Annotated in this window: 106 protein-coding genes, 2 other RNA genes and 2 pseudogenes (2 of these 110 only partly in view); 38 read left to right on the forward strand and 72 right to left on the reverse strand. The window is 63.6% G+C overall.

Annotation, left to right across the window (positions count from 1 at the left end):
• The 3 genes in view from NKK52_RS13750 to NKK52_RS13760 are tightly spaced (at most 15 nt apart) and all read right to left on the reverse strand, a layout consistent with a single transcriptional unit that may run on beyond the window.
• On the reverse strand, positions 1 to 241 hold the start of the coding sequence (locus NKK52_RS13750) for a GNAT family N-acetyltransferase (protein WP_023668341.1). It extends 281 nt beyond the left edge of the window; 241 of the gene's 522 nt are visible here — the first part of the coding sequence; the start codon lies at positions 239 to 241; its stop codon lies beyond the left edge, outside the window.
• Between the two features lie 15 nt (positions 242 to 256).
• Complete coding sequence (locus tag NKK52_RS13755; protein ID WP_023682084.1) at positions 257 to 565, reverse strand: hypothetical protein; 309 nt, start codon at positions 563 to 565, stop codon at positions 257 to 259.
• A gap of 4 nt (positions 566 to 569) precedes the next feature.
• Positions 570 to 1,136 carry a helix-turn-helix domain-containing protein gene (locus tag NKK52_RS13760; protein ID WP_023668339.1) on the reverse strand — a complete coding sequence of 189 codons (567 nt, stop codon included), beginning with the start codon at positions 1,134 to 1,136 and terminating at the stop codon, positions 570 to 572.
• Between the two features lie 152 nt (positions 1,137 to 1,288).
• Between NKK52_RS13760 and NKK52_RS13765 the strand changes: the two genes are divergently transcribed.
• Positions 1,289 to 3,121, forward strand: a complete 1,833-nt coding sequence (locus tag NKK52_RS13765; RefSeq protein ID WP_023668338.1) for an ATP-binding protein — start codon at positions 1,289 to 1,291, stop codon at positions 3,119 to 3,121.
• 224 nt (positions 3,122 to 3,345) lie between these two features.
• Here the strand turns inward: NKK52_RS13765 and NKK52_RS13770 are convergent, their stop codons facing one another.
• Together NKK52_RS13770 and miaA are read right to left on the reverse strand one after the other, a co-directional pair.
• Complete coding sequence (locus NKK52_RS13770) at positions 3,346 to 4,137, reverse strand: GGDEF domain-containing protein (RefSeq protein ID WP_023668337.1); 792 nt, start codon at positions 4,135 to 4,137, stop codon at positions 3,346 to 3,348.
• A 130-nt stretch (positions 4,138 to 4,267) separates the two neighbouring features.
• Positions 4,268 to 5,251, reverse strand: a complete 984-nt coding sequence (gene miaA / locus NKK52_RS13775; RefSeq protein WP_023682085.1) for a tRNA (adenosine(37)-N6)-dimethylallyltransferase MiaA — start codon at positions 5,249 to 5,251, stop codon at positions 4,268 to 4,270.
• Here miaA and serB point away from each other — a divergent pair.
• On the forward strand, positions 5,241 to 6,128 hold the full coding sequence (gene serB, locus NKK52_RS13780) for a phosphoserine phosphatase SerB (RefSeq protein WP_023682086.1): 888 nt from the start codon (positions 5,241 to 5,243) through the stop codon (positions 6,126 to 6,128). The genes miaA and serB overlap by 11 nt on opposite strands.
• On the forward strand, positions 6,125 to 6,697 hold the full coding sequence (locus NKK52_RS13785) for a GNAT family N-acetyltransferase (RefSeq protein ID WP_023682087.1): 573 nt from the start codon (positions 6,125 to 6,127) through the stop codon (positions 6,695 to 6,697). The genes serB and NKK52_RS13785 overlap by 4 nt, the downstream gene beginning before the upstream one ends.
• Before the next feature lie 43 nt (positions 6,698 to 6,740).
• On the opposite strand, the gene NKK52_RS13790 is transcribed toward NKK52_RS13785, so the two are convergent.
• The 6 genes from NKK52_RS13790 to NKK52_RS13815 form a co-directional block, all read right to left on the reverse strand.
• On the reverse strand, positions 6,741 to 8,258 hold the full coding sequence (locus NKK52_RS13790) for a DegQ family serine endoprotease (RefSeq protein WP_023682088.1): 1,518 nt from the start codon (positions 8,256 to 8,258) through the stop codon (positions 6,741 to 6,743).
• A 238-nt stretch (positions 8,259 to 8,496) separates the two neighbouring features.
• A complete protein-coding gene (locus tag NKK52_RS13795) occupies positions 8,497 to 8,682 on the reverse strand; it encodes a DUF2065 domain-containing protein (protein WP_023668333.1) in 186 nt (61 codons plus the stop codon).
• 4 nt (positions 8,683 to 8,686) lie between these two features.
• Positions 8,687 to 9,685, reverse strand: a complete 999-nt coding sequence (gene hflC / locus NKK52_RS13800; RefSeq protein ID WP_286457240.1) for a protease modulator HflC — start codon at positions 9,683 to 9,685, stop codon at positions 8,687 to 8,689.
• A complete protein-coding gene (gene hflK, locus NKK52_RS13805; protein WP_023682090.1) occupies positions 9,685 to 10,794 on the reverse strand; it encodes an FtsH protease activity modulator HflK in 1,110 nt (369 codons plus the stop codon). Before hflK ends, hflC begins: the two co-directional genes overlap by 1 nt.
• A gap of 145 nt (positions 10,795 to 10,939) precedes the next feature.
• Complete coding sequence (locus tag NKK52_RS13810; protein ID WP_023682091.1) at positions 10,940 to 11,458, reverse strand: dihydrofolate reductase; 519 nt, start codon at positions 11,456 to 11,458, stop codon at positions 10,940 to 10,942.
• Positions 11,458 to 12,474, reverse strand: a complete 1,017-nt coding sequence (locus NKK52_RS13815; protein ID WP_023682092.1) for a DUF4424 domain-containing protein — start codon at positions 12,472 to 12,474, stop codon at positions 11,458 to 11,460. The genes NKK52_RS13810 and NKK52_RS13815 overlap by 1 nt, the downstream gene beginning before the upstream one ends.
• 147 nt (positions 12,475 to 12,621) lie before the next feature.
• Between NKK52_RS13815 and cobF the strand changes: the two genes are divergently transcribed.
• A complete protein-coding gene (gene cobF, locus NKK52_RS13820; protein ID WP_023682093.1) occupies positions 12,622 to 13,395 on the forward strand; it encodes a precorrin-6A synthase (deacetylating) in 774 nt (257 codons plus the stop codon).
• Between the two features lie 202 nt (positions 13,396 to 13,597).
• On the opposite strand, the gene NKK52_RS13825 is transcribed toward cobF, so the two are convergent.
• The 4 genes from NKK52_RS13825 to modA all read right to left on the reverse strand — a co-directional run bounded on the left by NKK52_RS13825 (position 13,598) and on the right by modA (position 16,632).
• Positions 13,598 to 13,939: a winged helix-turn-helix domain-containing protein gene (locus tag NKK52_RS13825; protein ID WP_023682094.1), complete on the reverse strand. Its 342-nt coding sequence runs from the start codon at positions 13,937 to 13,939 to the stop codon at positions 13,598 to 13,600.
• Between the two features lie 69 nt (positions 13,940 to 14,008).
• Positions 14,009 to 15,121: a molybdenum ABC transporter ATP-binding protein gene (modC, locus tag NKK52_RS13830; protein WP_023682095.1), complete on the reverse strand. Its 1,113-nt coding sequence runs from the start codon at positions 15,119 to 15,121 to the stop codon at positions 14,009 to 14,011.
• Positions 15,118 to 15,822: a molybdate ABC transporter permease subunit gene (modB, locus tag NKK52_RS13835; protein ID WP_023682096.1), complete on the reverse strand. Its 705-nt coding sequence runs from the start codon at positions 15,820 to 15,822 to the stop codon at positions 15,118 to 15,120. Before modB ends, modC begins: the two co-directional genes overlap by 4 nt.
• 15 nt (positions 15,823 to 15,837) lie before the next feature.
• Positions 15,838 to 16,632, reverse strand: coding sequence for a molybdate ABC transporter substrate-binding protein (gene modA, locus NKK52_RS13840; protein WP_156939240.1), 795 nt, complete (start codon positions 16,630 to 16,632; stop codon positions 15,838 to 15,840).
• A gap of 159 nt (positions 16,633 to 16,791) precedes the next feature.
• Here modA and NKK52_RS13845 point away from each other — a divergent pair, with 159 nt between their 5' ends.
• Entirely contained in the window at positions 16,792 to 17,001 is a 210-nt protein-coding gene (locus NKK52_RS13845; protein WP_245263047.1) for a hypothetical protein, read from the forward strand.
• A gap of 15 nt (positions 17,002 to 17,016) precedes the next feature.
• Here the strand turns inward: NKK52_RS13845 and NKK52_RS13850 are convergent, their stop codons facing one another.
• Positions 17,017 to 17,811, reverse strand: coding sequence for a thymidylate synthase (locus tag NKK52_RS13850; protein ID WP_023682098.1), 795 nt, complete (start codon positions 17,809 to 17,811; stop codon positions 17,017 to 17,019).
• A gap of 337 nt (positions 17,812 to 18,148) precedes the next feature.
• Positions 18,149 to 18,460 carry a DUF2853 family protein gene (locus NKK52_RS13855; RefSeq protein WP_023668323.1) on the reverse strand — a complete coding sequence of 104 codons (312 nt, stop codon included), beginning with the start codon at positions 18,458 to 18,460 and terminating at the stop codon, positions 18,149 to 18,151.
• 168 nt (positions 18,461 to 18,628) lie between these two features.
• Here NKK52_RS13855 and ssrA point away from each other — a divergent pair.
• Positions 18,629 to 18,987, forward strand: a transfer-messenger RNA (tmRNA) gene (gene ssrA, locus NKK52_RS13860).
• A gap of 212 nt (positions 18,988 to 19,199) precedes the next feature.
• Here ssrA and NKK52_RS13865 read toward each other — a convergent pair.
• Complete coding sequence (locus NKK52_RS13865) at positions 19,200 to 20,405, reverse strand: multidrug effflux MFS transporter (protein WP_023682099.1); 1,206 nt, start codon at positions 20,403 to 20,405, stop codon at positions 19,200 to 19,202.
• A gap of 188 nt (positions 20,406 to 20,593) precedes the next feature.
• Here NKK52_RS13865 and NKK52_RS13870 point away from each other — a divergent pair, with 188 nt between their 5' ends.
• The 4 genes from NKK52_RS13870 (at position 20,594) to NKK52_RS13885 (ending at position 22,401) form a co-directional block, all read left to right on the forward strand.
• Positions 20,594 to 21,277, forward strand: coding sequence for a TetR/AcrR family transcriptional regulator (locus NKK52_RS13870; RefSeq protein ID WP_023682100.1), 684 nt, complete (start codon positions 20,594 to 20,596; stop codon positions 21,275 to 21,277).
• A 130-nt stretch (positions 21,278 to 21,407) separates the two neighbouring features.
• The gene (locus tag NKK52_RS13875; RefSeq protein WP_023682101.1) at positions 21,408 to 21,953 is read left to right on the forward strand and encodes an SspB family protein; all 546 of its coding nucleotides are present in this window, start codon (positions 21,408 to 21,410) and stop codon (positions 21,951 to 21,953) included.
• An 18-nt stretch (positions 21,954 to 21,971) separates the two neighbouring features.
• Positions 21,972 to 22,166, forward strand: coding sequence for a DUF4169 family protein (locus NKK52_RS13880; RefSeq protein WP_023682102.1), 195 nt, complete (start codon positions 21,972 to 21,974; stop codon positions 22,164 to 22,166).
• A 13-nt stretch (positions 22,167 to 22,179) separates the two neighbouring features.
• Positions 22,180 to 22,401 carry a ribbon-helix-helix domain-containing protein gene (locus NKK52_RS13885; RefSeq protein WP_023668319.1) on the forward strand — a complete coding sequence of 74 codons (222 nt, stop codon included), beginning with the start codon at positions 22,180 to 22,182 and terminating at the stop codon, positions 22,399 to 22,401.
• 7 nt (positions 22,402 to 22,408) lie between these two features.
• Here NKK52_RS13885 and NKK52_RS13890 read toward each other — a convergent pair whose 3' ends face one another.
• The 3 genes from NKK52_RS13890 to NKK52_RS13900 form a co-directional block, all read right to left on the reverse strand.
• The gene (locus NKK52_RS13890; RefSeq protein WP_023682103.1) at positions 22,409 to 26,347 is read right to left on the reverse strand and encodes an AsmA family protein; all 3,939 of its coding nucleotides are present in this window, start codon (positions 26,345 to 26,347) and stop codon (positions 22,409 to 22,411) included.
• Positions 26,348 to 26,504: 157 nt separating this feature from the next.
• Positions 26,505 to 26,984 carry a hypothetical protein gene (locus NKK52_RS13895; RefSeq protein WP_023682104.1) on the reverse strand — a complete coding sequence of 160 codons (480 nt, stop codon included), beginning with the start codon at positions 26,982 to 26,984 and terminating at the stop codon, positions 26,505 to 26,507.
• Between the two features lie 20 nt (positions 26,985 to 27,004).
• Entirely contained in the window at positions 27,005 to 28,414 is a 1,410-nt protein-coding gene (locus NKK52_RS13900; RefSeq protein WP_023682105.1) for an FAD-binding oxidoreductase, read from the reverse strand.
• Positions 28,415 to 28,516: 102 nt separating this feature from the next.
• On the opposite strand from NKK52_RS13900, the gene NKK52_RS13905 reads away from it, so the two are divergent.
• The 4 genes from NKK52_RS13905 (at position 28,517) to NKK52_RS13920 (ending at position 31,200) form a co-directional block, all read left to right on the forward strand.
• Positions 28,517 to 29,002: a thioesterase family protein gene (locus tag NKK52_RS13905; protein WP_023682106.1), complete on the forward strand. Its 486-nt coding sequence runs from the start codon at positions 28,517 to 28,519 to the stop codon at positions 29,000 to 29,002.
• A 146-nt stretch (positions 29,003 to 29,148) separates the two neighbouring features.
• Positions 29,149 to 29,346, forward strand: a complete 198-nt coding sequence (locus NKK52_RS13910; protein WP_013531006.1) for a hypothetical protein — start codon at positions 29,149 to 29,151, stop codon at positions 29,344 to 29,346.
• A gap of 259 nt (positions 29,347 to 29,605) precedes the next feature.
• Positions 29,606 to 30,754 (forward strand): histidine kinase dimerization/phosphoacceptor domain -containing protein, encoded by a 1,149-nt coding sequence (locus tag NKK52_RS13915; protein ID WP_023682107.1) that lies wholly within the window; start codon positions 29,606 to 29,608, stop codon positions 30,752 to 30,754.
• A complete protein-coding gene (locus NKK52_RS13920; RefSeq protein WP_023668313.1) occupies positions 30,751 to 31,200 on the forward strand; it encodes a response regulator in 450 nt (149 codons plus the stop codon). The genes NKK52_RS13915 and NKK52_RS13920 overlap by 4 nt, the downstream gene beginning before the upstream one ends.
• A gap of 3 nt (positions 31,201 to 31,203) precedes the next feature.
• Here NKK52_RS13920 and NKK52_RS13925 read toward each other — a convergent pair whose 3' ends face one another.
• Positions 31,204 to 32,109: a dienelactone hydrolase family protein gene (locus tag NKK52_RS13925; protein WP_023682108.1), complete on the reverse strand. Its 906-nt coding sequence runs from the start codon at positions 32,107 to 32,109 to the stop codon at positions 31,204 to 31,206.
• A 135-nt stretch (positions 32,110 to 32,244) separates the two neighbouring features.
• On the opposite strand from NKK52_RS13925, the gene NKK52_RS13930 reads away from it, so the two are divergent.
• Positions 32,245 to 32,745: a hypothetical protein gene (locus NKK52_RS13930; RefSeq protein WP_155923825.1), complete on the forward strand. Its 501-nt coding sequence runs from the start codon at positions 32,245 to 32,247 to the stop codon at positions 32,743 to 32,745.
• A 12-nt stretch (positions 32,746 to 32,757) separates the two neighbouring features.
• On the opposite strand, the gene NKK52_RS13935 is transcribed toward NKK52_RS13930, so the two are convergent.
• Entirely contained in the window at positions 32,758 to 35,070 is a 2,313-nt protein-coding gene (locus NKK52_RS13935; RefSeq protein ID WP_023682110.1) for a glucose/quinate/shikimate family membrane-bound PQQ-dependent dehydrogenase, read from the reverse strand.
• A gap of 284 nt (positions 35,071 to 35,354) precedes the next feature.
• Between NKK52_RS13935 and NKK52_RS13940 the strand changes: the two genes are divergently transcribed.
• Positions 35,355 to 38,087: an ATP-dependent helicase gene (locus NKK52_RS13940; RefSeq protein WP_023688055.1), complete on the forward strand. Its 2,733-nt coding sequence runs from the start codon at positions 35,355 to 35,357 to the stop codon at positions 38,085 to 38,087.
• Between the two features lie 317 nt (positions 38,088 to 38,404).
• Here NKK52_RS13940 and NKK52_RS13945 read toward each other — a convergent pair whose 3' ends face one another.
• The 5 genes from NKK52_RS13945 to NKK52_RS13965 form a co-directional block, all read right to left on the reverse strand.
• Positions 38,405 to 39,445, reverse strand: a complete 1,041-nt coding sequence (locus tag NKK52_RS13945) for an ABC transporter permease (protein ID WP_023682111.1) — start codon at positions 39,443 to 39,445, stop codon at positions 38,405 to 38,407.
• Positions 39,442 to 40,239, reverse strand: a complete 798-nt coding sequence (locus tag NKK52_RS13950; protein ID WP_023682112.1) for an ATP-binding cassette domain-containing protein — start codon at positions 40,237 to 40,239, stop codon at positions 39,442 to 39,444. The genes NKK52_RS13945 and NKK52_RS13950 overlap by 4 nt, the downstream gene beginning before the upstream one ends.
• 85 nt (positions 40,240 to 40,324) lie before the next feature.
• Positions 40,325 to 41,338 carry a substrate-binding domain-containing protein gene (locus tag NKK52_RS13955; protein WP_023682113.1) on the reverse strand — a complete coding sequence of 338 codons (1,014 nt, stop codon included), beginning with the start codon at positions 41,336 to 41,338 and terminating at the stop codon, positions 40,325 to 40,327.
• 103 nt (positions 41,339 to 41,441) lie between these two features.
• A complete protein-coding gene (locus tag NKK52_RS13960; RefSeq protein ID WP_023682114.1) occupies positions 41,442 to 42,347 on the reverse strand; it encodes a sugar phosphate isomerase/epimerase family protein in 906 nt (301 codons plus the stop codon).
• On the reverse strand, positions 42,347 to 43,378 hold the full coding sequence (locus tag NKK52_RS13965) for a Gfo/Idh/MocA family protein (RefSeq protein WP_023682115.1): 1,032 nt from the start codon (positions 43,376 to 43,378) through the stop codon (positions 42,347 to 42,349). The genes NKK52_RS13960 and NKK52_RS13965 overlap by 1 nt, the downstream gene beginning before the upstream one ends.
• A gap of 194 nt (positions 43,379 to 43,572) precedes the next feature.
• On the opposite strand from NKK52_RS13965, the gene NKK52_RS13970 reads away from it, so the two are divergent.
• Positions 43,573 to 44,598 carry a LacI family DNA-binding transcriptional regulator gene (locus NKK52_RS13970; RefSeq protein WP_023682116.1) on the forward strand — a complete coding sequence of 342 codons (1,026 nt, stop codon included), beginning with the start codon at positions 43,573 to 43,575 and terminating at the stop codon, positions 44,596 to 44,598.
• A gap of 27 nt (positions 44,599 to 44,625) precedes the next feature.
• Here the strand turns inward: NKK52_RS13970 and NKK52_RS13975 are convergent.
• A pseudogene (locus NKK52_RS13975) lies at positions 44,626 to 44,941 on the reverse strand (ferritin family protein).
• A 224-nt stretch (positions 44,942 to 45,165) separates the two neighbouring features.
• Between NKK52_RS13975 and NKK52_RS13980 the strand changes: the two are divergent.
• Complete coding sequence (locus tag NKK52_RS13980) at positions 45,166 to 46,641, forward strand: esterase-like activity of phytase family protein (RefSeq protein WP_023682117.1); 1,476 nt, start codon at positions 45,166 to 45,168, stop codon at positions 46,639 to 46,641.
• Between the two features lie 78 nt (positions 46,642 to 46,719).
• Here NKK52_RS13980 and NKK52_RS13985 read toward each other — a convergent pair whose 3' ends face one another.
• On the reverse strand, positions 46,720 to 47,508 hold the full coding sequence (locus tag NKK52_RS13985; RefSeq protein ID WP_023668302.1) for a L,D-transpeptidase: 789 nt from the start codon (positions 47,506 to 47,508) through the stop codon (positions 46,720 to 46,722).
• A 198-nt stretch (positions 47,509 to 47,706) separates the two neighbouring features.
• Here NKK52_RS13985 and NKK52_RS13990 point away from each other — a divergent pair, with 198 nt between their 5' ends.
• Positions 47,707 to 49,179 (forward strand): MATE family efflux transporter, encoded by a 1,473-nt coding sequence (locus NKK52_RS13990; RefSeq protein ID WP_023682118.1) that lies wholly within the window; start codon positions 47,707 to 47,709, stop codon positions 49,177 to 49,179.
• Between the two features lie 3 nt (positions 49,180 to 49,182).
• Here NKK52_RS13990 and NKK52_RS13995 read toward each other — a convergent pair whose 3' ends face one another.
• The gene (locus NKK52_RS13995; RefSeq protein WP_023682119.1) at positions 49,183 to 50,391 is read right to left on the reverse strand and encodes an MFS transporter; all 1,209 of its coding nucleotides are present in this window, start codon (positions 50,389 to 50,391) and stop codon (positions 49,183 to 49,185) included.
• Between the two features lie 153 nt (positions 50,392 to 50,544).
• On the opposite strand from NKK52_RS13995, the gene NKK52_RS14000 reads away from it, so the two are divergent.
• Entirely contained in the window at positions 50,545 to 51,120 is a 576-nt protein-coding gene (locus tag NKK52_RS14000) for a TMEM175 family protein (RefSeq protein WP_023682120.1), read from the forward strand.
• A gap of 12 nt (positions 51,121 to 51,132) precedes the next feature.
• On the opposite strand, the gene NKK52_RS14005 is transcribed toward NKK52_RS14000, so the two are convergent.
• The gene (locus tag NKK52_RS14005; protein ID WP_023668298.1) at positions 51,133 to 51,414 is read right to left on the reverse strand and encodes a hypothetical protein; all 282 of its coding nucleotides are present in this window, start codon (positions 51,412 to 51,414) and stop codon (positions 51,133 to 51,135) included.
• Positions 51,415 to 51,545: 131 nt separating this feature from the next.
• Between NKK52_RS14005 and NKK52_RS14010 the strand changes: the two genes are divergently transcribed.
• Positions 51,546 to 52,412, forward strand: coding sequence for an SDR family NAD(P)-dependent oxidoreductase (locus NKK52_RS14010; protein WP_023682121.1), 867 nt, complete (start codon positions 51,546 to 51,548; stop codon positions 52,410 to 52,412).
• A 26-nt stretch (positions 52,413 to 52,438) separates the two neighbouring features.
• Here the strand turns inward: NKK52_RS14010 and NKK52_RS14015 are convergent, their stop codons facing one another.
• The 3 genes from NKK52_RS14015 to NKK52_RS14025 all read right to left on the reverse strand — a co-directional run bounded on the left by NKK52_RS14015 (position 52,439) and on the right by NKK52_RS14025 (position 54,519).
• On the reverse strand, positions 52,439 to 52,870 hold the full coding sequence (locus NKK52_RS14015; RefSeq protein ID WP_031197915.1) for a low affinity iron permease family protein: 432 nt from the start codon (positions 52,868 to 52,870) through the stop codon (positions 52,439 to 52,441).
• 382 nt (positions 52,871 to 53,252) lie between these two features.
• The gene (locus tag NKK52_RS14020) at positions 53,253 to 53,894 is read right to left on the reverse strand and encodes a DapH/DapD/GlmU-related protein (protein ID WP_023682123.1); all 642 of its coding nucleotides are present in this window, start codon (positions 53,892 to 53,894) and stop codon (positions 53,253 to 53,255) included.
• 106 nt (positions 53,895 to 54,000) lie between these two features.
• Positions 54,001 to 54,519: a CreA family protein gene (locus tag NKK52_RS14025; protein ID WP_023753104.1), complete on the reverse strand. Its 519-nt coding sequence runs from the start codon at positions 54,517 to 54,519 to the stop codon at positions 54,001 to 54,003.
• Between the two features lie 181 nt (positions 54,520 to 54,700).
• Between NKK52_RS14025 and NKK52_RS14030 the strand changes: the two genes are divergently transcribed.
• The 3 genes from NKK52_RS14030 (at position 54,701) to NKK52_RS14040 (ending at position 58,181) form a co-directional block, all read left to right on the forward strand.
• Positions 54,701 to 55,276, forward strand: coding sequence for an SCO family protein (locus NKK52_RS14030; RefSeq protein ID WP_023682124.1), 576 nt, complete (start codon positions 54,701 to 54,703; stop codon positions 55,274 to 55,276).
• Between the two features lie 82 nt (positions 55,277 to 55,358).
• Positions 55,359 to 56,231, forward strand: a complete 873-nt coding sequence (locus NKK52_RS14035) for a 50S ribosomal protein L11 methyltransferase (protein ID WP_023682125.1) — start codon at positions 55,359 to 55,361, stop codon at positions 56,229 to 56,231.
• Between the two features lie 105 nt (positions 56,232 to 56,336).
• Positions 56,337 to 58,181: an aminopeptidase P family protein gene (locus NKK52_RS14040; RefSeq protein ID WP_023682126.1), complete on the forward strand. Its 1,845-nt coding sequence runs from the start codon at positions 56,337 to 56,339 to the stop codon at positions 58,179 to 58,181.
• Here NKK52_RS14040 and NKK52_RS14045 read toward each other — a convergent pair whose 3' ends face one another.
• Together NKK52_RS14045 and NKK52_RS14050 are read right to left on the reverse strand one after the other, a co-directional pair.
• A complete protein-coding gene (locus NKK52_RS14045) occupies positions 58,182 to 58,478 on the reverse strand; it encodes an AzlD family protein (RefSeq protein WP_023682127.1) in 297 nt (98 codons plus the stop codon).
• Positions 58,475 to 59,203 carry an AzlC family ABC transporter permease gene (locus NKK52_RS14050; protein ID WP_023682128.1) on the reverse strand — a complete coding sequence of 243 codons (729 nt, stop codon included), beginning with the start codon at positions 59,201 to 59,203 and terminating at the stop codon, positions 58,475 to 58,477. The genes NKK52_RS14045 and NKK52_RS14050 overlap by 4 nt, the downstream gene beginning before the upstream one ends.
• 116 nt (positions 59,204 to 59,319) lie before the next feature.
• On the opposite strand from NKK52_RS14050, the gene NKK52_RS14055 reads away from it, so the two are divergent.
• Positions 59,320 to 60,078 carry an SDR family NAD(P)-dependent oxidoreductase gene (locus tag NKK52_RS14055; RefSeq protein ID WP_023682129.1) on the forward strand — a complete coding sequence of 253 codons (759 nt, stop codon included), beginning with the start codon at positions 59,320 to 59,322 and terminating at the stop codon, positions 60,076 to 60,078.
• A gap of 22 nt (positions 60,079 to 60,100) precedes the next feature.
• Here NKK52_RS14055 and NKK52_RS14060 read toward each other — a convergent pair whose 3' ends face one another.
• From NKK52_RS14060 to mraZ, 21 genes are all read right to left on the reverse strand, one after another.
• Positions 60,101 to 60,796 (reverse strand): DUF2461 domain-containing protein, encoded by a 696-nt coding sequence (locus NKK52_RS14060; protein ID WP_023682130.1) that lies wholly within the window; start codon positions 60,794 to 60,796, stop codon positions 60,101 to 60,103.
• Complete coding sequence (gene ligA / locus NKK52_RS14065) at positions 60,793 to 62,997, reverse strand: NAD-dependent DNA ligase LigA (protein WP_023714767.1); 2,205 nt, start codon at positions 62,995 to 62,997, stop codon at positions 60,793 to 60,795. Before ligA ends, NKK52_RS14060 begins: the two co-directional genes overlap by 4 nt.
• Positions 62,998 to 63,108: 111 nt before the next feature.
• Positions 63,109 to 64,782: a DNA repair protein RecN gene (gene recN, locus NKK52_RS14070; RefSeq protein ID WP_023682132.1), complete on the reverse strand. Its 1,674-nt coding sequence runs from the start codon at positions 64,780 to 64,782 to the stop codon at positions 63,109 to 63,111.
• A gap of 218 nt (positions 64,783 to 65,000) precedes the next feature.
• Positions 65,001 to 65,870 carry an outer membrane protein assembly factor BamD gene (locus NKK52_RS14075; protein WP_023668284.1) on the reverse strand — a complete coding sequence of 290 codons (870 nt, stop codon included), beginning with the start codon at positions 65,868 to 65,870 and terminating at the stop codon, positions 65,001 to 65,003.
• 262 nt (positions 65,871 to 66,132) lie between these two features.
• A complete protein-coding gene (lpxC, locus tag NKK52_RS14080; protein WP_023668283.1) occupies positions 66,133 to 67,080 on the reverse strand; it encodes a UDP-3-O-acyl-N-acetylglucosamine deacetylase in 948 nt (315 codons plus the stop codon).
• A gap of 271 nt (positions 67,081 to 67,351) precedes the next feature.
• Positions 67,352 to 69,010 carry a cell division protein FtsZ gene (gene ftsZ / locus NKK52_RS14085; protein WP_023705548.1) on the reverse strand — a complete coding sequence of 553 codons (1,659 nt, stop codon included), beginning with the start codon at positions 69,008 to 69,010 and terminating at the stop codon, positions 67,352 to 67,354.
• 66 nt (positions 69,011 to 69,076) lie between these two features.
• Positions 69,077 to 70,384, reverse strand: coding sequence for a cell division protein FtsA (gene ftsA / locus NKK52_RS14090; protein WP_023682133.1), 1,308 nt, complete (start codon positions 70,382 to 70,384; stop codon positions 69,077 to 69,079).
• Entirely contained in the window at positions 70,381 to 71,322 is a 942-nt protein-coding gene (locus NKK52_RS14095) for a cell division protein FtsQ/DivIB (protein WP_023682134.1), read from the reverse strand. Before NKK52_RS14095 ends, ftsA begins: the two co-directional genes overlap by 4 nt.
• A complete protein-coding gene (locus tag NKK52_RS14100; protein WP_023668279.1) occupies positions 71,310 to 72,236 on the reverse strand; it encodes a D-alanine--D-alanine ligase in 927 nt (308 codons plus the stop codon). The genes NKK52_RS14095 and NKK52_RS14100 overlap by 13 nt, the downstream gene beginning before the upstream one ends.
• A 302-nt stretch (positions 72,237 to 72,538) precedes the next feature.
• Positions 72,539 to 73,504, reverse strand: a complete 966-nt coding sequence (murB, locus tag NKK52_RS14105; RefSeq protein ID WP_031197918.1) for a UDP-N-acetylmuramate dehydrogenase — start codon at positions 73,502 to 73,504, stop codon at positions 72,539 to 72,541.
• Positions 73,501 to 74,907, reverse strand: coding sequence for a UDP-N-acetylmuramate--L-alanine ligase (gene murC / locus NKK52_RS14110; RefSeq protein ID WP_023668277.1), 1,407 nt, complete (start codon positions 74,905 to 74,907; stop codon positions 73,501 to 73,503). Before murC ends, murB begins: the two co-directional genes overlap by 4 nt.
• Positions 74,907 to 76,031, reverse strand: a complete 1,125-nt coding sequence (gene murG / locus NKK52_RS14115; RefSeq protein WP_023682136.1) for an undecaprenyldiphospho-muramoylpentapeptide beta-N-acetylglucosaminyltransferase — start codon at positions 76,029 to 76,031, stop codon at positions 74,907 to 74,909. Before murG ends, murC begins: the two co-directional genes overlap by 1 nt.
• Position 76,032: 1 nt before the next feature.
• Entirely contained in the window at positions 76,033 to 77,184 is a 1,152-nt protein-coding gene (gene ftsW, locus NKK52_RS14120) for a putative lipid II flippase FtsW (protein WP_023668275.1), read from the reverse strand.
• A complete protein-coding gene (gene murD / locus NKK52_RS14125; RefSeq protein WP_023682137.1) occupies positions 77,184 to 78,584 on the reverse strand; it encodes a UDP-N-acetylmuramoyl-L-alanine--D-glutamate ligase in 1,401 nt (466 codons plus the stop codon). The genes ftsW and murD overlap by 1 nt, the downstream gene beginning before the upstream one ends.
• An 8-nt stretch (positions 78,585 to 78,592) precedes the next feature.
• Positions 78,593 to 79,675 (reverse strand): phospho-N-acetylmuramoyl-pentapeptide-transferase, encoded by a 1,083-nt coding sequence (mraY, locus tag NKK52_RS14130; RefSeq protein WP_023682138.1) that lies wholly within the window; start codon positions 79,673 to 79,675, stop codon positions 78,593 to 78,595.
• A gap of 18 nt (positions 79,676 to 79,693) precedes the next feature.
• Positions 79,694 to 81,127 (reverse strand): UDP-N-acetylmuramoylalanyl-D-glutamyl-2,6-diaminopimelate--D-alanyl-D-alanine ligase, encoded by a 1,434-nt coding sequence (locus NKK52_RS14135; protein ID WP_023682139.1) that lies wholly within the window; start codon positions 81,125 to 81,127, stop codon positions 79,694 to 79,696.
• The gene (locus tag NKK52_RS14140) at positions 81,124 to 82,578 is read right to left on the reverse strand and encodes a UDP-N-acetylmuramoyl-L-alanyl-D-glutamate--2,6-diaminopimelate ligase (protein WP_023682140.1); all 1,455 of its coding nucleotides are present in this window, start codon (positions 82,576 to 82,578) and stop codon (positions 81,124 to 81,126) included. The genes NKK52_RS14135 and NKK52_RS14140 overlap by 4 nt, the downstream gene beginning before the upstream one ends.
• Positions 82,579 to 82,632: 54 nt before the next feature.
• Positions 82,633 to 84,357 carry a peptidoglycan D,D-transpeptidase FtsI family protein gene (locus NKK52_RS14145; RefSeq protein ID WP_023682141.1) on the reverse strand — a complete coding sequence of 575 codons (1,725 nt, stop codon included), beginning with the start codon at positions 84,355 to 84,357 and terminating at the stop codon, positions 82,633 to 82,635.
• Positions 84,358 to 84,371: 14 nt separating this feature from the next.
• Positions 84,372 to 84,764 carry a cell division protein FtsL gene (gene ftsL, locus NKK52_RS14150; RefSeq protein WP_023682142.1) on the reverse strand — a complete coding sequence of 131 codons (393 nt, stop codon included), beginning with the start codon at positions 84,762 to 84,764 and terminating at the stop codon, positions 84,372 to 84,374.
• 4 nt (positions 84,765 to 84,768) lie between these two features.
• Positions 84,769 to 85,785: a 16S rRNA (cytosine(1402)-N(4))-methyltransferase RsmH gene (gene rsmH / locus NKK52_RS14155; RefSeq protein WP_023682143.1), complete on the reverse strand. Its 1,017-nt coding sequence runs from the start codon at positions 85,783 to 85,785 to the stop codon at positions 84,769 to 84,771.
• Positions 85,782 to 86,255, reverse strand: coding sequence for a division/cell wall cluster transcriptional repressor MraZ (gene mraZ, locus NKK52_RS14160; protein ID WP_023682144.1), 474 nt, complete (start codon positions 86,253 to 86,255; stop codon positions 85,782 to 85,784). The genes rsmH and mraZ overlap by 4 nt, the downstream gene beginning before the upstream one ends.
• Before the next feature lie 402 nt (positions 86,256 to 86,657).
• Here mraZ and NKK52_RS14165 point away from each other — a divergent pair, with 402 nt between their 5' ends.
• A complete protein-coding gene (locus NKK52_RS14165; protein ID WP_023682145.1) occupies positions 86,658 to 87,773 on the forward strand; it encodes a cystathionine gamma-lyase in 1,116 nt (371 codons plus the stop codon).
• A gap of 8 nt (positions 87,774 to 87,781) precedes the next feature.
• On the opposite strand, the gene NKK52_RS14170 is transcribed toward NKK52_RS14165, so the two are convergent.
• The 7 genes from NKK52_RS14170 to NKK52_RS14200 form a co-directional block, all read right to left on the reverse strand.
• Positions 87,782 to 88,075, reverse strand: coding sequence for a type II toxin-antitoxin system RelE/ParE family toxin (locus NKK52_RS14170; RefSeq protein ID WP_023668265.1), 294 nt, complete (start codon positions 88,073 to 88,075; stop codon positions 87,782 to 87,784).
• On the reverse strand, positions 88,072 to 88,356 hold the full coding sequence (locus tag NKK52_RS14175) for a type II toxin-antitoxin system ParD family antitoxin (protein WP_023668264.1): 285 nt from the start codon (positions 88,354 to 88,356) through the stop codon (positions 88,072 to 88,074). Before NKK52_RS14175 ends, NKK52_RS14170 begins: the two co-directional genes overlap by 4 nt.
• Positions 88,357 to 88,534: 178 nt before the next feature.
• Positions 88,535 to 88,932, reverse strand: an RNA gene (gene rnpB / locus NKK52_RS14180) — RNase P RNA component class A.
• Between the two features lie 50 nt (positions 88,933 to 88,982).
• Complete coding sequence (locus NKK52_RS14185; RefSeq protein WP_023682146.1) at positions 88,983 to 89,687, reverse strand: lytic transglycosylase domain-containing protein; 705 nt, start codon at positions 89,685 to 89,687, stop codon at positions 88,983 to 88,985.
• Positions 89,688 to 89,871: 184 nt separating this feature from the next.
• The gene (locus tag NKK52_RS14190) at positions 89,872 to 90,639 is read right to left on the reverse strand and encodes an N-acetylmuramoyl-L-alanine amidase (RefSeq protein WP_023682147.1); all 768 of its coding nucleotides are present in this window, start codon (positions 90,637 to 90,639) and stop codon (positions 89,872 to 89,874) included.
• Entirely contained in the window at positions 90,636 to 91,355 is a 720-nt protein-coding gene (locus tag NKK52_RS14195) for a J domain-containing protein (protein ID WP_023668261.1), read from the reverse strand. The genes NKK52_RS14190 and NKK52_RS14195 overlap by 4 nt, the downstream gene beginning before the upstream one ends.
• Before the next feature lie 209 nt (positions 91,356 to 91,564).
• On the reverse strand, positions 91,565 to 91,762 hold the full coding sequence (locus tag NKK52_RS14200; protein WP_023668260.1) for a hypothetical protein: 198 nt from the start codon (positions 91,760 to 91,762) through the stop codon (positions 91,565 to 91,567).
• Between the two features lie 177 nt (positions 91,763 to 91,939).
• Here NKK52_RS14200 and NKK52_RS14205 point away from each other — a divergent pair, with 177 nt between their 5' ends.
• The 3 genes and pseudogenes from NKK52_RS14205 to NKK52_RS14215 all read left to right on the forward strand — a co-directional run.
• On the forward strand, positions 91,940 to 95,899 hold the full coding sequence (locus tag NKK52_RS14205) for a hydantoinase B/oxoprolinase family protein (RefSeq protein WP_352515161.1): 3,960 nt from the start codon (positions 91,940 to 91,942) through the stop codon (positions 95,897 to 95,899).
• Between the two features lie 31 nt (positions 95,900 to 95,930).
• The gene (locus NKK52_RS14210; protein WP_031201832.1) at positions 95,931 to 97,229 is read left to right on the forward strand and encodes a BtaA family protein; all 1,299 of its coding nucleotides are present in this window, start codon (positions 95,931 to 95,933) and stop codon (positions 97,227 to 97,229) included.
• A pseudogene (locus NKK52_RS14215) lies at positions 97,226 to 97,882 on the forward strand (class I SAM-dependent methyltransferase); the annotation flags it as partial. The gene NKK52_RS14210 and the pseudogene NKK52_RS14215, both read left to right, overlap by 4 nt.
• 111 nt (positions 97,883 to 97,993) lie before the next feature.
• On the opposite strand, the gene NKK52_RS14220 reads toward NKK52_RS14215, so the two are convergent.
• On the reverse strand, positions 97,994 to 99,373 hold the full coding sequence (locus tag NKK52_RS14220; RefSeq protein ID WP_023682150.1) for a serine hydrolase domain-containing protein: 1,380 nt from the start codon (positions 99,371 to 99,373) through the stop codon (positions 97,994 to 97,996).
• A gap of 283 nt (positions 99,374 to 99,656) precedes the next feature.
• Here NKK52_RS14220 and NKK52_RS14225 point away from each other — a divergent pair, with 283 nt between their 5' ends.
• Positions 99,657 to 100,454 carry a glycoside hydrolase family 25 protein gene (locus NKK52_RS14225; protein ID WP_023682151.1) on the forward strand — a complete coding sequence of 266 codons (798 nt, stop codon included), beginning with the start codon at positions 99,657 to 99,659 and terminating at the stop codon, positions 100,452 to 100,454.
• 32 nt (positions 100,455 to 100,486) lie between these two features.
• On the forward strand, positions 100,487 to 101,716 hold the full coding sequence (locus tag NKK52_RS14230; RefSeq protein ID WP_023682152.1) for a lytic murein transglycosylase: 1,230 nt from the start codon (positions 100,487 to 100,489) through the stop codon (positions 101,714 to 101,716).
• Positions 101,717 to 101,741: 25 nt separating this feature from the next.
• Here the strand turns inward: NKK52_RS14230 and NKK52_RS14235 are convergent, their stop codons facing one another.
• Positions 101,742 to 102,641 (reverse strand): LysR family transcriptional regulator, encoded by a 900-nt coding sequence (locus NKK52_RS14235; protein ID WP_023682153.1) that lies wholly within the window; start codon positions 102,639 to 102,641, stop codon positions 101,742 to 101,744.
• Positions 102,642 to 102,772: 131 nt separating this feature from the next.
• Between NKK52_RS14235 and NKK52_RS14240 the strand changes: the two genes are divergently transcribed.
• Positions 102,773 to 103,504 (forward strand): SDR family oxidoreductase, encoded by a 732-nt coding sequence (locus NKK52_RS14240; protein WP_023682154.1) that lies wholly within the window; start codon positions 102,773 to 102,775, stop codon positions 103,502 to 103,504.
• On the opposite strand, the gene NKK52_RS14245 is transcribed toward NKK52_RS14240, so the two are convergent.
• Positions 103,501 to 104,721, reverse strand: coding sequence for an alanine racemase (locus tag NKK52_RS14245; protein WP_023668250.1), 1,221 nt, complete (start codon positions 104,719 to 104,721; stop codon positions 103,501 to 103,503). The two genes, NKK52_RS14240 and NKK52_RS14245, sit on opposite strands and share 4 nt — an antisense overlap.
• Before the next feature lie 211 nt (positions 104,722 to 104,932).
• Here NKK52_RS14245 and NKK52_RS14250 point away from each other — a divergent pair, with 211 nt between their 5' ends.
• Positions 104,933 to 105,850 (forward strand): DMT family transporter, encoded by a 918-nt coding sequence (locus tag NKK52_RS14250; RefSeq protein ID WP_023682155.1) that lies wholly within the window; start codon positions 104,933 to 104,935, stop codon positions 105,848 to 105,850.
• A gap of 449 nt (positions 105,851 to 106,299) precedes the next feature.
• Here NKK52_RS14250 and metF read toward each other — a convergent pair whose 3' ends face one another.
• Positions 106,300 to 107,217 carry a methylenetetrahydrofolate reductase [NAD(P)H] gene (metF, locus tag NKK52_RS14255; RefSeq protein WP_023682156.1) on the reverse strand — a complete coding sequence of 306 codons (918 nt, stop codon included), beginning with the start codon at positions 107,215 to 107,217 and terminating at the stop codon, positions 106,300 to 106,302.
• On the reverse strand, positions 107,217 to 108,239 hold the full coding sequence (locus NKK52_RS14260; RefSeq protein ID WP_023682157.1) for an ArsR/SmtB family transcription factor: 1,023 nt from the start codon (positions 108,237 to 108,239) through the stop codon (positions 107,217 to 107,219). The genes metF and NKK52_RS14260 overlap by 1 nt, the downstream gene beginning before the upstream one ends.
• 167 nt (positions 108,240 to 108,406) lie before the next feature.
• Between NKK52_RS14260 and tsaA the strand changes: the two genes are divergently transcribed.
• Positions 108,407 to 108,913: a tRNA (N6-threonylcarbamoyladenosine(37)-N6)-methyltransferase TrmO gene (gene tsaA, locus NKK52_RS14265; RefSeq protein ID WP_023682158.1), complete on the forward strand. Its 507-nt coding sequence runs from the start codon at positions 108,407 to 108,409 to the stop codon at positions 108,911 to 108,913.
• Entirely contained in the window at positions 108,910 to 109,224 is a 315-nt protein-coding gene (locus NKK52_RS14270; RefSeq protein WP_023668245.1) for a DUF2293 domain-containing protein, read from the forward strand. Before tsaA ends, NKK52_RS14270 begins: the two co-directional genes overlap by 4 nt.
• A gap of 6 nt (positions 109,225 to 109,230) precedes the next feature.
• Here the strand turns inward: NKK52_RS14270 and NKK52_RS14275 are convergent, their stop codons facing one another.
• Positions 109,231 to 109,737, reverse strand: coding sequence for a hypothetical protein (locus NKK52_RS14275; RefSeq protein ID WP_023682159.1), 507 nt, complete (start codon positions 109,735 to 109,737; stop codon positions 109,231 to 109,233).
• A 197-nt stretch (positions 109,738 to 109,934) separates the two neighbouring features.
• Between NKK52_RS14275 and NKK52_RS14280 the strand changes: the two genes are divergently transcribed.
• Both NKK52_RS14280 and NKK52_RS14285 read left to right on the forward strand, forming a co-directional pair.
• On the forward strand, positions 109,935 to 110,852 hold the full coding sequence (locus tag NKK52_RS14280) for a D-amino acid aminotransferase (RefSeq protein WP_502903003.1): 918 nt from the start codon (positions 109,935 to 109,937) through the stop codon (positions 110,850 to 110,852).
• Between the two features lie 145 nt (positions 110,853 to 110,997).
• Positions 110,998 to 111,840 carry an SDR family oxidoreductase gene (locus NKK52_RS14285; RefSeq protein ID WP_023682161.1) on the forward strand — a complete coding sequence of 281 codons (843 nt, stop codon included), beginning with the start codon at positions 110,998 to 111,000 and terminating at the stop codon, positions 111,838 to 111,840.
• Between the two features lie 59 nt (positions 111,841 to 111,899).
• On the opposite strand, the gene NKK52_RS14290 is transcribed toward NKK52_RS14285, so the two are convergent.
• On the reverse strand, positions 111,900 to 112,517 hold the full coding sequence (locus NKK52_RS14290; protein ID WP_023682162.1) for an MOSC domain-containing protein: 618 nt from the start codon (positions 112,515 to 112,517) through the stop codon (positions 111,900 to 111,902).
• 68 nt (positions 112,518 to 112,585) lie between these two features.
• Between NKK52_RS14290 and NKK52_RS14295 the strand changes: the two genes are divergently transcribed.
• Positions 112,586 to 112,712 carry the 5' portion of a hypothetical protein gene (locus NKK52_RS14295; protein WP_245260485.1) on the forward strand. The gene runs 23 nt beyond the window's last position, so the window shows 127 of its 150 coding nt (coding positions 1–127); it begins with the start codon at positions 112,586 to 112,588; its stop codon lies beyond the right edge, outside the window.

Genomic DNA, 112,712 nt, shown 5'->3' on the forward strand with positions numbered 1-112,712 from the left:
CCGGAAAGTCGAGCAGCAAGGTGACGGTGCCGATCAACGCGTCGCCATACCAAGCACCCAGCACCGCTCTTTCACCTCTCTCTGCTGCCATCAACGAGTTGCTCCAGAAGGTTTCCGCCGCTTGCCTGGATAAGGGATGCATGAAGCTGACGGAGCCGCCGGCCGCGACCGTCTCGATCAGGAGGTCGGCCAGCATGTCGCGTGTTTCCGCAGTCAGCGACCTGATTTCGATGGGACTCACCTGCACTTTCCCTTGCTAATCCAGACGCGCGACGCGGCGCCGCTTTCGTCTCGCCTTGATCGCGGCGATGCGATCGGTGTCTTTCGGCTGCAGATGCAGCCCGCGTTCGAGGATTTCGAGCGTGTATTCCTCATAGGTCAGGCCAAGCCGCTCGGCCTTTTCCATGCGCATCAGCATCACGTCACGGCTTGGCGCCTTCCACGCCTTGGCATGCGCTGCCTGCCAGGCCAGGAAGATGTAGGGATCGCCCTTGCCCCATGGCGGGCCCTTGTAATCATCGAGCGGCGGTCCGCCATTGTCGGAGCGCTTGGGACGTCTTGCCACGATTTCAGCCCCTGACCAGCGCAACCAGATAGTCGGCCGGCTGCGGTCCGACGGCATGGAACGTGCAGTCCGACGGCGCGCCGAGCGCCAGGCAGTCGCCGGGCTCGAGACTATGCACCATATCACCCTCGGTGAACTCAAGTCGCCCGGAGATCAGCCACATCTGCTGCTTGATGAAGGCATAGGACGCCGCCGGGAAACTCACACTGGCGCCAGCCGGCAGTTGCACCCGGATCAATTCGAGCGGCGTGTCGGAAACCGGCGACAGATGCCGACGGACATAGCCCGTACCGGGGTCGCGCCAAACCGGCTGCTCACTCTCGCGCAGCAGGCCGCCACCTTGCTGCTCGGCGCGTGCTATCAGCGTCGACAGCGTCATGCCGAAAGCAGCGGCGATGCGCACCAGCAGCGCGGCCGTCGGGCTGGTCATGCCGCGCTCGATAGTGCTGAGCATGGCTTTGGAGACGCCGGAGCGGTTCGCCAGGTCGGCCAACGACCAGTCCCGCAAGGCTCTTTCGGCGTGGATTCGTCTGCCTATCGTGGCCGACATGTCATTCGCTATATCAGTCATTCGTCCAATATATCGAATATTTGGATTCGGAAAAGAGGCCGGCCGGTTGAATTTTCGCTGACCGGTTAACCCCTGCTACACCATCCCGCATCACGCCACCTTAACCCCGTCTGTGTAGGATCGACGCTCCACGAGAATGGGGATCGGATCGTATGTTTGTCGAGCGCGAAGCCTCCGTCGGCGAACCGACCTCGCAGGAGCGCCGCCGCGCAGAGCAGAGCGACAAGCGCATTCTCGGCAACGTCGTGCAGTGCGACGGTGCGCGCGCCACCATCAGCGCCTATGCCGACGACATCGAAGGCGCGGTCACCGGCCTGTGGACCGTCGGCAAGATGATCTCCATCAATCTCGGGACATCGCGCACCGTTGGTCTGGTCTACGAAATCGGCAAGTCGGATCGCGCCTGGAGCAATGAGGGACAAAATCCCATCGAAGTCAGCGTCGAACTAATCGGCGAAGTGCGCGACGGCGCGGAGCCCGGCGCCAAACCGGTGTTCGACCGCGGCATCACCACCTATCCTCATATCGGCGCCATAGCGCACCGCATCCGTACCCGTGACCTGCAGGCGGTCTACGATCTCGCCGGGCGTCATTCCATCACCATCGGCACGCTGTCGCAGGATGAGTCGATCGACGCCAACATCGCCATCGACGACACGCTGGCGCGCCATTTTGCCGTTGTCGGCACAACCGGCGTCGGCAAATCCACCGCCATCTCGCTGCTGCTGCGCAAATCGATCGCCGCCCGGCCCGATCTGCGAATCCTCATTCTCGATCCGCACAATGAATTCGCGGCATCCCTGCCTGAGTTCTGCGTCCGGGTCGATTCCAAGACGCTTGACCTGCCGTTCTGGATGTTCAGGCTTGAAGAATTCGCCGAAGTGCTGTTTCGCGGCCGAGAGGTCGTGCCGGAAGAAGTCGATGTCCTGCGCGACCTGATCCCCGCCGCCAAGAACCTCTATCGCAATCCCAATTCAGGCTCTTACGTGCGCCGCGGCAGCGATGCGCTGACCGCCGACACGCCGGTGCCCTACCGCATGGTCGATCTCATCAAGCAGATCGACGAGCGCATGGGCCTCCTGGAAAGCAAGAACGACCGCCCGACGCTGAAATCGCTGAAGACGCGCATCGAGTCCGCCGCGTCCGACCCACGCTATCGCTTCATGTTCAATTCGCGGCTGATCGAGGACACGATCCACGAGACGATCGGCAATATTTTCCGTGTGCCGCATCATGGCCGCCCGGTGACCTGTTTCGAGATGGCCGGCATGCCGTCCGAAGTGGTCAACTCCGTCTGTTCGGTGCTGGCGCGCCTGGCCTTCGACCTTGCGCTGTGGAGCGAGGGCCGGCTGAAGCTTTTGCTGCTGTGCGAGGAAGCGCACCGCTATATGCCGGCCGATCCGCGCCTCGGCTTCGCCCCGACAAGGCATGCATTGTCGCGCATCGCCAAGGAAGGCCGCAAATATGGCTGCTATCTCGGCGTCGTCACCCAGCGCCCGGGTGAACTCGATCCGACCATCCTGTCGCAATGCTCGACCTTCTTCGCCATGCGGCTGGCCAACGAGCAGGACCAGGCAATCATCCGCTCGGCGATCGCCGATTCCTCCGCCTCGACGCTGGCCTTTCTGTCCTCCATGGGCCAGCGCGAAGCCATCGCCTTCGGTGAAGGCGTGGCGACGACCATGCGGCTGAAGTTCGAGAAACTGGCGGAGAACCTGATCCCCGGCACCGCCAAGCGAGAGCAGGACGAGTTCTCGCAGGACGGCAACGACGTCGATCTCGCCGCCATCGTCGAGCGGCTGCGCAACGTCCCGAAACCGCAGCAGCAGATGGCCTTCGCCGAGGTCGTGGACTCCGGCCGCCAGGCCGGCGATCCCGATTACCGCAAGCCGGCCACCGCACAGCGCGTCCAGCCCGACGACGATTTCGACCTGCGCTATGGCCTCAAGCCCACAACCTTCGGCATGCGCCCGCAGAACGATTGACCTTCAGCGTAGCGACTTTTTTGCCGGCCAATTGAGAAGCCGCCGGAGCGCCAGGGCTCGGCTTCGTTGGCCCGCTTGGGCAAATCCCGAAAGGGAATTCATCAGGCCGGATTGAATGGCGTGGCTTTCGAGAAGCCGGAGCGGAGCGGACATTTAGTCCGTGAGCACCGGAAGTCGAGAAAGCCACGTCAGGCAACCGGCCTCATGAATTCTTCTTCGGGATTTTAGGCGCAGACGCGGTTGCGGCCTTGCCTCTTCGCCTCGTAGAGCTGGCGGTCGGCGCGGCGGTAGAATTCCTCGGCGGTTTCCTTCCGATCCCAGACGGCTAGTCCGACGCTGGTGGTGATCTTGAGGCGGACATTGCCTGACAGCACCGACATGTTGGCAATCGCTTTGCGGATGCGTTCGGCGAACTTCCCCAACAACTCCGCATCCATGTTGGGCGTGACGACGGCGAACTCCTCGCCCCCAAGCCGCGCCACCACATCGTGGTAGCGCGTCATGCCTTTGAGGCAATTGGCGACTGCCCTAAGCACCTCGTCGCCGACATCGTGGCCATGCGTGTCGTTGACCTGCTTGAAATGATCGAGGTCGAGGATCATCAGCCCGACGGGCTTTTCGATGCGGCGGAATTCCTCGAGATATTCCTTCAGCGCATCATCGAAGTAGCGCCGGTTCTGCATGCCGGTAAGGCCGTCGGTCAATGCCGCATGCTGCAGCGTTTCCGAGCGGGCGCTGAGCGAAACCGTCATGGCGCGCAGCTTGCCCTCTTCCGTGGCCTGCCTACGGATCAGCGGGTAGATGAAGAACACGCCGAAGAACAGCGCTGTCGCCAGCAGCACCCCGGTGACAAACAGCAGCGTGTTGAGATAGGCGATCCTCTCGACCCGGGAAGTCGTATCGTGACCGACCGCGATGAACTGCAATTGACCATAGGCATAAAGCGTCACCAGGCCTGCGGCCAGGATCACGAAAATAAAGACGAAAAATGCGGATTCCGCCTTGTGGAAACGCATCTGCTTCCCGTTGCAAAGTACCCGCCGGATCTATGGCATGCCGGCGCCTTACGGACGGTTAATCCAGACAACCGGAGCGGGAATGTTCATTCCTACTTCTGTTTCTTTAATTGTATTGGCAGCACAAAAATCAAATCGCGGTTTGCAAGCGGCCGCCGGGCTGCAATCTCAGCCATTCCGGTCCCAGCTGATGGCGAAACCACGTCGTTTGCCGTTTGGCATATTGCCGCGTCGCTGCCTTGCAGCGCTCGACGGCCTGAGGAAAGCTGATGTCACCCGCCATGGCAGCCGAAAGTTCGCGAACACCGATCGCCTTCATCGCCGGCAGGTCGGGATCGAGGCCAAGCGCCGCAAGCCGTTTGACCTCATCGAGCGCGCCGAGATCGAGCATGCGGTCGAACCTTGTTTCGATCCGCTCGACAAGGGGGGCGCGGTCCGGCTCGATAACGAAGAACCGAGCGCTGTCGCGGTCGATCAGCGGCCGGCCGCGCGCTGCCTGCCATTCTAGGATGGAGCGGCCGGATGCGTCGAGCACCTCCAGCGCCCGCACGATGCGCTGGCCGTCGGTCGACTTCAGCTGCATGGCGACCGCCGAATCCTCATGCATCAGGATGCGGTGCAGCTTGGCTGCGCCTTGCTCCTTTAACTCGTAGCGCCAGCGGTCGCGTACCTGCTGCGGAATGTCGGGCATTTGCGAGATGCCCTCGGCAAGTGCGCGAAAATAGAGCCCGGTGCCGCCGACGAAAATCACCGGACGTTCAAAGGCGGCGTCATCGGGCTGTCGGGCGAGCGTGCCGTCATCGATCAGCTTCATCACGTCGCGCAGCCAGGCGCCGGTGGAATAGGCGGTGGAGGGATGCACATGGCCATAGAGAAAGTGCGGCGCGCGGCCGAGTTCGGCAGCGCTCGGCCGCGCCGTCAGCACATCGAGCACCGAATAGCCCTGCATGGAATCGGTGTTGACGATGACGCCGCCCTTGCGTTCGGCGAGATCGAGCGCCAGCGCCGACTTGCCGCTGGCTGTCGGCCCGGCTATCAGGATCGCGTTCTTCACGCGGCCCTCGCCCGCCTGCCCGCCCTCGCCTAGCTGCTTGGAAGTTTCGATGCCGCTCATTGCCACGCTTGTGTCTCACCCCGTCCGCCGCGCGATGTCGGCCTCGCTTGCGAATATGGCCTCACGGTCGGTCGGTGCAAGCGCTGTTCGCTGGCTGGGCGATGGCGTCGCCTGCGACCTGGTGCTACCCGAGGGGGCAGAAGCCGCTGAAGCAAGTGCCGCCTTGCGCACAGCACTTGGCTCCGAGCCGGTCGACGTGATCGTTCAGCAGGCCGAAAGCCGCCGCAAGACAATCCTGCTTGCCGATATGGATTCAACCATGATCGACCAGGAATGCATCGACGAACTCGCCGACGAGATCGGCGTCAAGGACCGCGTTGCCGCCATCACGGCACGCTCGATGAACGGCGAGATCGCTTTCGAGCCGGCGCTGCGTGAACGCGTGGCGCTGCTGAAAGGCCTCGATGCCGCCGTCGTCGGCCGCATCATCGCGAACCGCCTGACGCTGGCGTCGGGCGGCCGCGCCCTGGTGCAGACGATGCGCGCCAATGGCGCCTGGACGGCGCTTGTCTCCGGCGGCTTCGACGTCTTCACCAGCCGTGTCGCCGCCATGCTCGGCTTCGAGGAAAACCGTGCCAACCGCCTGATCGAGGAGAACGGGCGCTTTGCCGGCCTGGTCGCCGAGCCGATCCTCGGCCGCGCCGCCAAGGCCGATGCGCTGAACGAGATCTCGGCCCGCCTCGGCCTGACGCCATTCGATGCGATTGCGGTCGGCGACGGCGCCAACGACCTCGACATGATCCGCCTGGCCGGCACCGGTGTCGCGCTCCACGCCAAGCCGGCCGTTGCTGCCGAAGCCAAGGTCCGCATCGACCATGGCGATCTCACCGCGCTGCTTTATCTCCAGGGCTACCGCCAGGAAGAGTTCGCCCAATGAAACCGATGCGCACCGAGCGCCTCATCCTGCGCAACTGGGAAGACCGCGATCGCGAACTCTTCCACCGCATCAATTCGGACGAGCGGGTGATGGAATTCTTTCCGTTCCGCCGCGACCGCGCCGAGACGGATGCCAAGATGGACGAGTTTCGGGGCTGGATCGCCGAGGACGGCTTTGGTTTTGCCGCCGCCGAGATCGCCGCGACTGGGGAATGCATCGGCTTCGTCGGTCTCTTAAAGACCGATCACGTGCCGTCCCTGCCTTCCGATACGATCGAGATCGGCTGGCGGTTGGCGCCGGAATTCTGGCGCAAGGGCTATGTCACGGAGGCCTCCGAAGCCTGGCTCGCCTTTGGCTTCGAAACGCTTGACCGCGACGAGATCGTCTCCTTCGCCGTCGCGGCCAACCGCCGCTCGACGGCCGTCATGGAGCGTCTTGGCATGAGCCCTGACCCGACTCGCGATTTCGACCACCCATCCATCCCTGACAGCCACCCGCACCTCAAGCGGCATGTCCTCTACAAACTGTCACGCACGGACTGGCAGGCACGAAAAAGGGCGGCTCGCTAGCCGCCCTTTCCCTGAAGACAATCGGTTATGGGGCTTTCCGGACTCAATCCATCCGGATCGTCACGAAGCGCAACTCGCCGGTCTTCGAGGCCAGCATCAAGAGCGCGTTCTTGCGGCCCTGCTCCTTCAGCGCGCCGATCCGGTCCATGACGTCCTTCGGGGTCGCGACCGATTCCTGGGCGATTTCGGTGATCACCTCGCCGGCCTGGATGCCGCGCTCGGCGGCGGCCGAATCCTTGGTGACGTCGGTGATGACGACGCCAGAAACGTCGGCCGCGATGCCGAATTTTTTCCGTGTGTCGTCATTGAGTTCGCCGACGGTCATGCCGAGCACCGAGGCCGTGGAGACCGCGGGCGCCTTGTCGCCGCCCTTGTCCTCATCGGTAGTGCCGTCCTCACCGGCGGCGACCTTCTCGCCGTCCTCAAGCCGGCCGAGCGTCACCTTCACCGTCTGCTCGACGCCCTTGCGCACGATGATCACGTCGACCGCCTTGCCGACCGGGCTTTCCGCCACGACGCGCGGCAGGTCGCGCATTTCATGGATGTCCTTGCCATCGAACTTGATGATGACGTCGCCGGCGAGAATTGTGCCGTTGTCGACCGGTCCGCCCTTGATGACGCCGGCCACCAGCGCGCCCTTGGCGGTCGCCATGCCGAGGCTCTCGGCGATGTCGTCGGTCACCGGCTGGATGCGCACGCCGAGCCAGCCGCGACGGGTCTCGCCGAACTGGCGCAGCTGGTCGACGACGCCCGAGGCAAGCTGCGAGGGGATGGAGAAACCGATGCCGATCGAGCCGCCCGACGGCGAGATGATCGCCGTGTTGATACCGATGACCTCGCCCAGGCTGTTGAACAGCGGCCCGCCGGAATTGCCGCGGTTGATGGCGGCGTCGGTCTGGATGAAGTCGTCGTAGGGGCCGGAATTGATGTCGCGGTTGCGGGCCGAGACGATGCCGACCGTCACCGTGCCGCCAAGGCCGAACGGATTGCCGATCGCCATCACCCAGTCGCCGACGCGCATCTTGTTGGAATCGCCGAATTTCACCGCCGTCAGCTTGTGGCCCTTCGGGTCGACCTTGAGCACCGCCACGTCGGTCTTGGTGTCGGTGCCGACCAGCGTCGCCTTCAGCGTCACGCCGTCGGAGAAATTCACCTCGATATCGTCTGCATCGGCGATGACGTGGTTGTTGGTGACGACAATGCCTTGCTCGGCGTCGACTACGAAGCCGGAGCCCAGCGACTGCACCTTTTGCGCGCCGCCATCCTTGTCGCCGCCACGGTTCTTGAAGAAGTCGTCGAAGAAATCCTGGAACGGCGAACCCTCCGGCAGCTGCGGCATCGGCACCGCGCCCGGACCTTCCGTGCCCTTCACGGTCTGCGAGGTCGAGATGTTGACCACCGCACCGAGCAGGCCTTCGGCGAGGTCGGCAACCGAAGCCGGTCCGTCCGCGGCCACCGTCGGCGTCACGAAAGCCGGAACGGCAAGCGCGCCGACCATAAGTGCCGCAGCACCTGCGATGAACGTCCGCCGCGCCGCGCGCAGAAGGGTGTTGGATGTCATCGAAAGCCTCCCGGAATCTGAAAAGAAAAAGCGCTTCGGCAAAACGCCGCGTCGCGTCATGTTGGCAAGAAATACGGCACGTTTGCGGCTATGGCCACATCAGGAGGATAAATCCTCCGTTACACCTTAGAGCGGTTCGCCGTTTCGCGGAAACGGCGAACCGTTCAATCCCTTTGCTTTTACGCAATTCCGGACGGAAAACCGCTCACACTTTCCTGGAATTGCAGATCAGCGGTCCTCAGCCACGCACCAACCAGACGATGCCGACGCCGATGGCGATCGCCACCAGCCCGACGATGCGCAGCGCAATTTCCGGCGTCGACAGCACTTCGCCGGCAAGACGTTTGGCAAGGCCGGGAAAGCCGCCATAGACCAGGCCCTCGACAACGAGGACCAGGCCTATGGCCGCAAGGAAATCCTGCACCGCCCTACTGGGCGGGTGCAGGTTGTGCAGCCGGCGCGGCAGGTGCCGTCGCCGGCGCGGCAGGTGCCGTCGCCGGCGCGGCAGGTGCCGTCGCCGGAGCCGCAGGCGCCGCCGGCTTCGCGTCCGTCCCGTCCGGATTGCGGAAGAAGCGGAAGAACTCCGAGTTCGGCGACAGCACCATCGTCGTCCCGGAGTTGTCCAGCGCCGTGCCATAGGCATTCATCGACCGGTAGAAGTCGAAGAACGCCGGATCGCGTTTGTAGGCGTCGGCAAAGGTCGCGCTGCGCTGGGCTTCACCTTCACCACGCAGGATTTCCGATTCCTTGCGCGCTTCGGCGACGATTTCCACCACTTCGCGGTCGGCGCGGGCGGTGATGCGCTGCGCGGCCTCTTTGCCGCGTGCCCTCAGCCGTTCGGCCTCGGCCAAACGTTCGGCCTTCATGCGGTCGAAGGTCTGCTGCGAAACCTCGGCCGTCAGATCGGTTCGGCGGATGCGCACATCCTCGATCTGCAGGCCGAGCGAGGTGGCGTCGGGCCGAAGCTGATCGCGCACTTCGCGCATCATCACGGCCCGCTCTTCCGAAAGCGCCGCCTCGAAGTCGCGCAGACCGTAGACACGGCGCAGCGCCGCATCGAGACGCGTCCTCAGTCGTGCTTCGGCCAGTGTGATCTGACCGGACACGGCTGAGCGGAACACGCGCGGATCCGAGATGCGGTACGCGATGAAAGCGTCGACCTCGTAGAACTTGCCGCCCGAAACCTGGACGCGGATGTTGTCGAGATCGAAGCGCAGCACCCTGTTTTCGATCAACTGCACGCTGTCGGCGTCGAAGAAGGCGAAAGGCGCCTTGAAATAGATGCCGGGTTCATTCTTGACGTCGACGATCTCGCCGAACCGCAGCACGAGCGCCTGCTGGCGCGCGTTGACCACGAAGACCGAGGAGTAGAGCAGGAACAGAAGCACGGCCGCGATGACCGCGATGATGGGAAGACGATTGGCCATCACTGGGCTCCTCCCGTGGTCGCAGGCGGCGGCGCCTTCGGTTGCAGTGCCGGCAGCGGCAGATAGGGAACGACCCCTTGCCCATTGCCCTGTTCGACGATCACCTTGTTGGAATCCTTCAGCACCTTCTCCATCGTTTCCAGATAAAGCCGCCGGCGCGTAACATCGGGCGCCTTGGCGTATTCGTCATAGACCGAGATGAAGCGCTGCGCCTCACCTTCGGCTTCCTGGACGACACGGTTCTTGTAGGCTGCCGCGTCCTCGCGGATCTGCGCCGCGGCGCCACGCGCCTGGCCAAGCTTCTGGTTGGAATACTGGTTGGCCTGCTCGACGAACTTGTCTTCGTCCTGCTCGGCGCGCTGCACTTCGTCGAACGCGTCGGCCACTTCACGCGGCGGCGCCGCGTCCTCGATCGAAACCGCGTTGACATTCAGGCCGGCCTTGTAGCCGTCCAGCGTCGTCTGGATGATTTCACGCACCGACGCGGCGATGCCCTGACGGTCGTCGCGGAAGATGTCCTGGGCCGGTCGCCGGCCGACCGCTTCGCGCATGGCGCTCTCTGCGACCTGCTGCAGCATGCCTTCTGGGTCGGAGACGTCGAACAGATAGGCCCGGGGATCGGAGACCTGGTAGGCCACCGAAAACTGGACGTTGACGATGTTCTGGTCGCCGGTAAGCATCAGCCCCGACGAGTTGCCGCTCGTCGCGCCGCCACCACCGATATCGACGAGTTGTTCGGCGATGTTGGCCGTCTCGACGGTTTCGACGGGCCACCAATGGAAATGCAGACCTGGCTGCGACAGCTCCGCCTTCGGCTTGCCGAAGCGCAGCTCGACCGCAACCTCGTCCGGCTGCACGGTGTAGACCGCCTTGAACGCCCACAGCACGATCAGAGCCGCTGCGATCAGCGCAAAGACGGCCGGGCTGGCGCCGCCGCCACCGGGCAGCGCGCGCCGCAGCCGGTCCTGGCCGCGGCGGATGATGTCTTCGAGATCGGGAGGTGACCCCGGCGGGCCGCTAGGCCCCTTCGGTCCCTGCCCCCAGGGTCCCTGATTGTTGCCGCCGCCGCCCCATGGGCCGCCGCCGCCGCTCTTGTCGTTCCAGGGCATGAATGTCCTTTCGCTTGGGATTCCCTCAGCGCCGACGTTGCGGCGCAAAATCCAGTTGTTCTTCTATAGGGACGCAGCGATGCGCTTTCAACGCGATCCGCTGCCGAGCATGTCCGTTTTGGACGTTCGCGACCCTTTTATCGTCTCAATGCACGCCGCGGCGTCGCTCGTAAACCGAATAGCGCGTCGCATGGCTGTCCTTTTCACCGGCCGGAACGTCCTGAGCGCTGACAAGGCGCCACAAATCCGGATCTATGTCGGGAAAATGCGCGTCGCCATCGACCGTCGCCAGCACATGGGTGACGTGCAGCCGGTCTGCCAGCGGTAGCGCCTGCGCATAGATCTCGCCGCCACCGATGACGCAGATTTCGTCGACGCCGGCCATGCAACGCCCGCGCACCGTGGCCAGCTGGATCGCGGCTTCCAGCGAGTGCGCCACCTCGATGCCCTCGGCGCGCCAGGCCTTGTCGCGGGTCACCACGATGTTCAATCGGCCCGGCAGCGGCCGGCCGATGCCTTCATAAGTCTTGCGGCCCATGATGACGGGCTTGCCCATCGTATCGGCCTTGAAGCGCTTGAGATCGGTGGACAGCCGCCACGGCAAGCCGCCGTTGCGCCCGATGACGCCGTTCTGAGCAATGGCGACATAGATTGCGACGTCCATCAGTTGGCTTCCCCGGCGCCGTCATCCGACGGCTCCAAAAGCAATATGTCGATGTTGTGCTCGGGATAGAAATCCTGCGCCTTCGTCTCGAAGGTCGTCGGCCCAACCTTCTTGACATTGCCGCCGCAAAACGAGATCAGCGCTTTCGGGTTGCCCTTGTCGACGGTCAGCTTGAACTTGCCGATGCTGCCATTGGCCCAGTTGCCGCCGGTGGTCAGGATATAGGCAATGCGGTTCTCGTAAAAATGCGGATAACCGTCGGCCTTGGCGGCCTGCCGCACCGCATTCTCGAAGCTGTCGTCCATGCAGTAGCGGGTCTTGTAGTTCGTGTACTGGCTGCCCTCGGTGAACTTGCCGTCATAGAAGAAACTCACCGATGACGTGCCGCCGACGCTCGGTTTGTAGCGGTGCGAGACGTGGACATCCTTGTTGGCCGGAAATATCGCGCGCCACCAATAGGTCGAGCGCAACTGCCACCACGGCGTATAGACCTTGTTCGCCTCGGTACCGTCGCTGCCCGTATCCTCGATGATGATGCCGCGGTTTTCCCAATCCTCGGCGACCGTTTTCGGCAGCTTCGCCAGGGCCGCCTTGGCCGCATCGCCGAACGGATTGAACGGCACGTTCTGCGCCTTCAGATCGGCGCCGATATCGATGCCGACAGCAAACACTTTCTGCTCGAGCTGCGGCTTTGCCGGCGCTCCGTCGATCGTCACCTCGAAGCCAAGGAAATTGTCGCTCTGGTTTTCCGGGATGGCCGGCATTTCCTCCGGATTGCCTTCGATGTCCGGCAGCGGAAAAGCGACGATGGCATTTACATCCTTGTCGGTGTTGTTGTGGAAGACGTAGTCGACCGTGATCTTTTCCGGCGAGATATAGAGGTCCTCGCTTTGCATCGACACCGCGTCGCTACGCGACAGGATCAGGCCACCTGTGCCGAGTTCGGCGGTCGTATCATTGGCCAGCGCGGGCACAGCTAAAAGCGCCAGCGCTACGGACAGAACATATTGCAACATCGAAGCCCCTCGCCAAGAATGCCGCGACCCTAGCCGTTTCAATGTGGCGTTTCAAAGCCTTCCGTCTCCCAGCAGGACGCCACAGTGTCTGGACACGCCAATCGGCGGTCTGGACTAACAGGTTTCGATCGGGCAGGAGTTCGCGTCATGCGCAAGCTTCTCGTCATCGGCATCGGCGCCGGCAATCCCGACCATATGACCGTGCAGGCCATATCAGGCCTAAACCGGGCGGACGTCCTGTTTATCCCCGACAAGGGGGCGAAGAAGAACGACCTTGCCGAATTGCGCCGCCATATCTGCGACCGTTTCGTCAGCAATCCGAAATCGCGCCGCGTCGAGTTCGACGTGCCGGTGCGCGCCGAGCCGGCGCCTTCCTATCGCTCGACCGTCGATGACTGGCACGAGGCCATCGCCCAGATTTATGAGAGCCTGGTCCGCGACGACCTTGCCGAGGACGGCTGCGGCGCCTTCCTGATCTGGGGCGACCCCTCGCTCTATGACAGCGCGCTGCGCATCCTCGCGCGCGTACGACTGAGGGGCAATGTCGCATTCGAACTGGAGGTCATTCCCGGCATCACCGCCGTCCAGGCGCTAGCCGCCGGCCACAAGATGGCGCTGAACCGCATCGGCGACCCCGTGCTGATCACCACCGGCCGCCGCCTCGCCGAACAAGGCATGCCGCACAATGCCGGCAGCGCCGTGGTCATGCTCGACGGCAAATGCGCCTTCAACACGCTGGCAGACAAGGATCTGATCATCCATTGGGGCGCCTATCTCGGCACACCGGACGAGATCATCGTTTCCGGTCGCCTGGGTGATGTCGGCGAGGAGATTGAGAGGACGAGAGAAGAAGCCCGGAAAAGAAAGGGCTGGATCATGGACACCTATCTGCTGCGTAAAGCAGGAGAGCCCGAGGAATAGCGCGCTCAAAGGTCGAGTTCCTTCGCGCCCCCCTCTGTCCTGCCGGACATCTCCCCCTCTAGTGGGGAGATTGGCCGTCACGGAGGATTTCGCCAATCGCCTAACAGATTAGCGCCCGTCTACGGGCTAGCTGATCTCCCCCCTTGCGGGGGAGATGTCCGGCAGGACAGAGGGGGGTGTGACGGATCGCAAGCTTCAACCCTCACCCAGCATCAATCTCCGCCTGCAAGGCGTCCATATGCGTGGCCGCCGCTGCCGCCGCAGCGCGCTCGATAGCGCGAAAACGGCTCACAACTGCAAGGCCAACTGAGGTCAGCTGTGCGCCGCCGCCCTTTTTGCCGCCGGTCTGCGCCGCGACCAGTGGCTTGCCGAACACACGGTTCATATCTTCCACCAGATCCCAGGCGTGCTTGTAGGACATCTCCATGCCGCGTGCCGCAGCCGAGATCGAGCCGAAAGTGTCGATCTGCTCCAGCAATTCGATCTTGCCCGGACCTATGCGCCCGTCCGGATCGAGATTTATCCGCAGGCTCAGCGACGGCATCTCTTGTCCTCCACAGTCACACTAGCCCCTCTCGACCCATAGCGCTATTCCAAAACGATATAGCGGCTATCAGCCATCCGCTTCGGCCGGCAGGCCGGCGCCGGTGTTGGCACGGTCGAAACTGACCGTCTTGATCACCGCGAACACCTTGCCGCCGAGTTGAAGGTTCAGTACCTGCCTGGATTGTTCGGTAATGCGCGCAAGCACGGTTGCGCCATTACAGTCGATGCCGATTTCGACCGTCGGCCCCTCGCCCGAGCCGATTGCGACGATGGCGCCCGGCAGGATGTTGAGCGCACTGAGACCTTTCGGCTGTTCGGTGGCTATCATCACGTCGCGGGCGCGGATTCGGATGCGCACAGGCGCGCCGACCGAGACCGCCAATTGCGGCACCCGGATTTCGCCCGCCGCCGAGCCGAGCACGGTCATCCCGAAGATCTCATCATGGCGCAGCACCTTGGTGTCGAGAACCGCGCCGCCCTCGCCGCGTTCCTCCGCCGGCAGCAATTCGAGCCGTTGCATGATCTCGCCGGTCGGGCCTGAGGCAGCGACCTTGCCTTGCGCCATCACCACCACGTCGCTGGCCAGCCGCGCCACCTCGGCGACGGAGTGGCTGACATATACGATGGGCAGCTTGGTCTCGTCGCGCAGCCGCTCGATATAGGGCAGGATCTCGGCTTTGCGCGCATCGTCGAGCGAGGCCAGCGGCTCGTCCATCAACAGCAGTTTCGGGCTGGCAAGCAGCGCCCGGCCGATCGCCACGCGCTGCTTCTCGCCGCCCGAGAGCTTTGCCGGTCGCCGGTCGAGCAGAGGACCGATGCCGAGCAGTTCGACGACCGCGTCGATATCCGCATAGCGCTCCGCCGGTGGCGTGAACCAGCGGCCATAGCGCAGATTGCCGGCCACGCTCATATGCGGAAACAGCCGCGCGTCCTGGAACACCATGCCGATCCGGCGCTTGTGCTTCGGCACGAAAATGCCGGCATCGGTGTCGACCAGCACACAGCCGTCGACCGCGATACGGCCCTTGGTCGGCCGGATCAGGCCGGCGATCACGTTGATCAGCGTCGTCTTGCCGGAGCCCGAGGGCCCGAACAGCGCCGTCAGCCGCCCGGCGCTTTCGAAACGCGCGTCGACGGCGAAACCGCCGAGCCGATGGCTGATGTCCACCAGCACGCTCATTCGATGTCCATCCGCCGGCCGACGCGCCGCGCCAGCACTTCCGAGGCGACCAATGCGGCCATCGAGATGACGATGGAGATCAGCGTCAGCCTGAGTGCCCCGTCATCGCCGCCAGGCACCTGCGTGAAGGTGTAGATCGCCGAAGGCAGCGTCTGCGTCTCGTTGGGAATGTTGGAGACGAAGGTGATTGTGGCGCCGAACTCGCCCATCGCCTTGGCGAAGGACAGGATCGAGCCGGCGATCAGCCCGGGCAGGATCAGCGGCAGCGTGATGGTGGCGAAGACCCAGAGCGGGTTGGCGCCGAGCGTTCCCGCCGCTGCCTCCATTTTGCGGTCGACCGCCTCGATCGACAGCCGGATCGCCCGCACCATCAGGGGAAAGCCCATGATACCGCAGGCCAGTGCGGCGCCGGTCCAGCGAAACGAGAAGACGATGCCGAAATGCTCGGCCAGGAACGCTCCCGCCGGCCCGCGCCGGCCGAAGGTAAGCAGCAAGAGATAACCTGTCACCACCGGCGGCAGGATCAACGGCAGGTGAACCACACCGTTGAGCAGCGTCTTGCCCCAGAATTTTCCGCGGGCCAGCAAAAGCGCCATCAAGATGCCCGGCGGCAGGCTGAACAGCATCGCCACCGTCGCCACCTTGATCGACAGCCGGACCGCATTCCATTCGTCGGGAGTGAGGTCCAGCAGCCAGTTCATGCGTCAGCCGCTACCTTAATTGCTCGGCGTGAGCACGGTGAAACCCTGATCCCTAAACAGCTCCACCGCCTTGGCGGACTGCAGGCACTTCAGGAAAGCCGGGGTATCCTTGTCCTTCGAATCGGTGGTCTGGGCAACCGGATAGATGATCGGCGGGTGCGAATCCTCCGGGAAGGTGCCGACCACCTTGACTCCCATGTCGGCATGCGCGTCGGTGGCATAGACGATGCCGAGCGCGGCCTCGCCCGTTGAAACCAGCTTCAGCGCGGCGCGCACATTCTCGGCCTGCGCCACCTTGCCTTCGACCGACGACCAGACGCCGAGCGATTCAAGTGCCGCCTTGCCGTATTTGCCGGCCGGCACCGCCTTGAAATCGCCCATGGCGAGCTTGCCGTCGCCGATCAGCTTGGCGAGATCGAAGCCTTTCTCGATCCTGGTTTCGACAGTCGAATCCTTCGGCGCCACCAGCACGATCTGGTTGCCGAGCAATTTCACCTCGGTGTCCGGCTTGGTCAATTTCTTGTCGGAGAGATATTTCATCCAGTCAAGATCAGCCGAGATGAACACATCGGCGGGCGCCCCGAGTTCGATCTGCTTGGCCAGCGCCGAGCTCGCGGCGTAGGAGACGGTCGCCAATTCACCGACATCGGCTTCGCAGGCCTTGGTGACGGCGTCGAGCCCGTCCTTGAGGCTGGCTGCCGCGAACACGATCACCTTGTCTTCTGCATGCGCGGCCGGCATCGCGGCCATCACCGCTGCGGCAAAGCCGCCAATCGCGATCGCCCTCAATCCAAAACCTTTGTGCCCCAACATGAAAACTCTCCCTGGGCTTGAAATCTGCTGGCTCGACTCCTGCCGACCGATATATCTGGATGAATATAACAAGGGAAGGCCGCCTCCCTGCGAAAGCGTATGGTCGGCATCGATTGTTCTGGTTTGGACGTGCACCGAACCCGGAAAAGAACTTCGATGAAGATCAGCGCCCGCAACATCCTCAAGGGAATGATCGTCGAGATCGTCAAAGCACCTCGCCTGTCCGCGGTGATGTCGCCGGCTCCGTCGTCACGCTTCGATCACCAACGAGGCCGTTGCCGATCTCAAGCTCGAAAAAGGCAAGCAGCCTATGCCATGATCAGGCAACCGACGTCATGGTCGACATCGATTGAGGGTCGGAATTGATTGAAGGTGGGCGGATCAGACCGCGATTGGCGCCTTGATCGACGCGTCGGCAAAATAGTTTTCCAGCCGGAAATCCTCGAAGCGGAAGGCGAACAGGTCCTTCACTTCCGGATTGATCCACAGCGTCGGCAGCGCCTTGGGCGTGCGACGCAATTGCTCGCGCGCCTGCTCGAAATGGTTGGAATAGAGATGCGCATCGCCCAGCGTATGGACGAACTCGCCGGGCTTTAGCCCGGTCACCTGCGCCACCATCAAGGTCAGCAGCGCGTAGGAAGCGATGTTGAAGGGTACCCCGAGAAAAATGTCGGCCGAGCGCTGGTAGAGCTGGCAGGACAGCTTGCCTTCCGAGACGTAGAACTGGAACAGGCAGTGGCACGGTGGCAGCGCCATCGCCTCCACTTCGGCCGGGTTCCACGCCGAAACGATCAGCCGGCGTGAATTCGGATTCCGGCGTATCTCCTTCAGAACATTGGCAATCTGGTCGATCGACCCGCCATGGCCATCCGGCCAGGAGCGCCACTGCTTGCCATAGACCGGGCCGAGATCGCCATTCTCGTCGGCCCATTCGTCCCAGATCGAAACGCCATGATCTCTAAGGTATTTGATGTTGGTGTCGCCGGCCAGGAACCACAGGAGTTCATGGATGATCGACTTCAGATGCAGCTTCTTGGTGGTGGTGACGGGAAAGCCGCGCGACAGGTCGAAGCGCATCTGGTAGCCGAACACCCCACGCGTGCCGGTGCCCGTGCGGTCGCCACGATCGGCGCCATTGTCCAGCACATGCTGCAAAAGGTCGAGATACTGGCGCATCGGCTTCGCCTCGATTCGGGATCGTCAGCATCATAGCCGACTGGCCGCCGGCCGAACACAGCAAAAGGGACCAGAACGCGGCTTGCCCCATCTCTCAAGAGGTGGCGCTGCCCCTCACCTGCCTGCCGCCAACCTCTCCCCGTATAGGACGGGGAGAGGGGCGCTGTCATCAGCGGTTTCGCCAATCACAAGCGTTCGAGAGAGAGAGCCAAGGCTGCGGTCAGCCCTTTCTCCCCGTCACTATACGGGGAGAAATGCCCGGCAGGGGCAATGAGGGGCGGTGCTGACCTCCAGGTGAGGAGCAAATCAAGCGCGCTCTGCCTATCGGCAATAATCTCTACAAAGAGCCGAGCTTGCCCAGATCCTTGGCGACCAGATAGTAGAAAGTCACGCGGCTCTTGGAGCTGTCGGCGGCCAACGCCTTGCAGGTCTTCTCGATCGCTGAGTCGGCTTTCGCCCCGTCGGTCACGCCGAGTTTCTTGGCAACCCAGTTGGTCTTGACGCGCTCCAATTCCTTGGGGTCGGTGCAGGATACCAGCGAGGAATCGCGGTTGCGCAACGCAATGCCCAGATGTTTCACAATCTTGGCAACCACATCGGCATTTGCGGCGGCGTCGTATTTCTTCACGTCTGCGAGATAATCGGCCATCAAATTTCCCCATGTCGGCGCCACGGGATCCGATCGATGAGGGCTGTGGCGCGCTGCCGCAACTTGTGCGCTCGGTCGGTACTCCTCACCGTCGCAAAGCTTCGGTTGAGACCGCGCGCGAGTCAACCCTCGGCGCCGCAGTTTGGTGCGGCCAAGAAGTGTCATTGCGGCCTTTCATTTTGTGCGCCGCCCCCCTATATTCGTTTTGTCGGCTTGACCGACTATGGCGATAAATGGGCGATGTAATAAGCCGTTCGGACCCGGGGGCGGTACCCGGCGCCTCCACCAAGAACCGCTCTGTGATCAGAGCGGCTGTTGCTGGGGGCGAAATAGGATCGACGAAGGTGTAAAGATCGTACTTTTGCCCGGCATGGTACCACCGTCATCGGGCTAAACCTGTAGTTGCAAATGACAACTATGCGGAAGCACGTCTCGCCGCGTAAGCGGTGCGATAGCTTCAAATCAAGCCCTAGAGGTTCGCACTTCTAGGCGGGGTTCGGAGGTACCTGGCAACAGAAACCTCCACTTCTCCCCTCCTCGATATCGTAGGCGCAATGCCGGCCGCCGCTGGCCGGATTTCGCATGACGATGGGACGCGAAGCCTACACCAAATTGAGCCATGAGCTGGTGCAATTTGCCGCTGGCGTCGGTCGAAGGCCGTGGTTCTGGCCGGGGCCGGATTACCCCAGACGTGAAAAAGGCCGGGATGACCCGGCCTTTCCGGTCGATTGCGGTCAGCTTACTCGGCCGGCGCTTCAACGGCTTCGCGCGAGCGGCCAAGCGTCAGTTTGGCCAGCGTGAACGAGATCACCGCGCAGAGCGTGATGCCGGCCACCATGGGCAGCGGGGTGCCGTCGAAGAAGATGCCGGCGACGCCCATCGCCAGCGCACCGATGGCGAAGTGCAGCGTGCCCATCAGCGCCGAGGCCGTGCCGGCGATCTCGCCATGCTCTTCCATGGCCAGCACCGACGTCGTCGGGATGACCAGGCCAAGGAAGCCGTAGCCGACGAACAGCAGTGCCGCCATAACATCGAGCCGGTCGACCCCGGTCGCCATGACTGCGAACAGCACAACCATCGTCGTGGCATAGCCGGTTACCGCCACCCAGACGACGCGCTTCAGCCCGAAGCGCTCCGACAGCATCCCCGTCAGTTGCGACATGCCGATGAAGGCCACCGCATTGATCGAGAAGAACACGCTGTAGACGGAAGGCGACAGCCCGTAATGGTCGATCAGGATGAAGGACGAACTCGAGAGGTAGACGAAGAAGCTGGCGATGCCGAAGCCGGCGATCGCCACCAGGCCGAGGAAATTGCGGTCACCCATGAGGAAGCGATAGCCGGCGAGTGCGGTTCCGAAGGAGGAACCGACGCGTTCTTCCGCCGGCCGCGTCTCCTTCAGCGAGGTCGCCAGCAGAATGGTGGCCAGCAGGGCCGCGCCCGTCACCGTCCAGAACACGGCGCGCCAGCCGAAATTCTCGATGATCTGGCTGCCGGTCAGCGGCGCCAGGATCGGCGACACCGAAAACACCAGCATCAGCAGCGACATCAGCTTGGCGGCTTCGGTGCCGGTGTGCAGGTCGCGCACGATGGCGCGCGGCACCGCCATGCCGGCGCTGGCGCCCAGTCCCTGCAGGAAGCGGAAGGCGATCAGCCATTCGATGGTCGGGCTCATGGCCGAACCGATACCGCCGACCATGAACAGCGCAAGGCCGCCGTAAAGCGGCAGCTTGCGGCCGACCATGTCGGAGATCGGTCCGACGACGATCTGGCCGAAGCCCATCGACAGGAAGAAGATCAAAAGGCTCATCTGAACGGCGGCGGTGCCGGCATGCAGATCTTCGCCGATCGAAGGCAACGCCGGCAGATACATGTCGATGGCGAAGGGGCCGATAGCGGACAACAGGCCGAGCACGACCGCGATGCGGAGGAATTTGGGACTCATGATAAAGGCTTCTTTCAAGTCTGGTTGGCGCCGCCAACGCGACGACTAACCCTAGGACGTTCCATCCCGTTGAAATCCGACGGCTCAGAGCGAGATTATTCGTCTCTACGGAGCGAATTCCCCATTTATTGTGTCCACAAATTTAGACAGCCTTGTCTAATTCGTCAATCACCTCTATATAGGTTTCTATGAAGCTTGCCGTTTCTCCTGACATTTTCCCGCCACGCGGCCACGAGGCCAAGCGTATGTCGATTATCGATGCGGCGGCTTCGGTCTTTTGCCGGGAAGGCTTTGCCGGCGCGAATATCGACCTGATCGCGGTGGAGGCCGGCGTGTCGCGCCAGACCATCTATAATCACCACCGCGACAAGGAAAAGCTCTTCATGGCTGTGGTGCGCGATCTGACGGAGCGCTGCAATGCCGGCATCTTCGCCACCTTCGCCTCTTTCCCAGACCAGCCGAAGGATCTGGAAGCCGACCTGATTGGCTTTGCCGTGCGCATGAATCAGAACTGCATCTGCAACCGCGACGGACGCTTCCTGCGCAAGCTGATCCAGACCGAAGGCGAGCGCTATCCCGAGCTCTTCGCCGAATGGCGCGACCAAGGGCCGGGCCGGACCTGGCCGGCACTTGCCGCCCGTTTTGCCCGCCTCGCCCATGCCGGCCATCTCGTGGTCGACGATCCCGATGTCGCCGCACGCCAGTTCCTGGCGCTAGCCAACGCCGAACTGCAGACCACCTTCATGCTCGGCGGCATGCCGTCGGAAGATGAAGTGCTGCAATCCGCGACCCACGGCGTGCGCACATTCCTGCGCGCCTTCGGCAAGCGCAGATCAGCGGCAGCGGTGGAAAAACAGCTGGCCAGCGCCTGAACGCCAAAGCAGGCGATCAAATCGTCCGTTACGGGCTTCGCTTCGGCGCATCAGCGATCTATATCCGGTTTACGCCGCGCTCAAGCTTGATTACAGCTATGCGGACGATTCAACGGAACCCGACCAGCACATGGCCGACGACCACATCCGCTACGACATTCTGGCCCAGGAGGCATTGCGCGGCGTCATGCGCAAGGTCCTGGCCGAAGTCGCGCGCACCGGCCTTCCCGGCAATCATCATTTCTTCATCACATTCCTGACCGGCGCGCCGGGCGTGCGGGTGTCCTCCAGGCTGCGCGAGCGCTATCCCGAACAGATGACCATCGTCATCCAGTTCCAGTATTGGGACCTCAAGGTGACCGATACCGGCTTCGAGGTCGGGCTGTCCTTCTCCGACGTGCCGGAGAAGCTGGAAATCCCGTTCTCGGCCGTACGCGGCTTCTACGACCCATCGGTCAATTTCGAACTCGAATTCGACGTCAAGACCGACGTCCCGGCGGAAGACGATGCAGCCGCCCAGCCGGCTCCAGAGCCTTTGGCTATCGTCTCCGAGAAAAAGCCGAAGGCCGAGAAGAAGCCAGCTGCCACTGAGGCCGAGAAAAAGCCCGCCGTGGCCGATGCCGCCGCCGGCAAGGGCGCCGACGTCGTGTCGCTCGACGCCTTCCGCAAGAAGTAGCGGGACGGTCGGCGCGGCATGGGCGAAATCGTCAACCTTCGCCAGGTCCGCAAGCAGAAGGCGCGCACCGAAAAGGAAAAGCTCGCCGGCGAGAACCGCGCTCTGCACGGCCGTTCCAAAGCCGAAAAGAACCGTGACCGTCTGACATCGGACAAGGCCGAAAAATTCGTCGCCGGCCACCGCCGCGAACGCCCGGAAGACCAGGGCGATTGATGGACCGCCTGCGGTGAGCCCGGTCGAAAAACGCTCCGTGACCATCCGCGGCCATCGCACCAGCTATTCCCTCGAAAAACCCTTTTATGACGATCTCGTCGCCATCGCAGCCGCGCGCAAGCTGACCCTTGCTGCCCTGGTCGCCGAAATCGACGAAACAAGGCCGCGCGATGCGAATCTGTCGTCGGCGCTCAGGCTCCACGTGCTGGACTGGGCCAAGCGCGGCGCGGTCTGAATGGTTCTTAATTGCCCAGCGACTTCAGCAAATTGTCGACCGAGAACGGATTTGTCCTGGGCTTCGGCGGCGCCGGGGCCGAACCGTCACTGACGCCGGGAAGTGAGCGGTCGACCTTCGGCGCCTGCTCCTGAGCCTTGCGCTCGGCCTCCAGCCTGGCTTTTTCCTGCGAAGCGATCCGAGCCTGTTCGGCCTTCTTCCGTTCGTCCTCGGCCTTGGCGGCGTCTTCGGCAGCCTGCTCTTCCGCCTGGGCTTTCGCGTCCGCATCTGCCTTGGCCTTTGCGTCAGGCTCTGCCTGCGCTTTCGCATCGGCATCGGCCTTTGCTTCGGCATCCGCCTTGGCCTTGGCATCCGCTTCGGCCTGTGCCTTCGCATCGGCCTGTGCCTTCGCCTTGGCGTCGGCCTCGGCTTTGAGCCGTGCCGCTTCCTCCTGCTTGCGCAATTCCTCGGCGGCGTTGTCGCGCTCGGTCTGCAGGGCGGCGTAGTAGCGCACCTCGCGCCGCAGCCGCTGCTTCTCGAGCAGTGCGGCCTGCATCGCCTCGACCCGCTGCTGCTCCTTTTCCAGCGCGCGCTGGGTCAAAAATTGCGCCAGCGGCTCGCTGTCGAACTGCTTCTTCAGCGCCCCGAACGGCCCATCGACGCTGAAATTGACCGTCGGATCGGAGCCGACCAGCGCCTCGTCGCCAGGCTTGTAGGTGACAGCGCCCTTGGTGGCGACGGTGCCGGTGTTGAGGTCGGCCGTGATGTCGGCAGACAGCGTCGCCGCCTGGTTTTCGAATTTGATCGGTGGTGCCCGCAACGTGCCGCCGGCGACCGTGAAGGCGATGTCGGCGTCGCCGGCAGCAAAGCTGCCGTCGCCAGCGATCTCAGGTGCAAAGCCCGCGGTCTTGGCCACGTCGATGTCGCGCCCGATCGCATCGGCCTTGGCAATCAACGCGCCGAAGGCATCGGGATTGACGCCGGCAATGGTGAGGCCTTTCAGCGCCGCCGTGCCCGAGCCGGAGAGTGCGGCAATCATCGCGTCGACCGATTTGCCGCTGGTCGACAGCCCTGTCGAGAAATCGCCGTTGCCACTCAATCCGGCAGCCGGCAGCACAGTCGCCAGGTCAGCGCCGGCAAGCCTCATCTGGCCGGAGAACAGCCCCGTGCCGTCTGTGTTCTTCAACTCGAACAATCCGGTGAGCGCGCCGCCGAGCAGTTTTGCCTTCAGGTCCGAAACGCGGATGCCTTCCTGGTCCAGTTTCAATGACAGCGACGCATCATAGGCTGTCGCCAGCGGTCCGGCGGCAAGCGTCGCCGTCGTCAGATCGAGATCGGCGCTGAACGGCAGGCTGGATTTCTGGCTGAATGGCGCCGTCGGCCAGTTCGCATTGCTGCTGAGGAACGACTGGTCACCGAACAGCGCAACCGCAATCGGGTCGAGGTCCAGTTCGTCGAGCGCCAGCGCACCGGCAAAATGCGGCAGCCCCTGCTTCGCATCGATGTTGACGTCGCCCGAAATCTCCGACTCGTTGATGGATCCGCTGAGGCCGCTCAACACCAGCAGGCCATTGCCGAAATCGGCATCCGCGCTGAGCGAGGTCGAGGTGCCCGTTCCCATACCCGGCAGGCCGGCGCCGGTGGTCATCAGCCACGGCTCTATATCGGAGGCGTCGAGGCCGATCTTGCCCTTGGCGGTGGCGCCTTGCGGTGTCTGAGCAACGGTGCCGTCGAACGTCGCCCTGAAGTCGTCGGCGGCGAAATTGAAGCTCGTCGCCAGGCCGCCGCCAAACGTGCCTTTGGCCGAAATATCGGTGCTTGCCTGGCCGAGCATGCCGAGCGGCAGCGCCGGCAGGCCGTAGAGCGCCAGCAGCACGGTGGCGTCGGGATTTTTGGCGTTGAAGGTCAGCGTCACCGGCGCGTCGAGCAACTGGCCGACGGCACCCTTGCCCGACAGCGACGCCGAAAAGGCCGAACCGCCGGCCTTGCCTTGTCCGCTCACCGCCAGCCCGGTCGTGCCGTCGCCATTGTCGGCGGCGCTCGCCACCAGATCGACGCGCGCGTCCTGGAACAGTTCAGGATAGGCGGCCGTGCGGCCAGCCAGCCCCTTCAGCACCTGATTGTCGGGATAATGTTGCGCGGCAATGTCGATCAGCGGCTTCAGATCGACGGCGACCACCGAGGCATCGAGCTTGCCGGTCGGGCTTGCCGGAAAATCCTTGATCCGGCCGGTGGCGCTGATCGAGGCGCCGGCAAGGCCGCCAATCGACAGCCGGTCGATTTCGAGCAGCCCGTCGCGGAGCCGGAGCGCTGTGTCGACCGTGTCGGCGGTGAGCCCGCCGGCATTGACCGGCCCTGCCTTGATCTGAAAATCGAGGTCACGGTCGGAAAAGCGGTTGGCGCCCTTGTCGCTGACGAAGATCGAGGCGAAGGCCGTCAGCCCGTCGACATCGAGTTCGCCGCCCGCGAGCCGCATCAGCACCGAGGACTTGGCGTCGTCGGGCTGGCTGGAATCGATGCGGCCGGTGAACTTCGACTTGCCGAGGATCAGTTCGAGATCGCTGAACGCCTGGCGCTTCTCCGACAGGTCCACCTTGGCCTTGAAGCCGGCGGCCGGCAGCCGGCGGATCGCCTCGTCGACATCTTTCGACAACCAGGCAGCAAAGCCGGAAGGCTGCGCCACCGCCAGCAGCATGGAGCCGCTGAAACGGAAATGATCTTCGACGCTGAGCATGCCGCTGGCTTCCAGCGTCGTGCGCCCGGGCAAGGTCGCGGCCAGCGATTTCACCGACCAGCCGCCCTCGACCGGCTCGGCCGAGAGATGCACGTCGCGCACCGTGGTGTCGCCAGCCACCACCGCCGGCAGCTTGACCTCGACAGTGCCGGCGATGCTCGGCTTCGGCAGTTCGAGCAGCGCCTGCTCGATCCCGGCAATGCGCTGGTCCAGCGTCAGGCCGGCGCCCTTCTCAGCGCCCACCGCCTCGTCCAGTTGCACCTGCGCGCCATTGGCCTCGATGGCGAAGTTCGGCCTAAGGCCGAGATCGACCGAAGCCTTGCCGTCGGCTGTGTAGGGATTGTCGAGCGGCCCGGTCTCGAAGCGGAATTCGTCGACGCCAAGCTTCTGGTGGTCGAGCGAGAACTTGCCGTTCAGCCTGAACCCCGGATCGGGTTTGCCGGCGCTGATTTTGACGCTCTCGCCATCGCCGCCGCGCAGTTCGGCGCTGTTTTTGTCGTTGCCGGAAATCTTGAACTGGCCGGAATAGACGGCAGCCCCATTGACGATGCCGGCATTGCCGTCGGTTTCGATGACCAGTGGATAGGCATCGGGATCGACCTTGAGCCTCAGCCGCATCTGGCCGCTGCCTTCGGCCTTGCCGGTCGAAGCCGCAACCGTCGAACGCAGTCCGTCGAGCAGCAACGTTCCGTCCATGCGCCACGGCCCGGCCAGCGACTTGGCAGAGATGGTCGAATTGATCTCGGAAATCAGATGGCTGCGCCCGCCTGCGGCATGGCGGAGCGCAATTTCTCCCTCCGTCACCGTGAGCTTCTCGATCGAGATCTGGTTGAGATCGAAGGGCGAGGACGGCCGTATCGCCCAGTCGACCGTGCCGTTATCGGCGATGTCGATCGTCGCCTTCGGATGCACCAGCCGCATGTCGAAAATCAGCACTTCGCCACGCAGGAACGGCGCCAGTTCCGCGTCCATCGAAAAGGTCTCGACGGTCATTGCCGGCTGGCCGCCGGGGCCGCCGGCGACCGTGACGTTTGAGAAGGTCACCGAGGGGAACGGCAACAGCCGCGCCGTGGCGTCGCCTTGCACCGTCACCTTGCGGCCGAGAATGGCGCTCGCCTCGCGCTCGAATTGGGCGCGGTACCCGGTCCAATCGACAAAATACGGCACCACCAGCGCCGCTACCAGCACCAGCACAAACAAGCCACCGAAGATCACGAACAGGCGTGCGAGCATCAGCTCCGAACGGGTTGATTGAAAGTCAGCCGCACTCTACCCGCATCAGCGTGTCGATAAAGAGGCAATTCATCCAGAGTTGCTTGATCTCTGATGTATCTGGAAGAGCAGAGATTTTTGGACGCCTTTGACCGCGGTCCGGCCTGTGCGTAAGAGACTATCCTGCCATGGCCCGTCGGCGATATTCGTTCAGCAGCACCACCATCTCCTCGGGGGACAATGTCCAGCCCTGGGGTAATGCGGCTTCGGCGCCCAGGCTTTTGGTCACGCTGCCCATGACGGAGCTTTTCTTGACCCCCGGTGCGAAATTGTACCCGATCATATCGCCTATCCTGCGCCGGCGATGGACGACGAAGAAGCTTTCGATATCCTTCCAGGGGACCAGCTTGGGCGATCGAACAAGGCCTCCGCCGAGACTGAAACCTTGTCCGTTCAGCACCAGAATCTGCGGTCGCACAAGCTGCCAGGCAAACACCAACGCGACCAGCCCGAAAAAGGCCACGCACCACCAAAGGCCGGCGGTGTCGCCGTCCTCGGAGACATAAATCAGGAAAGCGCAGGCCAGGACAAAGAAGAGGCTGGCCGACAGCAGTAACAGTGTCTTGCCAAGCGATGCCCTTATAATCAGGGTATCCATTGCCGCTCCTCACATTTCGGCTATGCAGGTAATATCTTGCCTGGGTTCATGATGTCTTGCGGGTCGAGCGCTTTTTTTATGGAGCGCATGATGTCGACACCATGGCCGAGCTCATGGCGCAGGAAGCCGATCTTGCCCTGGCCGATGCCGTGTTCGCCGGTGCAGGTGCCGTCCATGGCGATCGCCCGCATGTTCAGCCGCGAGACGAATTTCTCCGCCAGCGCGATCTCTTTGGGGTCGTTGACATCCATCAGCACCAGCACATGGAAATTGCCGTCGCCGGCATGGCCGACGATCGGCGCAACCAGGCCCATCTCGGCAATGTCGGCCTCGGTTTCGGCAACGCATTCGGCCAGCCGCGAGATCGGCACGCAGACATCGGTCGACAGGCCCTTGGTGCCCGGCCGCAGCGTCAGCGACGCCCAATAAGCATCGTGCCTGGCCTTCCAGAGTTTCGTGCGCTCCTCGGCGACGCTCGTCCACAGGAATGGCCCGCCGCCATTGTCTTCAGCAATGGCACCGAAGGTTTCGGCCTGTTCGGCGACACCGGCATCGCTGCCGTGGAACTCGACGAACAGGCACGGGCTCTCGGGGTAATCGAGCTTCGAGTAATTCTTCATCGCCCGCATCTGCAGTCCATTCACCAGTTCGATGCGCGCCACCGGGATGCCCATCTGGATGGTCGCGATGACCGCGTTGCAGGCCGCCTCGAGGTTTGGAAACGGGCAGACGCCGCCGGAGATCGCCTGCGGAATGCCTTGCAGCTTCAAGGTCAGCGAGGTGATGATGCCGAGCGTGCCTTCCGAGCCGACCAGAAGCCGCGTCAGATCGTAGCCGGCCGAACTCTTTTTCGCCCGCTTGCCGGTCGTCACCGTCTCGCCATCGGCCATGACGGCCGTCAGCGACAGCACGTTTTCACGCATCGTGCCGTAGCGCACCGCATTGGTGCCGGAGGCCCGCGTTGCCGCCATGCCGCCGAGCGAAGCATTGGCGCCGGGATCGATGGGGAAGAACAGGCCGGTATCGCGCAGGTGCCGATTCAAATCCTCGCGCGTTACGCCAAGCTCGACCGTGCAGTCGAGATCCTCGGGGTTGACCGACAGGATGCGGTTCATGCGCGAGGTGTCGACCGAGATGCCGCCACCCGGCGCGTTGGTGTGGCCCTCCAGCGAGGAACCGACGCCGAAGGCGATGACCGGCACGCGGTGCGCGGCGCAGGCACGTACGATCTCCTGCACCTCTTCTGTCGTCTCCGGGAACGCGACACCGTCAGGCGCCTGCGTCGGAATATAGGTGGTGGTATGCGCATGCTGCGAGCGGATCGCCGCGCCTGTCTGGAAGCGTTCGCCGAGCTGCTGCTTGAGAATGCCGAGCACGGCGGCGATGCCTTCCTCGTTGCGTTCGACCGGATTGAGGTCGCTCAGAGCCATGAATTCCTCCGCGAATGGACCAGCGTCCACGCTTGTTATGCGATTATGGATGCGTAGTCTCGACTGCCGCGCTCTGTCCAGCACCAGAACAAGGAACTTTCCATGCCTGTTCCCGCCCCCTTCGTTTCCAAACCGATGGACATCGAGAAGGACTGGATCGACTACAACGGCCATCTCAACATGGCCTATTACAACGTGTTGTTCGACCGCTGCTCGGATGAGGCGTTCGAGGCGATGGGCATGGGGCTGGACTATGTCAAAGAGCGGCGCCTGACCATCTACACGGCCGAAGTCCATGTTTGCTATGTCCAGGAACTGCACCTCGAACACAAGGTCGTCGTATTCTTCCAGCTGATCGATCACGACGACAAGCGGCTGCGGGCCTACCAGGAAATCCGCCATGTCGATGGCTGGCTCGCCGCCACTTCCGAAACCCTGTCGCTGCATGTCGACATGTCCGGGCCGAAAGTCGCGCCCTTCCCCGCCGACGTGCAGGCCAAGGTGGAAGCCATGCGCGCCGCCCACTCTGCACTGCCGATGCCCGAACGCGCCGGCCGTTCGATCGGTATTCGCCGCAGGACCGCTTGAAGCGCTGCCGCGCCCGCGTTAACCTTACCAAGGTTTTAACGTGAACAAGCCATTTGAGCCATTGAACGACTCAGCGGACCGTTTGAGAACGGTGCCATGCGAGTTGCGATGCGGGCGGCGGGCAACAGGCGGTTCGAGGAACGTGCATGAAAACCGACATCAAGGTCGAGGTGGACAGGCTGGCTGCCGATCCGCGCATCACCGACTATGATTTCTGGCGCTCGTTGAAGAACGTCAACAACGAGATCTTCCACATCGCCAACAACAACGAGCCAATCCCCTTCGACATGATCCGCTGGCGCGCCATCCTGAAGCAGGCGCGCATGAAGCGTGGCCACGCCTGACGTTTCCCCTGCTCTGAGAAGCCGACACTGGCGAGCGCCGCCACGGACAATTGCGACCTGATCATTTCCAAAGGTCTGCGCCAGCCCCGCTTTCAGCGAATCGGCTGCATCCGACAACCTTCAAAAACCGTTCATTTCGACAGTTTGCGCAACCGGCGATTCGGTTTCGCAAACGGCTGCCTGCGACAAGAAGATCAAGATTGAACCAATTCCACGTCTAAGCCGTTGTGACCCCTGAAAAACGGCTTGGAGTGAAAGCATGGACTGGAAAAGGACCAGGGAACCGGCCGACGCATGGCACATGACGGACAATCTGCATGCCGAGCACGGCAAGGGCGATCCGTTCGCGGCCGCCATCCGCGCCACCCGCATGTCGATGGTCATCACCGATCCCCGTCAGGCGGACAATCCGATCGTCTTTGCCAATGACGCGTTCCTGCGCCTGACCGGCTACGAGCGCGACGAGGTCATGGGCAAGAACTGCCGCTTCCTTCAGGGGCCAGAGACAGACAAGGCAGCTGTGGCTAGCGTGCGCGACGCGATAGCAGCGGGAACCGATATCGCCATCGATCTGTTGAACTACCGCAAGGACGGCTCGACGTTCTGGAATGCGCTCTACATCAGCCCGGTTTCCAACGACAAAGGCGAACTCCTGTTCTTCTTTGCCTCACAGCTCGACGTCTCCGATCGCAAGCGCTCGGAGGATCGCATCACCGCCGACAAGAACCGCTTTGAAAAGGCTGTCAAGGAACGCACGCGCGAGCTTGAGGCCGCCCTTGAGGCGCAGACCACGCTGCTGCACGAGGTCGACCATCGGGTGAAAAACAACCTGCAGATGATCTCCTCGCTGATCATCATGCAAAGCCGGGCAATCAAGGATGAAGCGACAAAGCGATCGCTGGCCACCATGCTGGAGCGCATCGAGGCGCTGAGCACGGTGCATCGCCGTCTCTACCAGTCAAAGGATGTCAGCCGCTTCGATGTCTCGGATTTCGCCAGGGATCTGGTCACCGACCTGCTGACCGCATCCGGACGCGCCGAGATCAAGCCGACGCTGGACCTCGAACCCATCGTCATTCCGGCCGAAAAAGCCACGCCTGTTGCCTTGATGGTCAATGAGCTTGTCACCAACGCGCTGAAGCACGCCTTCAAGGCAAAGCCGGACGGCACCACCGCGGGGCGCATCGGCATCAAGATGAGCCAGCCCGACGGCCACTTCAACATCGAGGTTTCCGATGACGGCGTCGGCATGGCCGAGGCCAGTGGCGATGCTTCCTTCGGCATGCGGCTGATCAAGTCGCTTGCCCGGCAGTTGCATGCCGACATCGAATGGCGCGACGCCGGCCCGGGCACAAAGGTCGTCATCTCGATGCCGAACGAACCGCAGCAGAAAGGGAAGCTGTCATGAACGAACCGCTCAAGGTCCTGATCGTCGAGGACGAGGCGTTGCTGGCGATGGAACTGGAAAGCCTCGTCGAGGAAGCCGGCCACAGCGTTGTGGGTTGGGCGACATCCTTGGCCGAAGCAAGAGGTATGATTGATACCGCCGATGCCGATATTGCCTTTGTCGATATCCACCTCGCCGACGGACCAACCGGGGTCGAGGTTGCCGAGCATATCCGCGAGGGTAACCGTTCCATGGTGGTGTTCATGACCGCCAATCCAAAACGCATCCCCGACCATTTCGCCGGCGCGATCGGCGTCATCGCCAAGCCCTACACGATGAACGGACTGGTGTCGGCGTTGCGCTATCTGCAGGAGGGCGTGCGGCGCCCGCCCCCGGTCTCGGTGCTGCCGGCCGGTTTTACGCTGTCGCCGGCCTATGAAAGCGTATGGGCGTCGTCGGCGGCCTGAAGCCTACGCCAGCTTCTCCTTGAGGAAAGCGATCGTCCGTCCCCAGGCGAGATCGGCTGCCTTCTTGTCGTAGCGCGCGGCCGAGGTGTCGTTGTTGAAGGCATGGTTGACGCCGTCATAGACATAGAGCGTGTATTCGACATGGGCGGCGTCGAGCGCTTTCTTGTAGGCATCGATGCCGGCGTCGATGCGCTCGTCGAGCCCGGCATAGTGCAGCAACAGCGCCGCCTTGATCTTCGCCACATCCTCGGCCTTCGGCTGCATGCCGTAATAGGCGACGCCGACGGCGAGATCGGGCGCGTTGACCGCCAGATTGTTGACCGTGCCGCCGCCCCAGCAGAAGCCGACAGCACCGACCTTGCCGTTGCCGTCCTTCTCGCCCTTGAGATAGGCGATGGTCGCCAGGCCATCGGCGGTGACCTGGCTGGCGTCGAGCTTGGTGAACATGTCGCGCGCCTTGTCTTCGTCAGCGGGCGTGCCGCCGAGCGGCGACAGGAAATCCGGCGCCAGCGCCACGAACCCTTCCAGCGCAACGCGCCGCGCAACATCCTTGATATGCGGGTTGAGCCCCCTGTTCTCATGCACCACGATGACGGTGCCGAGCTTGCCGGACTGGTCCGCCGGCCTGACCAGATAGCCCTTCATCTCACCGCTGCTGCCGGAATAGGTGATATCTTCAGCCTTCACGCGCGGATCGTTGTCGGCGACGATTGCCGCCTGCGCCGAATTCGCCGCAAGCAGCGGCGCGATCGCGGCCGCCGCCGCGCCCGATCCGGCAAGCCTGGTCAGCTGTTCCATGAAGCGGCGGCGGTCGAGCGTCAGATGCGTGTATTCGTCATAGGCATCGATCATCGCCTGGGTGATGGCAGGTTTGGCAGGTTTGACGGCTTCGGCGGTGGGTTTCGTCATGGCGTGCTCCTCGTTAGGAGATGATCTCACGGTCACTCCGGGATGACCTCATGGTCACTCCGGGATGACCTCGCGGTCACTCCGGGATGACTCGCGGATCAAGATAGGGTGCAAGCTCGCACGGTCCAGTCTCGGATGGGTGACGCTTGCGCCATCGAACGATGCGGCCGCCCCGCCGAACGCGCCCATCACATTTTGGTCATTTCAGAGAATGTCGATGGTGCCGCCACAATATGGAAGGAAGCTGATGATGGTCTCGCTCGTAGCGGCGAGCCCGACGAGAAGGAACAACGCCATGACCTTGTCTACTCCGATCCTTGCAAGCGCGCTCGTGCTTGCTGTTGCTGCCTTGCTGGCAATGCGCTCCGCTGCTGCCGCAGCCGCCGCTCGGATGGTGAAGGTCCGCGTCGACCGGCGTCGGCCGGCACCACGCTGATCCAGCAGGCCGAAACAGGGCCGCAGCTAACCAATGAAGTACTGGGCTCCGTGCCCAGCCTCAAAGGCCATCTCTTACGCAAGCTGACCAAGGCTGCTGCTGCCCTCATCGCCCTGCCGGGCACTTCTCCCCGTATAGATGCCGGCAGGCAGATGAGGGGCGGCGCGACAGAATATCTGCCGGGCCGATCACTTACCTAAGTCACATCGCTGCTACTTCGGCAGCGTATAGGCCATCACATAGTCGCCGGGCTTGGTGCCGACCGAGCCATGGCCGCCGGCGACGATGACCACGAACTGGCGGCCGTCGGCGACGGTGTAGGTCATCGGCGTCGACTGCCCACCGGCCGGCAGCCTGGCCTGCCAAAGCTGCTTGCCCGATGTCAGGTCATAGGCGCGCAGATAGTCGTCGACCGCCGCGCCCAGGAAGACGACGCCGCCGGCGGTGATCATCGGCCCGCCAATGCCGGGAACACCGACCTTCAGCGGCAAGGGCAACGGCGTCATGTCGTAGACGGTGCCGTTGCGGTGCTTGTAGGCGATCTTGCCGGTTCTGAGGTCCGCTCCCGCCACATAGCCCCATGGCGGCGCCTGGCAGGGCACGCCGAGCGGCGACAGGAACGGCCCCATCACCACCGCATAGGGTGCGCCCTCATTGCGGTTCAGCCCCTGCTCGCTGCCGCGCCCCTCATCCGGCGGCGGCACCTGGTCGCGCGGAATGAGCTGCGATTTGAACGCCAGATAGGTCGGCATGCCGAACATCACCTGCCGCACCGGATCGACGGCGACGCCGCCCCAGTTGAATGTGCCGAAATTACCGGGATAGACCAGCGACCCCTGCACCGATGGCGGGGTGTAGCGGCCCTCGTAGCGCAGGCCCTGGAATTCGATCCGGCAGGCCAGCTGGTCGAACATGGTGATGCCCCACATGTCGGCGCCGGTCAGCGGCCTCGGATTGAAGGAGAGATCCGAGACCGGCTGCGTCGGCGACGTGTGATCGCCCTCGACAGCGCCGCCCGGCGCCGGCACTTCCTTGATCGGGATGATCGGCTCGCCGCTGCGCCGGTCGAGCACGTAGAGGTCGCCCTGCTTGGTCGGTCCAACCAGGCCCGGAACGACGCCGGCAGCGGTGGTGATGTCGACCAGGGTCGGCTGTGCCGGCACATCCATGTCCCAGAGGTCGTGATGCACGGTCTGCCGCACCCAGCGCACTTGTCCGGTGGCCAGATCGAGCGCGGTGATCGAGGAGGAAAACTTCTCGACATTGGCGCTGCGGCCCATCCCGAGCTGGTCCGGCGTCTGGTTGCCGAGCGGCACATAGAGCAGGCCGAGCTTCTCGTCGGCGCTTGCCGTCGACCACATGTTGGGCGAGTTGTGGGTGTAGGTCTGGCCTGCCGCCAGCGGCGTTGTCTGGTCCGGATTGCCGGAATCCCAGTTCCACACCAGGGCGCCGGTGTCGACGTCGAAGGCCCGGATGACGCCGGACGGCTCTTGCGTCGAATAATTGTCGTTGACCGCGCCGCCGATGATGATCTTGCCGCCCGCAATCAGCGGCGCCGAGGTCGAGTAATAATAGCCCGACTTCGGATACGGCATGTTGGTCAACAAATTGAGCGTGCCGGCTTCGGCGAAGGACGGGCAGACCTGGCCGTTGGCGGCGTCGAGCGCGATCAGCCGCGCATCCGAGGTCGGCAGATAGACGCGCGTCGCGCAAGGCTGGCCGGCGGCGATCTTGGCATCGGCATAATAGGACACGCCGCGGCAGGTCTGGTGCTGGCGGTCCTTGTCGAGCTTGATCTTGGGATCGAAACGCCATTTCTCCTTGCCGGTGGCGGCATCGATGGCGATGGCGAAATTGTGCGGCGTGCAGATATAGAGCGCATCGCCCACCTTCAGCGGCGTCACCTGGTAGGTGGTTTCGCCGACATCGTCCGGCCCTTTCACGTCGCCGGTCTGGTAGATCCAGGCCGGCTGCAATTTGGCGACATTGTCGGGCGTGATCTGGTCGAGCGGCGAATAGCGCTGGCCAAATTGCGTACGGCCGTAGAAATGCCATTCGCCCGGAGGCACATTGCCGCCGAGATCGGCAGTCGGCGTCACCTTGTCGGCGCTGAGGTCGCCGGCGATGTCCTTGGGATCGGCCGTCATCGAATAACCGGCGACGGCGAGCGATGCGAGCACGGCCAGAATGAGCGGCGCGCGCGCGTCGGGGCCGATCAGGCCCCGCCTTGCCCAAGGCGTCAGCAGCCACAGCGCCAGAAGCACGATGATGCCGCCGCGCGGTCCGAGTTCCCACCAGTCGAAGCCGATTTCCCACACCGCCCAGGCCAGCGTGCCGAGCACGATCGCCGCGTAGAGCCAGAGCGCCGTCGATTTGCGCCGGAAGAGCAGCCATGCGGCGATGAGGAAGGCGAGACCGGTGACGACATAGTACCAGCTGCCGCCCAGCATCGCGAGCCAGACGCCGCCGCCGCCAAGTGCGAGGCCGATGAGGAACAGGATGAGGGAGGTGATGACGACAGCCAAGACGATACTCCTTCGACTGATGCGCTTTGCAGCGCCTCACGGGCAGCCGCCCCTGCCCTGTCGCCAGCTTTCTCCCCCAGGCCGCGTGTGTCAAGCTGGCCCTGCCAGCATAAGGCGAGAGCAAACGCTCGACTTCATTCCGCTCCCACGCTGCAGCACCTCCACGACATTGTCGGGCGTCGGGACGATGAAATTCGCACTGCGCCCCAGAATCTCACTTTCAAACCAGAACAAAACGTAGACACTTCTGGTCTTTCGCTCCCGAATCACTACATTCGGGGGAGATGTCCGGCTTTGCGGAAGACATGCCCTTTTTTGACGAACCCAATGCGCGGCCCGCAGCCCCGTCGGGCATAGCTGCGCGCGCCATGGCGGCCCGCAGCGGCCCCAACAGCGCGCCCGATTATCTCAACGGCCTCAACCCCGAGCAGCGGCTGGCGGTGGAAACCACCGAAGGCCCGGTCCTGGTGCTGGCCGGCGCCGGCACCGGCAAGACCCGCGTGCTGACCACCCGCATCGCCCATATCCTGGCCACCGGCAGGGCTTTCCCCTCGCAGATCCTGGCGGTGACCTTCACCAACAAGGCCGCGCGCGAGATGAAGCAGCGCATCGGCCATCTCGTCGGCGAAGCCGTCGAGGGCATGCCGTGGCTCGGCACCTTCCACTCCATCGGCGTCAAGCTCTTGCGCCGCCACGCTGAGCTGGCCGGGCTCAAATCCGATTTCACCATCCTCGACACCGACGATGTCGTACGGCTGATCAAGCAGCTGATCCAGGCCGAAGGCCTCGACGACAAGCGCTGGCCGGCCAAGCAGTTCGCGCAGATGATCGACGGCTGGAAGAACAAGGGCCAAGGCCCCGCCGACATTGCCGAGGGCGACGCGCGCAGCTTCGCCAACGGCAAGGGCCGGGAACTCTACAAGGCCTATCAGGAGCGGCTGAAGACGCTGAACGCCTGCGACTTCGGCGATCTGCTCTGCCACCCGATCCGCATCTTCCGCGCCAATCCGGACGTGCTGAAGGACTACCACAAGCGCTTCAAATACATCCTCGTCGACGAGTACCAGGACACCAACACCGCGCAATACATGTGGCTGCGGCTGCTGGCGCAAAGACCTACCTCCCCCTCGATGGGGGAGGTCGCGCCGCGTAGCGGCGCGAGTGGGGGTGGCAGCGCCGGCGCCAGTCACCCCTCCCCGCCGCTTCGCGGCGACCCTCCCCATCCAGGGGAGGGTAAAGCGCGCTCGGCCAAAGGCCGCATGCCCGACCGGGCGTCCGAGCCGTTGCGAGGGCCCGCGCCGGCAGGCGCGGAACAGCCCGTGAGCGTGAATATTTGCTGCGTCGGCGACGACGACCAATCGATCTATGGCTGGCGTGGCGCCGAGGTCGACAACATCCTGCGCTTCGACAAGGATTTTCCCGGCGCCACCATCATCCGTCTGGAGCGCAATTATCGCTCGACCGCGCACATCCTCGGCACTGCCTCGCACCTCATCGCCCACAATGAGGGCCGCTTCGGCAAGACGCTGTTCACCGAGAAGGTCGCCGAGGACGACGAGAAGGTGCATGTTCACGCCGCTTGGGATTCCGAGGAGGAAGCCCGCGCCGTCGGCGAAACCATCGAGACCTACCAGCGTGCCAAGCACAAGCTGAACGACATGGCCATCCTGGTCCGCGCCTCCTTCCAGATGCGCGAATTCGAAGACCGCTTCGTCACGCTCGGCCTCAATTACCGCGTCATCGGCGGCCCGCGTTTTTATGAGCGCATGGAAATCCGCGATGCGCTGGCCTTCTTCCGCGTCGTCGCGCAGGGCGCCGACGACCTCGCCTTCGAGCGCATCGTCAATGTCCCCAAGCGCGGCCTGGGTGAAGCCACCATCCGCCAGATCCACGACACGGCGCGGAGCTTGCGCATCCCGATGCTGGAGGCAGCCGCCAAGCTTGCGGAAAGCGACGAGCTGAAGCCGAAACCGCGCGCGGCCTTGCGCGAAGTGGCGGCCAATTTCGAGCGCTGGCAGAAGGCGCTTGAAACCACGCCGCACACCGAACTCGCCGAGACCATTCTGGAGGAGAGCGGCTACACCGACATGTGGAAGAACGACCGTTCGGTCGAGGCGCCGGGCCGGCTGGAAAACCTGAAAGAGCTGATCCGCTCGATGGAGGAGTACGAATCGCTGCGCTCCTTCCTCGAACATGTCGCCCTAGTCATGGACGCCGAGCAGAATGCCGAGTTGGATGCCGTCAACATCATGACCCTGCATTCGGCCAAGGGCCTCGAATTCGAGACGGTTTTCCTGCCCGGCTGGGAGGAAGGCCTGTTTCCGCACCAGCGCGCGCTGGACGAAGGCGGCCGCTCCGGCCTGGAGGAAGAGCGCCGTCTCGCCTATGTCGGCCTGACCCGGGCCAAGAAGAACCTGCATCTGTGGTTCGTCTCCAACCGCCGCATCCACGGCCTGTGGCAGTCGACCATCCCGTCGCGCTTTCTGGACGAACTGCCGGAAGCCCATGTCGAGGTCGCCGAAAGCGGCAACTCCTATGGCGGCTACGGCAATTCCTATGGCGGCGGTTCGTTCGCGTCGGGCCGTGGCGGCCAGGGCGCAGGGCGGCAGAACCCCTACGGCGCCTCGCGCTTCGACAATGTCGGCGCGGAAAAATCCGGCGCCTTCTCCAACACCTATGCGACGCCCGGCTGGCAGCGCGCGCAGGCCAACCGCACCGAGGCCACCGACCGCAACTGGGGCTCGCGCTCCGGCCACCAGGTCGAGCGCATCGGCTATGGCGAGACCGACAGCGGCTACGGCGCCGGCCGCACCTCGGTCAAAGGCCGCACCATCGATGGCGAACTGGTCGCCAAATCCGTCGCCGACACGCCGTCGCCCTTCAGCGTCGGCGACCGCGTCTTCCACCAGAAATTCGGCAACGGCAACATCTCCAACATCGAAGGCAACAAGCTGACCATCGACTTCGACAAGGCCGGCCAGAAACGCGTGCTGGACGGGTTTGTGGCGGCGGTGTGAGCGCCCGCTTGTCCTGTTGTCCTACAAGCGACCACATTGTTGTAGTCTGGCGGAGCCCTCCCCGCATCGTCATCCACGGGCGGAGCAAGGAGCGTAGCGACGCAGCGTAGACCCGAGGATCCATCCCGCGTCTTCAACGCGTTGCCACGGTGCGGAATCCTGCGCAGCTGCACGCCAAGGTCGCGGAATGGATTCCAGGGTCTACGCGACGGAGCTTCGCTCCTGCTCCGCCCTAGAATGACGAAGCGACGGCGTCTGCCCAGTCGTCGGGGCATGCGGTCCGCAACATGAGCGTCCCCGTCAATTTAGCCCGCCCCTCACCTGTACCGCGCCTGGTTCCACTTGTGCCCCAGCAGCGACAGGATGATGATCAGCCCGTTGAAGAACTGGACGTAGAAGCCGCTCAGGCCCGCCGCCACGACGCCGGTCTGGATGAACGACACGGTGACCGCGCCGATCGCTCCACCGGCAACCGTACCGATGCCGCCCCAGGTCGGCGTGCCGCCGACGAACACCGAAGCCAGCACCGGCAAGAGATAGCCGTCGCCCGCGGTCGGCCACCAGGTGAAGTTGATCATCACCGAAAACGTGCCGGCGATCGCGGCCCCGATGCCGGTGAAGATGAACACTTTCACCCGCACACGCTTGACGTCGATGCCCATTTGCTGGGCGCTGTCGGGGTTGTCGCCGACGACCCTCACCTGCGCGCCGAAGCGGTGCCGGTTGTAGAGCATTGCCGAAAAAATGACGAAGGCGAGTGCCCATAAGACCTGTACCGGAAAACCCCACACCTGACCGGAGAAGATGGTGTACGCCCAGCTGTCGCTGAGACCGGTCAATGCCGTCGATCTGCCCTCGTTGATGATCTGGATCAGTCCCCGCAGCAGGAAATTCATGCCGAGGGTGGCGATCAGCGACGACAGCCCGCCATAAACGACCAGGGATCCGACGAGAAAGCCGAGCAGCGTGCCGGTGAGAATCGCCGCTGCGATGCCGAGAAACGGATCGTAGCCGGCCTGCACCACCAGCGCGAACACCCAGGAGGCAAAGCCCATGGTTGCGGGAAACGACAGGTCGATCTCGCCGCAGGTGACGACGAAGACCAGCGGCACCACCACGAACAGGGCAACCGGCAGCGTGGTCAGCACGGATCTGTAGAGATACCAGGTGGTGAACACGGTCGGGTTGGCGATCAGGAACGCCGCCATCATGATGATGAACACGGCGAGCGTGCCGAGCGCTGCGCGGTTGTCGATGACGAAACCGCGCAGCCAATGGTCGGACGGGTGCTTCCACTCAGGCCGGGCCGCCTTGCCGCCGAGCGGGCTCTGCAGATCGGGTTCCATGGTCTTGCTCATCGTGCTGCCCTCTCCGCGTCGCCGGCCTCGTGCAGCCCCGGCAATCCTCCGGGATGCGCAACGTCTTCCATGAAATCGATCAGCTCTTCGGCCGACTTGACCTCGGTGCGATCGGCGGTCAGCGCCACCTTGCCGCGGTCAATCACCACGAAGCGGTCGGCGATGTCGAAGACATGGTGGATGTTGTGGCCGATGAACAGGATCGAACGGCCGCTCGCCCGCACCTGGCGCACGAAATGGAAGACCTTGGCGGTCTCGGTCAGCGACAGCGCCGTCGTCGGCTCGTCGAGGATGATCAGCTCGGCCTGCTTGTAGATGGCGCGCGCGATCGCCACGCCCTGGCGTTCGCCGCCGGAGAGCTGGCCGACGATCGAATGCGGCGTGAACACCTTCGAGGTAAAGCCGATCTCGCGCATCAGCCGGCTCGCCTCCTCTATCTCTTTATTGACCTTCAGAAAGCCCATGAAGCCGGTGAGTTCGCGGCCCATGAAGATGTTGCGCACGATGGTCTGCTGCACGGCCAGCGCCCGGTCCTGGAACACCGTCTCGATGCCGGCGTCGCGCGAGCGTGCCGCACTCCAGCCGGTCACCGGCTTGCCGCGCACCAGGATCTCGCCGCTGGTCGGCTTGACGACGCCCGACAGGATCTTGATCAGCGTCGATTTGCCGGCGCCATTGTCGCCGATCAAGCCAACCACCTCGCCGCGGGCGACCGAGAGATTGACCCCGCCCAGCGCATAGACCTGGCCGTAGGATTTGCTGATGTCGCGCAGTTCGATGATGCGTTCGGCCATGGCGATCCTCGCTCCTGTGGTATCATCCGGCCTGGTGCCGGCGGTCCTGCCGGCCGGGCTTGCGCCCAGCCGGCAGTTTGGGAGGTCAGCGCAGCGCCTGCTTGGCGAGCTCGGCGACGATCTCGTAATTCTGCGGCGTGACGAAGCCGGCGCCAGTGTCGACATTCATCGGCGCCAGGCCCAGCACCACCTGCTGGCAAAGGCTGAGGATCGGCAGATAGCCTTGCAGAAACGGCTGCTGATCGGCCGTCAGCTGCACCCAGCCGCCCTTGAACGCCTCGACGATCTGCGGGCTGGTGTCGAAGCCGAAATTGAAGATGTCGCCCGGCTTGCGCCCCGCCGCCTGCATGTAGGTGGCGACGTTGCCCAGCATCTGGCCGCCGGGATAGCCGACCGCCTTGACGTCGGGATTGTTGAGCAGGGCCGCGGTGATCACCGGTATCGCCAGATTGGGGTCGGACGCCCATTCGCCGCTCGGCGGCGACGACAGCTGGATGACCTCGACGCCGGCTTCCTTGAGTGCTGCCACCGTGCCGCGCTCGCGCGCGCCGCGGGCCTCGTTCTCGAACGGGCCGATCATGATCGCCTTGTCGCCGGACTTGAGATTGCCGAGCTTGAACGCTTCGACGCCGAGCGCGCGGCCCTGCTGCTCCTGCTGGGCGCCGACATAGCCGCCGCCGAACGCAGCCACCACCGTCGGCACCGGCACGTTCTGGTACATCATCTTGATGCCGTCCTTGTGCGCCTGTTCGGCCAGCGGCATGATCGCGGCGTCGCCGGGATGGCCCATCATGGCAATGCCGTTGGGCTTCACGGCGACGGCCTCGCGCAATTGCTGAACCATCTTCTCGACGTCCCACTGCGAGAAGATGTAGTCGACCTTGGGTCCGAGATCGGACGCCGCCTGCTTGGCGCCATTGTAGACGATGGTGCCGAAAGCGTCGCCCTCGGCGCCGCCGACGAAAAAGCGGATGTGGACATCCTTGCACCACTGGGCGTCGAGCGCCTGCGCCGGCAGAGTGGAGATGGCAGCGCACAGCGCCGTGGCGGCGGCCACGACGGTCGAGCGCAGAAGTGTCGTTCTCATTGCGATGCTCATGCACGTTCCTCCCTTTTGTCCTCGGTGAGCCGAGGGGTTTCGTCGTTCGCCTGTCGGCAGTGCTTGGCAATCTGTCAGGCCGGCTCCTCCCACCGGCTCTCGGTCACGCCGGGTTCGGCAGGTAGGTCGCTCCTCCCCGGCATTGCTTGAGGTATTCCAGCCCGCGCACCTGGCCTGTGATTTCGAGGTCGCCGCGATAGACCGGGTCGTGCCAGCCCTCGATGTCGATGGCGCCCTTGTAACCGGCCAGCCGCAATTCGCTGATCACCCGCGTCCAGTCGCTGTCGCCAAACCCGGGCGTGCGCATCTGCACGAAGGGCAGCTTGCCGAACACGCCGTGCTCGCGGATCACATCCCAGCGCACCGTCGCGTCCTTGCCGTGGACATGGAAAATGCGCGGCGCCCATTTGCGGATCTGCGGCATCGGGTCGATGAGGTAGACAAGCTGGTGGCAGGGCTCCCATTCGAGGCCGAGATTGTCGTCGGGCAATTCGTTGAACATCAACTCCCAGGCATCGGGATTGTGGGCGATGTTCCAGTCGCCGGCCGCCCAGTTGCCGTCCATGGCGCAATTTTCGAAGGCAATGCGCACGCCCTTGTCGGCGGCGCGCTTGGCCAGTGGACCCCAGACCTCACGGAAGCGCGGCAGGCTGTCGGTCAGCTTCTTGCCGCGAAGGCGGCCGGTGAAGCCGCTGACCGTCGAGGCGCCGAACAGATGCGCGTTGTCGATGACGGTTTCCCAGGCCGCGAGCACGCCGCGATCGACCTCGCCATCCTCCAGCGGATTGCCGAACACGCCGATCGACGACACGGCGACATCGGCATCGCCGATCGCCTCGCGAATCTCACCGGCGAGCCGCCGCAAATCCTTGCCGCCCAGCGTCTGCCAGAAGAAGGGCTGGATGCTCTCGAAACCGAGCGGCAGAATCTCTTTGATGTAGGCGGCGGGGTCTTCGAGATTGGCCCGCACCATGGTGCCGATCCGGATGTCGAGAAGCGGGTTTGGCATCATGATGCTTCCTGTGTGATTGCGACGCGCCGTCCGGTCTCGGCGCTTTCGATGGCGCCGAAAACCATGGCCAGGCTTTTGATGTTGTCGCTGCCACGGGTTTCCGGCTCGCTGCCGGTCTCGATGGCGTGGATGAAATCCTTGATGACGCCGAGATGACCGCCGATGCGGTCGGCGGAATCGAGCGGCGGTACTGTGATGGGCTGGGTCAGGTCGAAAAGGCCGTCGCGGACCGACAACACAACTTCGGCCTTCAGCCCGTCCTCGCCGTCCCAGACCAGGCTGCCGTGCTCGGCGACGATGCGCCATGTGCTCTCCCAACTGGTGCGGAAGCCCGCCGCGCACCAAGAGCCTGCATAGGTGAACCGCTTGCCGCCACCGAGATCGAAGATAGCGCTGGCCGAGGAACCCTGCCGGTACCAGGAATTGGCCGGCTCCCATTCCTGGCAAAAAACACCGGCGGGATCGCCTGCGACCATGTAGCGGGCGGCATCGAATGTGTGGATCGCCATGTCGAGCAAGAGCACATGCGCCATCTCCTCGCGAAAGCCGCCGAAATGCGGCGCGACGAAGAAGTCGGCATGGATGCTGGTTGGCTTGCCGATGGCGCCGGAGTCGAGAAAGCGCCTGATGCGCCGGACATTGGCGACGTAGCGGCGGTTCTGCACGACCGCATGGACGCGCCCCGCGTTACGCGCCGCATCGACGATGGCGCGCGCATTTTCCGGAGTATCGGCCAGCGGCTTTTCCGTCAGCAGATGGCAATTATGGGCAAAGGCGGCAAAGGCGACATCACGCCGGGCGGCTGGAACCACGACATCGAACACCGCGTCGGGCCTGGTCTGGTCGAGCACCGCGTCGAGGCTGGTGCCGATGACCGCGCCGTCGAGCCCGTATTCGTGCGCCCTCGCCTTCGCCCGTTCGGCGTCGAGATCGACAAGGCCGACAATGGCCAGCCCGTCGATCTGCCTCGCGGCATCGAGCCAGGCCTTGCTCATCGCACCACAGCCGACGAGGACGGCATTCATCATCCGGCATTCCTCCCGTCCGGTCCCTCCAGACCGAATGTCACGGCATTTCCGGCATCACCGTAAACGTTTCTCCGTAAACGTTTACGAGAACACACCCGATGGCGTAGAATGTCAATCGGCTGTCAGCGAAAATCATCCCGAAGCCTTGGCCTGGGCGGCAGCCGGTGCTAGCCAAGACAGGGGGAGAACTGTCCTTGGCGTCCAGCATCCATGACCTCGCGCGTCACCTGAACATTTCGATCGGCACCGTGTCGCGGGCGTTGAACGGCCGCGCCGACGTCAATGCCGACACCCGCCAGCGCGTGCTCGCCGCCGCCAAGCAATTGAACTATTCGCCCAACCAGTCCGGCCGCAGCCTGCGGCAAGGCACCACCCATTCGATCGCCTTCATGCTGCAGCCGCATCCGGGCGACCAGCAATATGGCGAACCGTTCTTCATCCCGTTCCTGATCGGTCTGCAGGGCCGGCTGGCCGAGGATGACCTGGATCTGATGGTCGTCATGGGCGAGCCCGGCCAATATCAGCAGGAGAGGCTGCGCCGCGTGGTTGAGACGCGCCGGGCCGACGCGGTCGTGTTGGCCAATACACGGCGGGAAGACGATCGGATCGACTATCTCAGCAAGGCCGGCTTTCCCTTCGCCACGCTTGGCCGAAGTCAATCCGGCGACGACACCTATCCTTCGCTCGATATAGATTTCGAGAGGGCGGGTGATGAAGCCGTCGACCGGCTGGTCGCGCGCGGCCACCGCCGCATTGCCGCCATCCGCCCTTCGCTTGATCTCAACTTCGGCTACCTTTTCCTCGACGGCTACCGCAAGGGGCTGGAGCGGCATGGCATCGAAGTCGACCCCGGCCTGATCGCCGACGGCTTCATCAACGAGGCAGGCGGCTACCAGGTGACGCCGCGCGTGATGCTCTCCAAGGACCGGCCCACAGCCATCATCTTCAACAATGACGCAATGGCGCTCGGCGGCTGCAAGGCACTGGCCGAGATGGGCATCAGGCCCGGCCACGACATCGCGGTGATCGTCATCGTCGACACGCCGCTCTGCCGTTATTTCTCGCCGGCGCTGACCGCCTTCCGTCCGTCGCTGGAGCCCATGGGCCGGCGGCTGGCCGAAATGCTGCTGGCATCGCTTCCGGCCTTTGCCGGCCCGGAAGGCCCGCGCATCATCCGCGAAGTCTGGCCCCTGGAGCTGATCGCGCGCGACAGCGATTGATCCGCCGCGGAGGAAGGCCGGCGGGCCTCAATCCACCTTCTTCTCGCCCCGCTCGCCGGCCTTGACGATGTCGCCGGTGGTGAACAGGATTTCCTTCAGTTCCGCGCGCCAGTCTTTCTTCTGGCGCAGCAGGAATTCCAGATCCATGCCGAAATGCTTGAACTCCTCGCCTTGCGCGTTCTTCATGATCGCCTTGGCCTGAGGGTCTTTCTCGACCGACATGCGCTGTTCGTACCAGTTGATCGCCTCGGCCTCTTCGATCAACTAGGTGATCATGCGGGCAAAGGTCCGCACCTCCTGCGGTCAGTTCTTCCGGTGGCTCGTGATACTGATCGAAACCCATTTATCCCTCCTGGGCCCGGGGCTCGATCGGCCATCGCAGGCGACGCTTGGGCTCGCGTGCAACGGCTCAGGCTGGAAAATGGTTCCGGAGCGCGTGCGACACGGTCTGTCACGCAACTATCATCTTCGCGTCCTAGACCGCTCATCGGTGGGCGCGGCATCGTCGATTGCGGCGGCTTCGTCATCCGGCCGTTCCGGCCCGTTCCGTCACAAAGAGGTTATCCCATGAAAAATCTGCACCGAACCGTGTCGCTCGGCGCCGCACTGGCGCTGTTTACCGCCCTGACCCCTGCCCTTGCCGACAGCACCGCCACCGTTGGCGGCTTCGTCAACAAGGGCCTGGTCGGCGTCGGCCGCATTCCGGCCGATCAGAAGGACAAGTTCGGCGAGACCTTCGGCTCCGGCTCCGGCATGTCGATCGACGCCGCAAGCTGGACCCGTGGCGCGGACGGCTACAAGGGCTCGCTCTGGTTGCTGCCCGACCGCGGCTACAATGTCGTCGGCACCACCGACTACCGGCCGCGCCTCAACACTATTCGTATCGAATTCACGCCGACCGCACTGGGCGCCAAGCCCGCCGCCGGCCAGGAACAGACAGGCGTCAAGGCGACGCTTGCCGATTGCCTGCTGCTCACCGACGACAAGGGCGCAGACGCCACCGGTCTCGATCCGCTCAACGGCGTGCGCGCGGCCAATGGCGACCTGCCGATCCTGCCCGAGGCCAATGGCAAGCTGGCGCTCGACAATGAGGCGATCGCGCGGCTGCCCGACGGCACCATGTTCATCTCTGACGAATACGGCCCCAACATCTACCGCTTCTCGGCCGACGGCCATCTGTTGTCGGCAACGCAGCCGCCGGCCGCTTTGGTGCCGATGCGCAAGGGCGGGCCGAACTTCGCCTCCGACAATCCAGGCCCCGGTGCAGCCGAACCCGATCCGAAGGATCCCGAAACCGGCCGCCAGAACAATCAAGGCCTCGAAGGCATGGCGCTGACGCCGGACGGCAAGTCGCTGATCGCTGTGCTGCAGTCGGCGCCCCGCCAGGATGGCGGCGATTCGCCCGCGACGCGCCAGAACACCCGGGCCCTGGTCTACGACGCCTCCGACCCGGCCCATCTCAAGCTGGTGCATGAATATGCCGTGCCGCTGCCGGTGTTCAAGGACGCCAAGGACAAGACCAAGGTCGCCGCGCAGAGCGAAATCGTGGCGCTGTCCGACAAGACCTTCCTGATGCTGGCGCGCGACAGCGGCAACGGCCAGGGGGTGAAGGGCGATACTTCGCTGCTGCGCCAGATTTTCGTCGTCGACGTCTCTGGCGCCACCGACATTGCCGGCGGCGCCTTCGATGCCGCCGACAAGCCGCTGGCGCCCAAGGGCGTGCTCGACCCCTCGGTGACCCCGGCCAAGCTGACGCCGTTCATTGACATCAACGACAACAAGGAACTCGGCCGTTTCGGCCTGCATGACGGCAAGCCGAACGACAAGAACAATCTCTCGGAGAAGTGGGAAGCAATGTCTGTGGTCAGCCTGCTCGATCCGGCGCTGCCCGACGACTATTTCCTGTTCGTCGGCAACGATAACGACTTTCTCACCCAAGACGGTTTTCAGGTCGGCGCGCCCTACAAGGCCGACGACGGCGCCGATGTCGACACCATGTTCCTGGTCTATCAGGTCACGCTTCCGGGCCTCGCCAACAAGTAGCCGTATACGGAAAGGCGGACGCGCCCGGCGCGTCCGCCTCTAAACGTTTGTCGGCGATCAGCGATGCCGTGAAGGCACCTATTTCAAAATCTCCGCATCCCTTGGCACGCCGGCATCGATCGGCTCGGCGGTCCGGCTCGACACGGCCATGATCTTGCCTGCGGCCGACAGGTTCGGGCGCACATAGACCTGGGCTACGCCGTTGACCCGGCTGTAGAGGTCGATAATGTCCTGGTTCATGAAGCGCACGCAGCCCGACGACGCGTTCTTGCCGATGGAATCCCATTCCGGCGTGCCGTGCAGCCGGTACATCGTGTCCTTGCCGTCGCGGAACAGATAGAGCGCACGCGCGCCGAGCGGGCTCTGCGGTCCCGGCGGCATGCCGTCCTTATATTTCGCCAGTTCCGGCCGGCGCTGGATCATTTCGGGCGGCGGCGTCCACACCGGCCATTTCTTGCGCGCCTGGATCACGGCGCTGCCGGTCCAGCCAAACCCGGCCTTGCCGAGGCTGACGCCATAGCGCATTGCCTTGCCGCCGTCGCGCACCAGATAGAGAAAATGCTCGGATGTATCGACGACGATCGTGCCGGGTTTTTCGCCGGTCGGATCGTCCACGATCTGGCGCACGAACTTCGGATCGAGCTTGGCCACGGGGATTGCCGGCAATGAAAAGCCCTCATCGACGCGCGCCGAATACATGGTGGCGGCATCGCCCAGAGCCGGTTCGGGCGCCGGAGCGGGCGTTGGCGGCACCACGACGTCGGTCGTGGTGCAGGCTGAAAGCGCCATGGAAGCGGCACCCAAAGCGGATATTCCAAGAAACGCGCGCCGGTTCAGGCGCTCGGAAAAAAGCGGATTGTCGGACATGATCCCCCCAGCCTATTCATCATATCCAACAGGATATGCGACCCCACGCGGCGACGACCCATATCCCATTCCGAATGTTTTGAGAACTGATTAGCTTGAAGCCGCCAGGTGGCATGTTCCAATGCCGCATCGACCTTGTCCGTCAAATCGGCGATCATTGCCGGGCGGACTTTGAGATGAACCTTCGCCGAACAGCCCATGGACGAAAAAATACCACCGCGCCGGCGCACCGGCGATCTCACCAGCGGCCCAATCCCTCGCACGCTGCTGTTGTTCGCGCTTCCGGTGCTCGGTTCCAATGTGCTGCAGTCGCTCAACGGTTCGATCAACGCCGTCTGGGTCGGCCGCTTCCTCGGTGAATCGGCGCTGACGGCGACCTCAAACGCCAATCTGGTGCTGTTCCTGATTCTTGGCACCGTGTTCGGCATCGGCATGGCCGCCACCATCCTGGTGGCGCAATCGGTCGGCGCCCGCGACCTGCCCGAGGCGCGGCGCATCGTCGGCACCAGCGCCAGCTTCTTCTTCCTCGTCTCGGCTATCTTCGCCGTCTGCGGCTGGATCTGGGTCGACGCCATCCTCAACACACTGGGCACCCCGCCCGATGCGCTGCCGCTGGCGCGCTCCTATCTGCGCATCATCTTCGTCGCCGTGCCGATGATGAACCTTCTGTCCTTCGTCATGACGGTGCTGCGCGGCGCGGGTGATTCGCGCACGCCATTTTTCTTCATGGCGCTCGCCGTCGTGCTCGACATCATCCTCAATCCGCTGCTCATTCGCGGCATCGGCCCCTTCCCCGAACTCGGCATCGCCGGCTCCGCCACCTCGACGCTGATCGGCCAGACGGTGAGCGTGATCGCCATCCTCGTCGTGCTTTATGCCAGAAAGCATCCGTTGCGGCTCGCCGGCGCGAACCTCGCTCTGCTGCGGCCGGATCCGGCGCTGCTCAGGATCGTCGTCTTCAAGGGCGTGCCGATGGGCCTGCAGATGATCGTCATTTCGGCGGCGGCGCTGACCGTGATGGGCATCGTCAACTCCTACGGCTCGCAGGTCGCCGCCGCCTACGGCATCGCGGCGCAGCTGTGGACCTATATCCAGATGCCTGCACTGGCGATCGGCGCCGCAGTCTCGTCGATGGCGGCCCAGAATGTCGGCGCAGGGCGGTGGGACCGCATCGGTCGCATCGCGGCGTCCGGCGTCGGCTTCAACCTGGTGCTCACCGGCGCCCTGGTGGCGCTGCTGTTCTTCTTCGACAGGCCGGTGCTCGGCCTGTTCCTTAGCGGCGACAGCACCGCAATCGACATTGCAGCCCACATCAACAAGGTGGCGTCCTGGTCGTTCATCCTGTTCGGCGTCACCATCGTGCTGTTCGCCACCGTGCGCGCCACCGGTGCCGTGATGCCGCCGCTGATCATTCTGGTGATTTCCGTGCTGGTCGTGCGTACCGGCTTTGCCTACTTCTTCAGGAGCTACATCGGCGAGGAAGCGCTGTGGTGGAGTTTTCCGGCGGGATCGATCACCTCGCTGGTGCTGGCCGCCGCCTATTATCGCTTCGGCCGCTGGCGCACCATGCACATGATCGAGGACCGGCCGGCCGCCGGCGAGCCGCCCGACACCGGCCTCGGCATCCCGCGCGGACGGGCAAACATGGCGCCCGAGACGCCAAACGGGTGAGGCTCAGCGCGCGTATTTGACGCCGAACCCCAGCGCTACGACAGAGAACAGCGTGATCATGCCGGCGAAGGCCAGGCTTGCCGTCGTCGGAGTGGCCCAACTCGACAGCAGCCCAATGCCGATCACCGGCAGCGCATTGCCGCAGAAGCAGCAGATGAAGAACGCCGACACCAATTCGGCGCGACGCTCGGCAGGTGCGATCTGGCTCACCACCTGCAGGCCGCCGCGATAGCCGAGCGCCGCCGCCACGCCGCACACAGCGGTGGCGGCAACCATCAGGGACATCGACGCGAAAAACTGAGCAGCAACCATCAGCCCTACGGCCGGGATCATCAGCGCCAGCGCGGCCAGCATCCCGGCGCGACTGGACAGTCGGGTCGTGGCCAGAATGGTCGCGGCCGCAACGATCGACAGTTCAAAGAACAGCCCGCCGGCCTCGGCATGGTTGGCCACATGCAGCTGCTGCGCCAGGATGCTCGGCGCCAGGGCTGCATAGAAGCCGACCAGCGCCATGGCGCCGAAGCCGGTGACGGCCGGCGCCACGAAAGCGGCGCGGATATCAGCGGGCACCGACAGCCGCGGCCGCAGCGAAACGTCGGCCAGCCTTCCCGGCCGCGAAACGGTTTCCCTGGTGCGCCAGATCAACAGCGTCACCACCACGAGCAAGGCAAGATAGACCGCAAACGTTAGTCTCAACGGCCAGGGCGCATATTCGGCGAGCAGGCCCGATGCCAGCGCGCCGAGGCCAAGGCCAACGAAGTTGGTGCTGGTGGCGATGATTGCCGCGCGCGATTTGTCCTTACCCTCGATCAATTCGGCAAGCCAGGCCGTGCCGGTTCCCGCGCCGACGCCGATGCCAAGGCCGCTCAATATGCGGGCGACATCGAGCCATGCGACGTTCTCGGCCAACAGGAACACCAGCGCGCTGACCACCGCTATGGCCATCGACGCCAGCGCCGCAGGACGGCGGCCAATGCCGTCGGACAAGCGCCCGAACATCAGCAATGCGCCGAGATTGCCGACGACATAGACGGCGTAGACCAGCGTCAGCGTGATCTGCGAGAAACCGAAGGCCTGCTTGTAGATGACGTAAAGCGGCGTCAGCACCGTGCTGCCGGCGAACAGAGCGGCGATCATGGCGGCAACCGCGGCCATCGCGGGCCGGCCATCGAGTCCGTTGTCGCGCGTTATGGTCTCGGCATAGCTGGTCATGGCAACCTCCGGCCAATCGCCCAACGCCCAATTGCGCCCCAACGTCCATGTAAGGATGGCCGTTCCACGCGCCGAACTTCATCCTGACAACCTTGTCAGGATGGTCTTGCCCGAAATCCTCGCTTAACGTCTTTCCATCGAGAAGGAGAATCCATGGGAAAAGGTAGAGTCGAGGCATTCACCGATGGGGTGGTCGCCATCATCATCACCATCATGGTGCTGGAGCTGAAAGTGCCCCATGGGGAGGATTTTTCAGCGCTTCTGCCGCTGTGGCCGATCTTTTTCAGCTATGTCTTGTCGTTCATCAATGTCGGTATCTACTGGAACAATCTGCACAACATGTTCCACACCGTCCAAAGGGTCGACGGCCGCGTGCTGTGGGCCAACCTCAACCTTCTGTTCTGGTTGTCGCTGATGCCGGCGACGACGGCCTTCATGGGCGAGAACCATTTCGCGCCGGTCCCCGTCGCCGTCTATGGCATCGACCTGGTGCTGTGCGCGGTCGCCTACACCTTTCTCGCCACCAAGCTGCACCATTTGCACGGCAACGACACCGCCTTCGCCAAGGCGCTGGGCAATGACCGCAAGGGCAAGATCTCGGTGGCCCTCTACGCCGCCGCCGTCCCGCTTGCCTTCGTCAACCAATGGATCGGCGTTGCGATCTTCGTGCTGGTGGCCGCCGTCTGGTTCGTTCCGGACACGCGTTTTTCGCGGGTGCTGGAAAAGTAGCGTAGGACGCCTCTACTTGCGCATCGCCTTCAGCTTTTCGGCAACCGACGCGGCTAGGTCGGCATAGCGCTCCTCCAGCCGCTCGGCCGCCTTGATGATCGAAAAATCATGGCCGAATTTTTCCAGCGCCATGCGCAATTTCTCGACGAACTCGGCCTGTTTTTCGAGTGCCGAAAACAAGGTCTTCACCTGCGCTTCGCTTATGTCCGGATTGGCAAGCATCTGTGGCACCTCGCGGCCCATCTGGTCGCCGGTGGCGGTCTGCTCCTTCAGGATCGCAACCCAGTCGGTCAATCGGCAGTCTCCTGTTCAGCCGCAGCATGCACAGCCGCCGTTGATGCGGTCAACCCGAACACGCGGGACGGCCTTGCACGATGCGCGTCCCGCGCTAAGTTCGGCGCCACCCGAACCCTAGGAAAAAGATCATGACCTCCGACGCCGAAATCCAATCCGCTTTGCCCGCCCTCAGCCGAGGCAACGTCGCCGTCATCACCGGGGGCGCCAGCGGCATCGGGCTTGCCGCCGCCAAAAGGCTGGCGGCTATGGGCATGAGACTGGTGCTGGCCGACATTGGCGGCGCGCGCCTCGATGCGGCCCGCCAGGCAGTCGCCGCGATCGCCGGCGAGAATGCCGTGCTTGCGGTCGCCACAGACGTCTCGAAGGCCGACGAACTCGGCCGGCTGGCGGAAAAGACGCATGCCGCTTTCGGCGCCGTATCGCTGCTGATGAACAATGCCGGCGTCGGCAACAATCCGGGAAAACCGTGGGAGAACGGCGACGCCTGGAAGCGGCTGATCGACATCAATTTCTGGGGCGTCGTACATGGCGTCGAGGCCTTTGCGCCGGCCATGCTGGCCTCCGGAGAGCCGGGCCTGATCATCAACACCGGCTCCAAGCAAGGCATCACCACGCCACCCGGCAATCTCGCCTACAACGTATCCAAATCGGCATTGAAGACGTTCACCGAAGGCCTGGCGCACGCATTGCGCAACGAGCCGGGCGCGAAGGTCGCGGCGCATCTTCTCATTCCCGGCTTCACCTTCACCGGCCTCACCGAAGGAGCGGTCGAAAAACCGGCTGGCGCCTGGACCGGCGAGCAGGTGGTCGACTTCATGCTGGCTTCGCTGGCGCGTGGGGACTTCTACATCCTGTGCCCCGACAATGAGGTGATGCGGCCGACCGATGAAAAGCGCATGGCCTGGGCGATCGGCGACATCATCGAGAACCGGCCTGCTCTCTCGCGCTGGCACCCCGACCATAAGGACGCTTTCGCGGCCTTTATGGGAAACTGATCGTCGAACTCAGCCAAAGCCGAGACTCAGGCGGGCGCGCGTTTTTTCGCGGTGCGCTTTTGCGCGACGGCCTTCTTGGCCGCCAGTTCGGCGAGCTCGTGGTCATGGCGTTTTGCCGCCCGCTCGCATTTGTCCCTGATCTCCTCGACCTCGGATTCGGTCAGGTGCTCGATGCCGATGAAATGATTGTGGCCCTCGCTGACGCGGATCAGTTCGTCGAGCTTGGCCTGAACCGCGGCGCCGTCGCGGTTCTGGGTGTTCTGGATCAGGAACACCATCAGGAAGGTGATGATCGTCGTTCCCGTGTTGATGACGAGCTGCCACGTATCGGAAAAGCCGAAGAATGGCCCGCTTACCGCCCAGACGATAACGATGGCGCAGCAGGCGATGAAAGTCGGCGGCAGGCCCGCCAAGTGCGAAACGGTGTTGGCGATTCTGGTAAACAGCTTTTCGATCATTCACATCCTCGACCGTTCAAAGCGCGACGAGCTGACCAAGGCCGCATTCATCGCTCCAACAATAAACAACCGGCAGCCGCTTCCGGTTCCCTGTCGCAGAGGGCATCGCTGATGCAATTGTATGCACGCCAAAGGCGCAGCGCCGTGAAAAGCCGCCTTATCGGTTTGTTGCCATTAGTCACCATGCAGGCCAAAAAACCTGTTCCGTCGTTTCACGCGGATTTGTCTCCAAGCCCCTTCCGCTGCGCCACCCCCGCATGGCGGAAGGGGTTCGTTGCGTTGCCGCAGACCGGCGGAACTCTTCCCGACACGTGCCGTTTAGAATTTTGGCGCCAGGATTTCGGCCAGCCAGTCGATGAAACCGCGCACGCGCGGCGAGCTCTCAGGAATGCTCTTGCTCCCAGCGATCGAGGAAATCCTCAATCGGCAAGGCCTGCATGTCGGGAACCGCTTTGGCGAGTTTCTCCGGCGGCCAGTCCCACCAGGCAAGGCTTTCGATCCGCGCCGCGATCTCTGAGGGAAAGCGCATGCGCAACGGCTTCGCCGGTACGCCGGCGACGATTGCGTAGGCCGGCACATCCCGCGTCACCACCGCATTGGCGCCGACGATGGCGCCATTGCCGATGCTGATGCCGGGCATGATGACGGCGCCATGGCCGATCCAGACATCATTGCCGATGCCGACCGCCTTGGCCTGCCGCCGCGCGCGGAACGCCGCGTCGACGCCCAGCCAGCGGAAATACTCGTTCGGCCGGTAGCTGAGCTTGTGCTGCGTGATCCGCTCGATCGGATGCTCCAGCGCATTGATGCGGCTGTTGGCAGCGATCGAGCAGAATTTTCCGATCGTCGTGTAGATCGCCTCGGCGTGGCGCTCGAAATAGGAGAAATCGCCGACATTAACCTCGCGCAGCACCACCCGTTCGCCGATAGAAGCATAGCGGCCAAGCTTGCACGCTTTCAGCTCCGCGGTCGGATGGATGCGCGGCTCGGGATCTTTCAGGACGAGGTTTTCGGTACGGTCCATCTGGCGGATTTACCCCCGCGCAATTGCGGAAGCAATTGTCGCGTCGCGATTGGCCCCGCAAGGGGGCCAACCGTCCGTCAGAGCAATTGCGCTGACACAGGATCCGCTATTTCGGCTTGCCGCCGGTCCACACCACGTTCTGGCCGAACAGCGGCACGGTCGTCACCGACATTTTCGCCGAGCCGTCCTGCACTTGGCGCGAATGCGAGAGATAGATCAGCGTCTCGTTCTTCTTGTCGTAGATGCGGTTCACCACCTGCTTCTTCCAGATCAGGCTGATGCCTTGCTTGAACACCTCTTCGCCGCCCTCGCTCATGTCGATGTCGCCGATGGTGATCGGCCCGGTCTGGCGGCAGGAGATCGAGGAATCAGACGGATCCTCGAACCAGTTGCCCTTGTGCAAGCGGTCGATGACGCTGCGGTCGAAATAAGAGACATGGCAGGTCACGCCGTCGATCTTGGGGTCCTTGATCGCCTCGACGATGATGTCGTTGCCGACCCAATCGACGCCGACCTTGCCGACCTCCTCTGCCGCGGCGGCACCGGCGCCAAGGGCAATGCATGCGGCCAGCGCGCCGCCGATCAGTTTCTGCCCAATCCGTCTCTGCCCAGTCCGTCTTTGCAAGGGAGCCTCCTCAGGTTCGGTTTGCCGGTCTCAGGTGGGATAAGGGCCAGCTGTTTGCAAGGTAGCGTCCAGCCCGGTTGCGGCAACGCGGCATCTTTGCCTTGCTCCCTGCGACCGGCTAAGACTGCTCGCCAACAGGAGCGCCGATCCGGCGCTCGATTTCTGCGACGGACACTTCCTGATGATGCGTTCAATTCTGGTCGGCATTCTGGTTCTGATGGCGGCGGGCATCGGTTGGCTCACCTTTGACTTCTATCGCGGCCACTATGGTGGCGAGCCGTATGGTGCGCCATTCACGCTGGTCGACCAGAAAGGCGCGCCGATCACCGAAGCCGCCTTCAGGGGAAAACCCAGCATCGTCTTCTTCGGCTTCACCCATTGCCCGGAAGTCTGCCCGACCACTTTGTTCGAAATGGCCGGCTGGCTGAAGGCGCTGGGCGACGACGGCAAGAACCTCAACGCCTACTTCGTTACAGTCGATCCAGAGCGCGACACGCCGCCGGTGATGAACACTTACGTCAGCAATTTCTCCGACCGCATCGTCGGCATATCGGGCGATCCCGACAAGGTGCACGCCATGGCGAAGTCCTTCAACATCTACTGGAAGAAGGTCGACACCGGCGACGGCGATTACACGATGGACCACACCGCCTCCGCGCTGCTGCTCAACGCCAAGGGCGAGTTTTCGGGCACCATAGCCTATGGCGAAAGCGCCGATACCGCGATCGCCAAGCTGAAGCGGCTGGCGGCAGGCTAGGCATGATCCCGAAATGTGGAATCCGGTTTTCTCGGACAGAAAAGTGTTTTCCAGAGATCATGCTCAAGCAAGAGAACAGCTGATGGGTCAGACCAGGCTCCACTTCATCGCTGGGAAGATCGAGGCCGACCGCATCTTTGCCGCGCTCGAGCCAGCTTTCGAGGATGAAGGCCTGCCGATCGCCGTGCTCGAAGTCGATGAAGACCGCGACATCTACGAGGTTTCGCTCTACACCGACGGCAATGTCGACGCAGTTGAGGCGCGGCTAAGGGACAGCCTTGCCGGACTGTCCCTGTCGAAGCCGATCGAGCGCGAGGTTCTGCCCGACATCGACTGGGTGGCGCGCTCGCTGGAGGGACTGAAACCGGTGCGCGCCGGACGTTTCTTCGTCCATGGCGCGCATGACCGCCGGAAGCGCCACAGCGGCGAACTCGCCATCGAGATCGAGGCCGGCCTTGCCTTCGGCACCGGCCATCACGGGACCACTGCCGGCTGCCTCGAAATGCTGGAACGGGTCGTGCGCCGCGAACGTCCCAGGAATGCCCTCGACCTCGGCACCGGCAGCGCGGTGCTGGCGATCGCCGTCGCCAAACTGGCGCATATTCCGGTGCTGGCGACCGACATCGATCCGATCGCCGTCAGGGTCGCCGCCGCCAACGCCCGCCTCAACCACGTCAAGGCGCTGGTTGAAACGGTGACGGCGCCCGGCTTCCACCACCCGATCTTTGGCAAGCGGGCGCCTTTCGACCTCATCGTCGCCAACATATTGGCGCGGCCGCTGATGCGGCTGGCGCCTGAGATGGCCAGGCACATCAGCCTCGGCGGCTCGATCGTGCTGTCCGGCATCCTCGAGCGCCAGTGCAACGCGGTGATCTCGGCCTATGTCGGCCAGAATTTTCGCCATGTCAGGACCTTGCATCGCGAAGGCTGGGTAACGATCCACCTGAAGCACTGAGACGCAACGCGCTTTGGACCAATCCGAGCCTGTTGCGATTGGCGAAAATCGATTCCGGTTTTCCGGGTCATGCGCTACGGTCGCGCCCGATACAGGAGGCATACCATGTTCCAGACCTTCGATTCCGCAGGCGACCCGAGCGTCGGCAAGCCGCGCGTGACGTTGCTGCGGCGATGGCTGGCGGATAATGGCCTCGACGGTTTCCTGGTGCCGCGCGCGGACGAGCACCAGGGCGAATATGTCGCCGATCGCTCGGCGAGGCTGAAATGGTTGACCGGCTTCAGCGGCTCGGCCGGCGTAGCACTTGTGCAGCGTGACCGCGCCTTCATGTTCGTCGATGGCCGCTATACCTTGCAAGTGCGCCACGAGGTCGATCTCGACATTTTTGCGATCGAGAGTCTCGTCGACAACCCGCCGGCCTCCTGGATCAAGGACAATCTCGGCAAGGGCGCCACGCTTGGCTTCGACCCCTGGCTGCACACGATTGGCGACATCAAGGCGCTGAAGGCTTCGGCCGAGCAATCCGGCGCGACGCTGGTGCCGCTGGACAATAACCCGATCGACATCATCTGGAAGGATCAGCCGGCACCACCGGCGGCGCCAGTCGAAATCCACCCGATCGGCTTTGCCGGGGAACTGGCGAAGGACAAGCTGGCGCGGCTGGCGGCGGCAATCGGCAAGGAGGGCGCGACGCACGCCGTGCTCACCGATCCCTCCTCGATCGCCTGGGCCTTAAACATCCGTGGCGGTGACGTGCCGCACACGCCGCTGGCGCTCGGCTTTGCGATCCTTGCAGCAGATGGCAAGCACCAGCTGTTCATGGACAGCCGCAAGTTTTCGCGCACGGTTGCCGCCTATCTCACCCAACTCGCCGATCTGCACGAGCCCGGCGAATTCGAGGCGGCGGTCGTCGCCCTTGCCAAGGGCGGCGCCAAGATCGCGCTCGATCCGGTGCTGGCGGCAGAAAAGCTGAGAATGCTGGTCGAGGACAATGGCGGCGCCGTCGTCCTGGCGCCCGATCCCGCCCGCATTCCGCGCGCCACGAAGAACCAGGCGGAAATCGCCGGCAGCCGCGCGGCGCACCGCCGAGACGGGGCGGCGGTGGCGAAACTGCTGTGCTGGCTGGAACGGCAAAAGCCGGGCACGCTCGACGAAATAACCGTTGTCACCAAGCTGGAGGAGGTGCGCCGGCAGACCGGCGAGGAAACGCAGATGCCGCTGCGCGATGTCTCCTTCGACACCATTTCCGGCAGCGGTCCGAACGGCGCCATCATGCACTACCGCGTGTCGCGCGCCACCAACCGCGAGTTGGCAAAGGGCGAACTGTTCCTGCTCGATTCCGGCGCCCAGTATCAGGACGGCACCACCGATATCACCCGCACGGTGCCGATCGGCCAGCCGACCGAGGAGATGCGCGAGCGCTTTACGCTGGTGCTGAAGGGCATGATCGGCATTTCGACGCTGCGCTTTCCCGCCGGCACGCGCGGCTCGGAAATCGACGCGGTGGCGCGCATGGCGCTGTGGAAGCATGGCTGCGACTTTGCCCACGGCACCGGCCATGGCGTCGGCTCCTATCTGGCGGTGCACGAAGGGCCGCAGCGCATCGCCCGCACCGGCACCGAAAAGCTGCTGGCCGGCATGATGCTGTCCAACGAGCCCGGCTATTACAAGGAAGGCTCCTACGGCATCCGCATCGAGAACCTGATCCTGGTGACGCCGGCCGAACAGGTGGAGGGCGGCGACATCGCCATGCACGGTTTCGAGACGCTGACGCTGGCGCCGATCGATATCAGGCTGATCCGCACCGACCTTTTGACGCGCGAGGAGTTGCACTGGCTGGATAGTTACCATGCCTGGGTGCTGGCCGAGATCGGCCCGATGCTCGACGGCGAGACGCTGGCCTGGCTGGAAAAAGCGACAGCGCCGCTGCCGCACGACGCGAAGATTTGATTACCCGACGAACTGCCGTGCGATAATAAGTACGGCAGCCCCTGCCAGAAACATCGCCATCAGTCCGCCGCGCAGCGAGACCACAGCGGCGACGACCAGTGCCGCCCATTCCGCCGGTCCGGCGCTGAGTGCGGCGGGCGCCACCAGCGTCGTCAACACCGCCGCCGGCACGGCGTTCAAGCCAGCCTCGACGCGTGGATGGATGTGGTCGAAGCGCGAGATCACCAGATGGCCGCCGACGCGGGTGAGATAGGTGGCGATCGCGCCGGCAATGATGATCCACAAAGTCGCGCTCATCGTTTTGCCTCCACACCGCTATGGTGCGGCGGCAGGATGACGGCCAGAAGCACGCCTGCAACGGCGCCGATGGAGACGTGCCATGGCGATCCCACAGTTTTGTAGGCAATGATCGACGCCGCGGCGCTGGCGATCACCACCGGCAGCCACAGTAGCCGGTTGCGAAAGCCCATGACCAGCCCGAGGAAATAGATCGGCAGCAGGAAGTCGATGCCGAGCGCATGCGTGTCCGGGATCAGCTTGCCGAACACCGCGCCCAGCGCGCTCTCGATCCCCCAGAACACATAGACCGGCAGGCCAAGCCCCATGTACCAGGCAAAGCCAACGGTCTCGCCGGCTTCGGCCTTACGCTCGGCCACCGCGAATTGCGGATCGGTGAGCACGAAATAGCCCAGCGCTTGGCTGATAACCGGCCAGTGCGCGATTCGCCGGCCGATGCTGGCGGAGTAAAGCACGTGACGGAAGTTTACGGCGAAGATCGACAGCACGATCAGCCATGGCGCGACATGCTGGCCGAACAATTCGATGCCGACCATCTGGCTGGCGCCGCCGAAGATCAGCGCGCTCATCAAGAAAGCTTCGAGAACGGAAAAGCCGTTGTCGACGGCGATGGCGCCGAACAGCAGCCCAAATGGCGCCGCGGCGACAACCACCGGCATCGACAGCCGCACGCCGTCCCAGAAGTCGCTGGCCACGGAATTTTCGCTTAAGGTCTCTGCCGACATGTCACATTCCCATCTCGCGCTGCTATGTAGGAGCCGGCGTTTGAAAAGTCAGACGAATTCGCTTGAGCCAACAAATCAGCGAAACTGATGTTGTAAAAACAAATGAGGGGGTTCGGATGATCGCTTATGACTTCACCGGCAGGCACGCGGTCGTCACCGGCGCCGGTGGCGGTATGGGCGAGGCGATCTCGCTGGCGCTGCTCGATGCCGGCGCCTCGGTCACCGCCATCGACGTCAAGCCGCGTCCGGCGTCGCTTGCCGCCTATGACGACCGGCTCACCTTTGCCCAGGGCGACCTCACCGACGCCGCCTTCGTCGAGCAGACCATCAATGCCGCGGGCCGCGAGCGCGGCGGCATCGATTATCTCGCCAATGTCGCAGGCGTGCTCTGGTTCGGTCGCGACAAATCGGCCCTCGAGATGGACCTCGATGTCTGGGATCAGGTCTTCAACATCAATCTGAAATCCTTCGTCCACACCGCGCGGGCGGTGGTTCCGCATATGCGGGCCGGCGGACGCGGCGGCGCCATGGTGCACTTCTCCACCATCCAGTGGTATCGCGGCGATCCGACCCCGCAGGATGCCTACCAGGCATCGAAGGCCGGCGTCTGTGCGCTGTCGAAGTCGCTCGCCATGCAGTTGGCGGGCGATGGCATCCGCTCCAATTCGATCTGCCCGGGAATGGCGTTGACGCCGCTGCAGGCGCGCTGGGACACCGAAGAGAAACGCGCGGCCGTTGCCAATTATGCGCCGCTCGGCCGCATCGGCACGCCGCAGGACATGGCCAATGCCGCGCTATTCCTGCTTTCCGATGCGGCAAGCTACATCACCGGCATCGAACTGGCAGTCGACGGCGGTCTTTTGATGCGGATGTAGCCGTGCAGTGCGCCGGGCTGATTTAGCTCCGCGGTGCCGTGCCCTGGATCGCCCTGCCCCAGTCAAGCAGCGGCTTGGCGCGCAAGGCGAAATCGACAAGCTCGTCGACCAGCGTCGGCGCGTGAATTCCAGCCGGATCGATCATGTGCTGGACATAGAAGTGCCGGTTGCGGATGGCGTCGACAAGATCGGGTTCGTTGACCTGCTCGAAGCCGCGCGGCGTGCGCTTCATGCGGCCCTCGGTTTCAAGTTCGAAGCCGTTTTTCTTCAGCGTTGAGAGCAGTTTTCGGAACTCGGCCGGCCGGGCGACGATCGCCTTGCGCATCGCCAGCAGCAGGGACGGCTCCGGATTCCACCAGGCGACATCGGCAAAGCAGCGGTCGATCCCGACATAGACGAAGAACACGCCCTGCTCCATCTTGGTGCCATCCGGCGACAGCATGGCCGACAAATGCTGGTTGTAGGGCCGCTTGTCCTTGGCGAAGCGCACGTCGCGGTTGATGCGAAACAGTGACTTCTTGCGGTCTCCGCGCAAGCCCAGACCCGCCGCCGCGAAGCGCTCGGTCAGCGTCTCGACCAGATCGCAGAACGGCTCATGCAACTCGCTGTCGTAAAGCGCGCGGTTTTCCTGGAACCATTCGCGGCTCTGGTGGAAGTCGAGCGCCTTGAGGAACGGTATGGCCTTTTGCCCGAACCCTTTGAACGAACCGGCGGTCATGCCTTGCCGACCCGTTGCAGCCAGGTGTCCTCGTCGATGACTTCGACGCCGAGTTCGCTGGCCTGCTTCAGTTTGGAGCCAGCGCCCGGCCCGGCCACCAGCAGATCGGTCTTCGCCGACACCGAACCCGCCACCTTGGCGCCGAGCCGTTCGGCCATCGCCTTGGCTTCGGAGCGTGTCATCTTTTCCAGCGTGCCGGTGAAGACGATGGTCTTGCCGGCAACCTCGCTGTCGGTCGACACGGTGACGACATACGGCTTCGGCTTGACCTGTTCGAGCAGTCTGTCGAGCACGTCGTCATTGCGTTCATTGCCGAAGAAATCGCGCAACGCGTCGATCACCGTGTCGCCAATGCCGTTGATGGAGGGGAAGACGCTGTGCGGATCCTCAGCCGCCGCCGTTTCCTTGCCGACGCGGATCAGCTCCTCGATGGTCGAAAACGTCCGGGCAAGCACGGCCGCCGTCGTTTCGCCGATATGGCGGATGCCGAGTGCGAAGATGAAGCGGTCGAGCTCCGGCTGGCGGCGCGAATCGATGGCCGCGAACAGCTTGTCGAGGCCTTCATAATTGCGGTTCTCGACACCGCGCACATTCTTGCGCGCCTTGCCCGATGCCGCCTCGCGCTGCCTAGCCTGCTCCTCGCGCCGCTCGGCCAGCGCCCTGGTGACGGCCGGGCGGCGATCCCTGAGGGTGAAGATATCGGCGGCGGTCTTGACCAGTCCCGAATTGAAGAACAGGTCGATATTCTCGGCGCCCAGCCCCTCGATGTCGAGCGCGCCGCGCGACACGAAATGACGCAGCCGCTCCACGGCCTGCGCGGCGCAGATCAGCTCGCCGGTGCAGCGCCGGCGCGAATCCTCCTTGCCGGTCTTCTCGTTGATTTCGCGCGTCGCCGGCGAGCCGCAGACCGGACAAATGTGCGGGAATTCGTAAGGCACCGCATCAGCCGGCCGCTTGTCGACGACGACGCTGACGATCTGCGGAATGACATCGCCCGCCCGTTGTATGACAACCGTGTCACCGATGCGGACATCGATGCCGTCGCGAATCGGCAAGCCGTTGCTGTCAAAACCCTTGATGTAGTCCTCATTGTGCAGCGTGACGTTTTCGACCACCACGCCGCCGACCGTGACCGGCGCTAGCCGCGCCACCGGCGCCAGCGTACCGGTACGGCCGACCTGGATGTCGATCTTCTGCACCGTCGTCATCGCCTGTTCGGCCGGGAATTTATGCGCAACCGCCCAGCGCGGCTCGCCGGTGACAAAGCCCCAGCGACGCTGCAATTCCAGCTGGTCGACCTTGTAGACGACACCGTCGATGTCGTAGCCGAGCGACGAACGCAGCTCCTCGATCTTGTGGTAGTGCGCGATCAGCTCCTCGACCGACTTCGCCCGCACCATCAGCGGGCTGACCTTGAACCCCCATTCGGCGAATTTCTGCACCGAATCATATTGGGTCGGTGCAGGATCCGCTGTCGTGTAGCCCCAGGCATAAGCAAAAAATTTAAGATTGCGGCTGGCGGTGACGGACGCATCCTTCTGTCGCAAGGAGCCCGCTGCCGTATTGCGCGGATTGACATAGTCCTGGCCGCCCACCGCCGCCGAGCGGGCCTTCAGTGCCTCGAATTCCGCATAGGTCATGTAGACTTCGCCGCGGATCTCGATGGTCTCGGGCCAGCCCGATCCTTTGAGCTTGGCTGGGATGTCGGCGATGGTCCTGAGATTGGCGGTGATGTCTTCGCCGACAGCGCCGTCGCCGCGCGTAGCACCCTGCACGAACACACCGCGTTCATAGCGCAGCGACGCCGACAGGCCGTCGATCTTCGGCTCGGCCGTAAACGCGATGTCGAGGTCCTTGTCGCGGTCGAAGAAGCGCCGGCCACGCTCGATGAAATCGGTGACGTCCTCGTCTGTGTAGGCCTTGGCGAGGCTGAGCATCGGCACCGCATGGCGCACCTTGGCAAAGCCTTCCGCCGGCGCGGCGCCGACCCGCAGCGAGGGCGAATCCTCGCGCACCAGACCGGGAAAGCGCTCCTCGATGGCAAGATTGCGCCGCCGCAGCGCGTCATATTCTGCGTCCGTAATCGTCGGCGCGTCCTCGGCATGATAGCGCCGGTCATGACCGGCGATCTCCTCGGCCAGCCGCTGGAGCTCATCCGCGGCTTCGCTTTCGCTCAACGATTCGACTGGTTTTTCAGACATGCAGCGGTCCCTGGACAGTGGCGAGGCACCATAAATCAGGATTTCGGAAAAAGCATTCCTGAACAGCGGGATGGAGCCATATCCTGACTCAGTCCGAAAGCCTTGCGACGACTACGCTGCAGCAATATTCTCGCGTAGCAGCCGTTCGGCGGCTGCGCGCGCCTCTTCGGTGATGGTGGCGCCGGCCAGCATGCGCGCGATCTCTTCCTGGCGCGCCGCCCGGTCCATCTCGGCAATGCCGGTGGCGACCTTGTCCGAGCCGCCGGATTTGGAGATCAGGAAATGCGTTGCCGCGCGTGCCGCCACTTGCGGAGCATGCGTGACCGACAGCACCTGCACGCGCTTCGACAGCCTGGCCAGCCTTTGGCCGATCGCATCGGCCACGGCGCCGCCGACGCCGGTGTCGATCTCGTCGAAGACCAATGTCGGCGCCGAGCCACGGTCGGCCAGCGCCACCTTGAGCGCCAGCAGGAAGCGCGACAGCTCGCCGCCGGAAGCGACCTTCATCATCGGCCCAGGCCTGGTGCCGGGATTGGTGCGCACCCAGAACTCGACCTGGTCGATGCCTTCTTCCATGCGGTTCTCGCCATCGCTGGCCAGTTCGACGATGAACTCAGCCCGTTCCAGTTTCAGCGCCGGCAATTCGGCCATCACAGCCTTGGTCAGGCCGACCGCGGCCGCATGGCGAAGCGAGGACAGCTGGGCTGCGGAAATATCGTAGGCTTCGCGCGCCGCTGAGGCCTGCTTTTCCAAGAGATGCAGGCGCCCCTCGCCGGCATCAAGATCGGCGAGATCGGCGGACATGGTGTCGCGCAGTTGCGCCAGATCGTCGACGGCCACACTGTGCTTACGTGAGGCCGCACGCAGCGAAAACAGCCGCTCCTCCGCCTTCTCCAGCCGCTGCGGGTCGTATTCGGTAGCGCGCAGTGCCGCCTCGACGCCCGATTGCGCTGCATCCAGCGACAGCATCGCCTCATCCAGCGACTTCACCACATCCTCGAGCAGGCCCGGCGCTTCGCTGGCCTTGCGCTGCAGGCGCCGGAGCAAACTGGCCAGTTGCGGCAGTGGCGAGGACGGGCCTGACAGCACATCCTGCGCATCGTGTATTTCCGAGGCGATCTTTTCGGCCCGCATCATCGTGGCGCGCAATTCGGCCAGTTGCGTCTCTTCGCCGGGCTGCGGATCGAGCTTTGCCAGTTCCGCCACCGAGGCCCTGAGATAATCGGCCTCGCGCGCCGCTGCCTCGACCTTGGCGCGGTGCCTGACGAACTCCTGCTCGGCGCCACGCCAGTAGCGCCACGCCTCGCCGGTCGCGCGGGCAGCGCCCAGATGGCCGCCAAAACTGTCCAGCAATTCGCGATGGGCGCCGGGATCGACCAGAGCCCGCTCGTCATGCTGGCCGTGGATCTCGACCAGCGCGTGGCCGATGTCGCGCATCAGGGTGACGCTGGACGGCTGGTCGTTGACGAAGACACGGGTGCGGCCATCCGCGGTCTGCAGCCGGCGCAGGATGATGTCGCCGTCATCCTCGATGGCGTTTTCGGCCAGCAGCGCGCGCACCGGGTGGTTGCGCGGCACATCGAAGACGGCAATGACCTGGCCCTGTGCCGCGCCGTGGCGCACCAGCGAGGCGTCGCCGCGCGCGCCAAGCGCCAGCGACAGCGCGTCGAGAAGGATGGATTTGCCGGCGCCGGTTTCACCGGTCAGCACGGAAAGGCCGGGCTGGAAGTCGATATCCAGCTTCTCGATCAGGACGATATCGCGGATCGACAGTCTGGAAAGCATCAGAACCCGGACCTCAAGCAATTCCGGGAAAAGTGCGTAGCGGTTTTCCGTCCGGAATTGCGTAGAACAAAAAGTTAGGACGGTTCAGCGCCTCAATCAAACCACTGAACCGCTGTGAAGCGGCATGCGACCGATGGAGTCGCAGCGCCGCACTATCTTTTTGTTTGAGCGTCGGATCAATCCGAAAAGCGCGTTCCGCCTCAGTCGATGCTCGGGCGTCAGGCGCCGGTGATCAGCTTGCCGGCCTTGGATATCCACGATCCGGCATTCTCGCGCGGCTCAAGCCCGTTGCTCTGCAACAGCTTGTAGGTATCCTTGTACCATTGGCTGTCGGGATAATTGGTGCCGAGCACAGCAGCGGCGGTTTGCGCTTCCGAGGTCAAGCCCATGGCGTAATAGCTTTCGGCCAGACGCGCCAGCGCCTCTTCGACATGGCGGGTGTTGGAATAGTTCTCGACAACGTTGCGGAAGCGCTTGACGGCAGCAATGTATTCGCGCCGCTCGAGATAATAGCGGCCGATCTGCATCTCTTTGCCGGCCAGCTGGTCGTTGGCGAAACGGATCTTTTCCTTGGCGTCGTCGACATATTCCGACGTCGGCCAGCGCGTCACCAGATCCTGCATCGTCTGCACGGTCTGGCGTGCTTCCTTCTGATCCTGGGTGACGTCCTTGATCTGCTTGTAGTAGCTCAGCCCGATAATATACTGGGCGTAAGCCGCGTCGTCGGTCGACGGATAGAGCGTGAGATAGCGCTTGGCCGAGCCGATCGCTTCGTCATAACGGCCGGCGCGATAGTCGGCGAAGGCGCCCATCACCATCGATTTGCGGGCGAATTCCGAATAGGGGTGCTGGCGGTCGACGGCGTCGAACTTCTTGCTCGCCTCATCCAGGCGGCCGGCATTGAGATTGGCAAGGCCTTGATTGTAAAGGACGTCGGCCGGTTCGGTCTGGTCGACATAGGTCGACAGGTCGACGTCTTTCTCGGACGACATGCAGGCCGAGAGGAAGAGCGATGGCACAACCACCGAAAGCGCCAGGAAAACAGCCCGATACGGCGCTTTCGATTGACCAACTCGCTTGAAGAACATGATTGGATTGCGCCCTTTCGGCGTTAGTTCAATGCCTTTCGCATGGCGTTCCCTCAAAACTGATCCCCACTTTTGAGCGACATGCGCCTAACAGACGGCAGCAGCCATAAACCATAACTGCCTTGCCCAGCAACGCTATGTCTAGCCAATCGCACATTTTTGTGGCGGCTTGGTGTTGCCCGGAAAGCTATGCACTTTCACCGCCGGTGATGCATCCGTGCAACACCGGCCAGCGTTCAGAAAGCCAGAAATACGTTAAGAATCAGATCACCCAAGGTGCAAAGACAGGGCCGGTGACGGCGCTCATCTCGGCGGTGCGGCCGCGCTCGCGGCGCGTGGTCTCGACGACCTCGAAGGCCGAACGGTCGGACAGAAGTCGCCGCAAAGCAGCCGCATTCATCCGGTGACCGCCGCGATAGGAGCGGAAACAACCGATGAAACGGGCGCCGGCCAGCGCCAGGTCGCCCATGGCGTCCATCGTCTTGTGGCGAGCGAACTCATTGGGATAGCGCAGGCCACCCATGTTGATCACCCGGTTGTCGTCGCCGATCACCAGCGAGTTCTCCAGCGAGGAGCCCAGCGCATAGCCGGCCGCCCACAGCCGCTCGACATCCTTCATGAAGCCGAAGGTGCGGGCGCGCGCGATATCCTGGCGAAAGATGTCGGGGTTGATGTCGGAGGCGAATAGCTGGCGGCCGATCGCCGGGCTTTCGAAATCGATCTCGACCTCGAAGCGCGTGCCGCTATAGGGCCTGAACTCGGCCCAGGACGCGCCATTCTCGATGCGGACGGGCTTGACCACCCTGATGTAGCGGCGCTTGACCGCCAGCGTCTCGATGCCGGCTTGGTCGATGGCTTCCACGAACGCCACCGCACTGCCATCGAGGATCGGAACCTCATGACCGTCGATCTCGATGACGATGTTGTCGATGCCGAGCCCGAAAAGCGTCGCCATCAGATGTTCGACGGTGGCGATATGCTCGCCTGCCGGATCGCCGAGCATGGTGCAGAGATCGGTCGCGCCGACTTCAGCAACCAGCGCGCGGAACTCGCGGCTCTCGCTTCCGTTCGAAAGGTGGAAGAGCACGCCGGTGTCGGCGTCCGCAGGGAGGAAATTGACGGTGACCGGTTTGCCGCTGTGAACGCCGGTACCGGTCAGCGTTGCACGCGATTTCAGTGTCGTCTGATAGTCTTGCAAGACAAACCCCATAGCCCAAACGCCTAAGTCCGCTTTAACCCAAAAGGCGCGGCTCTTTTTTATCGGCAGGCAGGGCCACTTCCCCGAATCCCAGCACACCGAAAGTGCTGCGGCAAAGATAATGGTCTGTCAGGGAGACTCCAAATCACGGTTTCTTACTCTGTGTAACCGCGACAGACCTTGAGCGTCACATCGTAACGCCTTGTTATTAAACCACTTTAAACGTTAACAGGCAGACAATCTCTCGTCTGCCTGTTAACAAGTGTTACATACCGTTAACGGCTCAGTTGGCCTGGCGGCGCAGGAAAGCTGGTATCTCCAGCTGGTCGTCTTCCTGGGTCGACCTGGTCTGCGGCGTCAACCGGCCCTGATCGTCGAGCTGGCCGCGGCGCGGCGCGTAAAGCTGCGGATCCTGGCTGGCAAGGCGGCGCATTTCCGGCGCCGCCTGGCGCAGTTTCGGTTCGCGCGGCTGTGCCGGCTGCAACCGGGCCGGCTCTTCTTCGCGGCGCGTCAGCCCGTTGGTCAGCCGCTTGAGCAGCCCCATCGGCCCGCTGTTTTCATGGTCGGCCGGACGGCCCTTGGCTTCCACCTCGGCCCGCACCACCGGCGGAAAATCCTCCACCCGCGGCATGCGCTGCGGTGCGGCAGCCACCGGCTGCGGCATTTCCCGCATCGGCGCCGGTTGCATCACCTGCTGCACGACAGGCTGCGGCTGGGCAGGCGGGGCCTGGAAGATCTTGCTCTGCGGGCGGAAATCTTCCGCCTGGGCCATCGGCGCCGGACGAGCCATTGCCGCCGCATTGGCCTCGGCAAGCTGGATCGCCTCGGCCACCGGATCGGCCGCGCGCTGCTCATAGGTCTGCTGCTGGACCGGTGCCGGACGGCCTTCCGCCCCCGGAGCCGCTGGGCGGCTGACCGGCTTCTGCTGCGGCGGCACGGCCCGGATCGAGATCGGCGCCGCGGCAATTTCAGCTGCCGATTTGTCGATGCCGGTGGCGACCACCGAGACGCGGATGACGCCTTCGAGTTCCTCGTCGAAGGTGGCGCCGAGGATGATGTTGGCGTCCTGATCGACTTCCTCGCGGATGCGGGTCGCGGCCTCGTCGACTTCGAACAGGGTTAGGTCGCGGCCGCCGGTGATCGAGATCAGCAGGCCCTTGGCGCCCCTCATCGAGGTCTCGTCGAGCAACGGATTGGCGATCGCCGCCTCGGCGGCGGCCATCGCGCGGCCCTCGCCCGAAGCTTCGCCGGTGCCCATCATCGCCTTGCCCATTTCGCGCATCACCGAACGCACGTCGGCGAAGTCGAGATTGATCAGACCTTCCTTGACCATCAGGTCTGTGATGCAGGCAACACCGGAGTAGAGCACCTGGTCGGCCATGGCGAAGGCGTCGGCAAAGGTGGTCTTGTCATTGGCCAGCCGGAACAGGTTCTGGTTGGGGATGACGATCAGGGTATCGACACATTTCTGCAGCTCCTCGATGCCGAGATCCGCCGTCTTCATGCGGCGCTGGCCTTCGAAATGGAACGGCTTGGTGACGACGCCGACGGTGAGGATACCCCGTTCGCGCGCCGCGCGGGCAACCACGGGAGCCGCACCGGTTCCGGTGCCGCCCCCCATACCGGCGGTGACGAAGCACATATGGGTGTTGGAGAGATGATCGATGATCTCATCGATGCACTCTTCCGCCGCCGCACGGCCCACTTCAGGCTGCGAGCCGGCGCCGAGCCCCTCGGTGACATGCGCGCCGAGCTGGATCAGCCGCTCGGCCTTCGACATGGTCAGCGCCTGTGCATCGGTGTTGGCCACGACGAACTCGACACCGCGCAAGCCCGCGGTGATCATGTTGTTGACGGCATTGCCGCCGCCGCCGCCGACACCGAATACGGTGATCCGCGGCTTGAGCTCGGTGATGTCCGGCTTTTGCAGATTGATCGTCATTGTCTCCGTCCTTTGCCTTTCCCGCCGCTTCGCCGCCGCGGCCGCCTATGGGGCTGTCCCCGTCAATTAGAAACTGTCTCTCAACCACTGACTCATGCGATGCAGTTTTCCGCCCGTCCCGGTCATCCTGAGACCGGAAATTCCTTTCGCCGGATGGCTCTCGAAGCTCGCCATCTGCGGATAGATCAGCAGCCCGACCGCCGTCGAGAAAGCCGGCCCCTTGGCAGCTTCCGGCAGGCCCGCCACGCCGAGCGGGCGTCCGATGCGCACATTGCGTCCCAGAATGCGGCGCGCCGCCTCGGGGAGACCCGCAAGCTGGCTGGCGCCGCCGGTCAGCACGACGCGTTTTCCCACGGCATTGCCGTAGCCCGACTTGTTCAGCCGGTCGCGCAACAGTTCCAGCGTCTCGTCGATGCGGGCGCGGATGACGCGCGTCATCACCGAGCGCGGGATCTGCAGCGGCATCTCGCCGTCTTCGCCGATCGGCTGGATCGAGACCAGGTCGCGATCGTCGGCACTGCCAGGCAGCGCCGAACCATGCATCACCTTCAGCCGCTCGGCGGCGTCGAGCGAGGTCGACAGGCCCTTGGCCATATCGAGCGTCACATGATTGCCGCCGATGGCAATGGCATCGGCGTGGACGAATTTGCCTTCCGAAAACACCGAGATGGTCGTCGTGCCGCCGCCCATGTCGATGCAGGCCGCACCCATTTCCAGTTCGTCGTCGACCAGGGCCGCAAGCCCGCTGGCATAGGGCGTCGCCACCATGCGCTCGACCGAAAGATGCGAGCGGTTGATGCATAGCTCCAGATTGCGCAGCGGCGCGGCATCGCCCGTCAGTACATGCATATCGACGCCGAGTTGGTCGCCGACCATGCCGCGCGGATCGCGCACGCCGCGCTCGGAGTCCAGCGAAAAGCCGACGGGCAGCGAATGGATCACGTCGCGTTCGGCCTTGAGCGCCTGCTTGGCGCCGGCGGCAAGCACGCGCTTGATGTCGGCTTCGTCGGCCTGATGGCCACCGAGATTGATCGTGGCCGAATAGGTTTCGCTCTTCAGCCGGCCCGCCGTCATGTTGACGATCAGCGAATCCACCGTCAGTCCCGCCATGCGTTCGGCGGCGTCGACGGACAGGCGAATGGCGTGCTCCGCACGGTCGAGATCGACGACCACGCCCGACTTCACGCCTTGCGATTTCTGGTGGCCGATGCCGATTACCTGGATGCGGTGCGAGCGGCCGCGCAACAGCTTGCCGTCCTCGCGCGGCTTCAGTTTCGCCACCACGCAGCAAACCTTGCTCGAGCCGACATCCAGCACGGTGAGCGTGCCGGAACGCCGCGAAGAGGCATCGCTGTTGCCGCCAAGCCAGCTCATATCTTCGTCCCCGACTTGCGCTTCAGATTTTGCGGCTTTTCATTGAGCGCGGCCTGGCGCTGCGTCGCCGCTTCCGGCGTCAGCTGCACCACCAGGCGATCGGAGATGCGCATGTCGACGGCGGCGATGTCCCGCGTCAGAAGCCCGTTGTCGTGGTCCATCCGAACCAGGTCGGCAATCGCCTGATCCTCGCCATCCTCGGGCAGCTTGATCGTGATGCCGTTTTCCAGCTTCAGGTCCCAACGCCGTTCGCCGATGCGGATATAGCCTTTGACCCGAGCCGCGAGCTCGGGAAATTTGTTGATCTTGGCCACGAAGTCGGGGGCCTTGGCCGGCGCGCCGGTGCCGATGATCAGCGGCAGCAGCGCCTGCTTGCCGCCGGAGAACGGCGCGATCACCGCGCCAGAGCGTTCGATGACCGAAAGCTCCGCGCCCTGCTGCCAGAGCGCGAAGGGCTCGCGCTCCTCGACACGCACTTCCAGCGTATGTGGATAGACCTTGCGCACCGCCGCCACCTCGACCCAGGGCAAGGTATCAATACGTTCACGCGCGGCCTCGGCATCGAAGCCGATCAGTGACGTCCAGCCGTCGAGCTCGAGCCGGTCCAGTATGTCGATCTCCGAAGTCTGGCGGTTGCCGACCACCTTGATCTGGTCGACGGCAAAGCCGGTCCGGGCGGTGATGCTCTGGACGATGTCGTCGGCATGACCGCCGAGAATGGCGCCGTAGAGGCTGCTCGATGCAATGAGCGAAGCCGAAAGGATGGCCGCGGAAAAGCGCGGCGCGACGAAGTCGCCGCCGCCCAGGCGCGCCAGCACGCGCACCGGCCGGCGCAGCACGCGCGGCAGCACGAAATGGTCAAACGACAACGACATGCCGAACAGCGCCGGCCCGGCGCCGCCCCTGCCCTTGTCCTGTCCCCATTTCAACGCAGACACGAAGCGTCCTCCACCATCCAACTCAACAATTCGCCAAACGAGTGCCCGGCCTGGGCGGCGATTTCAGGCACCAAAGACGTCGGCGTCATGCCCGGCTGAGTGTTGATCTCGAGCCAGACAATCTCGCCGTTTTCGGAGTGACGGTCGTCATAGCGGAAGTCCGATCGGGAAACGCCCCGGCAGCCGATAGCCAGATGTGCCTTGAGTGCCAGTGTCTGTATTTTTTGGTAAATATTTGATGAAATTTTAGCAGGGATTTCGTGTTTTGATCCGCCGGCGACGTATTTTGAATCATAGTCGTAGAAGGAATGGCCGGTCGGAATGATCTCGCAGACGCCGAGCGCCACGTCGCCCATGACGGCGCAGGTCAGCTCGCGCCCATGGATGTAGCGCTCGACCATGACGGTCTCGCCATATTTCCATTCGGACGAGCCGATGACCTGCGGCGGATGCGACTGGCCTTCATGCACGATGACGACGCCGAAGCTTGAGCCTTCATTGACCGGCTTGACCACGTAGGGCGGCTTCATCGGATGCTTGTTCTGGATGGCAAAGCGGCTGGCAACCTTCGATTCCGCCACCGCGATGCCGGCAGCCTTGGCGACCTTCTTGGCTTGCTCCTTGTTCATGGCGAGCGCCGAGGCGAGCACGCCCGAATGGGTGTAGGGAATGGCCAGATATTCGAGGATGCCCTGGATGGTGCCGTCTTCACCGAACGGGCCGTGCAGTGCGTTGAAGACGACATCGGGCTTGAGTTCGGTGAGCACGGCGCCGACATCGCGCGCAACATCGACGCGGGTAACCTGGTAGCCTTCATTCTCAAGCGCATCCGCACACGCCTTTCCCGAAGACAGAGACACGGGCCGCTCGGACGAGAATCCGCCCAGGAGGACAGCCACATGCTTGTTCTTCATATCCCGTCATCCCTCTCACGGCGGGCCCGCAACCACGCATTCAGCGACCAGATTGAGTCCGAGTCTCCCGGCAGGTTGCCCCCCAGACGGAAAACGCGGTCGACGCGTCGAACGACTCAAATCAGGAAACGCTTTAAGGCAGAGAATCAGAGAGTTGATTCGCTGGCAAGTGCTTATGATTCCGACAGTTTCACTTTCCGCGAAAACGGCCGGAAAAAGCGTGTTGTGAGTCTTTGGAGCAACGGTGGCGCTGTTGTTTCAGACCGTTTGAAGTTCAAGCATCACATGAACTTCAGCTTGCGCTAAAGAAGCTGTCCGAGGAATTCCTGCACGGCATGGCCGGGGCGGAAATTGCCGAGCCGCTTGATTTCCCACTGCAGGCGGATGCCTGAATTTTCAAGCACGCGGGCGCGCACCGTCTCGCCGAGATATTCGAGGTCGTATCCGGTCGCTGTTCCGGTGTTGATCATGAAGTTGCAGTGCATCGGCGACATCTGCGCGCCGCCGATCATCAGCCCGCGGCAGCCGGCCTTGTCGATTTCCTTCCAGGCCGAGGTGCCTTCCGGATTCTTGAAGGTCGAGCCGCCGGTCTTCTCGCGGATCGGCTGCACCGTCTCGCGATGCGTCTGGACGGCGTCCATGGCCGCCTTGATCGCCTCCGGGTCTTCCAGAACACCTTCGAAAACGGCGGAGGTGAAGATCAGCCCGGCAGGTGCGGCCGAGTGACGATAGGCATAGCCCATGTCGTCATTGCTGAGGGTGTGGAGATTGCCCTTGCGGTCGAGCGCCCGCACCTCGACGACACGTTCCCGCGTCTCGACGCCATTGGCGCCGGCATTCATCCTCAGCGCCCCGCCGATGGCGCCGGGAATGCCGTGATAGAAATGAAAGCCGCCAATGCCGGCCTCATAAGCGACGGCCGCGACGCGCTTGTCGGGCGTCGCAGCACCGGCCTTGATGACGGTCGGCGAAACCACCTCGGCCTCGCCAAAACCCTTGGCCGAAAGCCGGATGACGAAACCCGGAATGCCGCCGTCGCGCACCAGGAGGTTGGAGCCGACACCGACGATGGTGAGCGGGATGTCCTCCGGCACGGCGCGCAGGAAGGCAGCCAGATCCTCCTCGTCGGCCGGCTGGAACAGGGCGTCCGCCAGACCGCCGGCGCGGAACCATGTGATCTTGTCCATCTCGGCATTGGGCGTGATGCGGCCGCGCAGGCCGGCAAGCCGGTCGCCAAGTTTGTCGAGCAGGTCCTGGCCGCGCATCATGAGACGGTACCGCCGAGTTCCCCAGGCAGCGCATAGGCCCATTGGGTGATGTTGCCGGCGCCCAGGAAGATGACGAAGTCGCCCGGTTTCGCCAACGCGCGGATGACGGGCGAAATCGCGGCAGGGGTTTCGACGTAGCGCGCATCGCGATGGCCCCCGGAGCGGATGCGCGACACCAGCGCCTCCGAGGTCACGCCGTCGATCGGCTCCTCGCCCGCCGCATAGACCGGCGCCACCATCACGGTGTCGGCATCGTTGAAACAGACCGAAAATTCGTCGAACAGATCATGCAGCCGGGTGAAGCGGTGCGGCTGCGCAATGGCGATGACGCGGCCCTTGGTGGCGCTGCGCGCCGCTTTCAGCACCGCCGTGATCTCGACCGGGTGGTGGCCGTAATCGTCGAAGATGTCGACGCCGTTCCACGAGCCGGTGTGGGTGAAGCGCCGCTTGACGCCGGCAAAGGACGACAGCCCTTTCTTAATCGCTTCGGCCGACAGGCCGAGTTCATGCGCGACCGCAATTGCGGCGGTGGCGTTGGAGACGTTGTGGCGGCCGGGCATCGGCAGCCGCAGATCCGATATCGTCGTCTGGCCGCCGGTCTTGCGGTCGCGGATCACCACGTCGAATGCCGAGACGGCACCGGCCATGCGGTGGTTGGTGAAACGCACATCGGCCTGCGCGTTCTCGCCATAGGTGATGACGCGGCGGTCCTCGATGCGGCTGACCAGCGCCTGTACTTCCGGATGGTCGGTGCACATCACGCCAAAACCGTAGAACGGCACGTTCTCGACGAATTGCCGGAAGGCCTCGCGCACCTTGTCGAAACTGCCATAATGGTCCAGATGCTCGGGATCGATGTTGGTGACGACGGCGATCTCGGCCGGCAGCTTGAGGAAGGTGCCGTCGCTTTCGTCGGCTTCGACCACCATCCACTCGCCATCGCCCATACGGGCATTGGTGCCATAGGCATTGATGATGCCGCCATTGATCACCGTCGGGTCGAGCCCGCCGGCATCGAGCAGCGTCGCCACCATCGACGTGGTTGTGGTCTTGCCATGCGTGCCACCGATCGCGACCGCCTGGCGGAAGCGCATCAGTTCGGCCAGCATCTCGGCCCGGCGGACAATTGGGAGCAACTTCTCCCGCGCGGCCTTCAGCTCGGGATTGGATTTCTTGATCGCGGTGGAGACGACCACCACTTCGGCCGCGCCGATATTCTCGGCCTTGTGGCCGACAAAGCATTCGATGCCCTTGTCGCGCAGCCGCTGGACATTGGCGCTGTCGGCCTGGTCCGAACCCTGCACCTTGTAGCCGAGATTGTGCAGAACCTCGGCGATGCCGCTCATGCCGATGCCGCCAATGCCGATGAAATGCACAAGGCCGATGGTCTGCGGCATCTTCATCAATGCGTCCCTTTCCTGAAATCCGAAACGGTTTTTCTGGACGCAATAGCCTCTGTGAGATCAGCGAGCAACCGTGCCGCGTTCGGCCGGCCAGCCGACTTCGCTCCGGCAGCCATGGCCGTCAGCCGCTCGGGAGTGTCCATCAGCCCGCCAATGAGAGCCGCGATGCGCTCCGGCGACAGTGACGATTGCGGATGCACCTCGCCGCCGCCCGCCGCGGCAAGGGCGGCTGCGTTCGCCGCCTGATCGTGATCCAGCGCATAGGGATAAGGCACCAGCAGCGCCGGCCGGCCGATGACGGCGATCTCCGAAACCGTCGAGGCGCCGGAGCGCGAGATCACCAGATGCGCCGCGCCCATGCGCTGTGCCATATCGGTGAAGAAGGGCGAGACGTCGACATGGACGCCGAGTGCCGCATAGCCGGCCTTCACCCGCGCCACGTCGTCGGCGCGGGCCTGCTGGGTGATCACCAGCCGCTTGCGCTGCGCCTCCGGCAGAAGTGCGATCGCCGTCGGCATGGCGTCGGAAAAGAACTGCGCGCCCTGGCTGCCGCCGAACACCAGGAGCCTGAACGGATCCGCCCCTTTGGATGCGGTGTAGGGCGTCTTTGCCGCCTCCAGGATTGGCGGCCTGACCGGATTGCCTGTCGTCACCGTCTTGGCGCCTGTGGCACTTTCATCTTGCGGCAGGAAGCCGCCGGCGATGGCATCGACGCGCCCGGACAGCGCCCGGTTGGCGCGGCCCATCACTGCGTTCTGCTCATGGATCAGCGTCGGCAGCTTGCGCCGCGTCGCGGCATAGAGCGGTGGCAAGGTCGGATAACCGCCAAAGCCGACGACCGCATCAGGCTTGATCCTGGCGATGACGGCGGAGGCTTGGCGCACGCCGCGCCAGATCTTCCAGAACGCGCCAAGCAGCGCGACAGGGTTTTTCGAGCCCATCGTCGCCGACTGGATCGGATGGATGGCGGCGGCCGGGAAATGGCCGGCAAAGCGCTCGGCGCGGTCGTCCGTCGCCAGATGCACGCCCCAGCCGCGCTCGATCAGCTCATGCGCCAGCGCCTCGGCCGGAAACAGATGTCCACCGGTTCCGCCAGCCGCGAGAAGGATCACACCCCGCGCCATATCACTCCGCCGGCAGGGCGCGCTGCGACAGGGCAAAGCCCATCTGCTTGCGCTTTTCCGGTCGCTTGCGGGTCAGCGCCAGCACCATGCCCATCGAGATGGCAATGGCGATCTGCGAGGAGCCGCCATAGGAGATGAAAGGCAGCGTCATGCCCTTGGCCGGCATCAGCTGCAGGTTGACGCACATGTTGATGACCGACTGCAGGCCGAACACGGTGACGAGACCGCCGACGGCGTAGCGGGTGAAATCATCATGTTCCTTCAGCGCCGTGCTGAGGCCGCGCAGCACGATGAAGGCGAAGATCGACATGATGAAGAAGCACATGATCAGCCCGAACTCTTCGCCGGCGACCGAAAAGACGAAGTCGGCATGCGCGTCGGGGATGACGCGCTTGACCGTGCCCTCGCCCGGGCCGACGCCGAACCAGTGGCCGTTGATCAGCGCCTCGCGACCCATGTCGACCTGGAACGTGTCGCCTTCGCCGGTCAGGAATTTGTCGATGCGGGCGGCGACGTGCGGGAACACCGTATAGGCGGCAAACAGGCCGCCGGCGCCGGTGGCGCCAAGCGCGATGATCCATAGCCATGGCAGGCCGGCCATGAAGAACATGACGCCCCAGGTGCCGGTCACCAGCATGGTCTGGCCGAGATCGGGCTGCGCCACCAGAAGCGAGATGACCAGGATCAGCAGCAGCATGGCAAACAAATTGCCGGGGATGTCGGGCTGGCGCTTGTGTTCGGCGAACAGCCAGGCGCAGACGATGACGAAGGCGGGTTTCAGAAATTCCGACGGCTGGATCGACATGCCGACAAACGACACCCAGCGCCGCGCGCCCTTCACCTCGACGCCGATGTAGAGCACGGCCACCATCAGCACCAGCATGATGCCCAGGATGATCAGCGCCATGCGCCGGATCTGCCGCGATTCCAGGAAGGAGACCGCCAGCATCACGCCGAGCGCCGGCACGGTGAAGATGATCTGCCTGGTGGCAAAGTGGAAACTATCGAGGCCGATGCGTTCGGCCACCGCCGGGCTTGCCGCAAAGGACAAGACGATGCCAAGCCCCATTAGCGACAGGAACGCCGCCAGGAACCAGCGATCGATCGTCCACCACCAGGTTGCAACCGGGCTTTTGTCGAGACGGCTTTGCATTATCGTGCCCCTCCGATGGGTTTGACACCCTCGATAGCATTCGCAGCTTGCCTGAAGGCTTCGCCGCGAACTTCGAAATTCTTGAATTGGTCGAAACTGGCGCAGGCCGGCGACAGCAGTACCACCACCTCGCCGTTGTCATCCTTGGCCGAGTCTTTCGCGGCATGGTCGACCGCGGCGGCCAGGGTGCCCGAGATTTCATAGGGCACGGCTTCGCCGAGCGTCGCCGAGAATGCGGGCGCCGCCTCGCCGATCAGATAGGCCTTGGCGACGCGCGGGAAGAAACCGCGCAACGGCTCGATGCCGCCTTCCTTGGGCAGTCCGCCGGCGATCCAGTAAATGCGCGAAAAACTCGACAGCGCCGGTGCCGCCGCATCGGCATTGGTCGCCTTGGAATCGTTGACGAACAGCACATGATCCTTGCGGCCGACCTGCTCCATGCGATGCGCGAGGCCGGGGAAGCTTTCCAGTCCCGCCTGGATTTCGCCCAGGCTCAAGCCGACCTTGAGGCAAGCTGCGACGGCGGCAAGCGCGTTCTGCGCATTGTGCTGGCCGCGCAACGAACCGATGCCTTCGAGGAAGGCGACGCGGCTGTAGCGGCCATGCACGGCTTCCATCAGATCAGAGCCGTCGGCGAAATAGCCGTCGGTCAGCGGCAGCCGCTTGGAGATGCGGATCACCTCCCGGCCCGCCCTCTCCAGCCGGTCAGCGATCTGCGCGCACCAGGAATCGTCAACGCCGACGATCGCCGTCTCGCTGCCGGCAACCAGCCGCTCCTTGATCGAAGCGTAATGCTGCATGGTGCCGTGGCGGTCGAGATGGTCGGGCGTCAGGTTGAGCAGGATGCCGGCCGTCGGGTTGATCGAGGGCGCGAGATCGATCTGGTAGGACGAACACTCGACGACATAGTCCCGGTCAGCCTGCGGTGGATCGAGCGTCATGATGGCCCGGCCGATATTGCCGCCCATTTGCGTGTCGCGCCCTGCCGATTTGAGGATATGCGCGGTCAACGCCGTGGTCGTCGACTTGCCGTTGGTGCCGGTGATAGCGATGAACGGCGCATCAGGCGCGCGCGCAATCCGCTCGCGGCAGAACAATTCGATATCGCCGATCACCTCGACGCCGGAGCCACGCGCCAACTCCACCGTCCAGTGCGGCTTGGGATGCGTCAGCGGCACGCCGGGCGAGAGCACGAAGGCCGAGAATTTCGACCAGTCGGCGCCGCGCAGATCGGCGGTCGCAATGCCTTGGTCAGCAGCCTTGGCGACGCTATCGGGATTGTCGTCCCAGGCAAGCACGTCGGCGCCGCCCTCGATCAGCGCGCGCGCCGTGGCGATCCCCGAGCCACCGAGCCCGAATAGCGAAACGCGTTTGCCCGAAAAGGATGCGGCGGGGATCAAGCGGGTTCCTATCTCAGCTTGAGGGTCGACAGGCCGACCAGCGCCAGGATGACGGCGATGATCCAGAAGCGGATCACCACCTGGCTTTCGGTCCAGCCGAGCTTTTCGAAATGATGATGGATAGGCGCCATCAGGAAGACGCGCTTGCCGGTCATCTTGAAGTAGCCGACCTGGATGATGACCGACAGGATTTCCACGACGAACAATCCGCCGACGATGACCAGCACGATCTCGTGCTTGGTGGCGACCGCGACCGTACCGATCAGGCCACCCATGGCCAGCGAACCGGTGTCGCCCATGAAGATCGCCGCCGGCGGGGCGTTGAACCAGAGGAAGCCGAGGCCGGCGCCGATGACGGCGCCGAGCACGACAGCCAGCTCGCCGGTGCCGGGCACGAAATGGATCTGCAGATATTCGGCGAACACCGCATTGCCGGAGAGGTAGGCGATGACGCCAAAGGATGCCGCCGCAATCATGATCGGCACGATCGCCAGCCCGTCGAGGCCATCGGTCAAATTCACCGCATTGCCGGCGCCGACAATGACGAAGCAGGAGAACGGCACGAAGAACCAGCCGAGATTGATGATGAATTCCTTGGCGAAGGGGAAGGTCAGCGACGACGAGAACGGCGCCTGGCCATTATGCATGATCGCCCAGGCGGCGATGCCGGCGATGACGAATTCCAACGCCAGCCGCGCCTTGCCGGAAAAGCCGAGATGCGACTCCTTGGTTACCTTGAGATAGTCGTCGTAAAAGCCGATCGAACCGAAGCCCAGCGTCACCAAGAGCACCACCCAGACATAGATCGAGGAGAGGTTCGCCCATAGAAGCGACGAGCCGACGATGCCGCACAGGATCATCAGCCCGCCCATCGTCGGCGTGCCGGCCTTCTTGAAATGCGTCTGCGGGCCATCGGCGCGGATCGGCTGGCCCTTGCCTTGCCGCAGCCTAAGCGAATTGATGATGGTCGGCCCGAAGATGAAGACGATCAGCGCCGAGGTGATCAGCGCACCGCCGGTGCGGAAAGTTATGTAGCGGAAGACATTGAAGACCGAGACCTTGTCCGCAAAATCGACGAGCAATGTAAACATACGATTCCGTTCCCCGGACTAGTTCTGTTTCGTGCCTGCGGCTTCCGCCGGATATTTGCCGAGCAAGGCCTCGACCAGCTTTGAAAAGCCGATGCCTTTCGACGATTTGATCATCACCACGTCGCCGGCCTTCAGCGTCGACAACAGCAGCGGCTTCAATTCCTCGGCGCCGGCGCGGTATTCCGTTTTGATCTCGTCGGGCAGGATGTCTGCCAGCGCCCGCATTTCCGGACCGCCGAGAAAGACCGTGTTTGTGCCGGTGCCGACGATCAACTCGGCAAGGGCTGCATGCAGCTTGGCCGAATGGTCGCCGAGCTCGAGCATGTCGCCGAGCACGGCGATGCGCCGGCCCTCGCCCGTGACAGGCGTCGCGTTGAGCAGCGCCATGGCAGCAGCCATCGAGGCCGGATTGGCGTTGTAGCTCTCGTCGATCAGTGTGATCGGTCCCTTGGGGTGGCGAAGCATATGGCGCTTGCCACGGCCGCGTTCGGCGGAGAGATCGGCCAGCGCTTCCGCCACCTTTGCGATGTCAGCTTCAACGAGATGCGCCGCGCCAAGAACGGCGAGCACATTCTGTACCATGTGGCGGCCGGGCGCGCCGATCCGGGCAACGACATCCTGACCGCCGATCCTGGCGGTGATATCGGAATGATCGGCATGCAGCTCGCATTTGGTCAGCTTGTAGGTCGACCGTGTATTCTCGCCGAAGCCAAAGACATGTTCGACGCCGGCGGCCCGCGCCATCTTGTCTAGCAGCTTCCAGCGCGCATCGTCGCGGTTGAGCAAGGCCGCACCGCCGGGCTCGATGCCTTCGAAGATCTCAGCCTTGGCCTTGGCGATCTCGTCGAGATTTCTAAAGAAGCCGAGATGCGCCGCGGCAATCATCGTGACGATGGCCACATGTGGCCGGACCATCTTGACCAGCGGCCGGATCTCGCCCGGATGGTTCATGCCGATCTCGAACACCGCATAGTCGCAATCGCCGGGCATGCGCGCCAGCGTCAGCGGCACGCCCCAATGATTGTTGAAGGACTGCGCCGAGGCATGCACCGTGCCGACGGCCGACAGCACATGGCGCAGCGCCTCCTTGGTGGTGGTCTTGCCGGCCGATCCTGTCACCGCGATGATCTTTGCATTGGACCGGGCGCGTGCGGCGACGCCCAGTTTTTCGAGTGCGGCAAGCACATCCTGCACGACGATCATCGGCGCCGTCAGCCGCCCAAGCGACGGCAACTTGCCCTCGGCAACGACCAGCACGCCGGCGCCGGCCTTGATCGCCGCGGTCGCGAAGTCATGGCCGTCCATCGCCTCGCCCTTGATGGCGAAGAAGGCGTCGCCCGGCTGCAGGCTGCGGCTGTCGATCGAGATCCCCGAAATTCCCTCCGGCATCGGCCCGAGCGGCCGACCGCCCATGGCGTCGACCAGCGCCTCGGAAGTCCAGAGCACGCTCATGCGGCCCGCTCCCGCAGCGCCGACCGGACTTCCTCGTGGTCGGAGAACGGAAAAGTCTCGGCGCCGATGGTCTGGCCCTCTTCATGGCCCTTGCCTGCAACGATCAGCGTATCGCCCGCTTTCAGCATGGCGACCGCTTCGTGGATCGCCTTGCGGCGGTCGCCGATTTCGATGGCGCCGGGTGCGGCTGCCAGGATCGCGGCACGGATCGTTTCCGGCACTTCCGAGCGCGGATTGTCGTCGGTGACGATGACGACGTCGGCGAGCCGCGTGGCGATTCCGCCCATGATCGGCCGCTTGCCCCGGTCGCGGTCGCCGCCGCAGCCGAACACGACGATGACGCGGCCGGTGGTGAACGGGCGCACGGCGGCCAGCACATTTTCCAGCGCATCCGGCTTGTGGGCATAGTCGACATAGACGGGCGCGCCATTGGCGGTGGCGCCGACAAGGTCGAGCCGTCCCGGAGCCCCCTGAAGTTTCTCCAATGCCGTCAAAGCTTTGGCGACCGACGTTCCGGTGGAAATGGCCAGCCCGGCCGAAACCAGGGCATTGGCGATCTGGAAGTCACCGGCGAGCGGCAGGTCGATCTCGTAGAGCACGCCGTCGGCTTCGACCTCGGCGCGCTGGCGGTGGCGCTCGTGCTCGACCCGCTTCAGGCGCAGGAAATCGCCATGGCGGCCGACCGTCAGCACCTTGAGCCCGGCGGCCTGCGCAGCCTGGATGGTCGGCGCCGACCACGGATCGTCGGCAAAGATGACCGCCGGCGCGCCTTTCGGCAGCAGCGTGTCGAACAGGCGCAATTTGGCGCGATGGTAGTCCTCGACCGTCGGATGATAGTCCATATGGTCGCGGCCGAGATTGGTGAAACCGCCCGCGGCGAGCTTGACGCCATCGAGACGGCGCTGGTCGAGACCATGGCTGGAAGCCTCCATCGAGGCGTGGGTGACGCCGGCTTCCGCCAATTCCTTGAGCAACTGGTGCAAAGCCACCGGATCGGGCGTGGTCAACGAACCGTAGTCGTTGCGGCCCGGCGCCACCACGCCGGTGGTGCCGATGGACGCGGCGGCAAAGCCGGCCTGCTCCCAGATCTGCCTGGTGAAGGCGGCGACCGAGGTCTTGCCTGCGGTGCCGGTAACCGCGACCATGGTCTCCGGCTGGCTGCCGAAGAAACGTGCCGCGCTCAGCGCCAGCGCCAGGCGTGGGTCGTCGACGCTGAGCACCGGGACGGACAGGCCGGAAACGGCGCTGGCGTTGCCAACGACAACCGCCGCTGCGCCGCGCTTTGCCGCATCGGCGGCATAGGCCGAACCATCCGCCTTGCTGCCGGCGAGCGCGAAAAAGACCACGCCGGTCTTGACCGTGCGGGAATCCGACGAAATCCCGGTTACCTCCACATCGCGGGAAGATGTTCCCTCGACAGGCAGGATACCGGCTAAATCTCTCAGGTGCATCGAACCCCGTTTACCTCAACAAAATGGCGCGCAGTTGCCGGCGCGCCCTAAGAATCACTGATAGGAAACCAGCGTTGCGCCATTTTCATGGCTGAAATCTGGCTTCACGCCAAGCATGGCGGCTGCCCGCCTGATGATGTTTCCGGCCATGACACCCGCATTGTTGGCGGCAACGTCGGTCATTCCTGGCTTTTCCGGGTGCGGAGCGTCAGCGATCGTAAACACCAGATACTGCGGATCGTCCATCGGGAAGGCGGCGACGAAGGTGTTGAAATTCAGTTCCTTCGAGTAGCGGCCATTGATGACCTTCTCGGCGGTTCCGGTCTTGCCGCCAACGCGGTAGCCGGGGGCCCTGGCGTTTCTGGCCGAGCCTTTCTCGGCATTGAGCGTGTAGAGGTAGCGCATGCCCTCCACAGTCTTTTCGCTGACCACTCTCTTGGCCACCGCCATGGCATCCTGCTCGCTGCGGACCAGGAAAGTCGGCGGGATCAGGTAGCCCTGCATCAGCGCCGCGCAGCCAACGGCCGCCTGCAGCGGCGTCGTCGACACGCCATGGCCGAAGGCGATGGTGAAGGAGTTGACCTGTTTCCAGACCTTCGGTTCGGTCGGGCGCGCGACCTCAGGCAGTTCGGTCTGCATCCTGTCCAGAAGGCCAAGGCGATGCAGGAATTCGCGGTGCCCCTCGATGCCGACCATTTCGGCCTCACGCGCCGATCCGATGTTGGAGGAGTAAAGGAACACCTCCGGCAATGACAGCACGCGGTTCTTGCCGTGGAAATCGTGGATCGCCTGATGGCCGACCCGGATTGGGTGCGAGGCGTCGAAACGGCTGTTCATGTTCGCCTTGCCGGAATCGAGCGCCATGGCCGAGGTGAAGCTCTTGAAGGTCGAGCCCATCTCGTAGAGGCCGGCCGACATGCGGTTCAGCCGATCCTTGTCCTGCGCATTGAAGGGATTGTTCGGATCGAAATCCGGCACCGAGGCCATCGCCACCACTTCGCCGGTCTTGATGTTGAGCACGACGGCGCCGGCGCCCATGGCGCGATAGCGCTCGAGGCCGGCGGCAATCTCGTCGCGCACCACATGCTGGACGCGCAGGTCGATCGACAGCTGAACCGGCTTCAGATCCTTGGCGATCGCAAGGCCTGAGGCCTGCAGGTCGCTTAAGCCCTGCTCGTCAATGTATTTCTCCATGCCGGAGATGCCCTGATTGTCGATGTTGGTGAGGCCGACAATGTAGGACGAGGTCACGCCGGCCGGATAGAAGCGGCGCTTTTCGGTGCGAAAGCCGATTCCGGGAATGCCGAGCTGCATGATGTCGGCCTGCTGCTTGGGCGTCAGCTGCCGCTGCAGCCAGACGAAGCCGGCGCCGCTCTTCAGCTTGTGATAGGTCTGCTCGGGGTCGATATCTGGCAGAATGGTCGACAGCTTTTCGATCGCCTCGTCGGCATCGACGATGCGGCGCGGCTCGGCAAACAGCGATGCCGTCTTGATGTCGGTCGCCAGCACCTCGCCGTTGCGGTCGACGATGTCGGGACGCGACGCCGTCACCCGGCTTTGCGGCCCATTCGACATGTCGGGGGACTGGAAACCGAGATAGACCAGCCGCCCGGCGATGGTCGAATAGATGCCGAAGAACACCGCCATCGTCATCACGATGCGGGTCTTGGCCTTGCCGCCGGTCGCCTTGCGCGCGCCTTCGACCACGATGGAGCCGTCCTCGCCGGTCCGTGCGCGGCGCTTCAGCAATTTGCCGACCGACGGAAGTTTGGCGCGCATTGGAAATCCAGCGATCATTGGACGATGGCTCCGGTGACCACGGGATCCTTATCGGCTGGTCCTTTGCCGGAATTGTCGGCCATGCCGCCAAGCCGTTGCGACGACAGGTCCTCGATGTTGAGCGGTTTTGCCGGCAGGTCGTCGAGCCCGACGATCTGCCGCGCATTGACCGGCTCGAGTGCGAGCTGCGATTTGTAGATTTCAGCCAGCTTCTGCAGGCGCGACGGCTGGGTCAGCAGGCTCCAGTCGGCCTTGAGCAGGTCGATCGTGTCCTCCTCATAGCGGATCTGCGCCTCGATCTTCTGCACCGAAGCCAGCTGTTCCTCGGCCTCGCGCTTGGCCTTGTAGGTCAGGGCCGCGGCCGAGACCATGACGGCGATCAGGACTATGTCGCTGGTTCGAAACACGTATTCACCTCTCTCGCGGCGCCTGGATGCCGGGAAGCTTTGGAAGGCCGAAAATGGTGAGATCACCGGCGCGCGCCGGCGCCTCGGTGCGGATGGCGGTACGCAGCCTGGCCGAGCGCGCCCGCGGATTGGCAGCGACCTCGGCATCGCCTGCCGTCACGCCGCCACCAGCCTTGCGGAAGGTCGCGGTGCGCGCGTGCGCCTCGGGCAAATGACGTGAGCCGGTGGCGACGTCGGCGCGGTCGGCGATGAAGCGCTTGACGATGCGGTCTTCCAGCGAATGGAACGTCACCACCGCAAGCCGCCCGCCGGGCTTCAATACCCGCTCGGACGCCATTAGGGCTTTGGCCAATTCGCCCAGCTCGTCATTGACGAAAATGCGCAGCGCCTGGAAGACGCGGGTGGCCGGATGAATCTTGTCCTTCGGCGCGCGGCCGATATGCGTTTCGATCGCGTCGGCGAGATCGAGCGTGCGCTCGAACGGACGTTTTTCGCGGCGTGACTCGATCATGCGGGCAATGCGGCCGGCATTCCGCTCTTCGCCGAGGAAGCCGAAGATGCGGGCAAGGTCGCCTATCTTGAACGAATTGACGACGTCGGCAGCACTCAAGCCCGCCTGCGCCATGCGCATGTCGAGCGGCCCGTCGGTGCGGAACGAAAAGCCGCGCTCGGGCTGGTCGACCTGCATGGAGGAAATGCCGATGTCGAGGACAACGCCGTCGGCGCTTTCGACCTGCTCGTCCAGCGTCGAAAATGGCGCCTGCACCAGCCTTAGCCTGCCGCCGGATTGCTGTTCCAGGCCGCGCCCGGCGGCAATCGCATCGGGATCGCGATCGATCGCCACCACCGAGGCGCCGCTCGCCAGGATCGCCTTGGTGTAGCCGCCGGCGCCAAACGTGCCGTCGACGATCACATCGCCGGCTTTGGGTGAGAGCGCCTCCAGCACTTCGGCGAGGAGGACCGCAATGTGGCGGACCGGTCCGCCAACGGCGCTGAGATCATCGCCGTGATCCGCCATCATTCCGGCCGCTCCCCAGCCTTGGCCTCGTGAGCCTTCGTCCCCTGCCGAAGCTGCAAAAGCCGAGCGCGCGCCTGCGCCCCATAGGCGGCCAGCCGTCCAGGCTCCCAAACTTGAAAGAAATTGCCACGGCCGACAAAGGCCACTTCGCTCGTGATGCCCGTATGCTCGCGGATGAAATCGCTCATCGTGATGCGGCCATCCTGATCGAGCTTCAGGAACGTCCCGTCGCCATGGCAGAAGAACGACATATCGTCCGCCGTCTGCAAAAAAGGGTCTTCCAGCGCGATGCGCTGCTCGTAGCGGTCGAGCAGATCGAGCCCGCCGACATCCATCGCAGGCACATCCAGGCCGCGCAGCGCGTAGAGCTCCGAATAGCCGCGTTTCTGCACGACAGCGCGGAAATGCGCCGGAACGGAGACCCGCCCCTTCGCATCGATCCTGTTCACCGCGCTTGACAGAAACCGGTCCATGACACGCTGCAGCCGCTTCCGCCGCCGCACCCCTCTCCATGTTTTCGTCCGCGCCGAAGCGCGTCCCCTGCCGAAAATCCGCTTCGATCCCAGCGGCAAAACCCCGCAAACGCACAGCCGCCGCGGCTGCCCGATTGGCGTACGCTTTACCCTGACGCGGAACGAAGGCTTTGGTATCGAAATGGGATATCATGGGGCACTATGGGCGTCAACGGGAACAGGCTTCACAAACGCGCGCGCCACAACCGGTGAGAGCAGCTCTGACAACACTCCCGTCTTTATCTCCCATTAAGCCTAACGAACCGTTTAGAGCGGGCTGGCCCAAGCGGAAGCGGCTTGCCGCGCATCACTGCCGCGAATAGCGTCGTCAGTCTTTTCGCTGAGCAACAAGGTCAGAAATCCATGTCCGAAACAGCCAGGTCCCGCGCGGCCTCCCTTGCCCATCTGCGTCGCGACGGACTTGCCAAAGGCGACCCCATCCCATTGCCGCTGACCATGGCCGCTATTTTCCACAACCCGGGCGACGGCGCCGGCTACAGTCAGTACGGCCGTTACAGCAACGCCACCTGGGATGCAGTCGAGCACATGCTGGCGCATCTCGAAGACGCGCCATGCGTCGGCTTCCCCTCAGGAATGGCGGCAATCTCGGCGGTGTTTTTCGGCCTGTTGAAATCCGGCGACCGCGTGCTTTTGCCTTCGGACGGCTACCATGCCACACGCGCGCTGGCCGAACGTTTCCTCAAGCCCTTCGGCGTCGCCTATGATCTGCGGCCGACATCGACCTTTCTCGACGGCGGCTTCGACGGCTACCGCCTTGTCTACGTTGAAACCCCGTCAAATCCGCGCTTGGACATTTGCGACATCACAGCCGTCGCCGAAGTCGCGCACCAAGCGGGCGCGATCGTCGTCGTCGACAACACCACGATGACGCCGTTCGGCCAGCGCCCGCTCGATCTCGGCGCCGACATCGTCGTTGCTGCCGACACCAAGGCGGCCAACGGGCATTCCGACGTGCTGTTCGGCCATGTCGCCAGCCGCAATCCAGACATCATCGCGGGCGTCACCGGCTGGCGCGAGACCGCAGGCGGCATTCCCGGCCCGTTCGAGGCTTGGCTGGTGCATCGCGGCCTGGAGACGCTGGACGTACGCTTCGACCGCATGTGTTCTTCTGCCGAGGTGATCGCGAAGCGCCTGAAAAACCATCGCGCCGTTAGCGGCTTGCGCTACCCCGGGCTGGAGGGCGACCCGTCGCACAACCTCGCCCGGGCGCAGATGGAGCGCTTCGGCTTCCTCGTGTCCTTCGAACTCGCTTCCCAGGAGAAGGCCGAGGATTTCATCAACAACTGCACGCTGATGCAGGCGGCAACGTCGTTCGGGGGTGTCCACACCTCCGCCGAGCGGCGGGCCAAGCGAGGAGATTCGGTTCCGCCCGGCTTCGTGCGCCTGTCGGTGGGCTGCGAGCCGGTGGAAGAACTCTGGCAGGCGATCGAGGCATCGCTGGACAAGATCGGCATCTGAGCTGGCGGTTAGGTCACCAAGTCGTCGGCGCCAATATCGCGCCTGCCGTGCAAAACGCGGACGATCTCGATCGCGTCTTCGCCCATGCGATACAGAGTGACATATTCGCCGACGATCAGATGACGAATGCCGGGCGCGATATCATCGCGCGGCGCACCTGAGAACGGGTGCAAGGTGAGCAGTGTCCAGCGCCTCTCCAAAGCGTCCACAAGGCGCATGGCTCCCTTTGGGCTATGTTCCGCAATGTAGTCACCGATGCCTTCGACATCTGATATCGCCTGAGGAAGCAGCCGATATTTCACTCTTCCGAGCCTGCAGCTTCCGACATCCTGTGATATTTGGCTCGCAGCCGGTCCATGAAGGGCTGGCCGTCCACCGCCGGTCCGCTGTCGATCCCCTCCTGAACCAGCCTGCGCAATTCCTCGACCGTGTAGCCGAGAAGATCGCGGCGGTCTTTCCATTGCCGCAGCGCATCACGGATGACTTCGCTGGCCGAGGCATATTCGCCGGCGGCCACGACATCGTCGACCGCCGCCGCCAGTTCCGGCGAAAGCGTGATGCTGCGTTTGTCGACGTGACCCATGATGCGCTCCTGATCAAACCATGACAATCATGGTACGATTAAATCGTACCAGCTTCAAATGCGTTTGTCTCGACCCCAGCATGCGTACTTGATTCAATCGCTCAAGCACCTGAATCGCCAGCTGCGCCCGAAGGCGCAGACTGCTGATCCAAAGGATTAATCGCGATATGGGGGAGAAATTGCCAGCTGGCCTGTAAGCCGGGTTTTGTATGGCCCTCGCCCCTTTCGGGGCGAGAACGTGGCGGCCATTCATCTTGGGCGCATGTTGCCATGCGCCTCACGCAACCTACCCGGACGGTGAGCCGGAAACAGCCCTCGAAGGTTTCCCCTCGCACCGTCCCTATTCGGTTTTGCTCCCGGTGGGGTTTACCGTGCCGCTCCTGTTGCCAGTCGCGCGGTGGGCTCTTACCCCACCCTTTCACCCTTGCCCCGATAAATCGTGGCGGTTTGCTTTCTGTGGCACTTTCCCTGGGGTCGCCCCCGCCGGCCATTAACCGGCACCGTGTTTCCATGGAGCCCGGACTTTCCTCACCCGCAGCCTTTCGGCTTTGCGGGTGCGGCCGCCCGGCCAGCTGGCAGAGCGTATAAAGGGGTTCACGTTCCAAAACGCAAATGAAAAAGCAGACTTATGCCGGCGATCCCAATGCCGCCAACTGCACCTTGACCTTGCCGCAATAGGCCGCCGACACCGGGTTCATCCTCGTCGCGGCATGGCCGGCATTGTATTTCAGGATCGTGCCGCAGGTGGTGCCGCCGCCGAGATTGCGCGCCATGGCAAGGTACTTCATGCCGTATTTGATGTTGGTGTCGGGATCGAACAGACCCTTGGCGGAGCCGCTGTAACCCATCATCCGCGCCGTTGCCGGCTTGATCTGCATCAGGCCGATTTCACCCGCGCCGCCGACGATGTTCGGCCGGTAGTTGCTCTCGATCTTGATGACCGCCTGGGCCAGCGACACCGGCACGCCTTCGGCCGCGGCATAGCGGGCAATGATTGCCGAATACTGGCCGCCAAGCGCGGCTGCCGCAGTCGACTCCGCAGCGGTGCTTGGGCGGATCGATGCGGTCGTCGTCAGGTCGACGCTCTTCCTGTTGCGCTTAAAATGCCTCTTGGCCGTGGCTTTTCTGGCCTTCACCACGGCTGCTTTGCGCACTTTCGCGGTGGTTGCCCTTTTTGCTTTCGGGTTTGCCTTCGTCATGGTGGCCTTGGCGGGTGCGGCGATGAAGCCCTGGTCTGCCCTCTGGCTCAGTGGTGCGGCATCGGCCGTGCTGAAGGCAAAAGTCATTACTCCGGCAGCAATAGCTGCCGTTACAACGGTCAATTTCTGCATGTGGTCCTGTTCTGTTTGGCCGCGCGAAGATCTTCACGCAGCAACGCCTAATCAATATCGGAGCATCCGGGGGGCTGGAGGTCCGATAACTTGCACGAACTGCCTTTGAGGGCGGAATTTGTGTCGAACAAGGCGAGGCAATTCACTTTCAGTGACAGGCTGTAACTTGAATATCAGGAAAAGATTATTTAGACGCAACTGACCTAAGGGAAGTCAGCAGGCTTTGCAGCGTGCTAGACGTAGAGCCGTCGGCGACGCCATCCACCAGGCGTGGTCGGAAATGCCGCTGAAAAGCTTCGACGACGATTTCGGTCTGGCGGTCGAAGACACCTGATATCTCGACGCCATAGCCATAGAGCGCCAGCATAGACTGCAGTGCCTCGATCTGGGCGCCGGTATCGCCGGCTTTCAGCACCGCGCCGCGCCGGACCGGCGCCGCAGGCACGAGATGGCCGACCCCGGCCGCAAACAGCGCATTCCAGGGGAATTTCTCGCCCGGGTCGATCTTGCGCCCCGGCGCGATGTCGGAATGGGCAAGCACCCTTTGCGCCGTAATGGAATGGCGTTCGATGATACCAAGGCAAAGCCCGATCACCGCTTCCACCTGCCGCTTGGGAAAGGCCGAATAGCCGAGCGAATGGCCGGGATTGACGATTTCGATGCCGACCGAACAGGAGTTGATGTCGCGACGACCGAACCAGGAACTTGCACCGGCATGCCAGGCGCGGTCGCTTTCGCGCACCATCTGGATGATGCGGCCATCCTCATGGACGAGGTAGTGCGACGAGACTTCGCTTGCGGGGTTGCACAACCAGGCTTCCGCGGCAGCACCAGTCGCCATGCCGGTATAGTGCAGCACGATCATGTCGGGCCTGAGCGTTTCGCGCCGCGGGCCGAAATTCGGCGATACCCTGACCTCCGCGCTTGGCTCGTCGGGCGAGAAGCCGGTCATGCGTGCCTGAGGCCCCGCTCGATCATTTCATAGGCCGCGTTGATCGCCGCGACCCTGGTCGTTGCAATCTTGATGAATTCCTGCGGCAGGCCGCGCGCGATCAGCCGGTCCGGATGATTGTCGGAGACCAGCTTGCGGTATCGCTTCCTGACCTCCTCGAACGGCTTGCCGCGCTCAATGCCGAGCACGATATAGGGATCGCCGGCGCCGAGATTGACGTGCCTGGCCATGATGGCCTCGTAGTGCACCTCGTCGATGCGGAAAATCTCGGCAATACGGTGCAGGAAAATCCCTTCGCGCTCATGCACCAGCCCATCCGCCTTGGCGATATGGAACAGACCGTCGAGTATGTCTTCCAGCATGACGCAGTTCGAATGGCCCGAGCCGCACATCTGCGCCATACTCTCGGCATAGGTCTCGAACCCGGCGACGTCGCGCTTGGCCAGATCGTAAAGCCGCGCCACATTGCGGGTCTGTTCTCGCGGCACCTCGAATATTTCCTGGAACGCGCGAACCTCGTCCTGGGTGACGATGCCATCGGCCTTGGCCATCTTGGCTGACAGCGCAATCATCGCCACAGAGAAGGCAACACGCCGGCGCAGATCAGCGTCACCGGAGAAAACCGTGCGCACGGCCTCAACCACATCGGCTACGCCGGACGTGGCTGAAGATGAAACGCGGGTGATGAAGTCGCCGAGGCGATCCCAAATCGACATGAGCGCTTATTAGGGCCGCCGGCCATTGCTATCAAGCCAAGACAGCGCCGCAGAGTGGACCGAATTTACGCAAGCAACCGACGCGCCAGATCCCAAACCGTAGGAAAGAGCCGGTTCAAGGCCCTTGAGCCCCGAATCGACCTAAACGCAGGAAGGCCGGCGCGAAGCCGGCCTCCTCTCTCGTCACGTCAAAGTGACCGGGACTGCTGCTACTGCGCGGGGGCAGGAGCAGGTGTTGCCGGAGCCGGTTCTGCAGGCTTCGGTGCATCCGGCGTCGCCGGCTTCATGGGCTCGGCGGCTGGCGGATTGGTGCTCTGGGTGGTGGTGTTATCCGTACCGCTGTCGCTGCAGGCGGCAACGCCGAACAGGGCCAGGGCGGAAACGGAAGCAAGAATGAGCTTTTTCATGACATCTCTCCTTCAACACACGCTCACGTTGCGGTGAACGGTCGAAGGCAAAATGCATCAAACGGCCATGAGTTTCGTAACGTTGCGTTTCCTGATGTAACATCCGCGCACTACCGATTGCGGGCCGGGCGATGCCGAACTAACAGTCTGGACCCAAATGCAATGCCGGAGTTCTGCGTGGACAAGAAATGGGATTTTTGGATCGACCGCGGCGGCACCTTTACCGACGTGATCGGACGTGATCCGCAAGGCGGTTTGCATCCCAGGAAATTCCTGTCGGAAAATCCCGAAGCCTATCCCGACGCGGCCATAGCCGGCATCCGCGAGCTTCTGGGGCTGAAATCCGGCACCGCTATTCCTCCGGGCCTGGTCGGTGACGTCAAGATGGGTACCACCGTTGCCACGAATGCGCTGCTGGAGCGCAAGGGCGACCGTGTGCTTTTGCTCATCACCAAGGGCTTTCGCGACGCGCTGAAGATCGCCTATCAGGCGCGGCCGGACATCTTCGCCAAGGAGATCATCCTTCCCGAACAGCTCTACGAGCGAGTCATCGAGATCGACGAGCGTGTGCGCGCCAATGGCGAGGTCGAGCGCTTGCTCGACATCGCCGCCTGCCGGCCCGCCATCGAACAGGCGAAGGCCGACGGCATCGATGCGGTGGCCATCGTCTTCATGCATGCCTGGAAATATCCCGACCACGAGAAGGCGGTGGCGAAAGTCTGCCGCAAGATCGGGTTCAGCCAAGTCTCGGTCAGCCATGAAGTCTCGCCGCTGATCAAACTGGTCGGCCGCGGCGACACCACCGTGGTCGATGCCTATCTGTCGCCGATCCTGTCGCGCTATGTGCAAAGGGTGGCGGGAGAACTGGGCGCGACGCCAATCTCCCCACTTGTGGGGGGTGAGGAGCGGTCGGCCAAAGGCCGAGAAAAAGCCAACGATTTGGCTTTTTCAGCGACGAACGCCCGGAGCCATAGCGAAGGGCAGTCGGCAAAGCCGACAGAGGGGGTTCTCTCAGGAGGCACCACCAAAGCGTCGAGCACTGCCGCGGCGACCCCACCCGGCGGCTTCGCCGCCACCCTCCCCTCGAGGGGGAGGGAGAACCCTCGCCTGATGTTCATGATGTCGTCGGGCGGGCTTACCGCCGCCGACATGTTTCAGGGCAAGGACGCGCTGCTGTCCGGCCCGGCCGGCGGTGTCGTCGGCATGGTCGAGACGGCGAAACTCGCCGGATTCGAGAAAGTCATCGGTTTCGACATGGGCGGCACCTCGACCGACGTCGCCCATTATGACGGCGAGTATGAGCGCGCCTTCGACACCGAGGTCGCCGGCGTGCGCATCCGTGCGCCGATGATGCGCATCCATACCGTCGCTGCCGGCGGCGGCTCGATCCTGCACTACGAAGCCGGCCGTTTCCGCGCCGGCCCGGATTCCGCCGGCGCCAATCCTGGCCCCGCCGCCTACCGGCGCGGCGGCCCGCTGGCCGTCACCGACGCCAATGTCATGCTGGGCAAGCTGCAGCCCGATTTCTTCCCGGCAATTTTCGGCCCAGGCCAGGACCAGCCGCTCGATGTGGCCGCCGTGCGCAAAAAATTCGCTGCGCTGGCCGTCGAAATCGGCGATGGCCGCACGCCGGAAGCCGTCGCCGAAGGCTTCGTCACCATCGCGGTGGAAAACATGGCCAATGCCATCAAGAAGATCTCCGTGCAGCGCGGCTATGACGTCACTGAATATCTCTTGAACTGTTTTGGCGGCGCCGGCGGCCAGCATGCCTGCCTGGTTGCCGACGCGCTCGGCATGGAGGCGGTACTGATCCACCCCTTCTCCGGTCTGCTCTCAGCCTATGGTATCGGCCTGTCGTCGGTTTTCGCGTCGCGCCAGCAGGCGCTCCTGAAGCCGCTTGCCGAAGAATCCAGGACCCAGATGGGCAGCCTCATCGGCACGTTGAAAAAAGCCGTCATCGCCGAATTGGTAGCGCAAGGCATCGCCGAGGACAAGATTGCGGCAAAGCCGGTGCTGCACATCCGCTATGACGGCACCGACACCACGCTGCCGGTGAATTTCGAAGGCGACTCGATCTTCCAGGCCAGGCGCGATTTCGAAATCGCCCACAAGGCGCAGTTCGGGTTCGTCTATGATGACAAGCCGATGATCGTCGAGACCGTTGGCGTGGAAGGCGCCGAGATCGTCGAGACCACGGCCGAAGCCGTTGCGCCCGCCGGACCGGCAAGGGTTGAAGCGGGTGCGTCCGGAACGCGGCGCATCTACACCGAGGGCCGCTGGCATGAGGCCGGCATCCATCGTCGCGAAAATCTGCGCCCATCCAACCTGATCGCAGGCCCCGCTTTGATCATCGAGCCGAACCAGACCATCGTCGTCGAGCCGGGCTGGCGGGCCGAAATCACCAACCTCAATCACGTCGTCATCCGCCGCACCGAACGGAAAGTTCGCACGGCTGCCCTCGGTACCGAAGCCGATCCGGTGATGCTGGAGGTCTTCAACAACCTCTTCATGTCGATCGCCGAACAGATGGGCGTTACGCTGCAGAACACCGCCTATTCCGTCAACATCAAGGAAAGGCTGGATTTCTCCTGCGCCGTCTTCGACCGCCACGGCGCGCTGGTCGCCAACGCGCCGCACATGCCGGTGCATCTCGGCTCAATGGATCGCTCAGTCGAAACCATCATCCGGCTGAACTCCGGCGACATCCACCCCGGCGACGTCTTTGCGCTGAACGCACCTTACAATGGCGGCACGCATCTGCCCGACATCACCGTGGTGACGCCGGTGTTTTCCCTCCCCCTTGAGGGGAGGGTGGCCGCGCAGCGGCCGGGTGGGGTCCTCTCAGAAGGCACCACAAGAGCGTCGAGCACTGCCGCAACGACCCCCTCCGGCGGCTCCGCCGCCACCTCCCCCTCAAGGGGGGAGGAAGTAATCTTCTACGTAGCCTCACGCGGCCATCATGCCGATATCGGCGGCACTGCCCCCGGCTCGATGACGCCGCTTGCCACCACGGTCGACGAGGAAGGCGTGCTGTTCGACAATTTCCGCGTCGTCGATCGCGGAAAATTCCGCGAGGCGGAGCTGCAAACGCTGCTCACCGACCACCCCTACCCCGCCCGCAACCCGCACCAGAACATCGCCGACCTAAAGGCGCAGATCGCCGCCAATGAAAAGGGCGTGGCGGAACTGCGCAAAATGGTCTCCCATTTCGGCCTCGATGTCGTCGAGGCCTATATGGGCCATGTCCAGGACAATGCCGCCGAAAGCGTGCGCCGCGTGCTGGAAAGGCTGCCTAACAGCTCGCAGTATGAATACCCGACCGACACCGGCCAGGTGATCAAGGTGAAGATCACGGTCGACCGGCAAAAGAGCGAAGCGACCGTCGACTTCACCGGCACCTCGCCTGTCATGAAGAACAATTTCAACGCGCCCGAGCCCGTCGCCCGCGCCGCCGTGCTCTATGCCTTCCGCGTCATGGTCGAGGACATGATCCCGATGAATGCCGGGTGCCTCAGGCCCATCAACATCATCATCCCCGACGGCTCGATGCTGAAGCCGGCCTACCCCGCAGCAGTCGTCGCCGGCAATGTCGAGACCTCGCAGCATGTCACCAACGCGCTGTTCGGAGCCATGGGCGCCATGGCCAATGCGCAAGGCACGATGAACAACCTGACCTTCGGCAACAAGCAGTACCAGTATTACGAGACGATCTGCTCCGGTTCGCCGGCCGGACAGATGAACTCCGGCCGCGGCTTTGCCGGCACATCCGGCGTCCACACCCACATGACCAATTCGCGCCTGACCGACCCGGAGGTGCTGGAATTGCGCTTTCCCGTGCTGCTCGAGGATTTTCACATTCGCGAAGGCTCCGGCGGCAAAGGCAAATGGGATGCCGGTGACGGCACCAGGCGCACCATCCGTTTCCTCGAAAAGATGGAATGCGCCATCCTGTCCTCGCACCGCAACCGCCCGCCGCAAGGCCTCGACGGCGGCGGTGACGGCGAGGTCGGCTCGACCAAGGTCCGCCGCCAGGACGGCAGCGTCGAGACGCTGAAGGCCTGCGACCAGACCGTGCTCGACGCCGGCGACGCCGTCATCCTGACGACGCCGACACCCGGGGGATTTGGCAAGGCCTGAACTCGCGTCAACAGGCTGTCACCCGCCTGTCATGCCCCTGAGTTACCCGCTTGCGGCAAAGCAAATGGGGAATCACTTTGCCATGACGGACGTCTCCTCGGATCTCGTTTTTCGCCGCGGCAAGGAAGTTGGAAAAGCCGTCTACCAGAACCGCCCGCTGTCGAAGGCCGGCATCTCGGAGCGGCTGTTCGCCCTCTTGTTTTCCGGTCTCGTCTATCCGCAGATCTGGGAAGACCCTGAAGTCGACATGGAGGCCATGCAGCTTGGCCAGGGTCACCGCGTCGTCACCATAGCGTCGGGCGGCTGCAACATCCTCGCCTACCTCACCCGCTCGCCTGAACGCGTCGATGCGGTCGACCTCAACGCCGCCCACATCGCCTTGAACCGGATGAAGCTGGAGGCGGTGCGGCATCTGCCCTCGCAGGGCGATCTGTTCCGTTTCTTCGGCGCCGCCGGCACCAGCCACAATTCGCAAGCCTATGACCGCTTCATCGCGCCGCATCTCGACCCGGTCAGCCGCCACTATTGGGAGCGTCGCAGCTGGCCCGGCCGCCGGCGCATCACCGTCTTCGACCGCAATTTCTACCAGACCGGCCTGCTCGGCCTGTTCATCGCCATGGGCCACCGCATCGCCAAATTCTTCGGCGTCGATCCCGCCGGTATCATGGCGTCGAAGAGCCTCGCCGACCAGCGCCGCTTCTTCAACGAAGAGCTGGCGCCGGTCTTCGACAAGAAGCTGTTGCGCTGGGCTACCTCGCGCAAGGCTTCGCTGTTCGGCCTCGGCATTCCGCCGGCGCAGTACGATTCGCTGATCACCTCGGGCGATGGTTCGATGGCCAGCGTGCTGAAGGCCCGGCTGGAAAAGCTCGCTTGCGATTTTCCACTGAAGAACAACTACTTCGCTTGGCAAGCCTTCGCCCGTCGCTATCCCAATCCGGGTGAGGCCGCCCTGCCCGCCTATCTAGAAGAGGCCAACTACAAGGCGATCCGCAACAATGTCGATCGCGTCGGCATCCACCACGCCAATCTGATCGAATTTCTGGCCGGCAAGGACGCAAGCACCGTCGATCGTTTCGTCCTGCTCGACGCGCAGGACTGGATGACGAACGACCAGCTCAATGCCCTTTGGTCGGAGATCACCCGCACCGCCTCGGTCGGCGCCCGAGTCATCTTCCGTACCGCCGCCGAGCCCAGCCTGCTGCCGGGCCGCGTCTCGATCTCGCTGCTCGACCAGTGGACCTACGAGGACGAGGCCTCGCGCGACTGTTCGGCCCGCGACCGCTCGGCCATCTATGGCGGCTTCCACCTCTATGTGAAGCGCGCGGCATGAGCGCGAGCGAGCTGCCGGCCGACCATGCCGAACTGATGGACGGCGTCTATCGCTGGCAACGCCATATCTACGACCTGACCCGCAAATACTATCTGCTTGGCCGCGACCAGATGATAGCCGGGCTGGATGTGCCGGCGAATGGCAGAGTGCTCGAACTTGGCTGCGGCACCGGCCGCAACATCGCGCTTGCCGCCCGCCGCTATCCCGACGCCCGCCTCTACGGCCTCGACATCTCGGCCGAGATGCTGGAGACGGCGAGCAAGGCGATCGGCCGCGACGGCCTGTCCGGCCGCGCCGTGCTGGCGCGCGGCGACGCCACCGATTTCGACGCCAAGACGCTGTTCGGCGTCGAGCGCTTCGACCGCATCTTCGTGTCCTATTCGCTGTCGATGATCCCCGGTTGGGAAAAGACGGTTTCGGCAGCCCTTGCGGCACTCGCGCCCGGCGGCTCGCTGCATGTCGTCGATTTCGGCCAGCAGGAAGGCTTGCCCAACTGGTTCCGGACATTGCTGCGCGGCTGGCTCAAGAAATTCCATGTCACGCCACGTGAATCATTGCGCGAAGTCTTGGAATCGGAATCTCGGCGAACCGGCGCAAGCTTCTGTTTCCGCGCGCTTTATCGCGGCTATGCCTGGCTGGCGGTCGTCAAGATCGCGCACTCTTACCTCCCCTCGATGGGGGAGGTCGCGCCGAAGGCGCGGGTGGCCAGGCACCCCGCCCCGGCGCTACGCGCCGACCCTCCCCATCAAGGGAGGGTAAGGGAGCTAGCGCAGTGCCTTCATCAGCGCGCCGACCATCACCTGCGGCCGGTAGCCGAGCTTGGCCGGCGTCAACCCCAGCCGCACCACCACCAGTTGCTCCGACGGGATGATGGCGACCGTCTGGCCGTCATGGCCCTCCATCCAGTAGGTATCGTTGGGCAGTCCGGCGGCGACGCCGGCGCCGGGATTTCCTTCGTCCCCCGGGGCTTCGATCCAAAGTTGCCCCTTGCCGTAGACTTTCGAGGCCGGTGCCGGTTCGCACATCCAGTCGACGAAACCGGCCGGCAGGATCTGGTTGCCGTTCCAGACGCCGCCCTGCAGCAGGAATTGGCCGAACCGCGCCCAGTCATGCCCCGTGGCATAGAGGTAGGATGAGCCGACAAAGGTACTCTCCTCGTCGGTTTCGAGCACCGCGCTCTGCATGCCGAGCGGCCCGAACAGCGCTGTCCTTGGCCACATCAGCGCCTTGTCCTTGTCGCCGATAGCATCCTGCCACAGCCGCGACAGCATCACCGCCGTGCCGCTCGAATAGGAAAAGACCTTGCCGACGTCGCCGGTCAGCGGCTTGGCCTCGGCGAAGCCCGCCATATCAGGTTCGAGGTAGAGCATGCGCGTCACATCGGCAACGTCGCCATAATCCTCGTTGAACTCGAGTCCGCTCGACATCGCCATCATATCGGCAAGGCTGATGGCGGCGCGGCCGTCCGCCTTCCATGAGCCGAACAGGCCCTGATTGGTCACCGCCATCTTGCCGTCCTTGACCAGCGTGCCGACGAGCGCGGCGTTGACTGTCTTGGTCATAGACCAGCCCAGCAGCGGCGTTTTCGCCGAAAAGCCGTCGCCATAACGCTCCGCAACAATGCGGCCATTTTTGACCACCACCACGGCGCGCATGCCGATGCCGGTCATCGCCGCACCGTCGAGAATCTTGTTGATTTCGGGATTTTGCGAGGCATCGACTCGATCTCCCCCGGGCCACAGATCGCCCTTGGTGGCCGCCGACGCCTCGGCAGGGATTGACGTGCGCCGTGCCCTGCCGACGTCGCCATCGGGAACCGAGGCGCAACCCAGGCCGGCGCGCGCAACGGCGACGCTCTTGCCGAGGAAGCCAAGCAGCCCGGCCGAGACGGTCCCCCTGTTCTTGTCGACCGACACCTTCATCAGCCTGAGCAGCGGATGGCCGGGCGCCTGCACGTCGATGGCCAGCACCTCATTGGGATCACGGCCGGCGATAAAAACATTCGAGCAGACAATCTTGGCGGAATAGCCGGAACCGACGCGGATCAGTTCGGGCGGCGCGACGTAGAGCCAGGTAAACAGGGCGGCTATGGCCAACACGACCAGGCCGAGCAGCCATTTGATGATCTTCACGGCGATCCGCATCTTTCCGTCCCTGCTTTTCCGCTGCCCGTGGCTTGCGGCCCGATTTATGTCATCGATTTGCCGCCATTGCTTCCGCAAAATCGGTGTTCTTGTCGAGCGCCGTCAACCTGTTATCAACCATGATCGGCGATCACTGGTGCATGTCGCCCAAAAGTGCGCAGCGGTTTTGGAACAACGACATGCACGAAAATAGCGTATCAGGCGATGCTGTGGGGCGATCGCCTGAGGGGCACCTGCAACGACAACCCAACAGCGACCGGCTGATTCCGGCTCGGGAAATGCGATGCGCCGATTCGCGGCCCTCATCACGTTGACGCTGCTGGCCGCCTGCTCGACCGCCGGCGATCTCGTGCCCTCGATGTCGCCATCCAGCAGCCCGACGGTTGCCGTGCGCGCACCGCGTTTCGAAGACTCCAAGCCGCATGAATGGGATAGCGGCGCGCCTTGGAACTATGCCGTTCACGGCACCGACGTCTCCAAATACCAGACCTCGGTCGACTGGCCGACGGCCAAGGCCAGCGGCATCTCCTTCGCCTTCATCAAGGCGACCGAGGGCGGCGACCGTTTCGACGAGTATTTCAACGAGCATTGGTCGCGCACCAAGGCCAATGGCATTCCGCGCGCGGCCTACCATTTCTTCTATTTCTGCACGCCTGCCGCCACCCAGGCGCGCTGGTTCATCCAGAACGTGCCCGTCGACCGCTCGGCCATGCCGCCGGTGCTCGACATGGAGTGGAACCCGCAATCGCCGACCTGCCGGCTGCGCCCGGATTCAGCGACGGTGCGGGCCGAAATGACCACCTTTCTCGAGATGATCGAGCGGCACTATGGCAAGAAGCCGATCATCTACACCTCGGTCGACTTCTTCGACGATAACGACCTTGCGACCTTCCGCGGCTATCCCTACTGGCTGCGCTCGGTGGCCGGCCACCCCCGCCAGAAGTACGGCAGCCACCCTTTCACCTTCTGGCAATACACCGGAACCGGTATCGTGCCCGGCATGAACGGCAAGTCCGATATCAACGTCTTCAACGGCACTGAGGCAGCCTGGAAAAAGTGGCTGCGGCAGAACACCCGTTGACACCGGCTCTACCGCCTGCTTTTCGACGTCCCATGCGCACCTACCTGCAGCCACTGGGATATTTACGCCGGAAACAGTCGAAGAGCCGCCTGCGCTCCGGGCTGCTCGCGGCCCTGCTGCTCGGCGCTACGGCGATGCCGGCGGCGGCGCAGGAATGCGGCGGCGACTTCGAAACCTGGAAGCAAGGCGTGGCGGCGGAAGCCAAGGCAGCCGGTGTCGGCGCTGTCGGCCTTAACGCGCTGGAGGCCGCCACCATCGACGACAAGGTGCTCGCGCGTGACCGCGCCCAGGGCGTCTTCGCCCAGACCTTCATTCAGTTCTCCAACCGCATGATCTCGGCCTACCGGCTGAAGCAGGGCGCGGCCAATCTGAAGAAATACGCCGAAATCTTTGCGCGCGCCGACCAGCAGTTCGGTGTCCAGGCGCCGATCATCACCGCCTTCTGGGGGCTGGAGACCGATTTCGGCGCCGTACAGGGCGATTTCCACACGCTGAGCGCCTTGGTGACGCTGTCGCATGACTGCCGCCGCCCGCAGCTGTTTCGGCCGCAACTGCTGCCGCTGTTGACGCTGATCGATCGCGGCGTCGTTCCGGCCGACGTCACCGGCGCCTGGGCCGGCGAGATCGGCCAGACGCAGATCCTGCCTTCCGACTATCTCGCGCGCGGCGTCGACGGCGACGGCGACGGCATCGTCGACCTCAGGCGCAGCGTACCCGACGTGATCATGACCACGGCCAACAAGGTGCTGTCGCGCGGCTGGAAACGCGACCAGCCGTGGATCGAGGAAGTGCGCGTGCCCGAGGACATGCCCTGGGAGCAGACCGGCCGCACCAACAAGCTGCCGCTGTCTCAATGGGCCGCGTGGGGCGTCACCAATCCCGATGGCACGCCGCTGATCGACAATGGCCTGAAGGCCGGCCTGGCGCTGCCGATGGGCCGCAAAGGTCCGGCCTTCCTCGCCTACGACAATTTCGACGTCTATCTCGAATGGAACCAGTCCTTCACCTACGCGCTGACCGCCGCCAACTTCGCCAGCCGGCTGGCCGGGGCAAAGCAGTTCGACCCGCGCAATCCCGAAACCGGGCTCAATGGCGACCAGATGAAGGAATTGCAGACCAAGCTCGAAGCCAGGGGCTATGACGTCGGCACCGTCGACGGCATTCTGGGCACCAACACCCGCGAAGCCATCCGCAAGGAACAGATGCGGCTCGGCATGCCGGTCGACGGCTGGCCGACGCCGGAGCTTTTGGGGAAACTGTGAGTAGAATCTGCCCAAGCTGGGTTCCTTATTCCCTACTCCTTGCCCGGACGAAGTCGATAAATGCCCGCAAAGCCGGGGGGACGTGCCTCGAACTCGGGTGATACAGGAAGAAGCCTGGAAAGCTGGGCGACCAGGGCTCTAGAAATCTCATCAGCCTGCCCGCATTGATCCAGGACTGGACCTGATAGTCGATCATGTAGGCAACGCCTGCTCCACCCAGCGCCGCGTTCAGCATCAGCTCGGTGTCGTTAACAGTCAGGCTGCCCTCGACGGCGATTTCCAGAGACCGTTTGCCGCGCGCGAACTCCCATCGATAGAGGTTGCCGCCACCAGGCCACTGGAATGTTATGCATTGGTGCTGATGCAACTCCTGCGGATGGCGCGGTATGGCCCGATTTTCGAGATAGACGGGAGCGGCCACCGCCGCCATCTGCAAATCCCCGCTCAGTTTCACTGCCACCATGTCCTTCTCCAGCCGCTCGCCAAGCCTGATTCCGGCATCGAACCGTCCTCGAACAATGTCGGTCAGCGTATCGTCGACGATGACGGTCAGCGCGATATCAGGATAGGCGCGTTGGAAGTCGCCAAGGATCGGGCCGATGAACCGCACCGCGGCAACACGCGGCACGTTTATTCGTAGCGAACCCGCCGGCCGATCACGCGCGGCTTGAATGTCCGCTACGGCGCCTTCCAGCTCTTCGAACGCAACGGCAAGGCGCGCAAACAGCGTCTCGCCGGCACCAGTGGGTGAAACACTACGCGTCGTGCGATTCAGCAACCTGATGCCGATGCGAGCCTCCAGTTGCCGAATCGACTGGCTGAGCGCCGGCGGGGAAACACGCAGCCGGGCGGCGGCGCGGACGAAACTACGCTCTTCCACGATTGCGGCGAATGCCTTGAGCTCGGCGAATTCAGAACCGCGCATTGTGTATCCCTAGATTAACAAGCTAGTCAGATAATAGGCCATTATCTGATCAGTTGCATGGCCCCATTTCTCGACTAGCGGACCCGTCAGATGAAACCGGCACGGGCCTGAATGATTGAAGGAAACGTATCATGCCCAAGTCCTTGCAAGGCAAAACCGCACTCGTCACCGGCAGTTCGCGCGGCATTGGGCGAGCCATCGCCGAAGGACTCGCCTCCAAGGGCGCTGCCGTCGTCGTCAACTATGTCGGCAACCACGAAGCCGCTGACGAGGTCGTGGCCGCCATCGCCGGCAGGAGAGGAAAGGCGATCGCCGTCCAGGCCGACATATCAAGCGTCTCGGATATTCATCGCCTGTTTGACGAGGCTGAGAGTGAGTTCGGCGCGATCGACATCGTGGTTGCCAATGTCGGCGTCGCCGTCATCAAGCCTCTGACGGAGGCAACCGAAGCCGATTTCGACCATGTCTTCGGCACCAATGCCAAGGGCACCTTCTTCGTGCTTCAGGAAGCAGCGCGCCGTGTGCGAAACGGTGGCCGCATCATCGCGGTCTCCACCGGCGGCACCAAGATGTTCTTCACGCAAACGGCGCTCTATCTCGGCAGCAAGGGCGCCGTCGAACAATTCGTCCGTGTGCTCTCGCGTGAACTCGGACCGCGCGGCATCACCGTGAATGCGCTGTCGCCTGGCTTCACCGACACGGACCTGCTTCCCGAGCGCGATCGCGCCGTGGCGGCCGGCATGTCTCCATTTGGCAGGATCGGCGCGCCCCGCGACGTTGCCGATGTCGCGGTCTTCCTGGCCAGCGACGAGGCCCGCTGGCTGACCGGCGAGAATATCCAGGCCGGTGGAGGCGTCGCCTAATCCGCCATTGTCTCCAGGCTGGCGAATCCCTGCGGCGCATCGCCTTCATCGAAGGGTGTCGTCACCTCGACGAAGGTATCGGGATAAAAGCCGTTGAAGCGGGTTCTCAGCGACAGCGAATAGGCACCGATATGGCCGATCTCGATCCAGTCGCCGGTGTCGACGGTTTCCGGCAGCCAGAACGGCCGCGACAGGATGTCGACGGAATCGCAGGTCGCGCCGCAGACCTTGAACGGCACGATGTTCTTCTCCTCGCCATTGCGCGAGCGGATCGCCGGATCGGGGATGAAGCGGGCCGGCAGTGTGATCTTGCCGGTCCAAGAATCCGACAGCGACGCCCAGATGCCGTCATTGATGTAGAGCCGCTTGCCCTTGCGCAGCAGCACCCGCACGATCAGCGAGAGGCAGCGCGCCACGATCACCCGGCCGGGCTCGGCCACCAACGGGATCTGGTCGAACTGGTATTCCCTGAGGTCGCCCGACAGCCGCGACATGATCTGGCCGAGCGACGGCATCTCGATCTGCTTGCGATTGGGGTCATGGCCGTACTCGGCGGGAAAGCCGCCGCCGACATCGAGGCCCGCAATGTCGAAGGTCAGCCGGTTGCGCACCCAATCGGCGGAGGCCAGCGCCCGTTCATAGGTGTCGGGATCCTCGATCTGGCTGCCGACATGGAAGCACAGGCCGACCTTGTAGCCGGTGCGGTTGAGCCGCTCGGCGAGTTCCACCGCATAGGCCGGCCCGGCGCCGAATTTCTTCGACAGTTCATAGGCCGCCGAACCCTTGGTCTGGATTCGCACGAACACGCTGATGGAGCCCGGATCGATGTCAAGCGCCCGCACCACCCGCGTCAGCTTGGTGATCTCGTCCTCATGGTCGAGCGAAATGACCCGAATGGCGTATTTTTCCAGCGCAAGCTTGATGTCCGACTGCGCCTTGACCGGATGCATGTAGAGCATCTCGGCGTCGGGTGAGACGGCGCGCACGGCGGCGAACTCGCCGGGCGAGGCCACATCGAAGGCGGTGACGCCGGCTTCGACCAGCGCCTTGAGCACGATCTGCTCGCCATTGGTCTTGACTGCGTAGGCGGTCTTGCCGGGAAACATGCCCATGAACTGTTTGGCATCCGCCTTCAGCACCTGCGGGCGAAAGCAGTAGACCGGATCGTCCGGCCGAAGCGCCAGCGCCGCCTCGCGGGCATTCTCGAATCGCTGCATGGACGAATCCCCTGACTTCTCGGCTGCGCACAATTAATCCAAGCTAGCGGCCAAAGAAAACAATTCTGTGTCTGGCGGGCACTGACCCAGCGGCGCATCCTCCTGGCAGCACTGTTGCCAGCAATCAGGTTTCGGGTGGCTCTTGTCGCCGGACCCGATATGCCTTCTGCCTGAGTGGCTGGCATTGATGCCGCGGGGAAGGACGTTCACGATGGCAATAGCCACGACAGCCGTGCAGCGCGGACCGATGACGCTGAGGGACTGGGGACAGCTTCTGCTGCTCGGCGCCATCTGGGGCGGCTCGTTCTTCTTTGCCCGCATCGCCGTTGCCGAAATGCACCCGCTGGTGCTGGTGCTGTTTCGCGTTGCCATTGCGGCCATTGCACTGCAGCTCTATCTCGGCATTCGCGGTCCGTCCTTCCGCCTCGCCTTCCCGCATGCCGGCCTGTTTTTCCTTTTGGCGCTCGCCAACAATGTCGTCCCGTTCTCGCTGATCTTTGCCGGCCAGACCGCGCTTGGCGCCGGCGTCGCCTCGGTGCTCAATGCGACGACGCCGTTCTGGACGCTGATCCTCGCCAACGCGCTGACAGCGGACGAAAAGCTCTCCTGGAACAAGCTTGCCGGCATCGGGCTCGGCATCGCCGGCACCGCTGTCATGATCGGCCCCGGCCTGCTGGCCGGGCTCGGCGGCCCGGTCTGGGCGAAATTCGCGCTGATCGGCGCCTCGCTGTCATACGCCGTCGCGCTGATGATTGCCCGCCGCTTCAAGGGCGTGCCCTCGCCGGTCATCGCCACCGGACAATTGACGGCGTCGACCATCATCATGATCCCGGTGGTGCTGCTCACCTATGGCCCGGCCGGCCTGTTCTCGGCCTCGCCGCCGGTCTGGACGGCGGTGCTGGCGCTGGCGCTGCTCTCCACCGCCTTCGCCTACATCCTCTATTTCAACCTCGTCGCCTCGGCCGGCGCCACCAACGCCTCGCTGGTCACGCTCATCGTCCCGGCCAGCGCCATCCTGCTCGGCCTCCTGTTCCTCGGCGAGCGGCTCGCTCTGTTCGAGTTCTGCGGCATGGCACTGATCGCGCTTGGCCTGGTGACGATCGACGGGCGGTTGTTTGGTCGGCGCTAATGCCTATCGACCAAAAGTGCGCAGCGGTTTTGGGACAACGACGCGCTTTAGGTCTGGTAGCGCTGCCATGCCTCGCTTTCGCCACGGCGGCGTCACAATTTATTCACAGGCTGCCAGCGGCTTTTGCCGAAGAGTTTCAACGCTTAACGACAGGTGGCAGGTCGCAAATTCCACAATCGCGTCGCATTGCAGCATATTTTCCGCTTGCCTGTGGCACAAATGCCCCTAGACTCCACCCATAGCTCTTGAAGAGGAGACTATGACATGGGACTTACGAGGCCAATCAACGCATTGATGATCTGTGCTGCATTTGCCTTCATTGGCGCCCTTATCATAGGTGTTCTTCCGTAACCGCCGGAGCGGAAGAACAGCAGCAATAGCCCACAAATTCGAAAGGCCGGGTGTTTCGCCCGGCCTTTTGCATTTCAGATTTCATACCACGATGAAGCTCAGGCGGCGGCGGATCCAGCTGCCTCTGTTTCGTGGGAGCGGATGCCGATCATATGGCAGATGGCAAACACCAGGTCGGCCCGGTTCATGGTGTAGAAATGGAAGTCGCTGACGCCGCGCTCGACGAGATCGAGCACCTGCTCGGCCGCCACGGCAGACGCCACGAGCGCATGCGTCTGCGGATCGTTGTGCAGCCCTTCGAAACGCTCGGCCAGCCATGCCGGCACCAGCGCGCCGCAGCGCGCCGAGAAATTGGCGACCTGGGTGAAATTGTGCACCGGCAGGATGCCGGGCACGATCGGGATGTAGATGCCGGCACGGCGCGCCTTCTCGACATAACGCTCGTAGAGATCGTTGTCGAAGAAGAACTGGGTGATCGCCCGCGTCGCGCCATTGTCGGCCTTGCGCTTCAGCATGTCGAAGTCGGTGGCGAAGTCGGGGCTTTCCGGATGCTTTTCGGGATAGGCCGAGACCGAGATGTCGAAATCGCCGGCGTCCTTCAGCGCTCCGACAAGTTCGGCGCCATTGGCATAGCCATCGGGATGCGGCCGGTAGGCCGTACCGACACCCGCCGCCGGATCGCCGCGCAACGCAACGAAGCGCTTCACGCCCATGTCGGCGAATTCGCGGACGACGGCGTCGACCTCATGGCGGGCGGCGTCGACGCAGGTCATGTGCGCCGCCGGCGTCAGCGTCGTCTCGTTCAGGATGCGCTTGATCGTGCGGGCCGTGCGCTCACGCGTCGAACCGCCGGCGCCATAGGTCACCGAGACGAATCTCGGCTTCAGCGGCTCCAGCCTGGTGACGGTGTCCCAGAGCCTGGCTTCCATCTCGTCGGTCTTCGGCGGGAAGAACTCGAAGGAGACGCGGACCTTGTCGCCAATGTCGGGACGGCGGGAAAAGCGGAACTGGTTCATCAGGCGATTTCCCCCATAGGGTACGCTTTGGTGGGTTGGGTGTCATTTGAAGGCTCGGCGATCAGCATGCGGCGGTCGCGGCCGAGCCACAGCTTGACGGTGAGCCTGGCTTCGTTGCCGCCGCGCGGCTCGAATTCCTGGGCATCCTCGAGATCGAGCCCGGCATCGGCAAACCATTCGGAGATCTGGCGGTCGGAAAAGCCCAGCCTGACATGCGCATGCTGGTCGCGCAGGAATTCCAGTGCATGCGGCGCGAAATCGACGATCACCAGCCGGCCCGACGGGCGCAGCAGCCTTGCCGCCTCGCGGATGGCGCGGGCGGGATCGTCCAGATAGTGCAGCACCTGATGGATGGTGACGAGGTCGAAGGCGTCGCGCTCGACCGGCGGCGCGAAAATGTCGCCTTGGCGGACCTGGGCATTGGCGATGCCTGCCTTGTCGAGATTGGCCCGCGCCACCGTCAGCATTTCGCGCGACATGTCGATGCCGACACCGCGCCGGTAGAGCGGCGAAAATATCTCCAGCAGCCGCCCGGTACCGGTGCCGAGGTCTAGCATCGACTGGAATGGCCGCTTGCCGACCAGCTTGAGGAGTGCGGCTTCCACCGCGCGGTCCGGCACATGCAGCGAGCGGATGTGATCCCAGCTGGCGGCGTTCTCGGAGAAATACTCGGCGGCACGGTCCTGGCGCTTGCGCTTGACCGATGCCAACCGCTCGAGATCGCGCTCGACCTGTGGATCGGCGCCGCGAATGCCAGAGACCAGCCCCATGACGAAGTCGCGCGCGGAATCCGTATCCGACAGCCGGAAGAAGGCCCAGGAGCCCTCCTGGTAGCGGCCGATCAACCCGGCCTCCAGCAGCAGCTTCAAATGCCGCGACACCCGCGGTTGCGACTGGCTGAGGATCTCGGTGAGGTCGGACACGGTGAGATCGCCGCGCGACAGCAGCGCCAGGATGCGCAGCCGGCTCGATTCGGCCGCAGCCTTCAACGTATCCACCATCGTATCGAGCGAAACATGCATCGGCGCGTTCTCGTTGAAAAAGATATAAACATATGTTTATGTCAGCTTTGACGACATGGCAAGGCCTATGTCGCTTCCTGACAAGAAAATGCCGCACACATGGTCCCCGCCTGAGAGAACCGCTTTTCCCTGACGATCGGCTGGAAACTTGTGCTAGGGCGAAAGCCATGTTCGAGACGCGCGACGGCGAAATGCTCCTGCAGACCGACCCGGCTGACATGCCGGCGGATGGCCATATCGTGTTCATCGGCCGCATCGCCTCGCCATGGACATCCAGGCAAACCTGCCCGAAGAACATGCGCGCGGCGCGCGAGACAGGACAGGCGGCCACCGTTCTCATCGACCCACCCTATCGCGACGGCCTGCTTGCGCTGGAGCGGGCCAGCCACATCGTCATCCTGTCCTGGCTGCATCACGCGCCGCGGGCACTGATTGTCCAGAGACCCCGCCATGCGGCTGAGCCGAAAGGCGTTTTCTCGCTGCGCTCCCCTGCCCGGCCGAACCCAGTCGGGCTGCATATCGCCGGCCTGATCGCCGTCGACATCGACCACGGCCGCATCGCCATCGACGCCATCGATGTGCTCGACGGCACCCCGGTGATCGACATCAAGCCCTATTTCGCCTCGACCGACGCCTTTCCCGAGGCGACCATTGCCGGGCGTGACGAAAAATGAGCGCGCCCACCGGCCGCCGCCGCGCCATCGCCAAGGCGCTGACCGCACTGCTGCCCCTGGCGCCCTATGCCGATATGGAGAAAATCCGCACCGAGGCCGGCGCCGTGCACATGAAGACGCTGCCGCCGGGCATCGCGGTCTGGCTGGCGACGATCGCCCATATCAGGCACGGCCATACCGACTATGAAAAGCTGCTGGCCGAGGGCTATGACCGCGACTCGGCGCGGTTCTTCGTCATCGAGCAAACAAACATGGTGCTGACCCGTTGGCGCGCCACGCGCCTGCTCGATGCAGAGGACGAAGAGGAATAACTTCAGCTACCGTCGCTTCAATACGGCAACCGCATTGTAGGGCTGGCCGTCGGCCTGGCCAACCCAGGTCCAGGACAGGTTCCCTTTGAAAAATCGGACGGTGATGCCGCCACCGTCGATGCACTTGTCCTGGCCGTAGCTGATGTTTTCCCGGTATTCCGCCGAACTGTCGTCGCGAGAAATCTGGGTCAACGATCCGCCGCAGCCGAGCGACGGATAGTCGATCGACGCGGCGCCATCGCCGATTGTCATTGCGATCGCCCAATCGGCGCCGGCAGCACCGGCCGGACTTTGATGACCGCTGCCGGTCCAGACGCCGTTGAGCCCCGCCGCGTTGACCACGCAAGGCACGTTCTGAAAGATCGGCGTCAGTTCGCTGCCCGTCTTCTCGCAACGATAGGTCTGGCCGTTCTGGCACAGCGCCTCGCCCTCGCGAGCGCATTGCGCGAAGGCATGGCCAGTGACGAAGACGAGGAAAATTGCAAAGCTGATGGTCCGAAAAGATCTGCCCATTTTGCCCCTCACGGCCGGATATTTTCAGGCCGGACCATAGGGCATATCGAATGTGCTACCTAGGACAAACAGCGATGGTTGGGTGGCCCTATGCCGCCTGCAGGGGACCACTAGCTTGACTCTGCCGTATCAAGCCGAAGGGACCAATCGCCATGAACCGAAGCGCAGCAGCGGGTAGCATCGTGCCATTGCCTTCCATGTCCGACCGCCACATCGATCCGCATTCCTATCCCGACGGCATCGCCTTCCTCGACGGCCAGTATCTGCCGATGTCGCAGGCCAAGATCTCGGTGCTGGATTGGGGCTTTCTGCATTCCGACGCCACCTACGACACCGTGCATGTCTGGGACGGGAGCTTCTTCCGACTCGACCTGCATCTCGACCGCTTCTTCGCCGGCTTGCAAAAACTGCGCATGACGATCCCGTCCGACCGCGATGGCGTGGCCGAGATTCTGCACAATTGCGTGGCGCTGTCGGGCCATCGCGCCGCCTATGTCGAAATGCTGTGCACACGCGGCGCCTCGCCGACCTTCAGCCGCGATCCGCGCCAGGCGGTCAACCGCTTCATGGCCTTCGCAGTTCCCTTCGGCTCGGTCGCCAATGCCGAGCAGTTGCGGCGCGGCCTGCATGTCGCCATTAGCGACAAGGTGCGCATTCCGCCGGTCTCGATCGATCCGGCGATCAAGAACTACCACTGGCTCGACCTCGTGCGCGGCCTCTACGACGCTTATGACCGTGGGGCCGAAACCGCATTGATTCTCGACTTCAACGGCAATGTCGCCGAAGGCCCCGGCTTCAACGTGTTCTGCGTCAAGGACGGCAGGCTGTCGACGCCAGCCGCCGGCGTGCTGCCCGGCATCACCAGGCGCACCGTCTTCGACCTCTGCGCCGAGGCAGCGCTTCCCACCACGGCCGTCGACGTCAGCGTTGCCGCGCTGAAGGCTGCCGACGAAGTCTTCATCACTTCCACCGCCGGCGGCATCATGCCGGTGACAGTGATCGACGGCGCTGCTGTCGCCGACGGCAAGATAGGCGGGATCACAAAGCGCTTGATGGCGCTCTACTGGCAAAAGCATGACGACCCGGCCTGGTCGAGCCCGGTGCGCTATCCCTGACCGGCGAAGGTCCTGCTCCACACGATGACGTGACCAAAAAGATTCCCCCTCGCCTCTGGAAAATCGCTCGACGCACCGTATATCGCGGAAGCGGAGAAGCCTCCGCTTCCCAGTTCACGGCCCGCATGGGCAAGGATTCCACGTCATGACAAGCAAGGTTTGGTTCATCACCGGATCGTCGAAAGGCTTTGGCCGAGTCTGGGCCGAGGCCGCACTCGCTCGCGGCGACCGTGTCGCCGCAACCGCGCGCGATGCCGGCACGCTCGCCGATCTCGTCGCGAAATACGGCGATAATGTCGCCGCGATCAAGCTCGACGTCACCGACAAGAAGGCTGTCGATGCGGCCATCGCCGAGGCGCACAAGCGCTTTGGCCGGCTCGACGTCGTCATCAACAATGCCGGCTATGGCCATTTCGGCGCCATCGAGGAAGTCAGCGAACAGGAAGCCCGCGACCAGATCGAAACCAATGTGTTCGGCGCGCTCTGGGTCACCCAGGCGGCTTTGCCGATCATGCGGGCGCAGGGCTCCGGCCACATCATCCAGATCTCGTCGATCGGCGGCGTCAACGCCTTTGCGTCGCTCGGCCTTTACCATGCCTCGAAATGGGCGCTCGAAGCCTTCAGCCAGTCGCTCAGCATCGAGGTCGCCGAATTCGGCATCCATGTGACGCTTGTCGAACCGGGCGGCTTCTCCACCGATTGGTCCGGCGCCTCGGCCAAGGTCTCCAAAGCGATCGAGGCTTACGCGCCGGCCCGCGCCAAGATGGCGGAACGCCGCGCCAACTCGGTCGCCGGCGACCCCGAGGCCACCGGACCGGCGATGCTTGAAATCGTCGACGCGGCCGAGCCGCCGCTGCGCGTCTTCTTCGGCGATGGCGGCCTGCCGATGACCAAGCAGGAATACGCCAACCGCATCGCGCTGTGGGAAAAGTGGGACCACGTTTCCGTCGAGGCGCAGGGCGCCAAGAAGAACCGCAAGGCGGCCTGAGCGCGTCTTGAAATCCGGCTGCGTCGCCCCGGCGGCGCAGCCCGTGCCCTAGCCCGGTACTAGGATCGATAAATCCACTGCTCGGGCACGCGCACCGAGATCTCTTCCCCTGTTGTCATACGACCCGGTTTCTCGACCCAGGCAACGAGGCCGCGCAGCCGTTTCGCCGCCTTCGGGAAGGCCAGCGCGCCGGCCTCCCGATCGGCCATCCCGGCGTTTTCGGCGATCGCACGTCCAGCAAGCCGGCAAGGCCCGTTCTGCGCATCGACCTTGATCGTCACGCCACCTCTAAAGAACAGCAGCGTGCCTGACGGCAGCATCGAGAGATGCGGCACGCCTTCGATCAGCAGATTGGCGCCGATCCATTCCGGCTTGATCTCGGCCAGCCCCATCCGCTCGGCAACGACGGCGAGTTCATCCGCTGCTACGATTGATATCTGCCGCTCGTTGCGGATTTCGGTGCCGCGCGGATACCAGGGTTCGCGACCGCCGGAACGACGGGTGGCGCCGGCGTGGAAGTCGCCGTCGATGCCTTCGAAACCGAGTTGCAATGCTTCCACTGGGCGCGTCTGGAAGTGATCTGACGGTGCGACGTACAAAGCGGCCACTTTGGCGGACAGCTTCCTGGCGGGGATGATTTCGACCGGCTTCTCAGACTCCGGGAAGAGGTCCAGCATGGCTTCGTTCCTTCTGCAGGATGACGTCGCATTAGCCGTAGCCGTGGGCTCGGGTCCAGTCGAAAGCGATGATGATTCGATCAAACCGGCTGATGGCGTCCATCGGCATCGTCATGAAGGCAAGGCTGGAGGAACGCTTTCTGCGCGGAGAACTCGGCAACGCCTATGATGACTATGCCCGCAGCGTACCGATGC

Source organism: Mesorhizobium sp. C277A, assembly GCF_040324395.1.
GTDB lineage: Bacteria > Pseudomonadota > Alphaproteobacteria > Rhizobiales > Rhizobiaceae > Mesorhizobium.

Coding starts and splice junctions, on each gene's coding strand:
- murB (WP_031197918.1), bottom strand. CDS start 73,504: ATGATGCGCGGCCAGGACCTGCTCGACAAACTTGGCGACCGGCTTGCC.
- NKK52_RS14060 (WP_023682130.1), bottom strand. CDS start 60,796: ATGACCGCCGGTTCGTTCAAAGGGTTCGGGCAAAAGGCCATACCGTTC.
- NKK52_RS13825 (WP_023682094.1), bottom strand. CDS start 13,939: ATGCCGTCGCTGAGCCTGCGGATAAATCTCGATCCGGACGGGCGCATA.
- NKK52_RS13960 (WP_023682114.1), bottom strand. CDS start 42,347: ATGCCAAACCCGCTTCTCGACATCCGGATCGGCACCATGGTGCGGGCC.
- NKK52_RS13760 (WP_023668339.1), bottom strand. CDS start 1,136: ATGACTGATATAGCGAATGACATGTCGGCCACGATAGGCAGACGAATC.
- NKK52_RS14030 (WP_023682124.1), top strand. CDS start 54,701: ATGATGCGTTCAATTCTGGTCGGCATTCTGGTTCTGATGGCGGCGGGC.
- NKK52_RS14135 (WP_023682139.1), bottom strand. CDS start 81,127: ATGAGCGTGCTCTGGACTTCCGAGGCGCTGGTCGACGCCATGGGCGGT.
- rsmH (WP_023682143.1), bottom strand. CDS start 85,785: ATGATGGCGGATCACGGCGATGATCTCAGCGCCGTTGGCGGACCGGTC.
- miaA (WP_023682085.1), bottom strand. CDS start 5,251: ATGAGCGGCATCGAAACTTCCAAGCAGCTAGGCGAGGGCGGGCAGGCG.
- hflC (WP_286457240.1), bottom strand. CDS start 9,685: ATGGCCAATCGTCTTCCCATCATCGCGGTCATCGCGGCCGTGCTTCTG.
- NKK52_RS13880 (WP_023682102.1), top strand. CDS start 21,972: ATGGGCGAAATCGTCAACCTTCGCCAGGTCCGCAAGCAGAAGGCGCGC.
- NKK52_RS13850 (WP_023682098.1), bottom strand. CDS start 17,811: ATGCGCCAGTATCTCGACCTTTTGCAGCATGTGCTGGACAATGGCGCC.
- modC (WP_023682095.1), bottom strand. CDS start 15,121: ATGAGCGTGCTGGTGGACATCAGCCATCGGCTCGGCGGTTTCGCCGTC.
- murC (WP_023668277.1), bottom strand. CDS start 74,907: ATGAAGATGCCGCAGACCATCGGCCTTGTGCATTTCATCGGCATTGGC.
- NKK52_RS13845 (WP_245263047.1), top strand. CDS start 16,792: ATGAAGATCAGCGCCCGCAACATCCTCAAGGGAATGATCGTCGAGATC.
- NKK52_RS14100 (WP_023668279.1), bottom strand. CDS start 72,236: ATGAAGAACAAGCATGTGGCTGTCCTCCTGGGCGGATTCTCGTCCGAG.
- NKK52_RS13965 (WP_023682115.1), bottom strand. CDS start 43,378: ATGATGAATGCCGTCCTCGTCGGCTGTGGTGCGATGAGCAAGGCCTGG.
- NKK52_RS14235 (WP_023682153.1), bottom strand. CDS start 102,641: ATGCGCGGTTCTGAATTCGCCGAGCTCAAGGCATTCGCCGCAATCGTG.
- recN (WP_023682132.1), bottom strand. CDS start 64,782: ATGCTTTCCAGACTGTCGATCCGCGATATCGTCCTGATCGAGAAGCTG.
- ftsA (WP_023682133.1), bottom strand. CDS start 70,384: ATGAGCTGGCTTGGCGGCAACAGCGATGCCTCTTCGCGGCGTTCCGGC.
- NKK52_RS13810 (WP_023682091.1), bottom strand. CDS start 11,458: ATGGACGTCGCAATCTATGTCGCCATTGCTCAGAACGGCGTCATCGGG.
- NKK52_RS14185 (WP_023682146.1), bottom strand. CDS start 89,687: ATGCAGAAATTGACCGTTGTAACGGCAGCTATTGCTGCCGGAGTAATG.
- metF (WP_023682156.1), bottom strand. CDS start 107,217: ATGAACCAGTTCCGCTTTTCCCGCCGTCCCGACATTGGCGACAAGGTC.
- NKK52_RS14245 (WP_023668250.1), bottom strand. CDS start 104,721: ATGCAGCGATTCGAGAATGCCCGCGAGGCGGCGCTGGCGCTTCGGCCG.
- ligA (WP_023714767.1), bottom strand. CDS start 62,997: ATGTCTGAAAAACCAGTCGAATCGTTGAGCGAAAGCGAAGCCGCGGAT.
- NKK52_RS14175 (WP_023668264.1), bottom strand. CDS start 88,356: ATGGGTCACGTCGACAAACGCAGCATCACGCTTTCGCCGGAACTGGCG.
- NKK52_RS13875 (WP_023682101.1), top strand. CDS start 21,408: ATGGCCGACGACCACATCCGCTACGACATTCTGGCCCAGGAGGCATTG.
- NKK52_RS13920 (WP_023668313.1), top strand. CDS start 30,751: ATGAACGAACCGCTCAAGGTCCTGATCGTCGAGGACGAGGCGTTGCTG.
- NKK52_RS13915 (WP_023682107.1), top strand. CDS start 29,606: ATGGACTGGAAAAGGACCAGGGAACCGGCCGACGCATGGCACATGACG.
- NKK52_RS13995 (WP_023682119.1), bottom strand. CDS start 50,391: ATGACCAGCTATGCCGAGACCATAACGCGCGACAACGGACTCGATGGC.
- NKK52_RS14020 (WP_023682123.1), bottom strand. CDS start 53,894: ATGGACCGTACCGAAAACCTCGTCCTGAAAGATCCCGAGCCGCGCATC.
- NKK52_RS14075 (WP_023668284.1), bottom strand. CDS start 65,870: ATGTTCTTCAAGCGAGTTGGTCAATCGAAAGCGCCGTATCGGGCTGTT.
- NKK52_RS13955 (WP_023682113.1), bottom strand. CDS start 41,338: ATGAGCATCGCAATGAGAACGACACTTCTGCGCTCGACCGTCGTGGCC.
- NKK52_RS13870 (WP_023682100.1), top strand. CDS start 20,594: ATGAAGCTTGCCGTTTCTCCTGACATTTTCCCGCCACGCGGCCACGAG.
- NKK52_RS14275 (WP_023682159.1), bottom strand. CDS start 109,737: ATGGGCAGATCTTTTCGGACCATCAGCTTTGCAATTTTCCTCGTCTTC.
- NKK52_RS14270 (WP_023668245.1), top strand. CDS start 108,910: ATGAGCGCGCCCACCGGCCGCCGCCGCGCCATCGCCAAGGCGCTGACC.
- NKK52_RS13895 (WP_023682104.1), bottom strand. CDS start 26,984: ATGGATACCCTGATTATAAGGGCATCGCTTGGCAAGACACTGTTACTG.
- NKK52_RS13930 (WP_155923825.1), top strand. CDS start 32,245: ATGGGTGACGCTTGCGCCATCGAACGATGCGGCCGCCCCGCCGAACGC.
- NKK52_RS13815 (WP_023682092.1), bottom strand. CDS start 12,474: ATGTTGCAATATGTTCTGTCCGTAGCGCTGGCGCTTTTAGCTGTGCCC.
- NKK52_RS13925 (WP_023682108.1), bottom strand. CDS start 32,109: ATGACGAAACCCACCGCCGAAGCCGTCAAACCTGCCAAACCTGCCATC.
- ftsZ (WP_023705548.1), bottom strand. CDS start 69,010: ATGACGATCAATCTGCAAAAGCCGGACATCACCGAGCTCAAGCCGCGG.
- modB (WP_023682096.1), bottom strand. CDS start 15,822: ATGAACTGGCTGCTGGACCTCACTCCCGACGAATGGAATGCGGTCCGG.
- NKK52_RS14190 (WP_023682147.1), bottom strand. CDS start 90,639: ATGACCGGCTTCTCGCCCGACGAGCCAAGCGCGGAGGTCAGGGTATCG.
- NKK52_RS14055 (WP_023682129.1), top strand. CDS start 59,320: ATGATCGCTTATGACTTCACCGGCAGGCACGCGGTCGTCACCGGCGCC.
- murG (WP_023682136.1), bottom strand. CDS start 76,031: ATGGCGCGGGGTGTGATCCTTCTCGCGGCTGGCGGAACCGGTGGACAT.
- NKK52_RS13905 (WP_023682106.1), top strand. CDS start 28,517: ATGCCTGTTCCCGCCCCCTTCGTTTCCAAACCGATGGACATCGAGAAG.
- NKK52_RS13910 (WP_013531006.1), top strand. CDS start 29,149: ATGAAAACCGACATCAAGGTCGAGGTGGACAGGCTGGCTGCCGATCCG.
- NKK52_RS14000 (WP_023682120.1), top strand. CDS start 50,545: ATGGGAAAAGGTAGAGTCGAGGCATTCACCGATGGGGTGGTCGCCATC.
- NKK52_RS13985 (WP_023668302.1), bottom strand. CDS start 47,508: ATGTCCGACAATCCGCTTTTTTCCGAGCGCCTGAACCGGCGCGCGTTT.
- NKK52_RS14290 (WP_023682162.1), bottom strand. CDS start 112,517: ATGCTGGACCTCTTCCCGGAGTCTGAGAAGCCGGTCGAAATCATCCCC.
- lpxC (WP_023668283.1), bottom strand. CDS start 67,080: ATGGGGTTTGTCTTGCAAGACTATCAGACGACACTGAAATCGCGTGCA.
- NKK52_RS13900 (WP_023682105.1), bottom strand. CDS start 28,414: ATGGCTCTGAGCGACCTCAATCCGGTCGAACGCAACGAGGAAGGCATC.
- NKK52_RS14040 (WP_023682126.1), top strand. CDS start 56,337: ATGTTCCAGACCTTCGATTCCGCAGGCGACCCGAGCGTCGGCAAGCCG.
- NKK52_RS13855 (WP_023668323.1), bottom strand. CDS start 18,460: ATGGCCGATTATCTCGCAGACGTGAAGAAATACGACGCCGCCGCAAAT.
- NKK52_RS13770 (WP_023668337.1), bottom strand. CDS start 4,137: ATGCGTTTCCACAAGGCGGAATCCGCATTTTTCGTCTTTATTTTCGTG.
- NKK52_RS14200 (WP_023668260.1), bottom strand. CDS start 91,762: ATGAAAAAGCTCATTCTTGCTTCCGTTTCCGCCCTGGCCCTGTTCGGC.
- NKK52_RS14280 (WP_502903003.1), top strand. CDS start 109,935: ATGTCCGACCGCCACATCGATCCGCATTCCTATCCCGACGGCATCGCC.
- NKK52_RS13990 (WP_023682118.1), top strand. CDS start 47,707: ATGGACGAAAAAATACCACCGCGCCGGCGCACCGGCGATCTCACCAGC.
- NKK52_RS14285 (WP_023682161.1), top strand. CDS start 110,998: ATGACAAGCAAGGTTTGGTTCATCACCGGATCGTCGAAAGGCTTTGGC.
- NKK52_RS14230 (WP_023682152.1), top strand. CDS start 100,487: ATGCGCACCTACCTGCAGCCACTGGGATATTTACGCCGGAAACAGTCG.
- NKK52_RS14210 (WP_031201832.1), top strand. CDS start 95,931: ATGCCCCTGAGTTACCCGCTTGCGGCAAAGCAAATGGGGAATCACTTT.
- NKK52_RS14240 (WP_023682154.1), top strand. CDS start 102,773: ATGCCCAAGTCCTTGCAAGGCAAAACCGCACTCGTCACCGGCAGTTCG.
- NKK52_RS13890 (WP_023682103.1), bottom strand. CDS start 26,347: ATGCTCGCACGCCTGTTCGTGATCTTCGGTGGCTTGTTTGTGCTGGTG.
- NKK52_RS14010 (WP_023682121.1), top strand. CDS start 51,546: ATGACCTCCGACGCCGAAATCCAATCCGCTTTGCCCGCCCTCAGCCGA.
- NKK52_RS13945 (WP_023682111.1), bottom strand. CDS start 39,445: ATGAGCAAGACCATGGAACCCGATCTGCAGAGCCCGCTCGGCGGCAAG.
- NKK52_RS14165 (WP_023682145.1), top strand. CDS start 86,658: ATGTCCGAAACAGCCAGGTCCCGCGCGGCCTCCCTTGCCCATCTGCGT.
- tsaA (WP_023682158.1), top strand. CDS start 108,407: ATGTTCGAGACGCGCGACGGCGAAATGCTCCTGCAGACCGACCCGGCT.
- NKK52_RS14035 (WP_023682125.1), top strand. CDS start 55,359: ATGGGTCAGACCAGGCTCCACTTCATCGCTGGGAAGATCGAGGCCGAC.
- NKK52_RS13765 (WP_023668338.1), top strand. CDS start 1,289: ATGTTTGTCGAGCGCGAAGCCTCCGTCGGCGAACCGACCTCGCAGGAG.
- NKK52_RS13980 (WP_023682117.1), top strand. CDS start 45,166: ATGAAAAATCTGCACCGAACCGTGTCGCTCGGCGCCGCACTGGCGCTG.
- NKK52_RS13790 (WP_023682088.1), bottom strand. CDS start 8,258: ATGACATCCAACACCCTTCTGCGCGCGGCGCGGCGGACGTTCATCGCA.
- NKK52_RS14195 (WP_023668261.1), bottom strand. CDS start 91,355: ATGTCGATTTGGGATCGCCTCGGCGACTTCATCACCCGCGTTTCATCT.
- NKK52_RS14145 (WP_023682141.1), bottom strand. CDS start 84,357: ATGCGCGCCAAACTTCCGTCGGTCGGCAAATTGCTGAAGCGCCGCGCA.
- ftsW (WP_023668275.1), bottom strand. CDS start 77,184: ATGCAAAGCCGTCTCGACAAAAGCCCGGTTGCAACCTGGTGGTGGACG.
- serB (WP_023682086.1), top strand. CDS start 5,241: ATGCCGCTCATTGCCACGCTTGTGTCTCACCCCGTCCGCCGCGCGATG.
- NKK52_RS13785 (WP_023682087.1), top strand. CDS start 6,125: ATGAAACCGATGCGCACCGAGCGCCTCATCCTGCGCAACTGGGAAGAC.
- NKK52_RS14050 (WP_023682128.1), bottom strand. CDS start 59,203: ATGTCGGCAGAGACCTTAAGCGAAAATTCCGTGGCCAGCGACTTCTGG.
- NKK52_RS13865 (WP_023682099.1), bottom strand. CDS start 20,405: ATGAGTCCCAAATTCCTCCGCATCGCGGTCGTGCTCGGCCTGTTGTCC.
- NKK52_RS14220 (WP_023682150.1), bottom strand. CDS start 99,373: ATGCGGATCGCCGTGAAGATCATCAAATGGCTGCTCGGCCTGGTCGTG.
- mraZ (WP_023682144.1), bottom strand. CDS start 86,255: ATGGACCGGTTTCTGTCAAGCGCGGTGAACAGGATCGATGCGAAGGGG.
- NKK52_RS14260 (WP_023682157.1), bottom strand. CDS start 108,239: ATGCATGTTTCGCTCGATACGATGGTGGATACGTTGAAGGCTGCGGCC.
- NKK52_RS13940 (WP_023688055.1), top strand. CDS start 35,355: ATGTCCGGCTTTGCGGAAGACATGCCCTTTTTTGACGAACCCAATGCG.
- NKK52_RS14015 (WP_031197915.1), bottom strand. CDS start 52,870: ATGATCGAAAAGCTGTTTACCAGAATCGCCAACACCGTTTCGCACTTG.
- mraY (WP_023682138.1), bottom strand. CDS start 79,675: ATGTTTACATTGCTCGTCGATTTTGCGGACAAGGTCTCGGTCTTCAAT.
- NKK52_RS13950 (WP_023682112.1), bottom strand. CDS start 40,239: ATGGCCGAACGCATCATCGAACTGCGCGACATCAGCAAATCCTACGGC.
- NKK52_RS14140 (WP_023682140.1), bottom strand. CDS start 82,578: ATGCACCTGAGAGATTTAGCCGGTATCCTGCCTGTCGAGGGAACATCT.
- NKK52_RS14250 (WP_023682155.1), top strand. CDS start 104,933: ATGGCAATAGCCACGACAGCCGTGCAGCGCGGACCGATGACGCTGAGG.
- NKK52_RS14225 (WP_023682151.1), top strand. CDS start 99,657: ATGCGCCGATTCGCGGCCCTCATCACGTTGACGCTGCTGGCCGCCTGC.
- cobF (WP_023682093.1), top strand. CDS start 12,622: ATGCGCAAGCTTCTCGTCATCGGCATCGGCGCCGGCAATCCCGACCAT.
- hflK (WP_023682090.1), bottom strand. CDS start 10,794: ATGCCCTGGAACGACAAGAGCGGCGGCGGCGGCCCATGGGGCGGCGGC.
- NKK52_RS14045 (WP_023682127.1), bottom strand. CDS start 58,478: ATGAGCGCGACTTTGTGGATCATCATTGCCGGCGCGATCGCCACCTAT.